The sequence below is a fragment of the Paraburkholderia acidicola genome (assembly GCF_002362315.1).
GTDB classification, from domain to species: domain Bacteria; phylum Pseudomonadota; class Gammaproteobacteria; order Burkholderiales; family Burkholderiaceae; genus Paraburkholderia; species Paraburkholderia acidicola.
Map to the genome: position 1 here is coordinate 2,761,157 of NZ_MTZV01000006.1, position 107,262 is coordinate 2,868,418.

General features: G+C 61.8%; 105 protein-coding genes and 1 pseudogene (1 of these 106 running past the window's edge). 58 read left to right on the forward strand and 48 right to left on the reverse strand.

What is annotated here, in order from left to right; all coding sequences use genetic code 11:
* Positions 1-1,024, reverse strand: partial view of a porin gene (locus BWP39_RS30790; protein ID WP_096725943.1) — the 5' portion only. It extends 83 nt beyond the left edge of the window; 1,024 of the gene's 1,107 nt are visible here — the first part of the coding sequence; it begins with the start codon at positions 1,022-1,024; its stop codon lies off the left edge, out of view.
* Positions 1,025-1,358: 334 nt separating this feature from the next.
* On the opposite strand from BWP39_RS30790, the gene osmF reads away from it, so the two are divergent.
* The 10 genes from osmF to BWP39_RS30840 all read left to right on the forward strand — a co-directional run bounded on the left by osmF (position 1,359) and on the right by BWP39_RS30840 (position 10,724).
* Positions 1,359-2,276, forward strand: coding sequence for a glycine betaine ABC transporter substrate-binding protein OsmF (gene osmF, locus BWP39_RS30795; RefSeq protein WP_096725944.1), 918 nt, complete (start codon positions 1,359-1,361; stop codon positions 2,274-2,276).
* An 83-nt stretch (positions 2,277-2,359) separates the two neighbouring features.
* The gene (locus BWP39_RS30800) at positions 2,360-3,511 is read left to right on the forward strand and encodes an ABC transporter permease (protein WP_235851530.1); all 1,152 of its coding nucleotides are present in this window, start codon (positions 2,360-2,362) and stop codon (positions 3,509-3,511) included.
* Positions 3,508-4,446, forward strand: a complete 939-nt coding sequence (locus tag BWP39_RS30805) for an ABC transporter ATP-binding protein (protein ID WP_096725946.1) — start codon at positions 3,508-3,510, stop codon at positions 4,444-4,446. Before BWP39_RS30800 ends, BWP39_RS30805 begins: the two co-directional genes overlap by 4 nt.
* Entirely contained in the window at positions 4,443-5,210 is a 768-nt protein-coding gene (locus tag BWP39_RS30810; RefSeq protein ID WP_096725947.1) for an ABC transporter permease, read from the forward strand. Before BWP39_RS30805 ends, BWP39_RS30810 begins: the two co-directional genes overlap by 4 nt.
* Positions 5,211-5,406: 196 nt before the next feature.
* A complete protein-coding gene (locus BWP39_RS30815; RefSeq protein ID WP_091015557.1) occupies positions 5,407-5,610 on the forward strand; it encodes a cold-shock protein in 204 nt (67 codons plus the stop codon).
* 227 nt (positions 5,611-5,837) lie between these two features.
* Positions 5,838-6,314 carry a rhodanese-like domain-containing protein gene (locus tag BWP39_RS30820; RefSeq protein ID WP_096725948.1) on the forward strand — a complete coding sequence of 159 codons (477 nt, stop codon included), beginning with the start codon at positions 5,838-5,840 and terminating at the stop codon, positions 6,312-6,314.
* A 36-nt stretch (positions 6,315-6,350) separates the two neighbouring features.
* Positions 6,351-7,322, forward strand: a complete 972-nt coding sequence (gene epsC, locus BWP39_RS30825) for a serine O-acetyltransferase EpsC (protein ID WP_096725949.1) — start codon at positions 6,351-6,353, stop codon at positions 7,320-7,322.
* Complete coding sequence (locus BWP39_RS30830; RefSeq protein WP_096725950.1) at positions 7,319-7,642, forward strand: helix-turn-helix domain-containing protein; 324 nt, start codon at positions 7,319-7,321, stop codon at positions 7,640-7,642. The genes epsC and BWP39_RS30830 overlap by 4 nt, the downstream gene beginning before the upstream one ends.
* Before the next feature lie 96 nt (positions 7,643-7,738).
* A complete protein-coding gene (locus BWP39_RS30835; protein ID WP_091015567.1) occupies positions 7,739-8,671 on the forward strand; it encodes a family 2A encapsulin nanocompartment shell protein in 933 nt (310 codons plus the stop codon).
* Positions 8,646-10,724 (forward strand): family 2A encapsulin nanocompartment cargo protein cysteine desulfurase, encoded by a 2,079-nt coding sequence (locus BWP39_RS30840; protein ID WP_096725951.1) that lies wholly within the window; start codon positions 8,646-8,648, stop codon positions 10,722-10,724. Before BWP39_RS30835 ends, BWP39_RS30840 begins: the two co-directional genes overlap by 26 nt.
* Before the next feature lie 71 nt (positions 10,725-10,795).
* On the opposite strand, the pseudogene BWP39_RS30845 reads toward BWP39_RS30840, so the two are convergent.
* The 3 genes and pseudogenes from BWP39_RS30845 to BWP39_RS30860 form a co-directional block, all read right to left on the reverse strand.
* Positions 10,796-10,954 (reverse strand): annotated as a pseudogene (locus BWP39_RS30845) (AraC family transcriptional regulator); the annotation flags it as partial.
* A 334-nt stretch (positions 10,955-11,288) separates the two neighbouring features.
* Complete coding sequence (locus BWP39_RS30855) at positions 11,289-11,882, reverse strand: type VI secretion system amidase effector protein Tae4 (RefSeq protein ID WP_096725953.1); 594 nt, start codon at positions 11,880-11,882, stop codon at positions 11,289-11,291.
* A gap of 396 nt (positions 11,883-12,278) precedes the next feature.
* Positions 12,279-13,094 carry an AraC family transcriptional regulator gene (locus tag BWP39_RS30860; protein WP_096725954.1) on the reverse strand — a complete coding sequence of 272 codons (816 nt, stop codon included), beginning with the start codon at positions 13,092-13,094 and terminating at the stop codon, positions 12,279-12,281.
* Between the two features lie 102 nt (positions 13,095-13,196).
* Here BWP39_RS30860 and BWP39_RS30865 point away from each other — a divergent pair, with 102 nt between their 5' ends.
* Positions 13,197-13,448, forward strand: coding sequence for a hypothetical protein (locus BWP39_RS30865; RefSeq protein WP_096725955.1), 252 nt, complete (start codon positions 13,197-13,199; stop codon positions 13,446-13,448).
* 211 nt (positions 13,449-13,659) lie between these two features.
* Here BWP39_RS30865 and BWP39_RS30870 read toward each other — a convergent pair whose 3' ends face one another.
* Together BWP39_RS30870 and BWP39_RS30875 are read right to left on the reverse strand one after the other, a co-directional pair.
* On the reverse strand, positions 13,660-14,955 hold the full coding sequence (locus tag BWP39_RS30870; RefSeq protein WP_096725956.1) for an MFS transporter: 1,296 nt from the start codon (positions 14,953-14,955) through the stop codon (positions 13,660-13,662).
* Between the two features lie 112 nt (positions 14,956-15,067).
* The gene (locus tag BWP39_RS30875; protein ID WP_096725957.1) at positions 15,068-16,162 is read right to left on the reverse strand and encodes a tartrate dehydrogenase; all 1,095 of its coding nucleotides are present in this window, start codon (positions 16,160-16,162) and stop codon (positions 15,068-15,070) included.
* Between the two features lie 111 nt (positions 16,163-16,273).
* Between BWP39_RS30875 and BWP39_RS30880 the strand changes: the two genes are divergently transcribed.
* The 3 genes from BWP39_RS30880 to BWP39_RS30890 all read left to right on the forward strand — a co-directional run bounded on the left by BWP39_RS30880 (position 16,274) and on the right by BWP39_RS30890 (position 18,449).
* A complete protein-coding gene (locus BWP39_RS30880; protein WP_096725958.1) occupies positions 16,274-17,203 on the forward strand; it encodes a LysR family transcriptional regulator in 930 nt (309 codons plus the stop codon).
* A gap of 199 nt (positions 17,204-17,402) precedes the next feature.
* The gene (locus BWP39_RS30885; RefSeq protein WP_133116984.1) at positions 17,403-17,837 is read left to right on the forward strand and encodes a hypothetical protein; all 435 of its coding nucleotides are present in this window, start codon (positions 17,403-17,405) and stop codon (positions 17,835-17,837) included.
* Between the two features lie 81 nt (positions 17,838-17,918).
* Complete coding sequence (locus BWP39_RS30890) at positions 17,919-18,449, forward strand: hypothetical protein (protein WP_096725960.1); 531 nt, start codon at positions 17,919-17,921, stop codon at positions 18,447-18,449.
* A 4-nt stretch (positions 18,450-18,453) separates the two neighbouring features.
* Here the strand turns inward: BWP39_RS30890 and BWP39_RS30895 are convergent, their stop codons facing one another.
* Positions 18,454-19,356 (reverse strand): metal-dependent hydrolase, encoded by a 903-nt coding sequence (locus BWP39_RS30895; protein WP_096725961.1) that lies wholly within the window; start codon positions 19,354-19,356, stop codon positions 18,454-18,456.
* 512 nt (positions 19,357-19,868) lie between these two features.
* Between BWP39_RS30895 and BWP39_RS30900 the strand changes: the two genes are divergently transcribed.
* Both BWP39_RS30900 and BWP39_RS30905 read left to right on the forward strand, forming a co-directional pair.
* Positions 19,869-20,270 (forward strand): hypothetical protein, encoded by a 402-nt coding sequence (locus BWP39_RS30900; RefSeq protein ID WP_207557205.1) that lies wholly within the window; start codon positions 19,869-19,871, stop codon positions 20,268-20,270.
* Positions 20,267-20,722 (forward strand): hypothetical protein, encoded by a 456-nt coding sequence (locus BWP39_RS30905; protein ID WP_133116985.1) that lies wholly within the window; start codon positions 20,267-20,269, stop codon positions 20,720-20,722. The genes BWP39_RS30900 and BWP39_RS30905 overlap by 4 nt, the downstream gene beginning before the upstream one ends.
* A gap of 24 nt (positions 20,723-20,746) precedes the next feature.
* Here BWP39_RS30905 and BWP39_RS30910 read toward each other — a convergent pair whose 3' ends face one another.
* Positions 20,747-22,105: an LLM class flavin-dependent oxidoreductase gene (locus BWP39_RS30910; RefSeq protein WP_207557206.1), complete on the reverse strand. Its 1,359-nt coding sequence runs from the start codon at positions 22,103-22,105 to the stop codon at positions 20,747-20,749.
* A gap of 395 nt (positions 22,106-22,500) precedes the next feature.
* Here BWP39_RS30910 and BWP39_RS30915 point away from each other — a divergent pair, with 395 nt between their 5' ends.
* Genes BWP39_RS30915 through BWP39_RS30930 form a run of 4 tightly spaced genes read left to right on the forward strand, consistent with a single transcriptional unit; the run spans position 22,501 to position 26,708 of the window.
* Positions 22,501-23,229, forward strand: a complete 729-nt coding sequence (locus tag BWP39_RS30915; protein WP_096725963.1) for a GntR family transcriptional regulator — start codon at positions 22,501-22,503, stop codon at positions 23,227-23,229.
* Between the two features lie 5 nt (positions 23,230-23,234).
* A complete protein-coding gene (locus tag BWP39_RS30920) occupies positions 23,235-24,275 on the forward strand; it encodes an ADP-ribosylglycohydrolase family protein (protein ID WP_096726280.1) in 1,041 nt (346 codons plus the stop codon).
* A gap of 34 nt (positions 24,276-24,309) precedes the next feature.
* A complete protein-coding gene (locus tag BWP39_RS30925; RefSeq protein ID WP_096725964.1) occupies positions 24,310-25,758 on the forward strand; it encodes a purine-cytosine permease family protein in 1,449 nt (482 codons plus the stop codon).
* A complete protein-coding gene (locus BWP39_RS30930) occupies positions 25,755-26,708 on the forward strand; it encodes a PfkB family carbohydrate kinase (protein ID WP_096725965.1) in 954 nt (317 codons plus the stop codon). Before BWP39_RS30925 ends, BWP39_RS30930 begins: the two co-directional genes overlap by 4 nt.
* A 21-nt stretch (positions 26,709-26,729) precedes the next feature.
* Here the strand turns inward: BWP39_RS30930 and BWP39_RS30935 are convergent, their stop codons facing one another.
* Entirely contained in the window at positions 26,730-27,539 is an 810-nt protein-coding gene (locus BWP39_RS30935) for an alpha/beta fold hydrolase (RefSeq protein WP_096725966.1), read from the reverse strand.
* 440 nt (positions 27,540-27,979) lie between these two features.
* Between BWP39_RS30935 and BWP39_RS30940 the strand changes: the two genes are divergently transcribed.
* Positions 27,980-30,214, forward strand: a complete 2,235-nt coding sequence (locus BWP39_RS30940; protein WP_096725967.1) for a hypothetical protein — start codon at positions 27,980-27,982, stop codon at positions 30,212-30,214.
* Between the two features lie 42 nt (positions 30,215-30,256).
* Here BWP39_RS30940 and BWP39_RS30945 read toward each other — a convergent pair whose 3' ends face one another.
* The 3 genes from BWP39_RS30945 to BWP39_RS30955 form a co-directional block, all read right to left on the reverse strand.
* Positions 30,257-31,174 carry an SGNH/GDSL hydrolase family protein gene (locus BWP39_RS30945; RefSeq protein WP_133116986.1) on the reverse strand — a complete coding sequence of 306 codons (918 nt, stop codon included), beginning with the start codon at positions 31,172-31,174 and terminating at the stop codon, positions 30,257-30,259.
* 16 nt (positions 31,175-31,190) lie between these two features.
* Positions 31,191-32,336, reverse strand: coding sequence for an acyltransferase family protein (locus BWP39_RS30950; protein ID WP_133116987.1), 1,146 nt, complete (start codon positions 32,334-32,336; stop codon positions 31,191-31,193).
* Positions 32,337-32,480: 144 nt separating this feature from the next.
* A complete protein-coding gene (locus BWP39_RS30955) occupies positions 32,481-33,008 on the reverse strand; it encodes a helix-turn-helix transcriptional regulator (RefSeq protein ID WP_207557207.1) in 528 nt (175 codons plus the stop codon).
* Between the two features lie 151 nt (positions 33,009-33,159).
* On the opposite strand from BWP39_RS30955, the gene BWP39_RS30960 reads away from it, so the two are divergent.
* Positions 33,160-34,059, forward strand: a complete 900-nt coding sequence (locus BWP39_RS30960) for an aldo/keto reductase (RefSeq protein ID WP_096725970.1) — start codon at positions 33,160-33,162, stop codon at positions 34,057-34,059.
* Positions 34,060-34,208: 149 nt separating this feature from the next.
* Here BWP39_RS30960 and BWP39_RS30965 read toward each other — a convergent pair whose 3' ends face one another.
* Together BWP39_RS30965 and BWP39_RS30970 are read right to left on the reverse strand one after the other, a co-directional pair.
* Complete coding sequence (locus BWP39_RS30965) at positions 34,209-36,494, reverse strand: carbohydrate-binding protein (protein ID WP_133116988.1); 2,286 nt, start codon at positions 36,492-36,494, stop codon at positions 34,209-34,211.
* A 386-nt stretch (positions 36,495-36,880) separates the two neighbouring features.
* Positions 36,881-37,336 carry a GNAT family N-acetyltransferase gene (locus tag BWP39_RS30970; protein WP_157915209.1) on the reverse strand — a complete coding sequence of 152 codons (456 nt, stop codon included), beginning with the start codon at positions 37,334-37,336 and terminating at the stop codon, positions 36,881-36,883.
* Positions 37,337-37,572: 236 nt separating this feature from the next.
* Here BWP39_RS30970 and BWP39_RS30975 point away from each other — a divergent pair, with 236 nt between their 5' ends.
* Positions 37,573-38,373 (forward strand): SDR family NAD(P)-dependent oxidoreductase, encoded by an 801-nt coding sequence (locus BWP39_RS30975; RefSeq protein ID WP_207557208.1) that lies wholly within the window; start codon positions 37,573-37,575, stop codon positions 38,371-38,373.
* 49 nt (positions 38,374-38,422) lie between these two features.
* On the opposite strand, the gene BWP39_RS30980 is transcribed toward BWP39_RS30975, so the two are convergent.
* From BWP39_RS30980 to BWP39_RS31000, 5 genes are all read right to left on the reverse strand, one after another.
* Complete coding sequence (locus tag BWP39_RS30980; protein WP_096725973.1) at positions 38,423-39,280, reverse strand: NmrA family NAD(P)-binding protein; 858 nt, start codon at positions 39,278-39,280, stop codon at positions 38,423-38,425.
* A gap of 35 nt (positions 39,281-39,315) precedes the next feature.
* Entirely contained in the window at positions 39,316-39,639 is a 324-nt protein-coding gene (locus tag BWP39_RS30985; RefSeq protein WP_096725974.1) for a DUF4148 domain-containing protein, read from the reverse strand.
* A 173-nt stretch (positions 39,640-39,812) separates the two neighbouring features.
* Positions 39,813-40,781, reverse strand: coding sequence for a LysR family transcriptional regulator (locus BWP39_RS30990; RefSeq protein ID WP_096725975.1), 969 nt, complete (start codon positions 40,779-40,781; stop codon positions 39,813-39,815).
* Between the two features lie 125 nt (positions 40,782-40,906).
* On the reverse strand, positions 40,907-41,542 hold the full coding sequence (locus BWP39_RS30995; RefSeq protein ID WP_096725976.1) for an SRPBCC family protein: 636 nt from the start codon (positions 41,540-41,542) through the stop codon (positions 40,907-40,909).
* A gap of 41 nt (positions 41,543-41,583) precedes the next feature.
* Positions 41,584-42,603 carry an aldo/keto reductase gene (locus BWP39_RS31000; protein ID WP_096725977.1) on the reverse strand — a complete coding sequence of 340 codons (1,020 nt, stop codon included), beginning with the start codon at positions 42,601-42,603 and terminating at the stop codon, positions 41,584-41,586.
* 109 nt (positions 42,604-42,712) lie between these two features.
* Here BWP39_RS31000 and BWP39_RS31005 point away from each other — a divergent pair, with 109 nt between their 5' ends.
* On the forward strand, positions 42,713-43,627 hold the full coding sequence (locus tag BWP39_RS31005) for a LysR family transcriptional regulator (protein ID WP_096725978.1): 915 nt from the start codon (positions 42,713-42,715) through the stop codon (positions 43,625-43,627).
* Here the strand turns inward: BWP39_RS31005 and BWP39_RS31010 are convergent.
* The gene (locus BWP39_RS31010) at positions 43,608-45,068 is read right to left on the reverse strand and encodes a S41 family peptidase (RefSeq protein ID WP_157915210.1); all 1,461 of its coding nucleotides are present in this window, start codon (positions 45,066-45,068) and stop codon (positions 43,608-43,610) included. The two genes, BWP39_RS31005 and BWP39_RS31010, sit on opposite strands and share 20 nt — an antisense overlap.
* Positions 45,069-45,091: 23 nt before the next feature.
* Positions 45,092-46,015, reverse strand: a complete 924-nt coding sequence (locus tag BWP39_RS31015; protein ID WP_096725980.1) for a LysR family transcriptional regulator — start codon at positions 46,013-46,015, stop codon at positions 45,092-45,094.
* A 218-nt stretch (positions 46,016-46,233) separates the two neighbouring features.
* Between BWP39_RS31015 and BWP39_RS31020 the strand changes: the two genes are divergently transcribed.
* From BWP39_RS31020 to BWP39_RS31030, 3 genes are all read left to right on the forward strand, one after another.
* Positions 46,234-46,815, forward strand: a complete 582-nt coding sequence (locus BWP39_RS31020) for a hypothetical protein (protein ID WP_096725981.1) — start codon at positions 46,234-46,236, stop codon at positions 46,813-46,815.
* Between the two features lie 115 nt (positions 46,816-46,930).
* Positions 46,931-47,680, forward strand: a complete 750-nt coding sequence (locus tag BWP39_RS31025; protein ID WP_157915211.1) for an SDR family NAD(P)-dependent oxidoreductase — start codon at positions 46,931-46,933, stop codon at positions 47,678-47,680.
* A gap of 103 nt (positions 47,681-47,783) precedes the next feature.
* Positions 47,784-48,680: an SMP-30/gluconolactonase/LRE family protein gene (locus BWP39_RS31030; protein WP_096725983.1), complete on the forward strand. Its 897-nt coding sequence runs from the start codon at positions 47,784-47,786 to the stop codon at positions 48,678-48,680.
* A gap of 95 nt (positions 48,681-48,775) precedes the next feature.
* Here the strand turns inward: BWP39_RS31030 and BWP39_RS31035 are convergent, their stop codons facing one another.
* The gene (locus BWP39_RS31035) at positions 48,776-50,104 is read right to left on the reverse strand and encodes a pyridoxal-phosphate-dependent aminotransferase family protein (protein ID WP_133116990.1); all 1,329 of its coding nucleotides are present in this window, start codon (positions 50,102-50,104) and stop codon (positions 48,776-48,778) included.
* Between the two features lie 55 nt (positions 50,105-50,159).
* On the opposite strand from BWP39_RS31035, the gene BWP39_RS31040 reads away from it, so the two are divergent.
* From BWP39_RS31040 to BWP39_RS31050, 3 genes are read left to right on the forward strand one after another with little or no spacing between them, the layout of a single operon-like run.
* Positions 50,160-50,621: a VOC family protein gene (locus BWP39_RS31040; RefSeq protein ID WP_096725985.1), complete on the forward strand. Its 462-nt coding sequence runs from the start codon at positions 50,160-50,162 to the stop codon at positions 50,619-50,621.
* Between the two features lie 3 nt (positions 50,622-50,624).
* A complete protein-coding gene (locus BWP39_RS31045) occupies positions 50,625-50,963 on the forward strand; it encodes an ArsR/SmtB family transcription factor (protein WP_096725986.1) in 339 nt (112 codons plus the stop codon).
* Complete coding sequence (locus tag BWP39_RS31050) at positions 50,960-51,457, forward strand: SRPBCC domain-containing protein (RefSeq protein ID WP_096725987.1); 498 nt, start codon at positions 50,960-50,962, stop codon at positions 51,455-51,457. Before BWP39_RS31045 ends, BWP39_RS31050 begins: the two co-directional genes overlap by 4 nt.
* On the opposite strand, the gene BWP39_RS31055 is transcribed toward BWP39_RS31050, so the two are convergent.
* Positions 51,451-52,659, reverse strand: a complete 1,209-nt coding sequence (locus BWP39_RS31055) for an ROK family transcriptional regulator (protein WP_096725988.1) — start codon at positions 52,657-52,659, stop codon at positions 51,451-51,453. The two genes, BWP39_RS31050 and BWP39_RS31055, sit on opposite strands and share 7 nt — an antisense overlap.
* A 238-nt stretch (positions 52,660-52,897) precedes the next feature.
* On the opposite strand from BWP39_RS31055, the gene BWP39_RS31060 reads away from it, so the two are divergent.
* Together BWP39_RS31060 and BWP39_RS31065 are read left to right on the forward strand one after the other, a co-directional pair.
* A complete protein-coding gene (locus tag BWP39_RS31060; RefSeq protein ID WP_096725989.1) occupies positions 52,898-54,355 on the forward strand; it encodes an APC family permease in 1,458 nt (485 codons plus the stop codon).
* 14 nt (positions 54,356-54,369) lie between these two features.
* Entirely contained in the window at positions 54,370-55,398 is a 1,029-nt protein-coding gene (locus tag BWP39_RS31065; protein ID WP_096725990.1) for an ROK family protein, read from the forward strand.
* 39 nt (positions 55,399-55,437) lie between these two features.
* On the opposite strand, the gene BWP39_RS31070 is transcribed toward BWP39_RS31065, so the two are convergent.
* The gene (locus tag BWP39_RS31070) at positions 55,438-56,049 is read right to left on the reverse strand and encodes a LysE family translocator (protein WP_096725991.1); all 612 of its coding nucleotides are present in this window, start codon (positions 56,047-56,049) and stop codon (positions 55,438-55,440) included.
* Between the two features lie 64 nt (positions 56,050-56,113).
* Positions 56,114-56,752, reverse strand: a complete 639-nt coding sequence (locus BWP39_RS31075; RefSeq protein ID WP_096725992.1) for a VTT domain-containing protein — start codon at positions 56,750-56,752, stop codon at positions 56,114-56,116.
* A 178-nt stretch (positions 56,753-56,930) separates the two neighbouring features.
* Between BWP39_RS31075 and BWP39_RS31080 the strand changes: the two genes are divergently transcribed.
* Positions 56,931-57,500, forward strand: coding sequence for a GNAT family N-acetyltransferase (locus tag BWP39_RS31080; RefSeq protein ID WP_096726283.1), 570 nt, complete (start codon positions 56,931-56,933; stop codon positions 57,498-57,500).
* Positions 57,501-57,581: 81 nt separating this feature from the next.
* On the opposite strand, the gene BWP39_RS31085 is transcribed toward BWP39_RS31080, so the two are convergent.
* Together BWP39_RS31085 and BWP39_RS31090 are read right to left on the reverse strand one after the other, a co-directional pair.
* Positions 57,582-58,643 (reverse strand): alkene reductase, encoded by a 1,062-nt coding sequence (locus BWP39_RS31085; protein ID WP_096725993.1) that lies wholly within the window; start codon positions 58,641-58,643, stop codon positions 57,582-57,584.
* A gap of 84 nt (positions 58,644-58,727) precedes the next feature.
* Complete coding sequence (locus BWP39_RS31090; RefSeq protein WP_096725994.1) at positions 58,728-59,033, reverse strand: ArsR/SmtB family transcription factor; 306 nt, start codon at positions 59,031-59,033, stop codon at positions 58,728-58,730.
* A 243-nt stretch (positions 59,034-59,276) separates the two neighbouring features.
* On the opposite strand from BWP39_RS31090, the gene BWP39_RS31095 reads away from it, so the two are divergent.
* The 4 genes from BWP39_RS31095 to BWP39_RS31110 are packed head-to-tail and all read left to right on the forward strand — an operon-like array spanning position 59,277 to position 61,843.
* Positions 59,277-59,588 carry a BufA1 family periplasmic bufferin-type metallophore gene (locus BWP39_RS31095; protein WP_096725995.1) on the forward strand — a complete coding sequence of 104 codons (312 nt, stop codon included), beginning with the start codon at positions 59,277-59,279 and terminating at the stop codon, positions 59,586-59,588.
* Positions 59,589-59,626: 38 nt separating this feature from the next.
* Positions 59,627-60,550, forward strand: coding sequence for an MNIO family bufferin maturase (gene bufB / locus BWP39_RS31100; protein WP_096725996.1), 924 nt, complete (start codon positions 59,627-59,629; stop codon positions 60,548-60,550).
* Complete coding sequence (locus BWP39_RS31105) at positions 60,540-61,334, forward strand: HvfC/BufC N-terminal domain-containing protein (protein WP_096725997.1); 795 nt, start codon at positions 60,540-60,542, stop codon at positions 61,332-61,334. Before bufB ends, BWP39_RS31105 begins: the two co-directional genes overlap by 11 nt.
* Before the next feature lie 5 nt (positions 61,335-61,339).
* Entirely contained in the window at positions 61,340-61,843 is a 504-nt protein-coding gene (locus BWP39_RS31110; RefSeq protein ID WP_096725998.1) for a DoxX family protein, read from the forward strand.
* A gap of 45 nt (positions 61,844-61,888) precedes the next feature.
* Here the strand turns inward: BWP39_RS31110 and BWP39_RS31115 are convergent, their stop codons facing one another.
* The gene (locus BWP39_RS31115) at positions 61,889-62,716 is read right to left on the reverse strand and encodes a helix-turn-helix transcriptional regulator (RefSeq protein WP_096725999.1); all 828 of its coding nucleotides are present in this window, start codon (positions 62,714-62,716) and stop codon (positions 61,889-61,891) included.
* Positions 62,717-62,815: 99 nt separating this feature from the next.
* Between BWP39_RS31115 and BWP39_RS31120 the strand changes: the two genes are divergently transcribed.
* Complete coding sequence (locus tag BWP39_RS31120) at positions 62,816-63,703, forward strand: SDR family oxidoreductase (protein ID WP_096726000.1); 888 nt, start codon at positions 62,816-62,818, stop codon at positions 63,701-63,703.
* Positions 63,704-63,803: 100 nt separating this feature from the next.
* Here BWP39_RS31120 and BWP39_RS31125 read toward each other — a convergent pair whose 3' ends face one another.
* Positions 63,804-65,039: a glycosyl hydrolase family 18 protein gene (locus BWP39_RS31125; protein ID WP_207557209.1), complete on the reverse strand. Its 1,236-nt coding sequence runs from the start codon at positions 65,037-65,039 to the stop codon at positions 63,804-63,806.
* Positions 65,040-65,121: 82 nt separating this feature from the next.
* Entirely contained in the window at positions 65,122-66,801 is a 1,680-nt protein-coding gene (locus BWP39_RS31130) for a twin-arginine translocation signal domain-containing protein (RefSeq protein WP_096726002.1), read from the reverse strand.
* 566 nt (positions 66,802-67,367) lie between these two features.
* Here BWP39_RS31130 and BWP39_RS31135 point away from each other — a divergent pair.
* Entirely contained in the window at positions 67,368-68,240 is an 873-nt protein-coding gene (locus BWP39_RS31135) for an alpha/beta fold hydrolase (protein ID WP_096726003.1), read from the forward strand.
* Positions 68,241-68,259: 19 nt separating this feature from the next.
* Here the strand turns inward: BWP39_RS31135 and BWP39_RS31140 are convergent, their stop codons facing one another.
* The 4 genes from BWP39_RS31140 to BWP39_RS31155 all read right to left on the reverse strand — a co-directional run bounded on the left by BWP39_RS31140 (position 68,260) and on the right by BWP39_RS31155 (position 75,192).
* Positions 68,260-68,871 carry a TetR family transcriptional regulator gene (locus tag BWP39_RS31140; RefSeq protein ID WP_096726004.1) on the reverse strand — a complete coding sequence of 204 codons (612 nt, stop codon included), beginning with the start codon at positions 68,869-68,871 and terminating at the stop codon, positions 68,260-68,262.
* Between the two features lie 154 nt (positions 68,872-69,025).
* Positions 69,026-72,283 (reverse strand): efflux RND transporter permease subunit, encoded by a 3,258-nt coding sequence (locus BWP39_RS31145; protein ID WP_096726005.1) that lies wholly within the window; start codon positions 72,281-72,283, stop codon positions 69,026-69,028.
* 12 nt (positions 72,284-72,295) lie between these two features.
* Positions 72,296-73,516: an efflux RND transporter periplasmic adaptor subunit gene (locus tag BWP39_RS31150; RefSeq protein WP_096726006.1), complete on the reverse strand. Its 1,221-nt coding sequence runs from the start codon at positions 73,514-73,516 to the stop codon at positions 72,296-72,298.
* Between the two features lie 185 nt (positions 73,517-73,701).
* Positions 73,702-75,192, reverse strand: a complete 1,491-nt coding sequence (locus tag BWP39_RS31155; RefSeq protein WP_235851485.1) for an efflux transporter outer membrane subunit — start codon at positions 75,190-75,192, stop codon at positions 73,702-73,704.
* 257 nt (positions 75,193-75,449) lie between these two features.
* On the opposite strand from BWP39_RS31155, the gene BWP39_RS31160 reads away from it, so the two are divergent.
* On the forward strand, positions 75,450-76,082 hold the full coding sequence (locus BWP39_RS31160; RefSeq protein ID WP_207557210.1) for a TetR/AcrR family transcriptional regulator: 633 nt from the start codon (positions 75,450-75,452) through the stop codon (positions 76,080-76,082).
* A gap of 23 nt (positions 76,083-76,105) precedes the next feature.
* Here BWP39_RS31160 and BWP39_RS31165 read toward each other — a convergent pair whose 3' ends face one another.
* The 4 genes from BWP39_RS31165 to BWP39_RS31180 all read right to left on the reverse strand — a co-directional run bounded on the left by BWP39_RS31165 (position 76,106) and on the right by BWP39_RS31180 (position 80,697).
* Positions 76,106-76,666 (reverse strand): cysteine hydrolase family protein, encoded by a 561-nt coding sequence (locus BWP39_RS31165; protein ID WP_096726009.1) that lies wholly within the window; start codon positions 76,664-76,666, stop codon positions 76,106-76,108.
* A gap of 97 nt (positions 76,667-76,763) precedes the next feature.
* The gene (locus BWP39_RS31170) at positions 76,764-78,134 is read right to left on the reverse strand and encodes a GntT/GntP/DsdX family permease (RefSeq protein ID WP_096726010.1); all 1,371 of its coding nucleotides are present in this window, start codon (positions 78,132-78,134) and stop codon (positions 76,764-76,766) included.
* 106 nt (positions 78,135-78,240) lie between these two features.
* Positions 78,241-79,356 (reverse strand): porin, encoded by a 1,116-nt coding sequence (locus BWP39_RS31175; protein ID WP_096726011.1) that lies wholly within the window; start codon positions 79,354-79,356, stop codon positions 78,241-78,243.
* A gap of 141 nt (positions 79,357-79,497) precedes the next feature.
* Positions 79,498-80,697 carry an aminotransferase class V-fold PLP-dependent enzyme gene (locus BWP39_RS31180; RefSeq protein WP_096726012.1) on the reverse strand — a complete coding sequence of 400 codons (1,200 nt, stop codon included), beginning with the start codon at positions 80,695-80,697 and terminating at the stop codon, positions 79,498-79,500.
* A gap of 129 nt (positions 80,698-80,826) precedes the next feature.
* On the opposite strand from BWP39_RS31180, the gene BWP39_RS31185 reads away from it, so the two are divergent.
* Together BWP39_RS31185 and BWP39_RS31190 are read left to right on the forward strand one after the other, a co-directional pair.
* Entirely contained in the window at positions 80,827-81,708 is an 882-nt protein-coding gene (locus tag BWP39_RS31185; protein ID WP_096726013.1) for an IclR family transcriptional regulator, read from the forward strand.
* Between the two features lie 108 nt (positions 81,709-81,816).
* Entirely contained in the window at positions 81,817-82,278 is a 462-nt protein-coding gene (locus tag BWP39_RS31190; protein WP_096726014.1) for a RidA family protein, read from the forward strand.
* A gap of 222 nt (positions 82,279-82,500) precedes the next feature.
* Here the strand turns inward: BWP39_RS31190 and ilvD are convergent, their stop codons facing one another.
* From ilvD to BWP39_RS31205, 3 genes are all read right to left on the reverse strand, one after another.
* Positions 82,501-84,363, reverse strand: a complete 1,863-nt coding sequence (gene ilvD / locus BWP39_RS31195) for a dihydroxy-acid dehydratase (RefSeq protein WP_096726015.1) — start codon at positions 84,361-84,363, stop codon at positions 82,501-82,503.
* 230 nt (positions 84,364-84,593) lie between these two features.
* On the reverse strand, positions 84,594-84,827 hold the full coding sequence (locus BWP39_RS31200) for a hypothetical protein (RefSeq protein ID WP_096726284.1): 234 nt from the start codon (positions 84,825-84,827) through the stop codon (positions 84,594-84,596).
* A gap of 98 nt (positions 84,828-84,925) precedes the next feature.
* Positions 84,926-85,390 (reverse strand): Lrp/AsnC family transcriptional regulator, encoded by a 465-nt coding sequence (locus tag BWP39_RS31205; protein WP_096726016.1) that lies wholly within the window; start codon positions 85,388-85,390, stop codon positions 84,926-84,928.
* 132 nt (positions 85,391-85,522) lie between these two features.
* Between BWP39_RS31205 and BWP39_RS31210 the strand changes: the two genes are divergently transcribed.
* The gene (locus BWP39_RS31210) at positions 85,523-86,152 is read left to right on the forward strand and encodes a LysE family translocator (protein ID WP_096726017.1); all 630 of its coding nucleotides are present in this window, start codon (positions 85,523-85,525) and stop codon (positions 86,150-86,152) included.
* 57 nt (positions 86,153-86,209) lie between these two features.
* Here BWP39_RS31210 and BWP39_RS31215 read toward each other — a convergent pair whose 3' ends face one another.
* Positions 86,210-86,383 carry a DUF1289 domain-containing protein gene (locus tag BWP39_RS31215; protein ID WP_096726018.1) on the reverse strand — a complete coding sequence of 58 codons (174 nt, stop codon included), beginning with the start codon at positions 86,381-86,383 and terminating at the stop codon, positions 86,210-86,212.
* Between the two features lie 145 nt (positions 86,384-86,528).
* Between BWP39_RS31215 and BWP39_RS31220 the strand changes: the two genes are divergently transcribed.
* Entirely contained in the window at positions 86,529-86,849 is a 321-nt protein-coding gene (locus BWP39_RS31220; RefSeq protein ID WP_096726285.1) for a YnfA family protein, read from the forward strand.
* A gap of 55 nt (positions 86,850-86,904) precedes the next feature.
* On the opposite strand, the gene BWP39_RS31225 is transcribed toward BWP39_RS31220, so the two are convergent.
* Positions 86,905-87,411, reverse strand: coding sequence for a DUF1993 domain-containing protein (locus BWP39_RS31225; RefSeq protein ID WP_096726019.1), 507 nt, complete (start codon positions 87,409-87,411; stop codon positions 86,905-86,907).
* Between the two features lie 296 nt (positions 87,412-87,707).
* On the opposite strand from BWP39_RS31225, the gene BWP39_RS31230 reads away from it, so the two are divergent.
* The 5 genes from BWP39_RS31230 to BWP39_RS31245 all read left to right on the forward strand — a co-directional run bounded on the left by BWP39_RS31230 (position 87,708) and on the right by BWP39_RS31245 (position 92,383).
* Positions 87,708-89,270: a S53 family peptidase gene (locus BWP39_RS31230; protein WP_096726020.1), complete on the forward strand. Its 1,563-nt coding sequence runs from the start codon at positions 87,708-87,710 to the stop codon at positions 89,268-89,270.
* Positions 89,271-89,378: 108 nt separating this feature from the next.
* Positions 89,379-91,046, forward strand: a complete 1,668-nt coding sequence (locus BWP39_RS31235) for a S10 family peptidase (protein ID WP_096726021.1) — start codon at positions 89,379-89,381, stop codon at positions 91,044-91,046.
* A gap of 184 nt (positions 91,047-91,230) precedes the next feature.
* On the forward strand, positions 91,231-91,839 hold the full coding sequence (locus BWP39_RS31240; protein ID WP_096726022.1) for a hypothetical protein: 609 nt from the start codon (positions 91,231-91,233) through the stop codon (positions 91,837-91,839).
* Between the two features lie 101 nt (positions 91,840-91,940).
* Positions 91,941-92,105, forward strand: a complete 165-nt coding sequence (locus BWP39_RS31815) for a hypothetical protein (protein WP_157915212.1) — start codon at positions 91,941-91,943, stop codon at positions 92,103-92,105.
* Entirely contained in the window at positions 92,105-92,383 is a 279-nt protein-coding gene (locus BWP39_RS31245) for an RNA-binding protein (protein ID WP_096726023.1), read from the forward strand. The genes BWP39_RS31815 and BWP39_RS31245 overlap by 1 nt, the downstream gene beginning before the upstream one ends.
* A gap of 34 nt (positions 92,384-92,417) precedes the next feature.
* Here the strand turns inward: BWP39_RS31245 and nadE are convergent, their stop codons facing one another.
* The 3 genes from nadE to BWP39_RS31260 form a co-directional block, all read right to left on the reverse strand.
* On the reverse strand, positions 92,418-93,272 hold the full coding sequence (gene nadE / locus BWP39_RS31250; protein ID WP_096726024.1) for an ammonia-dependent NAD(+) synthetase: 855 nt from the start codon (positions 93,270-93,272) through the stop codon (positions 92,418-92,420).
* A gap of 219 nt (positions 93,273-93,491) precedes the next feature.
* Positions 93,492-94,364 (reverse strand): DMT family transporter, encoded by an 873-nt coding sequence (locus BWP39_RS31255; RefSeq protein ID WP_096726025.1) that lies wholly within the window; start codon positions 94,362-94,364, stop codon positions 93,492-93,494.
* 166 nt (positions 94,365-94,530) lie between these two features.
* A complete protein-coding gene (locus BWP39_RS31260; RefSeq protein ID WP_096726026.1) occupies positions 94,531-96,087 on the reverse strand; it encodes an ABC1 kinase family protein in 1,557 nt (518 codons plus the stop codon).
* A gap of 165 nt (positions 96,088-96,252) precedes the next feature.
* Here BWP39_RS31260 and BWP39_RS31265 point away from each other — a divergent pair, with 165 nt between their 5' ends.
* Positions 96,253-97,008, forward strand: a complete 756-nt coding sequence (locus BWP39_RS31265) for a DeoR/GlpR family DNA-binding transcription regulator (protein ID WP_096726027.1) — start codon at positions 96,253-96,255, stop codon at positions 97,006-97,008.
* A 20-nt stretch (positions 97,009-97,028) separates the two neighbouring features.
* Here the strand turns inward: BWP39_RS31265 and BWP39_RS31270 are convergent, their stop codons facing one another.
* The gene (locus tag BWP39_RS31270) at positions 97,029-98,141 is read right to left on the reverse strand and encodes a 2-aminoethylphosphonate--pyruvate transaminase (protein ID WP_407944808.1); all 1,113 of its coding nucleotides are present in this window, start codon (positions 98,139-98,141) and stop codon (positions 97,029-97,031) included.
* Positions 98,142-98,488: 347 nt separating this feature from the next.
* Between BWP39_RS31270 and phnS the strand changes: the two genes are divergently transcribed.
* The 8 genes from phnS (at position 98,489) to BWP39_RS31310 (ending at position 106,736) form a co-directional block, all read left to right on the forward strand.
* Positions 98,489-99,577, forward strand: a complete 1,089-nt coding sequence (gene phnS / locus BWP39_RS31275; RefSeq protein WP_096726028.1) for a 2-aminoethylphosphonate ABC transporter substrate-binding protein — start codon at positions 98,489-98,491, stop codon at positions 99,575-99,577.
* Between the two features lie 96 nt (positions 99,578-99,673).
* Positions 99,674-100,774, forward strand: a complete 1,101-nt coding sequence (gene phnT / locus BWP39_RS31280; RefSeq protein WP_096726287.1) for a 2-aminoethylphosphonate ABC transport system ATP-binding subunit PhnT — start codon at positions 99,674-99,676, stop codon at positions 100,772-100,774.
* Positions 100,752-101,690 carry a 2-aminoethylphosphonate ABC transporter permease subunit gene (phnU, locus tag BWP39_RS31285; RefSeq protein ID WP_096726029.1) on the forward strand — a complete coding sequence of 313 codons (939 nt, stop codon included), beginning with the start codon at positions 100,752-100,754 and terminating at the stop codon, positions 101,688-101,690. Before phnT ends, phnU begins: the two co-directional genes overlap by 23 nt.
* Entirely contained in the window at positions 101,690-102,553 is an 864-nt protein-coding gene (gene phnV, locus BWP39_RS31290; protein WP_096726030.1) for a 2-aminoethylphosphonate ABC transport system, membrane component PhnV, read from the forward strand. Before phnU ends, phnV begins: the two co-directional genes overlap by 1 nt.
* A 125-nt stretch (positions 102,554-102,678) precedes the next feature.
* Positions 102,679-103,434: a phosphonate utilization associated transcriptional regulator gene (locus BWP39_RS31295; RefSeq protein ID WP_096726288.1), complete on the forward strand. Its 756-nt coding sequence runs from the start codon at positions 102,679-102,681 to the stop codon at positions 103,432-103,434.
* 32 nt (positions 103,435-103,466) lie between these two features.
* Positions 103,467-104,723 carry a phosphonoacetate hydrolase gene (gene phnA, locus BWP39_RS31300; protein WP_096726031.1) on the forward strand — a complete coding sequence of 419 codons (1,257 nt, stop codon included), beginning with the start codon at positions 103,467-103,469 and terminating at the stop codon, positions 104,721-104,723.
* A complete protein-coding gene (phnY, locus tag BWP39_RS31305) occupies positions 104,720-106,171 on the forward strand; it encodes a phosphonoacetaldehyde dehydrogenase (protein WP_096726032.1) in 1,452 nt (483 codons plus the stop codon). The genes phnA and phnY overlap by 4 nt, the downstream gene beginning before the upstream one ends.
* 4 nt (positions 106,172-106,175) lie before the next feature.
* A complete protein-coding gene (locus BWP39_RS31310) occupies positions 106,176-106,736 on the forward strand; it encodes a phosphonate degradation HD-domain oxygenase (protein ID WP_096726033.1) in 561 nt (186 codons plus the stop codon).
* 321 nt (positions 106,737-107,057) lie between these two features.
* On the opposite strand, the gene BWP39_RS32195 is transcribed toward BWP39_RS31310, so the two are convergent.
* Positions 107,058-107,262: hypothetical protein (locus BWP39_RS32195; RefSeq protein ID WP_207557212.1), on the reverse strand; the 205-nt coding region annotated here is incomplete at its 5' end.

Consider the following 107,262-nt stretch of genomic DNA (forward strand, 5'->3'; position numbering starts at 1 on the left):
TCGCATCGCCAGCGGCTTTCTGGAACACGCCCAGCGCATACACCGACGTGCGTTTCGATAGCGCGTATTCGACCGTGAGGTTGAACTGGCTGTATTTCGGCTCGCCGTCGCTCGCGTGATCGCGGCCGGTCGTATAGGTATAGCCCGCGCCGATCGTCACCGCCGATGTCGGGTTGTAGATTCCCGACAGTTCGTAGTTCTGGAACGTCGCATCGTGACCGGCGCTGCCCTGCTGGAAGATCGTATTCGTGAAATCGGCGAGCAGACGCAGGGAAGTCAGCACACGGTACGACGCGCCGACGCCGAATACTTTCTGCGCGCGCGCGTTGGCGAGGAAGTTGCCATACACCGCGTTGGTGAAGCCCGGGTAGTTCTGATAGCCCTGGGTCGACACTTCCGGATCGTTGATACGCAGATAGCCGATCCCCGCGCTGAACGCGCCGATCGAGTACGTGCCGCCCGCGCTGTAGACCGTGTTGTTCGAGAACTGGCCGGCGATGCCGCCCGGCGCATACAGTCCGCCGAACGTGAAGCCCGCGATCGTCGGGCTGCGATACTTGATCGCATTCGAGATCGGGAAGCCGTTATCGGTGTTGTCCATATCATTCGGGTGCGCGAAGTAGTAGCCACCGATGTTGCCGTTCAACGTATACGGTTCGACGTAGTCGACGATCGAGTCCCACTGACGCCCGAGCGTGACGGTACCGGCCTGTTCGCTCTGGATACCGACGTACGCATTACGCGAAAACGCGAGGCCGCTGCCGAGGCGCCCCGAATTGATGTCGAAACCGCTCTCGAGGCGAAAGATCGTGCTGAGCCCACCGCCGAGATCTTCGGTGCCGCGCACGCCCCAGCGGCTGCCCGCAGTGACGCCCGAGGCCGTCTGGACCAGATGGTTACCGTTCACATTGCTGGCAAAATCCACCCCGTCTTCCACGATGCCGTACAGTGTGACGGCGCTTTGGGCATGCGCCGCGCATGCGGCAACGAGGAGCGGTGCCGCGACGGCAAGTGTCTTTTTCATCGATAATCCGTGTAATTGTTCTCGGGTTGTTGTTGGGTGGTTCTGGACCTCGGCGGATTATCGGGGTGCCATTTTGCCTTGCAAACCATATAGTTCTGAAATGCTTTCTAGTTTTGTGCCGGGTAAGTCCACAGGGGGCGTTTGCAGCCGAACCCATTTGGAAATCTGAAATGGTTGGTTTGCGTGGCATGCTGCCCTCGTTATTCTGCGCAGCTACTGCAGCCGATTGTCTGTCGCGTGGGCGGTGTGCGATCCCGTCTTCGCTGGGTCGTCGCTGCATCGCAGGCGCCGGCTTCCCATACGAAAACTTCCACTTGCTGGAGCGACGGTACCGATGAAATACACCCCCACCCTCAAGGGCGTTGCGACGCTGCTTCTACTGGCTTCGATCGGCGCGCATGCCGCCGACACCGTTACGGTCGCATCGAAGATCGATACTGAAGGCAATCTGTTAGGCAATCTGATCGCGCAGGTGCTGAAGTCGCACGGCATCGCGGTCACCGACAAGATCGGCCTCGGCACCACGCCGATCGTACGCAAGGCCATCACGACCGGCGAGATCGATATCTATCCGGAGTACACAGGCAACGCAGCATTCTTCTTCAACAAGGGCGACGATCCGCTGTGGAAAAACGCCGCGAAGGGTTATGAAGAAGCGGCGAAGCTCGATTACGCGGCCAATCACATCGTCTGGCTTGCACCGGCACCGGCGAACAATACGTGGGCAGTCGCGCTGCTCGGCACCGTGGCAAAGGCCAACAATATTCATACGTTTACCGACTTCGGCAAATGGGTGTCGGCGGGCGGGCAGGTGAAGCTTGCAGCGTCCGCTGAATTCGTCAATAGCGTGGGCGCGCTGCCGTCGTTCGAGAAGACCTATGGGTTCACGTTGAAGCCGGATCAATTGCTCGTGCTGTCGGGGGGCGACACATCGGCAACGATCAAGGCGGCCGCCGAACAGACCGACAAGGTCAACGCGGCGATGGTCTACGGCACGGACGGCGCGATCGAAGCGGCGGGTCTCGTGGTACTCGACGACAACCGTCATGTGCAACCTGTCTATGCTCCCGCACCGCTGATCCGTGAAGCGGTGCTGAAGGCGCATCCGGAGATTGCCGGGTATCTGAAGCCGGTGTTCGCAAGCCTCGATCTGAAGACGCTGCAAACGCTGAATGGCCGCATCCAGGTGAACGGCGAACCGGCTGCGGCCGTGGCGGCGAGCTATCTGAAAGCGAAAGGATTCGTCAAGTAATGGCGGGCCCGGGAGGCAACGTGCAGACGCATAAAACGCAGGCGCTTCCCTTCGCTGGGCGACGTGCTGCCGGCGGCACGTCGCTGGTCGACAAGGTCGATCGGGTTGGCGCGTTGATCGCGATACTGATTGCCGCAGCGCTCGCATTCGAACCGTTCGTCACGTTTCGCGCGAACCGCATCGTGTCGGGCAAGGGGCTCAGTCTGCTCGATACCTTTAGCGTCGGCGAGGCGAGGGTCGCGGTTGCGGTGCTCGCGGCTGCTGCGTTGTTCGCGCTGCTGCGTAGCCGCGCAGCGTTGCGGCTCGTGGTCGGCATTGCGCTGCTGGCGGGGCTTGCGCTGCTGGTCGGATACGCGCCCGCGCATCTCGTCACCGACGAGCATCCGCTCGCCCGCGTGTCGCCGGCAGGCGGCTTCTGGATCCTCACGTTCGCATTCTCGATGCTGGTCACCGACGCACTCGCGAAACTGTCACCCGGTCCCGCGCCGCGTCTTGCCGTGCTTGCGCTCGCATGGCTCGCGCTCGGTGCGTTGTTCGGTAGCGGTCGATGGGACGGGCTGTCGGTGATGCAGGAGTACGCGGTACATGCCGACAATTTCTGGCAGGAAGCGGCGCGTCATATCGAACTCGTCGTGGGTTCGGTTGCCGCGGCTGTGGCGTTTGGCGTGCCGCTTGGTATCGCGTGCGTGAAACTGCCTGCGCTGCGCGCGGTCGCGTTGCCGGTGCTGAATATCGTCCAGACCATTCCGAGCATCGCGATGTACGGGCTGATGATGGTGCCGCTCGGGTTGCTCGCCGCCCACGTACCGCTTGCCGCTGCGCTCGGTATTCGCGGTATCGGCGTTGCGCCGGCGTTGATCGCGCTGTTTCTCTATTCGTTGTTGCCGGTGACGGCGAGTGTTGTCGTCGGTCTCGGGCAGATTCCGCCGCAGACCGCGGAAGCCGCTGTCGCGATGGGCATGACGCCGGGCCAGCGTTTGCGTTCGGTCGAACTGCCGCTCGCGCTGCCGGTTGTGCTGACCGGCGTACGCATCGTGCTGGTTCAGAACATCGGGCTTGCCACTGTGGCGGCGCTGATCGGCGGTGGCGGCTTCGGCACCTTCGTGTTTCAGGGCATCGGCCAGGCGGCTATCGATCTCGTGCTGCTCGGCGCCGCACCGACCATCGGGCTCGCGCTGAGCGCGGCCGTCATCTTCGACGCCGCGACCGAATTCATCAAGGGGTCTCGCGCATGATTGAAATCGACAAGGTCAGCCGACACTTCGGCGATGTCGTCGCCGTCGACGACGTCTCGCTCGTCATCGGCAGCGGCACGATTACTGCGCTCGTCGGCACCTCGGGTAGCGGCAAGTCGACGCTGCTGCGCATGATCAACCGGTTGATCGCGCCGACGAGCGGCACGATCCGCATCGATGGACGCGATACGGCTAGCGTACCCGCTGAAGAGTTGCGGCGCGGTATCGGTTATGTGATCCAGGGCCACGGGCTGTTTCCGCACTGGAGCGTTGCTCGCAACATCGCGACCGTGCCGCGTCTGCTCGGTTGGGACACGGCCCGCATCGACGCACGCGTGCGCGAACTGCTGGAACTCTTCAAGCTCGATCCCGATACGTACGGCGCGAAGTTTCCGCATCAGTTGTCGGGCGGTCAGCAGCAGCGCGTGGGTGTAGCGCGCGCACTGGCTGCGCAACCCGCGATCCTGCTGATGGACGAACCGTTCGGCGCGCTCGATCCGATCATCCGTGGCCAGGCGCAGGAGGATCTGCTCGAGTTGCAGCGGCGGCTCGGCATCACGGTCGTGATCGTTACGCACGATATGGAAGAGGCATTGCATCTCGGCGATCGCATCGTCGTGATGGATGGCGGTCGTGTGCTGCAGGCAGCGACACCCGCCGAGTTGCTCGCACGTCCCGCCCCTGGTTTCGTCGAGAAACTCGTGGCGGGTACCGACCGGCCGCTACGTTTGCTGTCGCTGACCCAGGTCGATGAAATCGCCGAGCCGGGTACCGCGGATGGCGCGCCGATCGCCGGCACGCAGAGCTTGCGCGATGCGCTGTCGGAACTGCTGTGGCGCGGTACGCAGAGCCTGCCGGTTGCCCAGGCCGACGGCAGCGTGCGAACCCGCGTGTCGCTCGCATCGATCCTCGCGCGTGCCGGGCGGCCGAGATGAAACTCGTCGCACGGACTTCGCGCCTGCTCGCGCTCGCGATTCTGCTCGCGTTGCTGTGCCGTCCACAATGGTTTGCGCCGCTGTTCGCACCGCTCGCCGAGAACGGCGCACCCGCCATCTACGATCGATCGAGCCTGCTCGGTTTGACGCTGGCGCATCTTGCGCTGGTCGGCGGCGCGAGTCTCGTGGGGACCGTGATCGCGTTGCTCGCCGGGATCTTCGTCACGCGTGAAGCGGGGGCCGAATTTCTGCCGCTCGCGCGCAGCATCGTCAACATCGGCCAGACTTTTCCGCCGGTCGCGGTGCTCGCGCTCGCGGTGCCCGCGGTTGGTTTCGGTGTGAAGCCGACGCTGATTGCGCTGATTCTCTATGGATTGCTGCCGGTGTTCGAGAGCACGATCACAGGCCTCAAGGACATCCCGGCCGCGACCGTGGAAGCAGCGCGCGGCATGGGCATGGGTCCGCTGCGCCAGTTGCTATCGATTGAACTGCCGCTTGCGCTGCCGGTGATCCTGTCGGGTATCCGTCTGTCGGTCGTGATCAATCTCGGCACCGCGACGCTCGGCTCGACGGTGGCAGCCAAAGGACTCGGCGATGTGATCATCGCGGGTCTGCAGACCTCGAACACGGCTTTCATCCTGCAGGGCGGGATGATCGTCGGGCTGCTTGCCGTGCTTGCCTACGACGCGCTCGGCGTCGTTGCGCGTGCGCTCACACAACGCGACGCGGGCGCGACGCTCGCGTTGCCGCGCCTCGAGCGCTGAACGGCCCTTACCTCACTTCCCTCGCTTACCTCACTCGCCGCGCGCAATTCGTCAGCCGCGCTGATAAACATCGAAGAATTCGTTTGTTCCCGATGCGGTGAGCTTCCCGTATCGTTCAGCCGGCGTCGAACGAACTGATCCCGGCGGGTTCGGCGCTCTGTCTACACGCACGGGTCTCGCACAGCAAGGAACGAAGATGGCAACGGGTACGGTGAAGTGGTTCAACGATGCAAAAGGATTCGGCTTCATCACGCCGGACGACGGCGGCGACGATCTGTTCGCGCATTTCTCCGAAATCCGCGCGGACGGCTTCAAGTCGCTGCAGGAAAACCAGAAGGTCAGCTTCGAAGTGAAACAGGGGCCGAAGGGCAAGCAGGCCGCCGATATCAAGCCGGTGTAGCCGTCACGCGCTTGCCGCCTGCAACGACTATCTTCCGACGAATACCCATGAATGCCCATGCATGCTGATGGGGCAACCAAACCGCTGCTTCTTTAGAAAGCACAATTAGTTGGTTCGCCTTCCGGCCGGGCTATTTCATAGTACGTCGTGATGGCTATAGACGGTTTTATGCCGCCTCGCCAGCCCCCGCCGCACTGAAGCGCGCGGATATTCGGCAAGGAGATGTCATGACGGTTGAAGTCGAAGAACGGCCTGTGCACGCGGCACTCGATGTGCTTGAAGCTGCGCGATCGGCTGCGGTAGAAGCAGGGTTGCCCTATGCAGGCGGCATCGCGCCGCAGGATGCGTGGGCGCTGGTATCGGCAGGCAAGGCAGTACTGGTCGACGTGCGCAGCGCGGAAGAGCGGAAGTTTGTCGGCCATGTGCCGGAGAGCCTGCATGTCGCATGGGCGACGGGCACGAGCCTGACACGCAATCCGCGTTTCGTGCGCGAACTGGAAGCAAAGACCGGCAAGGATGCGGTCGTGCTGCTGCTGTGCCGCAGCGGCAACCGTTCGGCACTTGCGGCCGAAGCCGCGACGAAGGGCGGTTTCAGCCAGGTCTTCAATGTTCTGGAAGGCTTCGAAGGCGAACTCGATGCGGCGCAACGGCGCGGCGGCAGTAACGGGTGGCGCTTTCGCGGGCTGCCCTGGGTGCAGGACTAGCGCTTTTCACTCACACACTTTCAGCCGGGAGCCGCTGTGGCAGTTTTCGATATCGACGACATCGTAGAAGCACTGCAGACGGCTCGCCAGCAATGGCGCGAAGTACAGAAGCGCTCGCTTGAACCGGGCGGGCGCGAATTGCCGGCTCGCGAGGCGCTCGCGGAGATAGTCAATACGCTGAAGGGCGTGCTGTTTCCGATGCGGCTTGGGCCCGCCGATCTGCGTCAGGAAAGTGAAAACTTCTATGTCGGGCATGCGCTCGATACCGCGTTGCATGCGTTACTCGCGCAGGCGCGACTTGAACTGCATTACCGGACCCGCCACCACCCACGTTCCACCGACGAAATCGAAACGCAAGCCGGCGCGGCCGTCAGGGCGTTTGCCGCGAAGCTGCCGGAGATTCGCGCGCTGCTCGACAGCGATGTGCTGGCTGCATTCCACGGTGACCCCGCGGCAGGTAGTGTCGACGAGGTGCTGCTGTGCTACCCCGGCGTGCTGGCGATGATCCATCATCGTTTCGCGCATGCGCTATACGGGCTCGGCTTGCCGTTGCTTGCGCGTATCGTCGCGGAACTGGCGCATGGCGAGACGGGCATCGATATTCATCCGGGCGCGCAGATCGGTGCGAGCTTCTTTATCGATCACGGCACGGGCGTCGTGATCGGCGAGACCTCGGTGATCGGGCAGCGGGTGCGCGTCTATCAGGCGGTGACGCTCGGAGCGAAGCGGTTTCCGCGCGATGCGCAGGGACACCTCGAAAAAGGTTTGCCGCGCCATCCGATCGTCGAAGACGACGTCGTGATCTATGCCGGTGCGACGATACTTGGGCGCGTGACGCTCGGTCGCGGTGCGGTGATCGGCGGTAACGTCTGGCTGACACAGGATGTCGCGCCCGGCTCGCATGTCACACAGGCGGTGTCGCGCAACGAAGCGACGAGTGCGGGTGTCGCTGTGGCGCACGGTAACGCGGTGCCGCAGTCAGCTGCAGTAGCCGGAGTCACATCGTGACGATGATCGTACGAGACCTCGGTGTCACGGTGCGGCGTCTGCGCGAAGCGCGCGGCTGGTCGCAGGAGCAACTTGCCGAGCATGCGGGTCTGAACCGTTCGTATGTCGGCGAGATCGAGCGAGGCTCGGTGATCGCGTCGATCGTTACCGTCGAGAAGCTTGCCCAGGCGCTCGATGCATCTATCGCGGTGCTGTTATGCGCATTGCCATCGTTGGATTCTTCGCGAACCGCGACCGCAGCGGCGGTGCCGGCTAGCTCCGCCAAAGCCACTGCGTCATCCGCATCGAGTACTCCCACTTCCCCGAACGTAACCGCGTGACGTCTATAGCATGTTGAGCGGCTGCGGCGCCGTTTCCATAATCGCGTTTGTTCATAAGCATTCCCGTTTTTCTTCTATAGACCCCCGGAGCGACACATGACAGCAACAGTGGGCGGCCTGACGGCGCTCGGCGATACCGCAGCACGGCAACTAGCCAATGCCACCAAGACCGTTCCCCAGCTTTCGACGATTTCGCCGCGCTGGCTGACCCATTTGCTGCAATGGCTGCCGGTCGAAGCGGGTATCTACCGGCTGAACCAGGTGAAGAATCCGGAAGCGGTGGTTGCGGCCTGTACCGCGCGCGAAGACGAAAGCCTGCTGCCGCGCACGTTCGTTCCTTATGAAGAAGAGCCGCGCGAATATTTCCTGAACGCGGTGAGCACCGTACTCGATGTGCATACGCGCATCTCCGATCTGTACAGCAGCCCGCACGACCAGATCAAGGAGCAGCTGCGCCTGACGATCGAAACGATCAAGGAACTGCAGGAAAGCCAGCTGATCAACAACCCCGACTACGGCCTGCTGGCGAACGTCGCTGAAGAGCAGCGCGTGTTTCCGCTGACGGGCGCACCGACCCCCGACGACCTCGACGAACTGCTGACGAAGGTCTGGAAAGAACCGGCATTCTTCCTGACGCATCCGCTCGCGATCGCCGCGTTCGGTCGCGAATGCACGCGCCGCGGTGTGCCGCCGCCCACGACGAGCCTGTTCGGTTCGCAATTCCTGACCTGGCGCGGTATCCCGCTGATTCCGTCGGACAAGGTACCGGTCGCAGACGGCAAGACGAAGATCCTGCTGCTGCGCGTGGGCGACAAGCGCCAGGGCGTGGTCGGCCTGTTCCAGCCGGGCGTTGCCGGTGAGCAGGGGCCGGGTCTGTCGGTGCGCTTCATGGGCATCAACAATCATGCGATCGCGTCGTATCTGATCTCGCTGTACTGCTCGCTGGCCGTGCATTCGCCGGACGCGCTGGCGGTTCTCGATGACGTGGAGATCGGCAAGTACCATGACTACACCGACACCTACAAGTAAGCACATGGACAGCGCCCTGCCGCTCGATGTGCCTGCTGGTCCGCCGCCGGGCTTGCCCGATCCGTCGACGCTCGCGCAGCTTGCCAATGCGTTCTTCTCGGCATTGCCTGGTGAGGCCGCGCCGGTTGCGCGCAGCGGTGCCGCGACGGGTGTGCCGGGCACAGCGGGCGCGTTGCCAGTCGCTGCTCCCGTGCTCGCGGAAGCGAGCAACCCTGTACCGGCTGGCTCGCCGCTCGCGGGTCCTGGTGGCGCCGGTACCGGTGTACCTGGCGCCGCGATTCCGCAAGGGCAGGTAGCAGGCGCGAACCTGCTGCCTGCTGCGCCGACGCATGTGCTGTCGCTCGGTCATCGGGCGCCGGCGCTTGCACCGCATGCCGCTGCGCAGAACGGCTTGCCCGATAACGTGGTGACGGTTGCGCCTGCGCTCGATCCGCGGTTTGGTGGCGGCGCACTCGGTGTACCGGAAGGTGTCGGTGCGCAGCGTCCGTCGGCGGGTGGCGCGCCTGTTCCGTCTTCGCCTTCGGCCCCGTCCGCTTCATCAGCTTCGTCGCCGTATTACTTTCTGGACGGTTCGAGCGATCACCGGTCTGCGGCCGGTGCGACGCCTGACATCGTCGTGCCGGGCTGGACCAGCGTGACGGCGCAGTCGTTCGGCTTGCCCGGTGCCGATGAACCTTTGACGACGTCGCGTTTTCCGTACGACGTTGGCTCCGCGGGTGCGTCGAGCGGTACTGCTTCGCGCTACTTCATCGACGATGCGGCTCAAGCGCCAGTCTCGGGGCAACCCGCGAAAGCCAGCGGCGCCGTTCCGGCCGTCGGCCCGTCCAGTCATCCACCGTTCGACGTCAACGCCGTGCGCCGCGATTTTCCGATCCTGCAGGAGCGCGTCAACGGACGTCAGCTCGTGTGGTTCGACAACGCCGCGACGACGCACAAGCCGCAGTCGGTGATCGACCGGCTCTCGTACTTCTACGCCCACGAGAACTCCAACATCCATCGCGCGGCGCACGCGCTTGCGGGTCGTGCGACGGATGCCTATGAGGCGGCGCGTAGCAAGGTGCAGCGCTTCATCGGCGCGTCGTCGCCGGACGAGATCATCTTCGTGCGCGGCACCACCGAAGCGATCAACCTGATCGCCAAGACGTGGGGTGTGAAGCACGTTGGCGAAGGCGACGAGATCATCGTGTCGCATCTCGAGCATCACGCGAACATCGTGCCGTGGCAGCAACTTGCCGCGCAAACCGGCGCGACCTTGCGCGTGATTCCCGTCGACGACACTGGCCAGGTACTGCTCGAAGAATATCGGCGACTGCTTAGCGATCGTACGAAGATCGTGTCGGTGACGCAGGTATCGAATGCGCTCGGTACGGTGGTGCCGGTCAAGGAGATCGTCGAACTCGCGCATCGCGCGGGCGCGAAGGCGCTGGTCGACGGGGCGCAGTCGGTGTCGCATATGCGGGTCGATGTGCAGGCCATCGATGCGGACTTCTTCGTGTTCTCCGGCCACAAGGTGTTCGGACCGACCGGTATCGGCGTGGTCTACGGCAAGCGCGCGATTCTCGAAGACATGCCGCCGTGGCAAGGCGGCGGCAACATGATCGCGGACGTGACGTTCGAGCGTACGGTGTTCCAGCCGCCGCCCGGACGCTTCGAAGCCGGCACTGGCAACATCGCGGATGCAGTCGGCCTCGGCGCGGCAATCGATTACGTGACGCGCGTGGGCATCGAAAATATCGCGCGCTACGAACACGATCTGCTTGCGTACGCCACGAGCGTGCTGGCACCTGTGCCTGGCGTGCGGTTGATCGGTACCGCGCGCGACAAGGCGAGTGTGCTGTCGTTCGTGCTGAAGGGCTATGAGACGGAAGAGGTTGGCAGTGCGTTGAACGAAGAGGGCATCGCGGTGCGCTCGGGTCATCACTGCGCGCAACCCATTCTGCGGCGCTTCGGTGTAGAAGCGACCGTGCGGCCGTCGCTGGCGTTCTACAACACGTGCGATGAAGTGGACCGGATGGTGTCAGTGGTGAAGAAGCTCGCTTCGCGGCGCTACTGACGGCAGGTATCGGGAAGCAGGAAGCGTAGGCGTCGTGCGAACGGGTTTCGGTCTGTTCGCGCGACGCTTTTTTATTGTGCGTCGTCGTCGTTGTTGCGGTTTGCTTCGGTCATCGCATCAGGTCCATCGCCAGACGTTTGAGCCGCGAAATAACGCGCCGGTGTGACACCGAGCGCGCGGCGAAACATCGCGATAAATGCGCTGACGTTGTCGTAGCCCAGATCGATGGCAGCTACGGCCAAACTGCGACGTAGAAACTCAAGTAAAACACTGCGGTCACGAGTACCAGGAGCGCAGCACTCGAAATGAACCGGGACATCATGAGCCTCGGAGCCTGTTGAAATCCGACCACAGCCCACGTGACGGCGGGCCCAAAGAGAAACGTGACAATGACCGCGTAACCCCACCACGGAACCTGGCAATGCTCTATATCCCAACAACCATGCCATCGAGTATCAAGCAGTGGCCACGAATACTGCTGCGCTAGCCTGCTGGAGAGTCGCGCCACTTGCCAGGAAACCGAAAGCCCAACCGCGAGATAGGCCGCTGAGAAAACTGCGCGCTTCACTTGATCTCCCAGAAAAGAATCTGTTTGGATTTTCCCAGATCCGAATACCACGCAGAGGACAGCCCAACGCGAAACCGAACAAACGAGTTCACCCACCCTTGAGCGCCTGGTGATGTGAGCGTATCTCTGTTCCACAGATCGATATGGTCACCGGTCGTTTGTCCTCGACTATCCGTGTCACGTGCCCAGTACCCTGAAAAAAATACGATGCCGGTGCGCCCATTGATTTTGCTTTGCCAGTCGGGCCCTGTAATTTCCACAGGCGCGGGCAATCCTGCGAGAGGTCGTAACTTCAGCCACGCTTGCAGCTCGCGAGCGCGAAGAGCTGCCCGTTTTCCGTCGATGCGGATCTGCCCTTCTCCTCGAAAGGACTTCATCTCGACGCCGACATTGTGAAGCATGATGCTTAACCGAATTGCACATTGATTGTCTGCGTACGCTGGCACCTTACCGGTTTGCGGATCAACGAACGGATCTTTTTTATCAGGATATGCGGACCACAGTTCGTTGAATGTCAGCACCTTCAGGGGCACTTCCTTGACCGAATTCAGCGTCGAGTTCGTTCTGACTACAGTTCTCTTGTTCGGCATAGCTCAAGGCTCAATCCTGCTTTGCGAGGGCTTCGTCACCCCGGCACGCGTTATAGTCACCGGCACCATTGGTCGCTACATGCGGCAGCGCGCCGCTGTCGAGCGGATCACCGTTTACCACGGCATAGAAAATTGCTAATACTGCCTCTGTTAGTTGAAGCCCACCATGAATACCCCGCTACCAGGATTCAACGCGGAATTCTCCAACCGGAACTTCTACGTTATGAGGTGGTGGCAGTCGATAGGATTTGTCCGAACTGCACGCTTTTTCGATGTCTGCGCGCGTAGCCGCGCCTCCTTGCCAACGTGCGGATTTGGCGCGACGCGGCCACTATGGCCGAAGCGCATGCGACAGTACAGCGCGATATCGTTGATGCATTGCGCGCGATGCGTGTACTAGGTTGCTTCGGTCATCGCATCAGGTTCATCGCCAGACGTTTGAACCGCGAAATAACGCGCCGGCGTGACACCGAGCGCGTGGCGAAACATCGCGATAAATGCGCTGACGTTGTCGTAGCCCAGATCGATGGCAACGCGCGTTACTGCGTCGCCGGTAGCCAGCATTTCGAGCGCACGCATCAGGCGGGCGCGCTGTCGCCATTCGGTGAAACTGAAACCCGTTTCCGTGATGAAGCGCCGCGACAGCGTGCGCGGTGCGATTGCAGCCCACTGCGCCCATTCTTCGAGGCGGCGGTTATCGGCCAGATTTTCTGCCAGCGCGTTGGCGATGCGGATGAGCCGCGCGTCGCGAGGCATCGGCAGGCCGAATTGCTCGCGCGGTAGCGAACGGATTTCATCGATGATCACATCGGCAATGCGCATCTGCGCGTCGTCGAGTGTGCCGTCGCGCCAGGTGGCCGCGCGACTGATCGCGGCGCGCAGCAGGACCGACATCACGAGCGTGCACGGCCTGTCTGGCAACGTGCTGCATGCAGCCGCTGCGACGTACACGCTCCATCCCGAGAACGGGCCATGCGATTGCACTGAGTGTGCAAGATCCGGCGGAATCCACACCGCGTGCGTGGCGGGCACGACCCACTGGCTATGTTCGGTGCCGACCGACAGGAGTCCGGTGATCGCGCCAAACAGTTGTCCTCGCGCGTGACGATGTGGGGCGGTCACGCGTGCGTTGTCACCGGTCAGCTCGACCGCGTAGATCGGTGGGCCGTCGGTTGCATCGAGTTGAACAAAAGGGAGCAGGGGAGCGGACATGGCGCGAATGACGTATCGAATGGCCTTTATACCGCAGCCGATCTGCGTGCGCCAATCTACAGTGGGAAGCATCAACCACGTCAACCACCACGGGAGTACGCAATGCGTGCCGAAGAACTGCTTCCCGATCACCTCAACCAGGGCGAATTCAATGGCGTGTCCATCCGCAAGGGCACGGTCGGCGCCTTTCTTGCCAACGCACGGATCTGGCGCGACGCGACTGCTACAGAAGAAGCACGAGCGACCGCGCAGCGCGATATCGTCGACGCGTTACCGGCGCTGCGCGCACTCGGGCTGTTCGATGTGCTCGAGATTCGCGACGATGAACTGCGGGCGTTTGTCGACGCGCGGTAGATGATCTGCGTTCGGCCTGGCCAGGCACAGTCGCTGCGTTGCGTCGTGTGTCGGCAGGCACGCTTGCTGCGTCGTGCATCGCTCTTTGCAAGGAGCAGTCGCCGTGTCGCCCACGTTGCATGACGCAACGGTGTGGCGATCAGCATGTCACGTAGCCTCACACAGCGAGAGCACGAGGACCCGCGCGGCAGAGTTTGCGGCGCTGTCCCACTCAATGCACAGCCGACGCCACCCGATACCCGCGCCGCCCGATCATCAGCGTCAGCATCGCGGAGACAGCCAGACTGCCGGCAACTGCAAAGAGCCCCGCCGCATAACCACCGGTCGCAGACTTCAACCAGCCGATCGCAAAGGGACCCGCGAAGCCCCCCAGGTTGCCGATCGAGTTGATCATCGCGATGCCCGCCGCCGCGCCCGCACCGGACATGAACGTGCTCGACATTGCCCACAGCGGCGCCTTCGCCGCGCTGATGCCGACATTGACCGCTACTAGCGCCAGCACGACACCGGTGGCCGACTGCGCAAAGCCCGCCCAGACCAGACCGACGGCGGCGAGTACGCAAGGCACGACGATGTGCCACGTACGCTCGCCGGTACGATCCGAATTGCGCGCCCACAACACCATCGCGACGACCGCCAGCACGCTCGGAATTGCGTTCAGCGCGCCGGTGCCAAACGAGCTGAAGCCGAACTGGCGAATGATGAGCGGCGCCCACAGCCCCAGCGTATACAGCCCCGCGGACGTGCCGAAGTAGATCAGCGACATCACCCACACACGCGGATCGCGCAGCGCACCGAGCGCGTGACCGGTATGACCGGGCTGCGCGTGCCGTTGCAGGTTCTCTTCACGCAGCACGGCGATCAGCCACGCTTTCTCATCGCGCGTGAGCCACCGCGCCTTGTCCGGCGAATCGGTCAGCAGACGCAGCACGGCGATGCCGAGCACGACCGCCGGAATTGCCTCGATGATGAAGAGCCACTGCCAGTTGTGCAGTCCGCCGAATGCGGGCATCTGCATCAATGCGCCGGAAATCGGCGAGCCGATCGCGGTGGACAGCGGTGCCGCTGCCATGAAGGCCGCGGCGGCCATCGCACGCTGCCGCGTCGGAAACCACTGGCTCAGATACAGGATGATGCCGGGGAAGAAACCCGCTTCGGCCACCCCCAGCAGGAAGCGCAACGCGTAGAACGAGTGCGGTCCGACCACGAATGCCGAGGCGGCCGAGAGCAACCCCCACGTCACCATCACGCGTGCGATCCACAGGCGCGCGCCGACGCGGTTGAGAATCAGGTTCGACGGCACTTCGAAGAGAAAATAGCCGAGAAAGAAAATGCCACCGCCGAGGCCGAACATCGCCGGTGTCAGGCCGAGTTCGTGATTCATCGTGATGGCCGCGAAGCCGACATTCACGCGGTCGAGAAAACTGACGAAGTACAACAGCATCACGAACGGCAGGATGCGCCACGTCAGCTTGCGAATGACCTGCGCCTGCAGATCGTTGGTCATGCTCGTCTCCATCGATGCGCCCGTGGCGGATTCGTCCGGGCGTTTATAGGTGTGTGGTCCGAACGCGACGCACGCCGCGCAAGCTGCGCGCGCGGCTTCGCTTCCCCGCGACTCAGGCCGCCTGCGACGCGAGCGCCGGATGGGCGGCGAGCAGCGAGCAGACCGCCTGCGTAACCTGCGCCGTAGTTGCCGTGCCGCCGAGGTCGCGGGTATGCAGCGCAGGGTTCGCAGTGACCTGTTCGATAGCAGACATGACCGCACGCGCGGCTGCGCTTTCGCCAAGATGCTCGAGCATCATCACCACCGACCAGAACGTGCCGACCGGATTCGCGAGGCCCTTACCCATGATGTCAAACGCCGAACCGTGGATCGGCTCGAACATCGACGGATAGCGGCGCTCCGGGTCGAGGTTCGCCGTCGGCGCGATGCCGAGACTGCCAGCGAGCGCCGCGGCCAGATCGCTGAGTATGTCTGCGTGCAGGTTCGTCGCAACGAGCGTGTCGAGGCTCGCCGGGCGATTGACCATGCGCGCGGTCGCGGCATCGACGAGTTCCTTGTCCCACGTGACGTCCGGAAATTCCTTCGATACCTGCACGGCGATCTCATCCCACATCACCATCGCGTGACGCTGCGCGTTGCTCTTGGTCACCACGGTGAGCAGCTTGCGCGGACGCGACTGGGCGAGCCGGAAGGCGAACCGCAGAATGCGTTCGACGCCGGTGCGCGTCATCATCGACACATCGGTGGCGACTTCGAGCGGATGCCCCTGATGCGCGCGACCGCCGACACCGGCATATTCGCCCTCCGAGTTTTCGCGCACGATCACCCAGTCCAGATCGTTCGGCCCGCAGCGTTTGAGCGGCGCATCGATGCCGGGCAGAATCCGCGTCGGACGCACGTTTGCGTACTGATCGAAGCCCTGGCAGATCTTCAGGCGCAGGCCCCACAACGTGACGTGGTCGGGAATCTGCGGATCGCCCGCGGAGCCGAACAGGATCGCGTCCTTGCCGCGCAGCGCGTCGAGGCCGTCGGCCGGCATCATGACGCCGTGCTGACGGTAATAGTCGCCGCCCCAGTCGAAGTGCTCGAATTCGAAACGAAACGCTGCGCCTTGGGCGGTCAGGGCTTCGAGCACCTGCTGTCCGGCCGGCACGACTTCCTTGCCGATACCGTCGCCGGGAATGGTTGCGATGCGATAGGTCTTCATGAGCGAAGCGTCTCCTGATTGAATGTCCGGCCATGCTAGAGCGCGGGGTACCGCGACGAACGCTGCTAGACTTAAACCATCCTTAACCTCAAGTTGACAATCCACGCTGCAATGAACTCGTCGATCCAGCCGGACGATCTGCGGTTTTTCTCGGTGCTGGCCGCAAGCGGCAGTCTGACGGCCGCCGCGCGCGAACTGGGGTTGAGCACCGCGGCGGTCAGCAAGCATCTGTCGCAGATGGAGTCGCGCGCGGGCGTCGCGCTCGTGAACCGGACTACCCGCCGGATGAGCCTCACGCCCGAAGGCGAGCTGTACGTGACGCGTGCGCGGCGGATCCTCGCCGACATGGACGAACTGGGGCAATTGCTCAACGGATCGCGCGCGGCGCCGAGCGGGCTGTTGCGCGTCAACGCGACGCTCGGTTTCGGTCGCAGCCATATCGCACCGGCGATCTCGCAGTTCGTGCGGCGCTACCCGGAGGTCGACGTGCAGTTGCAGCTATCCGTCGATCCCCCGCCGTTGAGCGACGATGCCTTCGACGTGTGCATCCGCTTCGGCGAGCCGCCCGATGCGCGTGTGGTCGCGCGGCGCGTAGCGCCGAACCGGCGGTTGCTGTGCGCGGCGCCTGCCTATTTCGCCGACCGTGCGCCGCCGAAAAATCCCCATGAGTTGACGCGGTACAACTGCATCGGCATTCGCCAGGGCGACGACGGTTATGGCCTCTGGCGTCTGACGAGCGGCCGCGGCGCCACCGAAAAGACCGAGACCGTGCGGGTGCGCGGCAACCTCACGACCAACGACGGCGAGATTGCCGTGAAGTGGGCGCTCGACGGCCACGGCATCCTGATGCGCGCGGAGTGGGACATCGCCGACTATCTGCGCGACGGACGTCTCGTGCATGTGTTGCCCGACTACCGGACGCCGGGTGCCGATATTTATGCGGTGTACCCACAGCATCTGCAGATGACTGCGCGCGTGAAAGCGTTCGTCGATTTTCTGGTGCACACGCTGCGAGAACCTGCGCCGAATTTAATCCGGTAATTGTGACCCGGTAAATCGATAATCAAGTAATAAATGCGGGTTCTCGCGCGACGTCCCGGTGAAATCGTTATCGGTCTTTAATAATCTATTCATCCTTATCGTTTATCGGTGGAGGTAACTCGTGTTGCGGGGTCGGGTAGATATGGGAAAAAATTCATCGATTTAAAAAACCGCCGCTGCGCTACCAGGATTTATGGGCTTGCGTTATATACTGGCGGCGGCCTGCGAATCGGCGGTTTGCAAACTGCAAAATGTTAAATGTAAGCAGGCGAGCGTGCTGAACCCGGAACGATATATCGATTTGCCCCATACGCTATGGAATGGCACAAATCGATGGAAAATCCTGGCGGATCAGGTAGAGAGCAGCATCATCGGGGTTACAAGGCAGCAGGCCGCTCTGGCTAACGGAGTCGCGCCACTTCATCGGTATGAAAAACGTGAGTACCAGCCAGAAGACGCACGGAAAGACCTCGTGAAACTATTTCTCGCAGACTCGTTGAAACGCGCGGACAGATACTCGTTTCTGACAACGTTACTTATCTACCGAGGACATGCCCCTCGGGCTGTTGATTATCCGGGTGTTTTTAATACCGATGTCAGGGACCGGAAGGTATCCGACGGAGACGATGCGTGAATCAATCCGCGTCGATGAACCAATGAACACAACGATGAAAGCGCCGCGGCAAGGCCGCCGCACGCCGGGGGGCGACCGAGAATGAATGGGCCAAAGAAGCTGGACGCGTACCGCGTCGGAGGCGCGCCGCTGACGAAGGCCATGCTGCTTCCGCCTACACCCGCGTCGGCGCGCGAGCTTTCGCTGCGCAATCACCTGGCGGTCGCAGCGTGCCGCAGCGGCAACGGAAACCGCGCATTGCTGCGCGAACTGTTCGCGATTGCCTGTCTGAGTTACTTCCTGCGCGAGGCGGGGTTTGCCTTCGGGCCCGACTCGCTGTACGCCGAGGTGCAGGGCGCGCTCGAGCGCAGTGTCGAGCGCTGTTCGACCGACGAGCCCTGGGAACTCGACGAGCCCGACGGTGTGGCGTTGGGCAGACTGGTGACCATCTACGACCGGCAGTTCTCGACTGCGCCGATGTATGTGATGGACGGCGCGCACAAGCGCTTGAAGCGGCTCTCGGTAGGCGAGTGGCGCTTTCCGTGGGCACGTCGTTCACCGGCGCCGGAGCAAAGCGTGGATCCGTCCGCACCGGCGGCGCCGGAGCAAAGCGACGATCCATCCGGCTCGTAGCCTCTCACGATGCGTCGCGCACCCATGCACCACCGTGCGCCGCGACCTGTGCCGCCGGTGAGGTCGCGAGATAGGCCAGCGCCTGTTCGGTGGAGCCCTCGCGATGCGGCGTATAACCCGGCTTGAAATAGCGCAATGCAGCGGCAAGCATTTTCCAGAATGACGGCAGACAGTTGCGGCGCGCGCCGTCGCGCCATGCAAGCGCAAAACCGCGGTACTTGCCGGCATCGGGATCGCGCCGATGCATGAAGCGCGCACCGCGCATCAGGAAACGCAACAGCAGCACGATCGTCGTAAACATATGGAAGCAGCGCTCCAGATAATTGCCGCCCATGTGCCGGAAAATATCGAACGCGACCGTACGATGCTCGACTTCCTCCGCGCCGTGCCAGCGCAACAGATCGAGCATCGTCGGATCGGCGTGAGCATCATCGAGCCCCTTGGCATTGAGCACCCAGTTGCCGAGATACCCGAAGAAGTGCTCTAGCGACGCGATGATGCCGAGCTGCTGACGCAACCAGAACCGCGTGTGACCGATCTTTAGTCCGAGCGGCGCTTCACCGAGCACTTTCCCGAACATCCAGTCGAGTTCTTTCGTGAACGGCTGCGTGTCGATGCCGTGAACCTTGTAGTAGTGCGTGAGCACGCCGGCGTGCGAGCGTGAATGCACGGCCTCCTGGCGCAGAAAACCTTCTGCGTCTTCGCGCAACCGCGGGTCGGTGATGAGCGGCAGCGTCTTGTTGTAGACGCGGCAGAACCACAGTTCACCCGCTGGAAAAAGCAGGTTCAGCACGTTGATAATGTGCGTGCTCGACGGGTCGCCGGGAATCCACTGAACCGGCGTGTTGCTCCAGTCGAACTTGACGTGGCGTGCCTTGATTTTGTGATGAGCGCTCTCATCGGTCATGGCGATCTCCGCGGTAGCGATGGAAGCGTTCCGGGCACAGTGCGTCAGCCCGAACCGGGAGAAATGCGAAGCGCGGCAGGGTCTGCCGGCTGTCTCCATCCCATCTTTAAATGTTACATTGGATGATGTAATTGTTGGATGGTACACCTTCGGATCGATTTGTCCAGACGGTGACCCGGCATGTAGAGGTGTCCGACTAGGTGGTTGCCGGTCGCTCCTGCCGGTCGCGGTTGCTCGATAAACGGGTGTTTAGCAACACAGACTGCAATTATTGATTTTCTTTAACCATCTCGTCATTCACAGTCGCGTAGACGTCGTTATAATCCGGATGTCTCTGTCGGGGCAGATTTTCTGGTTTACCGTCTCATTGATAAAAACCAGCGCGTCTCGACATGAAGCGAAGGCTGAAACGAAGAAGCGAAGAAACGCAGTAGACGATGTGCAACAAGGGGTAGTTCAATTCCATCCCGGGCGAGAATAGTTCCTCGTCCCACGCATAATGGACCAGGATAATGGCCGACAAGAAAGACATCAAAACCCTGTGCGAAAACCACTGGGATGACTGGAAGGGCGATTGCAGTGGGTTTCTCAAGGCGGTCGCTGCCGATCTGGACCTGACACTGACAGGCGACGCGAATGCTCTCGTCGGCACGATGAGTGGAGCGCCGTGGTCGCAACTCGGCACCGATAAAGACAAGGCTGTGGCTTATGCCGGACTGGGATATCTGGTGGTAGCCGGTTTGAAGGCGACGCCCCACGGACACGTCGCGATTATCATGTCGGGTGTGTCGAAACCCTATCCGCTCGCGTATTGGGGGCGATATGGCGGCAGTGGGCGTAAAAATACTGCGCTCAATTATTCGTGGAAGCATACGGATCTTGCGAACGTTCAGTATTACGCAATCCGCCCATGACCATGAAATCTTTCAGGCAAGTCCTGTTTATCGCCGGGTTACTGGCAACCGGTAACGTTGCCATGGCGCAAACGTGTCATTACTCCGAGGTCGTGCCTGGTGCCGGCAAGGTCACCGCACGGCATGTGACAATCGATCTCGGCGCAGGCGACCCGGCTGAGAAGCCGACCGCATGGATTGGGCCGATGAGTCTCACCGGTCCGTCGGGCAAGTCGTGCTCGGTCGATCCGGACGTGAGCATCATCGAGCGTCCGATCTACACGGACGGCCAGCACGTGTTCGTGACCACCTATTCCGGCAGCAACCGGACCGTCTACGCGATCGATGCAACGAGTTGCGATGTTCTGTGGAAAAGCGATTCGTTTGCGGGGCCGGTGAAGCTGAGTGGCAATCGTCTGCGCCTCGACAAGCAGACGGTGAAGCTGGGTCCCGACTGCGTACCGGCGCACTAACCGCAGTGTAGCGACCGGATGCCGTCAGGTTGCGACAGCCGCCCGCCGCTGCTTTGAAGTGCGACGGTTGGTCGGCTGCGCGAGCCCCAGGTGCTCGCGCAGCGTGTCCCCTTCATATTCCGTGCGGAACAGACCGCGCCGCTGCAGGATCGGCACCACGCCGTCGACGAAATCCTGCAAGCCGCCAGGCAGTGCATCGGGTATCAGATTGAAGCCATCGGCGGCACCACCTCTGAACCATCGTTCGATGTCGTCGGCGATCTGTTCGGGCGTACCCACTACGACGCGGTGTCCACCGCCACCGGCCAGCGCGTAAATCAACTGCCGCGCCGTGTAGCCATGCTGGCGAGCCTGTGCGAGCGTCGCGTGAAAGAACGTGTGATTGCCGTTGCCTGCCGCTGGTAACTGAAGATCGTCCGGCAAACGTTCGTCGAGTTGCAGACGATCGGGCGCGATCCCAAGCGTGCCCGCAAGACGCGTCAGGCTGTAGCGCCACGGGATCAGTTCCACCAGTTCGTCGCGGCGCCGCAGCGCGTCGGCCTCGGTTGCGCCAACGATCGTCGTTAGACCGGGCAGCACCCGGATCGCCTCAGGTCCGCGGCCCTGAGCGGCGGCGCGCGCCAGCAGATCGCCGCGATAAGCGGCCGATTCCTCAAACGATTGCGACGCCGAGAAAACCGCTTCCGCATGACGCGCGGCAAGATCGCGCCCATCCGCCGAACCCCCCGCCTGAACTAGCACCGGATACCCCTGCGCCGTGCGCGGCAGGTTCAACGGTCCCTGCACGCTGAAATACTCGCCGCGATGCGCGACCGGATGCACCTTGTCCGTATCGATGAAGCGGCCGCCCGTCTTGTCGCCGATGAAGGCGTCGTCTTCCCAGCTCTGCCAGAGCGCCTTGACCACATCGGTGAATTCCGCGGCGCGCGCGTAGCGCTGCGCATGGTCAGGTGCCGCATCGAGGCCGAAGTTGCGCGCGGAACCGGCGTCGGCGGTCGTGACGATATTCCAGCCGGCCCGGCCGCCACTGACGTGATCCAGCGTCGAGAAGCGGCGCGCGATGTTGTACGGCTCGTTGTAACTCGTCGACGCGGTACCGATCAGGCCGATATGCGTCGTTGCTGCCGCAATGCTGGCGAGCAGCACGGTCGGTTCGAGCGCGGTGATCGGGCGAAAGTCGATCTGATCGGCAATCGATGCGTTGTCCGCGAGAAACACCGCGTCGAACTTCGCGGCTTCGGCGATCTGCGCGACGCGCACGTAGTGGGCGACGTCGATAAACGCGCGTGGATCGGCGTCGGGAAGACGCCATGCGGACGGGACGAAACCCGAATGCAGGATGTTGACGTTCAGATGTAGATGGCGTGGGGCACGGGCGGTCAAGACGGAACTCGCTGGAGAGAGCAGGGCGATCGGTCGCCCGGGTGACGGATATTGTCGGGGGCGCTTGCGTGTGCCGCCACCAAGCATTTTGCGCATCGATATGCGTGAACAAAATAAGCGCGTCTGCAGTGGATCGTGCTGGTTTCCCCTGGGCGATTCGCGCTTGACCACATCAAGGTCATCCTCGTAATCTCCGGAACATGTTCCTACTTGTACTTTTTATGAGGCTAGGGAAATTCAGGGAAAATGGTTTGATGTGCCGCATCGCTTCTGATGTCGCCCGCCGTAGCCAAGAAACATGTGCATACTTGTACCTTTCATTCAGAATGCGCGATATCGCGCGAACCGATGGCAGGTCCGCAGCATGCGCAACGTTTTTTCATGGGAGTCGCGAGATGGTACGAAAGGCAGCAAAAGCGGCTGAGGTCGGTCGGTCGAAAGCGCACATGGTGGCCGCGACGATCGAGCACGAGATCCTGACCGGGCGCCTGCCGTTCGGTCAGCAACTGGAGAGCGAAAGCGAACTGGTGGAGCGCTTCGCGGTGAGCAGAAACACCGTGCGCAAGGGGCTCGATCTGCTGACGAACGGTGGCCTGATTACGCGCAAGGGTGGCATCGGTTCGTTCGTCACGTTCGACGGCAAGGCAATCGACGCTTCGCTCGGCTGGAATACGGCGCTCGAACGCGCGGGCGGCAACGTGCATACGCGGCTGCTGCAGATCGCGATCGTCGAGGACAAGGCGCTGGCCCGCGAACTGAAGCTCGATACACCGGCGTTCGTCGCGATCGACCGGATGCGGCTGATCGACAAGGACGCGTTGTGTATTTCGCTCGAACGCAGCCGTTTGCCGTTCAACGACGAACTCGCGGCGTTACCGCTCGAAGGACTGGTGGGCGGATCGCTGAATCGCACGCTGATCGAACACGGCATGGTGCCGCATCACGGCGAACAGTGGGCCGAAGTCGTTGCGCTGGAGGCGCCTGACGCGCGCCTGCTGAAACGCCGTACCGGCACATCGTTCCTGCAGTCGCGGCGCCTCACGCGCGATCGCGACGATCGCATCATCGAGTACGTGGTGAGCTTGCTCGATCCGGCTCACTTTGCCTTACACCTGGAATTCTGATGTCGATGTCTACGCTTACCTCAACGTTATCCGCGCAGGAGCGCATCGAACGTGCGCGTGGTGCTTTCTACGGGCTCGCACTCGGCGACGCGTTCGGCATGCCAACGCAATCGCTGAGCCGCGCACAGATTGCAGCGCAATTCGGCCGTATTACGACGCTCGAAGATGCGCGCGCCGATCAACCGATCGCCCCCAGCATGCCGGCCGGTTCAATCACCGACGATACCGAACAGGCCGTACTGGTCGGCGAATTGCTCGTCGCCGGGCAGGGCACGATCGAGCCGCGTGCGTTTGCGCAGCGTCTGATCGAATGGGAAGCATCGATGAAGGCGCGCGGCTCGCTCGATCTGCTGGGTCCGTCGACGAAGCGCGCGATCCAGATGATCATCGATGGCGAGGCGCCTGATCAATCGGGCCGTTTCGGTACGACCAACGGCGCCGCGATGCGCGTGACGCCGGTTGGTATCGCTGCCGACTTACACGATCACGCTGCGTTCATCGATGCGGTGGTGCAGTCGTGCCGTGTTACGCACAACACCACGCTGGGTATCGCGAGCGCGGCCGCAGTTGCTGCGGCGGTGTCGGCGGGAATTGAAGGCGCGTCGCTTGCCGAAGCGCTCGATGCGGGCGCTGCGTTAGCCGATGCCGGCGAAGCGCACGGCTATTGGGTAGCGGGCGGCCGCATCGGCGAACGCATCCGCTGGGCGCGCGAATTCGTCGCACAAGGCCCCGCCGATGCGATTCCGCAAAAACTGTACGACGTGGTCGGGACATCGGTGGCGTCGCAGGAGTCGGTTGTCGCGGCGTTCGCGTTGGCGAGCGATGCGGCGCAGCGTGGCATCGACATCGGTGCATCGCTGGGCGTCGCGGCGAGCCTCGGTGGCGATACCGACACGATCGCCGCGATGCTCGGGGCGATGCTCGGAGCGTGCGCTGGCTATCGCGCGTTGCCGCAGGATCTGATCGACACGGTGCGCCGCGTCAACCGGCTCGATCTCGATCCGCTCGTCGGGCAACTGCTCGCGTTGCGCGCGCGGTCCGTATAAGCCACGCACTTTTCCTCAACCTCTGGAGGCCCAGATGGCTTCGTCAGTCACGTCAACCGGTGCCGGCAAGATCGAAGCACGCGGCATCGAACCGGTCCCGGAAAGCGATTGCAACGGCCATCCGCTGCAACTGTTCTGGGTCTGGTTCGCTGCCAACATCAGCATCCTTGGGTTGCCGCTCGGCGCGACGCTGGTCGCGTTCCAGCATCTCGCGATCTGGCAGGCGTTGCTGGTGGCGACGGTCGGTGCGGCGGGCTCGTTCGCGATCGTCGGCGTGATTTCGATTGCGGGTCGTCGCGGGCATGCACCTAGCCTGACGCTGTCGCGCGCGATCTTCGGTGTGCGCGGCAACATCGGGCCGACCATCGTGTCGCTGCTGTCGCGTCTCGGTTGGGAAACGGTCAACACGACGACTGCAGCGTTCGTGCTGCTGTCGCTGTCGACCATCGCGTTCGGCACGCCGGCTGCCGCGAAGGATGCGCCGGTTCTAACGCTGCTCTTCATCGCCGTGTTCGTCGTGTTGACCTTGATCGTCTCGGGGCTTGGCCACGCGACGCTGCTCGTGATCCAGAAGTGGTCGACGTATGTGTTCGGCGCGCTCAATCTGCTGGTAGCCGGTTTCCTCGTGGTGACGGTCGACTGGACCGCGGTCTTCGCGGCACGGCCGGCGCCGGCCAGCGCGGTCATCATCGGCATCGGCACGATTGCCGCGGGCACGGGGATCGGCTGGGCGAATGCGGGCGCCGACATGTCGCGCTACCAGGCGCGCGATGTGAAGGGGCCGCCGCTCGTGGCATCGGCGGCATTCGGTGCCGGCATTCCGCTGATCCTGCTCGTCACGCTCGGCGCGCTGCTCGCCGTTGGCAACGATCATCTCGCTTCCGCGACGGACCCGATCGCAGCGATCCGCGAAATGCTGCCGAACTGGATGGCGATTCCGTATCTGATCACGGCGTTCGGTGGCTTGTTGTTGTCGAACTACCTGTCGGTCTACTCGGCGGGCCTCACGACGCTCACGCTCGGGCTCAAGGTCAAACGCGTGCAGGCGGTGGTCGTCGACGTGGTCGTGATTTTCTCGGGCTCGATCTATTTCATGTTGATCGCAGGCAGTTTCTACGGACCCTTCATCGGTTTTATTTCGCTACTGGCGGTACCGATCACTGCATGGGTCGGTATTTTCATCGTGGATCTGATTCATCGCGATGTCTATCTGCCGCATGCGTTGCTCGATGTGAGCCCGGCTAGTGCGTACTGGTATCGCGGTGGTGTCGAATGGCGTGCAGTGGGTGCATGGGCCGTGGCGATCGTGCTTGGTTTCTGCTTCCTGTCGGTGGGCTCGGGCGCCTTTCACGGTCCGTTTGCGGGCTCATGGCTTGGGCGCAATGGCCTGGGCTGGATCGTGACGTTTGTCGTTGCGGCCGGTGGCTACGCGCTGCTCGGTGGATCGCGCCACGCTCGTACGTTGATGGAGAAACCGGCATGACGCAGCAGGTGTCTCGTCTATCGCGGCTCATTCACACGGGCCAGGTGATCGTCGATCTCGTGATGCAGGTAGACGGCTTGCCGGAAGCCGGTGGCGATGTGCTGGCTTCGTCGGCGAACTTCGAGGTGGGCGGTGGTTTCAACGTGATGGCGGCCGCGCGGCGCAGCGGTATGCAGGTGGTCTACCCAGGCGGCCATGGGCGCGGTCGATTCGGCGATATGGCGCGCGCGGCGTTGGCGCACGAAGGTGTGGAGATAGCAGGCCCACCGGTCGAAGACAAAGACACCGGCATTTGTGTCGCGATTGTCGATGCTTCCGCCGAACGAACTTTCGTTTCGCACCTCGGCGCCGAAGTGCATCTCGAACGACAGGTGCTAGATGGCCTGCATGTCACTGCACTCGATATCGTCTATGTCAGCGGATACAGCCTGTTCAACGCCGAGAAGCGTGCAGTGCTGCTCGACTGGCTCGATACCTTGCCTGCCGATGTGCGCATCGCGTTCGATCCTGGTCCGCTCGTCGGTTCAATCGACGAGGCTGTGCTGAGCGCTCTAATCCCGAAGGTATCGATCTGGACCAGCAATCGGCGCGAGGCGTTGCAGTACACGGGCAGTGAATCGATTGCGCAGGCGCAGCAGGTGCTTGCATCACGATTGCGAGCTGCCGACGCACTTGCCGTCGTGCGCGATGGCGCGCAGGGCTGTCACGTGGCGTCTGCGGGCCGTAGCGTGCAGGTGCCTGGCTTTGCCGTCGAATCGATCGATAGCAACGGTGCGGGCGACGCACACGCAGGCGTATTTCTCGCGTCGCTTGCGTCGGGACAAGAAGCCGCGAGTGCAGCGCGTCGTGCGAATGCCGCGGCTGCGATCGCTGTTACGCGTCGTGGCCCGGCTACCGCACCGTCTGCTGCGCAGATCGATGAGCTCCTCGCACGGAACGCTGCAAAGTAATTGCGATGCTTCACCGCGCGATCAGGCAAGCACCTTATCGACGAACGCAAGCACCACGCGGTTGAACTCATCAGGCCGTTGTAGCGGTGCGAAATGGCTCACACCCGGCAGCACGATCAGTTCCGCACCAGGGATACTCCGCGCCAGATACTCGGCATGTTCGCGCTCGATGAATTCGTCATGCTCGCTCTGCACGATCGCAACGGGCACGGCGATGGCGGCGAGATCGCGTGCCGAATAATTGGGCTCGGTCTGCATCATCTGTGTGACTGCCGCTACAAAGGCGTTGAACTGATCCGGCGTGGCCGATAACTGCGCATAGTCTTTAGCGTGACGTGCGAAACAACGCTCAAGCACTGGCCCGGGCTCGAGGATTTCCTTCGTGCCGCTCGGGTCCATATTGCAGCCGAAGAAGAACACACCGGCTACTCGTTCAGGCGCTTGCATCGCGAGGATCATCGCGATGCAGGCGCCGTCGCTCCAGCCGACCACTGCGGCGCGCTGCAGTTGCAGCGTATCGATCACAGCCAGTACGTCGGATGCCATCAACTCGTATTTGTACGGCCGGGCGTCGCGTGTGCTGCGACCGTGGCCGCGGCTATCGACGAGTACAGCGCGGTAACCGGCGTCAACCAGCGCCGGAACCTGGTAACCCCAGTTGCCGCCGTGGCCCAGTCCTCCGTGCAGCAGAACGACCGCTGGCCCGGACCCGTAGGTCGCATACCAGATGCGTGCGCCGTCGTGTTCCACGTAGCCCTGTTCGTTGGCGGACGGTAGCGGTGCGGCACCTTGTGCCGCGAAGGTCGTGAGGTCGTCGTCGTACGTTGGCATGTGAGTTCCAGGTGGACAGGTTCGACAGGTCGATCAGCATAGCGCGTCTGGTGGCGCATCGACTGTGGCCGACAGTTTTACTTCTTCGAGTGGTGTTTGAATTATGTGAAGAAAGATCTGAAGATATTATTCGTACCTTGGAGATAACAAGGTGCTGATATATGGATGAGCGGGCAAGAAATTCGCGTATTGTTGATTTTAATTAAATTTCGCAGATTGCGAATTTTCTACTTCTGTTTCTTCTCAAAAAGCGATCGAAATATCCGCTGATAGCCTTTGCGTAAGGGTAATACAGGCGAAACATCCGCACTCTCTTCGATGAAAATAAGTATGCGATCAATGAAAATGTAACTGAATGAAAGTGTGGCCTTGAGAACGAACCGGGCTAATAATTTAGCGTATAAGATGCGCCCTCGTATATAACCTGGGTTCCGTTTGAGATGGCTAATAAGATAATCAGCATTTTGCGTATTTTTGCGGTGACCGCAATTGCGATATCAGCATTAGATCTTGCCGGATGCGGTAACGGTGGAGGCGGGAGCGCGCCGTCCGCGGCGGCATCGACTGCGAATCCGGTACCCGCGAGCAACCCGAGCGGCCTCACGACGGGGCCGACCAATCCGACTTCTCCGCAGACGCAAGCACAGGCCGGCGCGACTGTATTGCCGCTAGAGGTGCTGGGTGTGGACGGTTCGGTTGTCACGGTGAGCGTGAGCGCGCCAAATGGCAGCGCAACAGCGCGCCTGTGGCTGCAGGCGAACAACCTCTCGTACGACGCCAAAGGCTCGGTGAAGGTGAACAACGGGACGTGGGTCGACCTGACCAACGCAAACGTTGCGATCGAAGGCGCGGGGCGCAGCTATGGAGGCATCGGCGGCGGCTTCGATACGCTCAAGATGAGCGTGCCGGTGAGTGGTGCCGTCAACGGTACGAATCTGGTCAGCTTCCGCTTCAACAAAACCGACGGCGTGACGTCGGGTTACCGTGTGCTCGCGTTCAATCTGCTCGATGCATCGGGTAATCAACTGGTGGGCAGCGCCAGCTTCACCGAAGACGATCCCACCCGCTGGACACCGCCGCTTTCTTCAGCCGCCGATATCGCCACAGGCAAGCAACTCTGGCAGAGCGCTCAACTCGTCGAGTCGCCGGTCAATGTGGGCCACGCGCTCAAGGCGCACTGCATGGACTGCCATGCGGCCGACGGTTCGGACCTGCAGCGTTTCAACTACTCGAACTACGCGATTGCCGTGCGCGCGCAGTTTCACGGGCTGACGAGCGGGCAGGGCGCGCAGATCGCGAGCTATATCCGCAGTCTGAACAACACGCTTGGCGTGCCGGGGCCGCATTGTCGCCCGTGGAACCCGCCGTATCAACCGGGCCCCGGGCTCGATGCCGGCGATGTCCGCAACTGGACCTGCGGCGCGGGGCTCGAGAGCGTGTCCGATAACGACCTCGATACGCTGAACAAGGTGTTCCCGAACGGCATCAGCAAGGACGCAATCGCAACGGGCAGTCATCTGAACGCACGCGAGATCCCGATCGGCCTGCAGTTGCCGGACTGGAACCACTGGGTGCCGCATGTTCATCCGAAGGACGCGTGGGGCGACTACTTCACGAACTCGAATCTGAACAAGCAGTACGCGGGCGAGGGGACCGGTAACGCCACGTACAACATGCGCGCGCAACTGACCGCCGGTGGCGCGTCATATGCAACGGGCCACACCGGCGACATTTTCAACGATCTCTATTACTGGGGCAACGAACTCGGCTCCGACTTCACGCCGCCGAATGAAGGAACGTCGGGGGCTTATACGATCGCGCAGCAGCAAAACCTGTACGCGACTGCGCAATGGCAACTGATCAAGTCATGGGAGCTTGCGCAGGACTTCAACCTCGAGGCGCAGTGCCCGCAGGCGTGGGCGGCCCACAACGCACCGAAGATCGAAACGCGCGGCTGGTGCGGCTACTGGCGCTTCGCGTTTAACGTGTCGCCGCATATTCTCGGCTTTCCGGTGAACAACAGCATGTTCGGCAGTCCGGTGGCCGATCTCACGAAGGCCAACCAGTGGTACGAAATGCAGTTGCTGCTGAATCCCGGTAACGGTGCGCATCTGGTGCATCTGCCGCTCGACTGGCAGTACGCGTATGGGTTGTTCGACGATCTGTCGGCGGCGAGCGGGCGCACCGAGCCGGCACGCAAACTCGTATTCGTCGTGAAGGGTGCGCAGGAGATGGATAACGGTGTCGGCGTGACCGATGTGAACCGCGGCTGGACGACACGCGATACGAGCCCGATGGACGTGTGGGACTTCGGCCAGTCGGGTATCTGGAAAGGCGTTGCGCCTGCCACCGAGCAAGCCGTAGTCAATGCGTTCCTGACGACGTGGCTCGATCGCACGACGAGCTTCGACGTATCGACGTGGCAGCGTCTCGGTGCGAATCCGGCTTCCGGCGAGGTTGGCTGTGGCTGGAGCATTCGTTCGCTGTGCTGGAGCAACTACGTGCCAGGGACCTTGCAGGGGCCGACACCGACCGTCGCAAACTTTCCTTCGTGGGCCTTTACGCGCATTCCGTTGATGCGGGGTGAAGGTGTCGATGGTTCGCAGTTGAATCGCTTCGCGAACTGGATGAATACGGCGTATCCGAGTGGGAATTTTGCGAGTCTTGTGAAGTGATCTAGCGGGGCGGATGCATATACACATGCGTGCGCCGTTAAGCTACCAGCCGCGCCGGTTCACGAATCCGGCAACCTGCTCTGCGACGATCCGGTAACCGTTGGAGTTCAGATGCAGGTTGTCGACCCGCAGCGAAACCGGGACGGCATCGGCCTCGCGGTTTCGCTGATCGGCGTCGCTCATATTCGCGTGGGCAATCAGGGCGGAGCGTATGTCGATGAAGTTGTGCGGGAAGCGTGCTGCCAGTGCGCGATTGAGCGCGGTCACCGTTGCGTAGCCTGGTGTGCCTCGTTCTTCGTCCGCGCTGTTCGTGATGGACAGCACGATGAAGCGGCCCGCGTCGATGCGCGCTGCCATCCGCGCAATGTTGTGCACCGTTTGTGTCGTTTGGCCTGCGCTGACGTCGTTGCGTCCGGCCCAGATAACGCTGACGTCGCAACGATGGTCGTCGACGATGAACGGACTGTCGGCGGGAACGCTCGATGGCGACGCGCCATGGGTATCGCGAATGAAGACGTGGTGATAGGTCGTGGTGTACGCGAGTTTTCCGGGGATACCGTCTAGCGTACCGTGTACGTCGCCGGCACCCGCACCGGGAATCGACAGATGGTTCGTCACGGTGACCGGTATGGGGCCATCGACAGGCACTTCACCACCTTCGACGCTCACACGTGCGACCAGTGCACCCTCGCGTGCAGCAATCGATTCCGAGACCTGCCCGGAAACGCCGAAATTGCGCACAGCGCGGCCACCGAGCAACACCGACAATTGATAAGGCCACGTACCAGACAAGCCGCCGATGCCGGGCGTACCTGTCGTGAGCGAGTCACCCCAGGCATCGATGGGTTGGCCTTGCGATATCGGCGGGCACGATGCCCCGTATGCCGGCGTGAGCAATGAGGCCAGCACCGAACAGCACGCTGCAACACCAACACCGCCGCGCAGACTGCGTGTCTTCACGATGCGCACCGCAGATTCAATTGCGCACTGGCATTTGAGCGAGCGCACGCTGCATCGTGAACCTGCGTGCAAGGCGGCTACCGAGACGCATTGCCGGTCGTTCGACGCAGACGTAGCCCGCATAACTCACCGGGATCACCAGCGCAGCCGCGATGAGCAGCGACAGTGTGACGCCGAGCCGTTCGCCGAGCAGATGCACGACCGCGAACAGCACCACGGCGTGATACAGATACAGGCTGTACGAAATCGCGCCGAGAAAGGGCAGTGGCCGGATCTGTAGCAGCCGCGCAAACGATGCGAGCGCGACCGCACTCGCGATGATGCCGCCCACGGCGGCCAGCACGATCCAGTCGAACAGGTAGTCGCTGAGAATGCCCGACACGCGCAGGGAAATCGGCCGCGACAGGACATACAGCGCTAGCGAGGCAGCGGGGATGATCACAACAGTTGCGCGGGGCGCGCGCCGTAGCCAGTTCGACAGGCGCTCTCGATGCCTGGCGAGCGCGGCGCCTGCAACGAACATCAGTAGATAGTGAAGTGTGGGCAGCCACTCGGCTGAGACGCTTGCCTGAATCACCGGATGACCGGTGTGTATTGCATGCCAGCAGACCGCCACCGACAACAGCATGGCAGCTCCAATTACCTGCCAGGTCGGTACGCGCGAGATCAGTAATACGACCGGCACGAAGATCAGCGAAATACGCATCTCGTACACAAGCGACCAGAGAACAGGGTCTAGCCGGCTCGTCTCGAACGGGAAGACGAACAGCAGATGCCACAACAGTTCGATGTTGGGGAAGGTCGCAGGCCATCCGTCGTTGAACCACCAGCCGGCCCATGCAACTGGCCCCGCGTAGCACAGCGCATAACATGCATACGCGACGATCACGGCCACCGCATAGGGAAGATAAACCCGGCAAATGCGCCGCATGACATATTCGCCGTAGCCTGGTTTAGGCGTTCCACCGATCTGCAAGGCCAGTACGAAACCGCTGAGTGTAAAAAACAGAATGACTGCTTCATGGCCGCCGAACAACACCCGGAGCGGCGTGTGACGCAAGGCGATCAAAGGCGCGAGCAGCGTGAAATGCGAGAAGACGACAGTGAGCGCAGCGAGGCCACGCAGCGCGTCGAGCTGTTGGTAGCGTTTCTCGTGGGGCATCGATTCTCCCGTCAGGCTGCGGTCGCGCGACAACGCTTACTGGTACGAGGCGTTGTTGAGGCTCGCATCTTTGCAGGATTCCACTTGCCGCTCTGTGCTCTCGCCAACCATCGGGACGAAAAGAGATCGACGGGTTGTACCTCGTCAAACGATGTTCGCCCGCCCCCCAGACTCGCCGCCCGCAGGACGCAAACCACACATCTCCGCCACATATTCCGCGAACGCCTGACTCGACTGTTCTTCGAGACTTCCGTCGGGTCGACGCGTTGCACGAAGGTATTGATACGTCGCAACGACAAGCTTCATTGCCTTGCCTTCCTGCACGATCATTGGCGTACCGAGCACGATCGAAGCCAGACGGATCGCCGATTCAAGCGCAGCCATATCGACGCCTTCAGCGTTTTGATGGCGAAAATCCGCGCCGGTCGCGAGCCATTCCAGCGAACAGTTGGCGGCTCGCGAGATCTGCTCCGCCTTGCCGAGACCAGGCTCCGACCCTTGCAGATAACGACGGATTAATCCCTCACCGAGACCGGCCTTGCGTGCGAACGCACTGACCGACGAATTGCCGATCAAGGCTTTCAGTCGATCGGCAAACGTTGCGTCGGCAGGCAACAAGGGCAGTGAATTCGTACTATTGTGCGAATCGTCAGTAACGTGTTGCGATTTCATTCCGGCGTCCCTATGATGCAATGCTGCGTTTATAGGTTTAACGCAGCATATTGCGATTCGCACTATAGTACGAAAAAGGTGACTCGATGTATTTCACACAAAATGTGGCCCACGGTGAAGCCGTGGCGTTCCCGCGCACAGGGAACACGACATGATCTGTCCACGCACTTCACCTCGCGACGGGCTGACGCTATCGCGCATTGCTGCCGGTATGTGGCGACTGATGGACTGGAAGATGTCGGAGCAGGCGCTTCGCGGATATATCGACGATTGTCTTGCGTTCGGCGTCACGACCTTCGATCACGCCGACATCTACGGCGGTTACGCCGTCGAAGAAGCATTTGGAAAAACGTTGAAGACACACCCGTCTCTGCGCGAGCAGATCGAACTGGTGACGAAAACCGGCATCGCGCTCGTCTCGCCAAACCGACCTGAACATCGCTTGAAGCACTACAACACGGACCCGACGCACATCCGCGATGCCGTCGAGCGTTCGTTGCGCAACTTCAATACGGATCATCTCGACGTGCTGTTGATTCACCGGCCAGATCCGCTGATGCGCTTTGACGAGATCGCAAGAGAGGTCGAGCAGCTTAAACGTGCCGGGAAAATCAGGGCATTCGGTGTGTCCAATTTCACGCCAGCGCAATTTCAGGCGATGAATACCTTCACGCCGCTTGCGACCAACCAGATCGAGCTTTCACCATTCAAGACGGACGCGATCACGGACGGCACGCTCGATCAATTGCAGGGCACCGACGTACCACCGATGATCTGGTCCGCGCTAGGCGGAGGACGACTCTTTGCCGAGGGTGACAGTGCTGCGGCGCGGGTACGTGCTGTCGCGAGTGAGATTGCAGACAGGCACGACGTTTCGATGTTGACCGTGATCTATGCGTGGTTGCTACGACTTCCGTCCGACCCGATCGTCATAACAGGCTCACAACGTCGCGACGCTGTGCGCGACGCGGTCACTGCCAGCGAATTGCAGCTGGACCGGCAGGACTGGTTTGCGCTTCTGGAAGCCGCTACGGGTAATGAAGTGGCGTAACGGACCCTGGTCATAACAACGCGCATGCGTATTGGCTGCAAGAACCGCTGGGCGAACCAGCAACCCAGCAACGGCAAAAACGCATGCGCGGACCTCTTTATGAATGCCTGTCCAATCGTCAGTCGGGCAGGGCGTTTTCCAGGTACACGTTAAGGATATTGCCCAAGCCGCACAACGGATGCCGACGAGTTGGCGGTGCCACCGGTGTTGTTGATCACGTGTGTGATCTCTCCGACACCGCCTAGCGAAACCGTCGTCATATCCTTAAACGCGATCCCTGAGCCATTAGGTGTTTCGATCGCATTGGCCAGTTTGACGCTCGAGTTGGTGCTGAAGTAACAGTAGATACCCACTCCCCAAGCCTGATGACTCGTGACGGAACTGGCCACCTTGTACGATGGGTAGCCGTTCTCGCCGCCATTCATCCAGCTCGCCTGGTTCGGCACGTCGTAAGGGGCTTCGCTTTGATAGAAGTAAACCCTGCCGCCATTGCCGCTCCACAAGGTCTGGTACTGCTCGTAGTGTTCAACCGCGAGCCCGTAGATCGTTGCGTTCGCACCCGTTACGACCAGACCATTCGCCGCCGGGTTCACGGTCCAGCCGACGCCATTACTGTGATCGGCACGCCACAGCCAGAAATCGTCACCGATGACGTTGTTGCTGTTGATCTGCAAGCTGACCGTCGCCGCTCCTGCCGCGGCGCCGCCTACCCGGAAAAAGAGATCGTGCAGCGATGTCGGATTAGCCGCGTGATTTTGTGAACTCCCTTGCGGTCCCACCTGCAGCAGCACGGGCGAATTGACTGACCCCGCATCGAAGAGCAGCCCGGCTATGACCACGCCATCGACGTCGTCTACCGACATCGCCGTCACACCGTTATCGGCCTCAAGCGTAGCGATGCCGAGGCCAAGGATGACGGTGTTGGCACGCGTCACATGCAGGTTGCCGTTCAGGTGATAAACGCCAGGCGTGAACAGCAGGTTGAGCCCTTGGGCGAGCGCCGCATTGAGGGTTGCGGCCGTGTCTATGTTCTGCTTTGCAACATAGAACTGACTGATCGGCAGCAACTGACCGGCTTCCGCGGCATTGACCCAGCCCGCCCCCTGGCTGTTGGACTTAACGCTGGGAACGAAGACGTTGTAGTGGCCCGCGGTGTCGATCGTCAGGAACGGTTTCTCTCTCGATACGGGAGTCTGGTTCACTACGACGTAAGGTGGATTCGGCCACGTTCCCGAGGGCGCGTTATTGACGCCGACAAACACCATGTTCCAGTTCGAACCGACCCAGCTTCCCCATTGCGAGTTGCGCGACAACCACTGCTGTTGCGATCCGGAATTGATCTGACTATCGATGACGGAGTCCGCGAGGAAACCGCCGCTAGACCAGCCGCCGTTGTCGTCCAGCACGACGTTCCCTTTGATATGCATGCGACGCCACGGCGACGCTTGCGACACGGCCCAGCGATCGGTGCCTCCCGTACCTGACGGAACGACTGCCATATTCTCGGCGCCGCGCCAGAAGTTCTGCGTCGCGTTACCCTGGAACCAGTCCGCTTCGGCATGCACCGCGCCGTTTATCGTCACATCGTCGGGGGATTGTCCGAGGCCCAGTACCTGGGTATAGAAACCCACATTGACGTCGACGTTGTACGAGCCCGGTTTGAAAAGCAATGCGTAACGGTTCGTGCCGAACTGATTGGTTTCCTGCTGGCTGAATACGTTGTCGAGTTGACTCTGAATGCTCGATGCGGACATGGTCGGATCGAAGATCAATACATTGGGTCCGAAGTCCGGTACCGTCGAGTTCGACGCATTGATGACCGAGAACCAGTTGAAGTTGCCGACCGTTCCCGCGCTACCCACGCTGTCCATCTGCAACTGGATCGTATGGACGCCTGCTGTCAGCGTGATGTTCGACGAGAGCGTCTGCCAGTTTTGCCAGCCGCCGGTGTCGGGCACGGCGTACTCGCCGGTGGCCGACACACCGTCGACATTGAAATGGAATGTGCCACCAGGGCCGCTGTTGGCCACGCGTACCTGGAGTGCGTAGGTACCCGGCGATGTGACGTTCACCGTGTAGTTGAGCCATTCTCCTGCGGCTGCCCAACCCACGTCGTAACCGCCGCCGGTGTCGGTGGTGGCTTCGATGCTGACGCCTTCGCTGGTTCGATATTGCCCGCCGTGATTCGTATTGTCCGCGGTGTAATAGCCGGCGTTTAAACCACCGGAATCGAAATTCTCCACCTGAACCTGTCCGGGAACCGGCCAGGGTGTGCCGCCGAAAGGACTGCCGGCTGAAGCCTGCATCACCTTGGCGGTGGCTGTGGCCGATGCGTGCGCCGTGCTTTGCGCGACAGGGTTGCCATCGCCGTTGCACCCACCAAGGGCTAGCACCAGCATACAAACCGTAAGACACGGATAGATTGTCGATTTCAATCTAATCTCCTCGAATGGTTTTATTGCAGTTCGGCACCACGACACAACGCAGCCTGTCGGTGACAGGCACGTACGATCGATCGAATTGCTTAAGCAGTGTGCTGGTGAGACGCCTGGCGTATGCCACGCGCATTGCTTCGGCTAAACGCCGGCATGGCGGTAGCCGGTAGTGCAGCCGATTACATCGAGCGCAACCGGGAACCCTTGAACAGGATCGCTGCGTCAGGTTCCGGTAGGGCAGAAGCGGTTTCTCTCTTGATGTTCCGTCATGCCCGCCGGTCGCTTGCCTGGTTGGCCTGCTTCAGGCGCATACAGGGTTCTATCAATCCTAGTCGCAGGTAAACCGAAGATTCACCTATCCACTCGGATAGGTGGCGTAAGACACGCTAGTCCTGAGCGCGGATGTATTCGTAATCCAGATAGTCGGCTCGTTCCCGGACCCGTTGAAAGCCTGCAGCCTCGTACAGGGCACGGGCAGGATTATTGATGTGTACGTTCACGATGAGGTGCGTGTGACCCTGCGCCGACGCATCCTCTACGAACGTGTCGAAAAGACGTCTGCCCAGTCCGTGTCGACGCTGCTCGGTCGCAACGTAAATCGATGCGAGAACGGCTTTCTGGTCATCCTCCTGCCAGAAACAATATCCCACCACTTTCCCTTCATGCTCGACGACGAACATTCGATCGAGATTCGATGTCCACTGTCGCAGGTGCGCGGGGATGGCATTTTTCCATCCAGCTTCCTGCTCGGGTTCGATGTTGCGGATGTAATCGAGTTCTCCGCTGTAGATAGAAGGAAGATCCGTCGGGTGTGCTTTTCTGATGGTGTGCGTGGGTTGCACTGATTGATCCTTGTAGGCGGTGAACCGTTGCGCAAGACGCGCGTCGCAATGGTATACCGGTCTGGTTGCTAGCGATCTGGAAGAGCAGGTCAATGTGTGCTCATTTGCGTTCTTGATCAATGCACCCGCAACATAGACTAAATGACATTGATGCCATGGAGAAAGCATGGACTGCCGTGCAGAATGGCGCCTGACGTAGTTCGTCGAATACGGACACGCTGCAAATGCAAACGCAAATGCACGGCAAACAGGAGGATCACACAATGCGAATATTCATCACCGGCTCGGCCGATGGGTTGGGCCAAATGGCGGCACGCCTTCTGGTCGCCGACGGCCATCGTGTCGTCCTGCACGCGCGCAGCGAGGCACGTGCCGAGGAAGCGTTGGCCATGGTGCCGGGCGCGGAAACAGCAGTCTTCGGTGACCTTTCAAGTATCGAGCAGACCGTTAGCGTGGCTGATCAGGTGAATCGGCTTGGCCATTTCGACACGGTCATTCACAACGCAGCGGTCGGTTATCGCGAACCGAAACGGATTGAGACCGTTGACGGCTTGCCTCATGTCTTTGCTATCAATACGCTGGCGCCGTACGTGCTGACTGCGTTGATCGAGAGGCCGCAAAGGCTGGTCTATTTGAGTTCTGGTCTACACCAGCAGGGCGATGCAAGTCTCATCGATCTTGAATGGAAAGCGCGCCCGTGGGTGGGTGTTGCGGCCTATTCGGATTCAAAACTTCACGACACATTGATCGCGTTTGCAGTGGCACGCCGTTGGCCGGATGTATTCTCGAATGCGCTGGAGCCGGGGTGGGTTGCGACGAAAATGGGTGGCGCAGGGGCGCCCGACGATCTCGAAGCCGCGCCTAAAACGCAGGTCTGGCTCGCGACCAGTGACGATCCGGCTGCGTGCGTGAACGGCGAATACTTCTATCACATGAGACGAAAGACGCCCAAAGCTCAAGCTCGCGATCACGGTGTGCAGGATCAACTGCTCGATGCATGCGAGCGCTTCTCGGGTGTCCGGATAGCGAATACATAGTACATAGCCCCGAAACTAGCGTTCCCGCAAGCGGGAACGCTTCGCCCGGTTACGAGACCAGTTCTCGCAGGATTGTGTCGAGAGAGATCGTACCGAACCGACGCTCGATAGCACTTCCACCTTCGAAGTCGATCCACCCTTCGTTGAAGCCATCGATCATGCGGATACGCGGCATCGGATAGCTCATGCCCTGCGATTTGAAGAGTGCTTCCCACGTATCGCGCGGAACAGTTCGAATACCCACTGCAGAACCCAACGCTGCAGAGAAACCTGCGGCAATGTCATTCGCCGAATAACGACCCGGGCCTTCGAGTTCGACGATCCGATGTCCGCTCCAGGACTCGGCGAGCAACTTCGCTGCGGTGTGCCCGATATCCTTTGCGGCCACCATGGGGATCGGGTGATCGAGCGGCTGAAGGAACGACGACAGGACACCTGCACGTGCGTCTTCGACGTCCCACGCAGCGTTCTCCATGAACCACGCTGCCCGCAGCATGCAGACCGGGACGTCGACCGAACGCAGCATCTGTTCCGTCATGCTCGAATTGTTCAGCAGGTTCGGCTCTGATACATGTGCACCGACTGTCGAAAGGAACACGATCTTGCCGGGGCGGGCAATCTCGATTGCGCGTTTGACGGACACGCAATTTCGTTGAGTTTGCGGGAAACCGGGTTCCGGATTGTAGTTAGGCGGTGTCATGAAAAATACGCCTTCGGTACCCTTAAACGCACTAGCGAGCGCGTCGGAATCTTCGATTTCCGCTATCGCGACTTCGCAGCCGAGATCTGCCCACGGTTTGCCCTTCTCTGCATCCCGAACCACGGCCCTAACCGGCAGCCCTTCTGCTAGCAGCGAGCGTGCAACGATACCGCCGACTTTGCCTGTAATACCTGTAATCGCAAACATTGGAATATTCCTCTGTGGAAGGGTTGTCCGTCGTCTTAATGATGGGCGAACAACAAGCGCGAGTTGTCAATGAAGGTCACCGGGGCGCTGGAGCCGGATGTCCCGGACGCGACGCCACCTACTCCTGAGTCGGTGTTGACGGAGGTACCGTTGGCGGTGGCAAGTTTGGCTTCGGCTGCCTGAACGTCGGCGGGGTAATAACGGTCGTTCTGGCCGGGGCGATAGCCCGCTTTCTCGATCTGTACGAGATCGGCGCGTACCTGTGCGCGGGTGAGGCCTGAACTGGTTTCCTGAGCATGGCTGGCGATCGGGAGTGCAAGGACGGTAGCGGCTACCAGGGTCAGTTGGCGGATATTCATGGCAAATCTCCTTCGATTAATTGGCAAGCGAACGTTTCGCTTGAAATGGATTCTGGGCGAAAGGAGATCAAACCAAAATAGCATCAATGTAATAAAACTAATGCATTAATGTCATCCTTTGGGTAACCGGATATCTGCGAGATGCGTCTCAGGAAACGCTTACGGTAGGGATTTCAACGGTCTGGCAGCCGGGACCGGTCAGGCCTGGTGCGTTTCGCGGGCGACCTGGTCGGGGCTGCGCTGAGTGACACAATGAAATCGAGGAACGCACGTACCTTGGCCGGAACATGATGCCGGGACGGGTAGAGTGCATACAGGGGAAACCGGTCGTCGGGCCAGTCAGGAAACAGCTCGACAAGTCTGCCGTCGGCGAGCATCTGTTCCACACCAAGCTCCATGACCTGAGCAATCGCGTCGCCGGCTACGCAGACGCTATGCATCGTGGCCACGTCGTTGACCGTGAGCCGTCCTGCGACATCGACGGTAATTTTCTTGCGCCCGCGGTGGAATTCCCAGTCGAAAGGCCGTCCCGTTTCAGGATCCCGAAACCTTATACATTGATGGGCGTCACTTGCGAGTTCCGCGGGTTGCAGGGGGCGGCCCTTGCGCTTGAGGTAGGAGGGCGCTGCGACAGTCAGGTTGCGTGTATCGAGGAGCTTTCGTGCCACGAGACTGGAAGGCCGAGGCTCACCAAATCTGACCGCCACGTCAAACCCGTCGGCGATCATGTCCCCGAGCTGGTCCTTCGTGACCAGTTCCACCTGGAGTTCCGGGTACTGATCGATAAATGATCCCAGCCTCGGCGCAAGCAGTAGCCGGGAGAAAAAGGGATCGACGTTCACCCTTAGCCGGCCACGTACGGCGGTCACTCCTTGCGTTGCAGAGGTCGCGGCCTCTTCGAGTGCCGCAAGCAACGGCATGACCTGTTCGTACAGACGGCGGCCTTCATCGGTCAGTGTGACCGAGCGCGTGGTGCGGTCAAGAAGACGGACTCCGAGTCTTCCCTCAAGCCGCGCTATGCAGCGACTGACGCCTGATTGCGACATATCCAGTATGTCGCCAGCGGCTGCAAAACTGCCGGTGTCGACAATCGCGGACAGCACGCCCATGCCATTCAAAATGCGTTCGTCGAAGCCTGCCATTGATGCGCTCCTGTCATGTATTCAATGGCACTGATGTTATCGGTAAAAGACGTTCCTGCGCACAGGATTAGTCGAACACGGCGAGCCACCGGGAAACCGACGTTTGAATGACACCGGCACGACGATCAATGCTCTTCAGAAAACCACTTCAGCGTAGCAAGCCACAGATCGTGCCCGCGATGCATGAGGCTCTCATCGGTCGCGCGCAGATGCGCAGCGTCGGTACCGTTACCCACTTCATCCATCACCACACGGCAGGAATTGCCTGCGGGCGTCAGATACCACGTGTGATAGAAGCTGGGCGGCGTACCCGGTGCATAGCCGTACCAGCCGATACGCGTGTACGGTACGAATTCGTGAATCCTGCTTTCCAGTTTTAGACCAAATGTCGTCCAGTGAAACACGGAGTCGCGAGTGAGAACGGTGCTGTCACCGACGATGCTGACGTCTTTTGAATTTGGATACCACTGAGGCCATTGAGTAGCATCGATGATGTTGTCCCATACGCGTTCGCACGAAGCATGGATGACGGCCTCGTTATGTGAAAACAGGTCGGCGGTTTCCGGATTGAAGCCTTCGGGCCAATGAATCTCGTGCGAACGGTGCTGAAGGTCGAACTGCATGGTCTTGATGTCGTTTGTCGTCGGTTGAGCGGCGGGCGGCATAGTGCCCTGGCTAAATGCGGGGGATGCCGCAAGCGTCACGCAGGCAATCCCTGGCCATGCGATGGCGCGGAAAGCAGCAGTCATATTTTTAGTCATGGGGTCATCCGTTTCGTTTCCTCACATGGGGGAATGCGCACTCAAACACGGTCCTTGTCATGAAACCGCTGCATCCAGTGCGGATACGGTACGTCCGGTTGCGAGACGCGATCGAGCCGCTCACGATGCTCCGGTGCGAGCACGAGTTCTGCTGCTTGCAGATTGGCGCCAAGCTGCGCTTCCGAACTCGCCCCGACAATCACGGTTGCCACTTCGTCGCGTCCGAGCAACCACGCGAGCGCGACCTGCGCCGGCGTCGTGTTCAATGCTTGTGCGACGACACGTAGTTCATCGATGATCCGATCGACCTTGTGCGGATCGACGGGTGGAAAGTTGAGATTGGTACGACGACCCGTTTCAGGCTTGCCGTTCTGCGAGGTGTATTTCCCGCTCAGATAACCACCTGAAAGCGGACTCCAGACCATCAATGCCATATCGTGTTGCCGTGCGACGGGCGCGATCTCGTACTCGATGTCGCGTGCGGCCAGCGAGTAGTGCACCTGATTGCTAGTGGCTTGCGCCCAATGTGCCTGCGACGTGATCGAGTGGATCCGCTCGAGTTCGGAAGCACTGAAATTGCACACACCGATATGCCGGACCTTGCCCTGTGTAACGAGATCGTCGAGTGCACGCAATGTCTCATCGAGCGGGGTGAGCGCATCGCGATCGTGCAGTTGCAACAGATCGATGTGATCGCGGCCGATCCACTTCAGGCTCGTTTCGACAGTGCGGATGATGTGCGAGCGACCCAGACCCACCTGGTTTGGGCCGGGACCTGTTCGAAGACGGACCTTGGTCGCGATCAACATACGCGTGTCGTCGAGACCCAGATCGGCCAGCACCTGGCCGACCACTACTTCCGATTGCCCTTGTGAATAGGCATCGGCGGTATCAATCAGATTCACCCCTTGATCGACGGCAAGACCGACAAGACGCGCTGCCTGCTCACGATTCAAACCGGCAATCGATGCCCAGATGCCGTCCCCTGTGCCGAACGTCATGGCGCCCAGGGTGAGGCGGGAAATACGCAGGCCGGAGCGGCCGAATGTGCAGGTATTCATGACAGCCAATCCCCTATACGTTGAAAACAGCCCACACGATAGGGTTTCGATGGCAAGTAGCCTAGAGCGTAAGATGCGAAGATACTTTTCGGTCTGAGCGAGTAATCGGATGCGTGTTGATCAGTTGGCGGCCATGCGCCTGTTCGTGCGGATTGTGGAAATGGGTTCGTTCGGCAAGGCTGCACGATCGATGAGCATGTCTTCTTCGAACGCGACGGAGCGCATGGCGCGCCTCGAGGAAATTCTCGGTGTGCGGCTATTGGCCAGGACGACGCGTGCAGTTGCGCCTACCGAGGCGGGTACGCGCTATTACGAGGTGTGTCGGCGAGTACTCGGCGAACTGGACGATATCGAAACCTCACTCGTGGGTTCTCAGGAAATGCTGGCGGGGCGGGTCCGCGTCAGTGCGAATGTTTCGATTGCCCGCTCGATTCTTGTGCCTCGCTTGCCTGCCTGGTTTGAACAGCATCCAGGGATTCACGTCGAACTGGTGATGAACGACCAGCGCAGCGATTTCGTGCACGAGGGGATCGACTTTGCAGTACGCATCGGCGGACTTGAAGATCAGGACCTGGTGCTGCGTCCATTAGGGCGTCCACGACGCGTGACGGTCGCATCCCCTGCGTATCTGCGGAAGATGGGCACACCGAAGTCTCCCGACGATCTCGCGAAACATCATCTGATCGATTTCCTGTTGCCGCAGCGAGGCGCTCGGCTCGAATGGGAATTCGACAGGGACGGGAAACGGCAGGAGCTATTTCCGCGCAGTGTCGCGTCGATTGGAGACGCCGAAGCACGGCTGCAACTCGCGATTGCGGGCATGGGTATCGTGCAGAGCCTTTCTTTCATCGCGGCACCGGCGCTACGCGAAGGCACGCTGAAGCGGATTCTGACGTCGTGGGAGACGCCCGCGCCCGAAGTGTCGATTCTCTATCCGCGAGACCGTCATCTACCGACACGGACCCAGGCCACGATGGATGCGTTCACCGCCTGGATCAAGGAAGCTATTTCGACGGCTGAATGACGGGTTGGCCACGAAGCCAGTTCAACGCCTGCTCGATCATGAAATCGTTCTGCGAGGTTTGCGGGAGCGGAGCGGGATGAATGGGCGTAAGCGGTGGGTTCGTGCGTGCTTCTATGGCGCGTAGCTGATTCACGACTTCCCGTGCGTGGGACACAGAATATGCGGCCTCATCGGGATCGAGTGGATTGGCGAGATGGTGAGCGAGGTCGACTTCGCGCACGCTGGGCAACGTGTTGCTGCTATCGGCTTCCGCGGATGCAGCAAGGGGTACATCCGGCACAACCCCACGATTCTGGATTGAGCTGCCGTTCGGCGTGTAATAGCGGGCTCTCGTAAGCATCAGGCCCGCACCGTCGCTCAATGGCCCAGTGACCTGAATCGTGCCTTTGCCAAACGAAGGTTGACCCATGACCGTTGCGCGATGCGTATCGTGCAGCGCGGCGGCGACGACTTCGGTGACGGAGACGGACTGCGCGTCGATGAGCACGACGAGTGGCAGCGTTTTGAACACCGGTGGCAAATCGAGGAGCGGGTCGCTGGTAAACGAGGGCCGGCGATAATCGGCGTAAGTCGCGCGGTACACATGTCCGGAACCGGGCTGACGTTCGCGGACCGTGACGACCAGCGTATCGGCCGGCACGAAGGCGCTCACTACACCCACGCCATCCTGCAAGACTCCGCCGCCATTCGCGCGCAGATCGAGCACCATGCCCTTCAGCGGCGGCGTTGCACGAGACAGGTCGCGCAAGCGGTCCGCAAGGTCGGGCACCGTCTGTTCATCAAAGCCGCTGATGCGAATGTAGGCGTAACCTGGAACAGGAATCCGTGTCGTGACGCTAGAGGTATGGATGAGTGCGCGCGTGATCTCAAAGGTGTGGGTTTCGTTTCCATTCGCGCGGTAAATCGTGAGGTCGACTCTCGTTCCCGCAGGACCCCGCATACGCGCGACTGAATCGCGAACCGACATTCCTTGCGTAGGTACGCCGTCAATCCGCGTGATGACATCGCCTGCCCGGATGCCAGCTTGCTGTGCGGGCGCGTGGTCGATCGGCGCGAATACCCGCAACTGGCCATCCTGTTCGCCGACCTGCAAACCTACGCCCGCGAATCCGCCTGTCAACTGGTCGACTAGCGGTGCAAATTCTTCGGGAGTCAGGAATTCAGAGTGCGGATCGAGGTCGGAAACCATGCTCTTGATTGCGCCGACCATCAAAGCCTTGCCGTCCACTGGCTTCGCGTAGTCGCGCTGGATGAGGTCGTATGCCTGCGTCAGGGTCTGGACTTCTTCCTGCGTCAGAGGTGGAAGTGCGGGCGTGTTCGCGATATCGCCGGCTAAAGCGGATAGCGGTATCGCCAGGCTCAGAAGCAGGCTGATGGAAACGGGTATGCGCGGATAGCGACTCTGCCGCGTCGAAGAACATATCGAGGAAGTCGCTTTCATTCGGATAGGTCCGCCGCATCGGGTCATCCACCCACCTGTACCGCCGGCCATGCACCGCCTGCCACCATATCGGAGATGACCCGCTCGACGATCTCCATCACGCGAGACTTCGCCAGGCTGCCAGGCCTGGTTTCATTGATGGCAAGGACAACACGTCGCCTCATTTGTGGCCCTTCGATCGGCACGGCTTTAAGCTTGCCGGCTGCCACCTCTGCAGCAACCGACATCGGCGGCAGAACCGTACAACCCAGACCCAGCTCCGCGGCTCGCTTCACGGTTCCGAGAGAATCGATCTCCGCGACGACGTTGAGCTTGATATGAAGAGGCGCACAGGCACCTTCCACCATGCGGCGCAGGCCGTGCTCAGCGCCAGGCAGAATGAGCGGAAAGTTCTCTAACTGGTCGAGTGTGAAAGTTGCCGGAACGTCTGTTCCGTGGCCCGCGACGAAAGCGAGCTGATCGTCGAGCAAAGCGCGCTTCTTCAAGCCAACTTCCACGGCGTCCCCGTAGAGAATGGCTATATCGATCCGGCCCGCCAGCAGCCACTCCTGAAGTGTGCCGCTATAGGCCTCAATCAACTTCAGATGCACGTTGGGCAGCTCGGCGCGACAAACCGCCAGGATCGGAATGGTTGCCATCAGGCCCACTGTAGTAGGCAAGCCGAGGCTAACCGCTCCCATCGGGACGGTGTTGGCGTTTCTCACCGCCTCTCGTGCACGGTCCATATCGGCCAGCACCACACGTGCATGATCGAGAAAGACGCGTCCTTCATTCGTCAGCACCATGCCGCGGCGAGAACGCTCAAAGAGCTGGGTGTCGAGTTCGTTTTCAAGCGCAGAGATTTGCTGCCCGAGTGAAGGCTGCGCCACGTGCAGTCTGTCGGCAGCCCTGGAAAGGCTACCCGCTTCGCACACCCCTACGAAATAACGCAGATGACGAATATCCATAACGCGTAGAGAGTGCCAGCCGCGAGGCTCGAGCAGGGTGAATTCGGAGTATCAGGGTTACTGCCGATATAGCTGCAACGACTACCAACAAGCTCTTGCAGGTATTTTACAGATGGTTCGCCGCTAACCACAATGCGATGCACCACCGTCACGGCCGCCTCATCCTGGTTTTCTAGAACTCAAGAGACAGATTCGCCATAACCCCCAAAAGGAAAGCCATGCACTTTGAGATGCCGTTGCTCACTGCAGCAGCCGATCGCCTGCTCAAGACGGAGAAGAACCCGTTCCATCGAAAGATTCTTGAGAACTATCGACGCCATGCGCAACTCGAGGTCTGCGGTAGATGGGAGGAAATCATGTCCCCGGACATGACGGTCGAAAGTCCCCGTTACGTTATTCACAGCGCCAAAGGCGTGACCGTCCTTGACGGCCTGGACGCGGTTTCTGGTCTATATCGTTCCTATGTGGACACGAACTCGACGGTCATCTTCCTCGAGAGGGAAGAGATCATGCTCAGTGACTGGGGGTTCGCCTCAGAGGCCGTGTCTCACCGACTCTGGCAAGGCAAATATCTGGCGGCCACGGGCGAGACGATCGACGACCCCGAAGCGTGGTACATCACGAGCAATCTGACCGGTATGTTCTGGCCGTATTCAAAAGATGGCCGGATGGCGGGCGAGCATGTCTATCGTGGTGGCGATCGCACGGTCCGCAAAGCCGACCCAGGTGAAGTGATTAGCCGTCAGCAGGTTCAAGAGATGCTTGACCCTTACATCAAACCGCTCGGCACCTATTCGTAAATCGAAAGCCATACGCGCAGACAGGGATGAAACTGAAGAGTCGTCGCGAGGGCTTCAAGAAGGCCTCGCCGTCAGGACAATTTCGGAGACAGACATGCAGGATCTCAAGGGTCGCGTGGCGATCGTTACCGGTGGCGCTAGCGGTATCGGTGCTGCGATAGTCGAGCATTTTGTTCAACAAGGCGCCGCGGTGGCTATCGCCGATCGCGACTTTGACCTTGCGGAGTCGCTGGTCAAGAAGCTACAGGCTGATGCCGCTGCAAAAGTCATGGCGTTGCGGGTGGACGTTACGATCGGGCAAGAGGTGGAGGCGATGGTGGCCCAGGTCGAACAGGCCTTCGGCGGTCCGGACATCCTGGTGACATCGGCGGGTATCGGACTGCGCAAGGATTTCCTCGATACAACGTTCGACGAGTGGAACCGGGTTCTGGCTGTCAATCTGACAGGTGCGTTCCTGTGCGGACAGGCCGCTGCCAGGCGGATGGTGAAGCGGGGCTACGGGCGTATCGTCAACATCTCTTCGGGTGCGGGGGTGCGCGGCATACCGGGGCGAGCAGCGTATGCGGCTTCCAAAGCCGGGCTGATCAGTCTCACACAGGTGATGGCGGCAGAGTTGGGAACGCACGGCGTTACCGTCAATGCGATTACTCCCGGCCCAATCGATACTCCGCTCACGCAGGAAATGCACACTGGGGCGATCCGCGCAGCGTATGTTGGCAGGATTCCAGTTGGACGTTATGGGCGCACCCGCGAAGTCGCGGCAGCGGCCGCATTTCTGGCGTCGGAGGACGCTTCATACATCACTGCCGATACGCTGCAAGTGGATGGGGGCATGGCAGCGACCAACTACATCATCAATATCTAGAGGCGTTGTCGAGTTGCCGATTTGCGAAGTCTACGCATCTTGCGCGACTCATCCAGTCCGGCAGCATGACAACCTGGTTTCGCCAACCGTCAGGGACCACACAATGGATACACGCATCAGAGAAATCGTTTCGGGCTTCAGCTTTCTGGAAGGCCCGCGCTGGCATGATGGCCGGCTGTGGTTGTCGGACTTCTACATGCACCGGGTAATGAACATCGACGCTGACGGCCGCGTCACCACGGTGGCCGAGGTGCCCGGCCAGCCCTCTGGCCTGGGCTGGTTGCCCGATGGGCGGCTGCTCATCAGTTCGATGCGTGATCGACGCGTGCTGCGCATGGAAACCGACGGGCGGCTCGTACAGCACGCCGACCTCTCGAACATTGCCACCGGCCACATTAACGACATGGTGGTAGGCGCGGACGGCACCGCCTGGGTGGGCAACTTCGGTTTCGACCTGATGGGCGGTGCGCCGATCGCGCCTGCCAAACTGGCCTCGGTGACACTCGACGGCACGGCCCGGGTAGCGGCCGAGGGTCTCCACTTTCCCAATGGCTCGATGATCACGCCCGACGACAAGACCTTGATCGTTTGCGAGTCCACCGGTAACCGCATCTCGGCCTTCGACATCGTAGGCCCCGGCCAGCTCGGCCCGCGTCGCGACTGGGCGGTGTTCGGCCCGCTGCCGCAATCGACGGATGCAACGATCGTCGTCCAGCAGGCCGTGGTTACACCCGACGGCGCAGTGCTCGATGCAGAAGGCGCTGTCTGGTGCGCGGACGTTACCCACCACCGCGTGCTGCGCGTCGCCGAGGGCGGGCGCATCCTGCAGGAAATTTCCACGGGAGACATGGGCGTGTTCGCTTGCACGCTCGGTGGATTGGATCGCCGCACGCTCTATCTGTGCGTGGCGCCTGACTCCTCGGAGCACAACCGCGCGCCGTCGCGCGAGGCGGCGCTGTGGGCCGTGGAAGTGGAGGTGCCCGGCGCGGGTACGCCCTGAGCAGATTCCCGGTTGACCACGTTTTCGCTGTACCAGGAATACCACCGGCCGCGCGGCTGATTAGCCGCCTGGCCGGTGGTGGTTTTGCCAGGTCATTACGTTTCTTTTTCAATCGTCGATGACGACAGTAAGCGCACAGCGTGTTCGAGGCCCGGACCATAGGCAATACCGCTGATGCTCATTGCAGCTTCAATGCCCGCGAGGCAGCCCAGTACCATCGGCGCATTCAGGTCGCCGAGATGGCCGATGCGGAAAGTCCGACCCACGAGTGCGCCCACGCCGCCTGCGATACCGACCTGGAACCGCTCGCGCGCGATCGTGCGTAGCTTTTCCGGGTCGACGCCTGGGCGTACTTCGATGGCGGTGACCGACACAGAACGCGCATGCGGCTCGCGTACGAAAAACCCTACGTCACCGCGCTCACTCCAGCCTTCCACGGCAGCCTGTACCGCGCTGGCAAGCAAGCGATGTCGTGCCAGCACGTTCGGGAGACCCTCCTCGAAAATCAGTGCGAGCGCTACGTCCAGGCCCATCAGCAGGTTCTGCGGCGGTGTCCCACAGAACTTGCGGTAGCTGAGATCGCTGCGTCGGCGCAGCCAGTCCCAGTACACCCGAGGTGTCTTGTTTGCTTCGGCAACCCGCATGGCTTTTTCACTGACTGCCATGAAACTCAGGCCGGGAGAGATCATCAGCGCTTTCTGCGAGGCACCAATGGCGACGTCGACACCCCATGTATCCATGTCGAACGCCTCGGCGGCCAGCGAGGCCACAGCGTCGACGACCAGCAGCGCGGGATGCGAGGCGGCATCGATTTCGTTGCGAAACGCCTGCAGGTTATTGGTGACGCCAGCGCCGGTGTCTGTGTGAACCACGAAGACCGCCACGATCTCATGCGCGGTGTCGGCACGCAGCAACTGTCCCACGGCGGCGGGGTCGGCAGCATGACCGATTTCACACGCGGTGCGGCGCACCTGTACGCCAAGTTCTTCGGCATACAGTGCCCAGGCTTCGGAGAATGCGCCGCTGCCCGCCACAGCCACGCATTCTCCGGGAGAGACGAGGTTACAGATGGCCGCTTCCCACGCACCGTGGCCGTTGGCTGCATACAGGAATACGTCCGACTGCGATGTGCCAAACACCCTCTTTAGTCCACTCTCGCAGCGAGCAATGAGTTCGTCCAGAGCGGGATCGCCAAGCTCGAACGGCTGGGTGCCGAGAGCATTCGCTACTTGCTGTGGTAGTCGCACAGGGCCGGGGGAATGAAGGAAAAACGTGCCCGGGATGCGGGGCGCAGAGGAGGAGGTCAAGGCATGCATCCTGAAAGTTGTAGTGGTGTGTCGGGAGATGAAAGTGTTGCTATGCGAGCTGAAGTTTGCCTGCTCAATCGTATAGAAATTTCCATGTGTCGATCCTTGAACTTTCAAATTTGTTTAACTACGATGTTAAATATCAATCTGAAAGTTAATCAAGGAGACTGCCATGTCCGATCCATTCCGTCGCCCGACCATGACCTCCGCGCTGTTCTACCGCGATCCGTTGGCTGCGCTCGACTGGCTCGAAAAAGCGTTCGGCTTTGAACGTTCGATGGTGATCACCGATCAGGAAGACCGGGTCGTGCATTCGGAAATGAAGTTCGGCGATGGGCTGCTGATGATCGGTGGTGAGTATGCGGAGCACACGGCGAGCCCACTGTCCGTGAACAGCAAGAACACCCAGGTTGTGCACGTGCATTTATCGCGCGACCTCGACGCACATTGCGCACGGGCGCGCGCTGCAGGCGCAGTCGTCACACGCGAGCCGGAAGACCAGTTCTATGGCGACCGCGTTTATGCAGCCCGTGACCTCGAAGGTCACGAGTGGAGTTTCGGCCAGACAGTGCGCGCAGTGTCGCGCGAGGAAGCGGAGCAGGCTAGCGGTCTGAAGATCGATGGCTGGGTATAAAGCGTGAAACAGGCTACTGCGGCATCGCTTGATCGAACCTTGTCGGCGCTTGCCGATCCGAGTCGTCGGCAGGTCGTCGATCTGCTGCGCGAGCGACCCATGCGCGCCGGCGATCTGGCCGAGGCCACCGGTCTGAGTCCACAGGCGATGAGCCGGCATCTGCGGGTGTTGCGTGCGAGCAAGCTGATCGAAGAGTCATCCGATGATTTCGACGCGCGTGTACGCATCTACGTGTTGAAGTCAGCGGCGATGCGTGAGCTCAAGATGTGGCTCGAACAGACCGAACAACTCTGGGCGACGCAATTGCAGGCGTTCAAGGCGCACGTGGAGCGCAAACGATGAGTTCGCGCGTGCTGGTGTCATTGCGCGTGGCGGTGTCGGCGCAGCATGCGTTCGATGTTTTCACGCGCGATATCGCTGCATGGTGGCGGCCGAACGGTCTGTTCCAGTTCACGCCGCAAGGTGCCGGCGTGTTGTCGCTCGAGCATTCCGACGGCGGTGGTGGAGGGCGGCTGATCGAAACGCAGCCGGATGGCGCGGTGTTCGAAGTCGGTCGCATCACTGCATGGGAGCCCGGTGTGCGCGTTGCGTTCGACTGGCGCCAGGCGAGCTTCGCCGCGGATCAACTAACACACGTCGAAGTGCGCTTCGAAGCAGTGGAAGGCGAAACCGCCGAGACCCGTGTCACCGTCGAACATTGCGGCTGGGACAGCGTGCCGCAGGAGCATGTCGCGCGCCATCATTTCCCGGATCGCGTGTATCTGCAGCGTCATGCCGAGTGGTGGCAGGCGCTGCTCGCGTCGTATCACGCGCGGTTTCCCGGTGCGGATCAGTAGCCGAGACGCTCGAACGCGCGCAACCGCGCCTGATCGAGCCCATGCTCGACGGCGCCGAGCAGCACGCCATCGGTGCCGGTCGTGGAGATCGCGAACTCGGGCACCGGCATCAGCAGACGCGCTGCGAGATAGTCGCGAATGATCGGCACGAGCAGGGCGCCATTGCGTCCGATACCGCCGGCAAGCACGACGAGCGCCGGGTCGAGAATCGGCACGATCGACGCGAGTGCCCACGCGAGCTGATGCGCTTCTTCGGCCGCGCATTCGAGCGCGCGGCGATCGCCCGCATGCGCAGCGGCGAACACATCTTCGGCACTCGCGGCATGCAGACCGAGCCGGTGAGCGTGCGCGACGATCCCCTTTGCCGCGGCCCGGACTTCGAAGAGCCCGCGATGGCGCGTGGCGGGCGGCGTGTCGTCGTCCGAAGGGGCGGGCGGCAGCACCGCGATCTCCCCCGCGAACCCGTGTGCACCGCGATGCAGCTTGCCGTCCGCGACGATGCCGAGACCGATCCCGGTACCCACCGACATCAACACGAAGTTATCGACACCACGACCGATGCCATGTTTCTGCTCACCGAGCGCCGCGAGGTTGATGTCGTTCTCGATCACGATGTCGGTGCCGAGCGCTTCGCGCAGCGACGAAATCAGGCCGCTGCGTTCCCAGCCCGGCACGTTTGCCGCCAGCAGCAACCGGCCTTTTTCCGGATCGAGCACGCCGGGTGAGCCGAGCACGGTGGCCAGCACGTCACTACGTTTGATGCCGCGTTCATCGAGCATCGTTGCAACCAGTTCGACGATCTGCGCAACGAGCCGTGCGACACGCGCCGGCGTGCGCTTGTCGAGCCTGGCGACCACGCGTCCGGTCAGATCCGCAAGCGCGCCGCGAATCCATTCCGCGCCGACGTCGATTGCCACCACGAAACCGGCTTCCGCGCGCGGCGCATAGAGCCGCGGTGCGCGCCCGGCGTTGCCCGCGCGCACGCCGCTCTGCTCGACGAGGCCGAGCCGTTCCAGATTGTTCAGCGCCGCGGAGATCGTCACCTTCGACAGGCCGATCGTTTCCGCGAGCTGCGGGCTCGATGCCGGTGCGAGATCCAGCAGATGCTGGTAGATCGCCCATTCGTTGCCTTGCCGCACGAAGGCGGGGCCGCGGGTGACCGGCGGTGTCGGGCGGGTGCGCTTGCGAGTGTGCAGAGTCATGACGGATTCGTGCGGGTGACGGGCGATGCTAACAACCGCGTTCGGTCGGGGCAAGTCTCGCGGGACGGCCTGGCAACAACGGCGGTGGAATTTTGACGCGAATATTGACGCATTTGCATTCGTAAAGAAACTTTCCTATTATCCGCCCATCGACACCGCAACCCGATAACAACACCGCGGCGCGACCCAGGCATCCTTCGACGACAAACGCGGCTTCGCCGCATGGAGACATCCCCCGATGAGCGATTCTTCTTCGACGTGGCCCGACGGCCGTTCCGCCAGCGAGGCACCTGCGGCGACGCCGGACGCGCCGCACTTCCAGCGTTCGGTGGGGCTGTTCCCGGCGATCGCGGTGAACATGATCCAGATCTGCGGGATCGGTCCGTTTATTACGATTCCGGCGATCGTCGCGGTGATGAATGGCCCGCTCGCGGTGATCGGTTGGGTCGTGGGGGCGTTGCTCGCGATGGCCGACGGGCTCGTGTGGGCCGAGCTGGGGGCGGCGATGCCGGGCGCGGGCGGGACTTACCTGTACGTGCGCGAGGCGTTCCAGTACCGCACCGGTCGCCTCGTGCCGTTCCTGTTCATCTGGACCGCCATGCTGTCGATTCCGCTCATCATGAGCACCGGCATCATTGGTTTTGTCCAGTACATGGGGTTCTTCCTGCCGAACCTGCTGCCGTGGCAGAGCCATGCAATCGGCCTTGTCGTGACCGCGCTGGTCGTGTTCGCGCTGTACCGGCGGATCGAATCGATCCGCTCGTTGAGCGCCGTGCTGTGGATCATCATGGTGCTGGCCGTCGGGCTTACGACCGCCGCTGCCTATTCGGATTTCCACCTGAACCTCGCCATGTCGCTGCCGCCCGGCGCCGGCGATCTCGGCAAGTTCTTCACTGGCCTCGGCGCGGGTCTGATCATCGCGATCTACGACTATGCGGGCTACAACACGACGGCCTACATGGGCGATGAGCTGAAGAATCCGGGCCGTGTGATGCCGCGCTCGATCATCGTTTCGATCGCTGCGATGATGGTCTTCTATCTCGCGATGAACGTCGGCGTGATCGGCACGGTGCCGTGGCAGGATGTCGCGAAGTCGAGTTCGGTGGCGTCGCTGGTTGTGTCGCGCAACTGGGGGCACTCGGCTGCGGCGATCGTTACGATCCTGATCCTGGTGGCGGCGTTCGCCTCGGTGTTCGCGGGGTTGCTGGGTGGTTCGCGCGTGCCGTTCCATGCGGCGCGTGATGGGGTGTTCCTCTCGGCGTTCGGACGTTTGCACAGCAAGCACAATTTCCCACATGTCGCGCTGCTCGTGATGGGCGTGATCACCGCGGCAGGCAGCTTCTTCGATCTGACCACCGTGATCAATATGCTCGTCGCAGTGTCGGTGCTGCTGCAATCGGTGGCGCAGATCGCTGCGCTGACGGTGCTGCGCCGGCGTCAGCCGGAGTTGCGCCGGCCGTATCGGCAGTGGCTGTATCCGGTGCCGAGTCTGATCGCGCTGGTCGGCTGGTTTTACGTGTACTACGCAACCGATCGTCAATCGCAAATACTGTCGACCGCATGGGTCATCGCCGGAGTTATCGCGTTCCTGATCTGGGCACGCGTGACGCGGGTCTGGCCGTTCGGTCCGAAGGAAGTACAAGAGGTGTTTCTCGAGCGTCAGCGGCAGGATGACGCCGGCGCGCGCGTTCAATAAACGGCAAGGCACGCATGCAGCAAGATGACAGCAAGTATCCGTACGGCGGCGGCAGCGATGGCGATGGTGCGAACCGCAAGTACGGCAACGAGACAGACTTCGTCCTCGCAGTCGATTTCGGTGGCACGAAGATCGCGATGTCGACCGCAACGACGAACGGCGTGCGGCTGATCGAGACGGAGATTCCAACGCACGCAGCACAGGGCGCGACGCGTGTGATGGAGCGGATGTTCGATGCCGCGCAGGCATTGATTGCGCAAACCACCGCACGCCACGGTGGCGCGCTGCGCGTCGTGGCCGCGGTGACACCGGGCATCGTGGAACCGGATGGCGTCAGGCTGGCACCGAACAATCCCGGCTGGGACACGCTACCGCTCGCGCAAACCTTGCGTGCCGGGTTCGACGGCGCGAGTGTGGTCGTCGAAACCGACGTCAAGGCAGCGGCGCTTGCCGAGTCGCGCTGTGGTGCGTTGATGGGTGTCGAGTGCGGGCTATATCTGAATCTGGGCACGGGGCTCGCGTCGGCCGCGGTGATCGACGGCAAGGTGTTGCGTGGCGCGCATGGTGCGGCGGGGGAGATCGGTTACCAGTTGCGCGGCGTCGCCGATGAGATTCCGTTCGCCGACGGCGGCACGCCGCTCGAACAGTTCGTTTCCGGCAGCGCGTTGTCGAATCGCGTAGGTGCGTTGCTCGGCCGTCCAGTCAGCGCGCGCGAAGCGTTCGTGCTGGCCGGCGCGGATGCGCGCATTGCAACGCTAATCGACGATGCGTTGTATCGCCTTGCCGTGCATGTTGCGAACATCACCTTGACGCTCGACCCATCGCGCATTGCGGTGGGCGGTGGCATGGCGCGCGTACCGCGCATCTTGCCGGAGCTTGCCGCGATGCTCGCGCGTGCGGTGCCGTATCCTCCAGAAGTCGTGCCGGCTGTATTCGAACATGGCGCGGCGCTTCAGGGTGCGATCTTGTGCGCCGTCGATGCGTGGACTGCGGCGCAGCGTGTGCAGTTGTCAGATGAAGTGCGGGCTGCCACGGCCGTGTGAGATTCACGGCGGCTGTGCCGGTGCATGCGATGGGTCCGCTTAGCGCGTCGCAATAGCCGCAGCCGCACCGGCCATCACCGTTGCGCTCGTACGGTTAGCGATCTTCACCGCACGGCGGCTCGTCAGCAGCTTGCGGGCGCGGCTGGCAAGGACTGCCCACGTGAAGTCGATCATCACCAGCACCGCCAGCATCGTCAGCGTCAGTTCGAGCCACGCGACGACACCGACGTGAGAGAGATCGATGATCGTCGGCAGCAGGGCGAGGTAGAAGACCATGATCTTCGGGTTGCCGAGCGACACCGCTAATCCAGCGACAAACATTCGCCACGCAGACTGACCACGCGGCAACGCGTCTGGCTGGACGTCGGTGGGCGCGAACCACATCTTCCACGCGAGGAACAGCAGGTAAACGACACCGGCGAACTTCACCACGGTAAACACCAGCGCGAAAGTGTGCGCGATCACCGCTAGACCGGTGACCGCGCAGGTCAGCCAGAGCGTTTCGCCGAGCCACATCGCAACGAGGAACGGCAGCACGTCGCGCAGGCTGGTGGTCAGCACACGCGTAACCAGCGCGGCGATGTTAGGACCGGGTGAACCGGCGGCGATGGTCAACGCGAGCGCGAAGACGAGCAGACCGGAAAGCGCCATGAAGTGTCTCCTTGTTGGTCAGATAGGGACGGTGACCAGTCACGAAATCGCGACGTAGGTAGTATCAGACTCGCTGCCGATTCTTCGTAAAGAAACGCCACAGCGCACTGACAAGCAGCGAACCGACGCCAAACGCAACACCCAGCAGCACGATCGAACTCATATGATCGCGCACCAGCGGCACATTGCCGAACAGATAGCCGGCCGCAACCAGTGAGCCGATCCACAGCGCGGCGCCTGCCGAGACATATGACGAGAATCGCGCGAACGTCATCCGCGATACACCCGCGACGAACGGCGCAAACGTGCGGACGACAGCGATAAACGGTGACGCGAGAAACGTTAGACCGCCACGCGCTTCATAGAACGAATGCGCCTTGCGCAATGCGTTCTTGTCGATCCAGCGCGCATTCGAGGTGTACACAGTTTCGCCGACCGCACGGCCGATCGCATAGCAAACGATGCTGCCGGCCACCGTCGCCACGAACAGCACTGGCGTGACGATCCATACATTGAGCGCGCCAGTCGCGGCGAATGCACCGCAGATGAAAATCAGCGGATCGCCAGGCAGAAAGAAGAGCGGCAGCAGGCCGATTTCGACGAAGACGATAGCGAACAGCATGGCGTAGACGGCTGTGCCGTATTGCTCGATCAGGCTGCCGAGGTTGCGGTCGAAGTGCAGGACAAGTTGCAACAGATGCATGAGGTTTTCCCCGGAGCGGGGTCTGTCGGTTCGGGTACGTGCAGTGTAGTCCTCGTCTTGCCCGCAGGGTAGGTCTGCGGATCATGATGGTGCTGTACGGCGGCTGCCTGTTGCCTGATAGCTGCTGGCAATGTCACCATGCGGTCCCGTACACCTTGAAGCCATGCTTTACCACGTCATGTCCCAACCCACAGCGCACGCCGTCGAATTCCGCCTCGCCCGTCATGACGATATCGAGCCGATCCGCGCGATCGAACAGGCCGCGGGCAGGCGCTTTGCGCAAGTGAACATGGCGCACCTGGCGGACCGCCCACCCGCATCGGCTGCCAATATCAGGCAGCGAATCGATGCGGTGACGATCGTAGTGGCTGTCGATGCGAACGGACGATGTGTCGGTTTCGCGGCGTTCGAGTGGCTTGCCGGTGAGCTTGCCGATCATGGCGACGCGACCCGCATCTACCTCGCCGAACTCGATGTGTTGCCTTCACACGCGGGGCAGCGGATTGGAGCAGCGTTGATCGATTGGGTCGCGCAGTTCGCGCACGGGCAGGGCGCCACTCAACTGATGCTGTCGACGTTTCGTGAGGTGCCGTGGAATGCGCCGTACTACCGCAAGCTTGGATTCCGCACGATCGACGACGCGCAACTGGACGCAGCGTTGCTCGCCATCCGTGATGAACACATTGGCCGCGGGCTCGACGAATCGCAACGCGTCTTCATGTACCGCACGATTGTGGCTCCGCAATGACTAACGGCGGTTGCGACCGGGACGAATTCCGGTCACAACCGCCGCCGTGTAGCGCAGCCGGTTGTTAAAAACGTCGCCCGATCAGGCCGTCGGTTCCAGCGCCGGATAGTCGGTGTAGCCCACTTCGCCTTCCGCATAGAACGTAGCCGGATTCGGCGTGTTCAGCGGTGCATCGAATTCGAAACGGCGCGGCAGATCCGGGTTCGCGATGAACAGCTTGCCCCACGCAATCGCGTCGGCATCGCCGGCATCGATTGCGTGCTGCGCGCTGTCCTTCGTGAACTTTTCGTTCGCGATGTACGGGCCGCCGAACGCTTTCTTCAGCAGCGGGCCAATGCGATCGTCACCGACCGCTTCGCGCGCGGCGATGAACGCGATCTTGCGCTTGCCGAGTTCGCGTGCCACGTAGCCGAAGGTGGCTGCGCGATCGGAGTCGCCCATCGTGTGCGAATCGCCGCGCGGTGCGAGGTGCACGCCGACGCGATCGGCGCCCCACACATCGATGGCTGCATCGGTGACTTCGAGCAGCAGGCGGGCGCGGTTTTCGATCGAGCCACCGTATTCGTCGGTGCGCAGGTTCGTGCTGTCCTGCAGGAACTGGTCGAGCAGATAGCCGTTTGCGCCGTGTACCTGGACGCCGTCGAAGCCCGCGGCCTTCGCGTTCTCGGCACCCTTGCGGTAAGCCGCGACGATACCGGGGATCTCGGACAGATCGAGCGCACGCGGTGTCACGAATGGTCGCTCCGGACGCACGAGGCTCACGTGGCCTTGAGCCGCAATCGCGCTCGGTGCGACCGGCAGTTCGCCGTTCAGGAAGATCGGGTCGGAGATGCGGCCCACGTGCCACAGCTGCAGGAAGATCAGGCCGCCGGCGGCATGCACGGCTTCGGTGACGAGCTTCCAGCCTTCGACCTGTTCTTGCGACCAGATGCCCGGCGTTGCGGCATAGCCGACGCCTTGCGGTGTCACGGCGGTGGCTTCGCTGAGAATCAGGCCCGCCGATGCGCGTTCGGCGTAGTAACGCGCCATCAATGCATTGGGCACGCGGACATCGCCGGCGCGCTGACGGGTCAGCGGGGCCATGATGATGCGGTTCGGCAGTGTGAGATCGCCAATCTTGAGCGGATCGAAAAGTGTCGGCATAACAGTTCACCTATGCTGGCGGGCCAGAGGCCCGCGGCTATCAGAACAACGTAATGGAAGAAAGCGGTACAGACCGCTTGCGTATCAAAGATCCGCGTTCATGTGCTGGAGAAACGCTTCGATGACGGGCTCGTTGCGCTTGAAGAACGCCCACTGACCGACGCGTTTCGACGTGATCAGTCCGGCGCGCTGCAGGGTGGCCAGATGCGCCGAGACCGTCGATTGCGACAACCTGCAGCGCTCGTCGATCTGGCCCGCGCACACGCCCTTCTCAAGCGGGAATTCCTGATCGGCGAAATACTTACGCGGCTCCCGCAACCACACGAGGATCTCGCGCCGCATCGGGTTGGCGAGTGCCTTGTGAATCGCGTCGATGTCGATCGTCGTCATCGCTTCGTGTCGAGTCCATGAACAGCGGGCAGATCCGGTGCCGGTTGCATCGAATTCTGCATCGCTACGGAACGAATCATATATCGGAATTTAACGATATGTGTAAAGGCACTACCGACGATGGGGGTGATAGGTATCGGCCAGTCGAAAAAAATTTCGTGCCCCCTGTCATTAATCCCCAGTGACCCACGACTTAGCATCCGTATCCACCACGGGTACCCACTCAATCACTGGAGAAATGTAATGTCCACGAAAACCAATGTCGCTTCCGCCCTGCTCATCAGTGCTGTTGCAAGCCTGCTCACTTCGGTCGCGCATGCTGCGCCGCTTACGAAGGCCGAAGAAAGCGCCGCCATCGCCGCGCACAAGGAGAAGTGTTTCGGCATCGCCCTGAAAGGGCAGAACGACTGCGCCGCGGGTCCCGGCACGACGTGCCAGGGGACGTCCACGGTCGACTTCCAGGGGAACTCGTGGAAGTTCGTTCAGGGCGGCACCTGCACGAGCATCGAAGTGCCGGGCGGCGGCCATGGCTCGGTTACCGCGCTGAAGTCCTGATCCGCATCACGACAACGACGAGACGAATGGGAGCGGCCATGAACGACGCCAGACCGGCTACGGCCATCGATGAGCGGGGTCGCTCCCGTCGCGACGTATCTCATGTCGAGGTACTCGCGGGCACCAGTTTCAAGCATCAGCATCTGCCTGCGATTCTTGCGGACGGACTGACACGTGGGTTTTTCGAAGTACACGCGGAAAACTATATGGGTGCCGGTGGACCGCCTCATCGAGCGTTGTCGGCGATCCGCGAGCGCTATCCGCTGTCCATTCACGGTGTGTGCATGTCGATCGGCGGCCCCGGCGCGCTGGACCGGGAGCATCTCGAGCGCTTTCGCGATCTGGTGGCACGCTACGAGCCTGCGCTTGTGTCCGAACATCTCGCGTGGTCGTCACACGGCGGGGCGTTCTTTAACGATCTTCTGCCTTTGCCCTACACGAAGGATACGTTGCAGCGTGTGTGCGAACACATCACCCAGGTTCAGGATGCGATCAAACGTCCGATCCTCCTGGAAAATCCATCGACCTACGTCGCGTTCGCATCATCGACGATGAGCGAAACCGATTTCATCCGCGCAGTCACTCGACATACCGGCTGCGGTCTGCTGCTGGACCTCAATAACGTTTTCGTCTCGGCGGTCAATCACGGTTTTTCGCCCGAGAGCTACCTCGCTGAATTTCCGCTTGAACGGGTCGGCGAAATGCATCTCGCCGGACATGATGAACAACGCGATGACGACAACGCACCGTTACTCATCGACAGTCACGACCGTGCGGTTGCCGAACCGGTATGGGATCTGTATCGCAGTGTCGTGTCGCGAGTCGGTCCCGTGCCAACCCTGATCGAATGGGACAGCAACCTTCCCGACTGGCCGGTGTTGAGGGCTCAGGCATTCGCGGCCCGGCGAATCATGGAAGAACCCACGCACGCGTTCGCGCCGGAGGTTAGCAATGCAGCCTGACCATCACGCCTACGAACACGATTACGCCGCAGCGTTCGCACCGGGTTTAACAGACCCAACGCGTGCGGTGCCGGACGATGTCGCTCACGCGTCCGGCAAAACGGTAGTCAAGCGCTACAACGTCTATCGCAACAACGTCACCGTGAGTCTGATCGACGCACTCGCTGCTATTTATCCCGCTGTTCAGCGTATTACCGGCGTCGATTTCTTCAGAGCGATGGCGCGCTTTCATATCCGCGCAACGTTGCCCACTTCCGCGCTGCTCTTCGAGTACGGACGGGATTTTCCCGCGTTCGTCGAATCCTACGAGTACGCGCGTGAGATGCCGTGGCTTGCCGATACTGCACGCATCGAGCGCGCATGGCTCGATGCGTATCACGCTGCCGATCTACCCGTGCTGACCGCTGAAGCATTCGCCAGCATCGAGCCGACTTCGCTTGCAACGCTGCGTTTAATTGCTCACCCCGCGACGCGGATTGTGCGATCGCGCTATCCGGCCGTCGCGATCTTTGCAATGAACCGGACCGAGAGTCCCGATGGTTTCGTTACACCGCTTCGCTCAAGCGATGCCGAAGATGCGCTCATCACGCGGCCAGAAGATGACGTGACGGTTTCGCGCCTGCCACCCGGCGGCGCGGCGTTTCTCATCCCGCTGCTCGACGGCGCAACGCTAGGCGAAGCCGTAGCAGCCGCGTTACAGGAAACCCCTTCCTTCGATCTCCCGGCCAGCCTGGCGGGGATGATCTCAGCCGGCGTGTTTACCGCCGTCCAACATGGAGATTGATCAAGATGTCGACCCCACAGAATCTGAAATTTCCCATTCCGGACGTACTCGCGTCCGCGGTCTGCGCAGTGAACCGATTGATCCAGCGGCTTGCGCAACCGTGGCTCGTTCAACTGGTGCTGCGCCTCGCGCTCGCGGTGCCTTTCTGGAAATCGGGCATCCTCAAATGGCACGGCTTCCTTCAACTCAGCGATACCGCAATCGATCTGTTCACGCAGGAGTTTCAGTTGCATCTGCCAGGCGGTCCCTATCCGTTTCCGGCGCCGGCTGTCGTGGCGTTTCTTTCCGCCTGCGGTGAGGTGACGTTCCCCGTGCTGCTCGTGCTCGGCTTCGGCACGCGGTTCGCTGCGGCCGGCCTGATCCTGATGACATGCATCATCGAACTGACCGTGCCAGATGGCTGGCCAATCCACCTGACCTGGGTCGCGATGGCACTGGCGATTGCGGCCTGGGGGCCGGGGCGCGTATCGATTGATTATCTGCTGGGTGACCGGAGCGCGAGGTGGTGAGTTTGAAATATCGCGTGGCGTTAGCAGGCAGCGGTACGAAAGACATCACCCCTGCGCAGCAAGCACCCTGATCTGCTTCGCGATCTCACTGTCGAGCGGGTTGTAGACGAGCATGCCCAGGTCCGGTCGACCATCGACGGCAAACGACGAGTATTCCAGTTCGATGGGCCCAAGCTTCGGATGCGACAGACGCTTGATACCGTCGATATCCGCGTGGCCAATGACCTCGTTGTCCTGCCACAGCGCATCGAATTCCGGGCTCGCGTTACGAAGCTCGTTCACGAGTTCGCCGGCTTCGGATACCAGGCCGGCACGTGCCACATCGGCCCGGAACGAGCCGACCATGAAACGCGCAAGACTTTCCCAATCGTGCTGCTTGGCGCGGATCGCAGGATTGCAGAACAGGAAGCGGAGAATATTGCGCTGACCCGGCGGCAGCGTGCCATAGTCGGTGAGCACGATGGCAGCGGCGCGGTTCCAGGCCACGACATCCCAGGTAGCGGTCTTGATGATGGCCGGACTCGCTTCAAGCGAGTCGAGCAGCCGTTGCAACCGCGGATTGACGCCATCGACCGATTTGTAGCGCACTTCAGGCGGTCGTCCCAGTCCCAGCATGAACAGGTGCTCGCGCTCCACATCGGTGAGCATCAGCGCGCTGGAGATCCGCTCGAGCACTTCTCCCGACGGTCCACCGCCGCGCCCTTGCTCGAGCCATGTGTACCAGGTTGGGCTGATATTGGCGCGCTGGGCAACTTCTTCGCGACGCAGCCCTGGCGTGCGTCTACGTCCGGAAAATCCAAAGCTGGCCGGGTCGAGGCGCGTTCTGCGGCTCCTCAGAAAATCTCCCAGCGATCGAGCGGTATCGACTGACATGACTGACCCTGTTAGTCACTTTACTATGATGAGATCACTACTTTAACGGGATAACAAACGGGTGAATAGTACGCCGGTGACGACCAAGGAGATCTCATCATGCGTATTTTTCTCACCGGCGCGACCGGTTTTATCGGCTCGACCCTTGTACCCGAACTCATCAATGCGGGGCATCAGGTAATCGGCGTAACCCGCTCGGATGCGGGTGCACAGGCACTCATCGAAGCGGGCGCCGAGGTGCATCGCGGCACACTGGAGGATCCCGAGAGCCTGCGTAGCGGCGCCGCGAAAGCGGACGCCGTCATCCACACAGCATTCGATCACGACTTTTCGCGGTTCGCCGAGAACTGCGAAAAGGACAAGCGCGTCATCGCGGCGCTTGGTTCTGCACTCGCGGGTTCCGATCGTCCGTTGATCATCACTTCGGGCACCGGCATGGGCAGCGGCGACCACGGCGAACCGGCGACCGAAGATGTGTTCAACACGAGCCATCCCAATCCGCGCATTGCGTCCGAGCTAGCGGGGAACGCATTGCTCGATGCGGGTGTGAACGTGTCCGTGGTGCGACTGCCGCAGGTTCACAATCCATTCAAGCAAGGGCTCATCTCACCGCTCATCGCGATTACGCGTGAGAAAGGCGTTGTAGCTTATGTCGGTGACGGTAGTAATCGCTGGCCGGCGGGTCATCTCTCCGATGTCGTGCGTCTGTACCGGCTCGCCGTGGAGAAGCGTGAACGCGGTGCGCGTTATCACGCAGTCGGCGAAGAAGGGATCAGTGCCCGTGAAATTGCCGAGGCGCTTGGCCGCGGTCTGAAGCTCCCGGTCGTATCGATTGCTCCGGAAGAAGCGCAGGCGCATTTTGGCTGGATGGCGATATTCGTCGGTCTGGACATGCCGGCTTCGAGTGCGCTCACGCAAGCGCGGTTGGGCTGGAAGCCGACGGGGCCGACGCTGATCGCCGATCTCGATGAGGCGCGCTACGTTTAGTCGCTTTTGCCGGTCCCGTGCGGTTGCGAGGTATTCCAGGCTACCGGCCAGCGATTGATAGTCGCCCGCCGGCCGGTAGCCTGACCGATGCATTCCCTTGCTACAACCCTAGAGCCGAAATGAACTGATTTGTATAACCTAGCGTGCCTGCCTTGCCATAGTTGTTGCAGGTGTCGGAAGAGTTGCCATCCGTAGTTGCCGGCGCACAATCGCGGTCGCGCGAGAAAGCCCAGAAATGAATCCCGGCAATCTTCTTGGACAGTGCATAGTTCGCCACGGTGACGGCATCGGCCAACGTGAACGTTTCGTCGATGCTGTCATTGCCGCCGATCATCGGTGTCACTTCAATCTGGCTGTACGGCACCTTCCAGTAGTTGTGCAGGCTTTCAGCAGCAGAGATGGTCGACTGCCCCATATTGCACTTGCCGCTACTGTTGAGCGTGCACAGCGACGCATTTTCCTGACCCGACGAGGCGAAGTCCATCGTCATCAGATTGATGGTGTAGTTCTTCAATCCGTAGTTCTGGATCGCGGTCATCACCATCACGCCGGTGCCACCGAGGCTGTTGCTTTCGTTGCCGCCATCGGTGGCGATCGTGAAGCTGAAGCGCAGGTTCGGATAGGTTGCCTGTGCCGTCGATACGCGTGCCACCAGATTGTTGATATCGCTCTGCGACTGGCCGTTCTCGATATCGAAGTCGATACCTAGCAGGTTCGCGCTGTTGTAGGTCTGGATGAACTTCGCGAAGTTAGCATCCGACGTGCAGAGAAAGCTCGCTCCGGCACCTCCTGTCGACACGATGTACTTCTTGCCCGCGTTAACGAAGCTCCCCACGTTCGCACTGGCAAACGCCGAAGCCGACACGCCATTCCAGTTTTCGCTGCCGCAGTTGCCGGTAGCGAACGCCCAGGTGATGGCCTGGAGCTTGGCTGGGATCACATTCACCAGCAGTTGCGAACTACCGGTAACGGTCGTGTTCATCTGGTTGCCGCCAAAGTCACCCGAGTAGAAGTAAGGGCTGTAGATGAAACTGGTAGACGGCGGCGTGGTTGTGCCGCTGCAGGTGGTCGGTTGCCAGTACCAGGTGCTGATGGTCGGGTCGGTACCGTCGCTGCCGTTGGTGCCCGCGTTCACTTCCTTGTAAAACGAACCGTTGGCTGGATACTGGACCACGGTGCCGACCGGATAGTTGACGCCCGCGGTCCAGACGCTGAACTGGCAGGTTGCAGCAGAGGTTGCCGCGGTTTGCGCGGTGGCTGACTGTGCGGCGACGTGCGCCGAGAACCCCAGACACGAAAGACAGATTGCAAGCACTCTTATAATTTTCGATTTCATGTGATCCTCCTGACGAGATTGAAATGACTGCATGCGAAACGTCGAGGCTTTCGCTCGCGGTCGCATGCAGTAACGCCCCAGCTCAAGAAATCGTGATGTCGAACTGTTCCCAGCCACCTACCTGAGTGGCACTGGCAATCAGCGGGCCCTGTCCCGCATTGCTCGCCGTGACATAGCACCCGTTGGCGCGCGATAGCAAAGCCACCGCGCCATTGGTACCCGGTTGAATGACGATGCGGAAGGTTTCCCACTGGCCTATCGCTGTGCGATTGGCGATCAATGGTTGGGCGCCTGCGTTTTCCGCGGTGACGTACTTGCCGTTGGCATGCGCGAGCAGCGCGATATCGCCGTTGCCCGCGTTGACCATGTCGAATTGCTCCCACTGGCCGACGGTTGTGCGGTTTGCAATCAGCGGTGCGGTGCCGGCGCTGTCGGCGGTGACGATCTGGTTGTTGACCCTCGCCGTGAAGCTCACAACCGTCGCCAAGCCCGTGCTGCTGCCCACTGTCGGAGCGGTGGGACGCACAGGCGTCAGCGCGAGCGTGCCTTTGAGCATGCGGCCGCCGTCGCCGGTCAGACGCAGGTAGTAGTCGGACGAACACGGTGTGCCGTCCTCATCGAGGCTCAGGTAGTTCGAGTTCGACGGTACGTCCGATTGTGTCGCCGCGGTTTTAGCGATCTGATGGCCTTCGTTGTACTCGTCGAACATCGAGATGTAGAAACCGGCCACGCCGAGGTTGGCCAGGTTGTAGAACTGGCGCCACATGTAGTTGCCGTGAACGCGTTCGCGTTGCGACAGATCGCCGGGCATCACGCAGGGCTGATAGTCGATGCCATGCGCGTCGCAGTCCGCCTTGTCGGCGGCGTTGATATCCACAGCAAACGCATCGGCTTGCTGGATCGTGCTCATCGCCCCGATCATCCACGGCGAGAGCATGTTGAACTGGTGGAAGACATCGAGAAAATTGGGGCGCACCGATTCGCCGGTGCGCCAGTGCGTCGGCACACCGCCGATCAGATACACGCCCTGGCTCTTGAACCACGCAACCACATCGGCACACACATCGGCGCTGAACGGCCGGCTGTCGTCATTGAAGCCGAAGCCCCAGATGCACACCACCGGCTTGCCGTTCTGCTTCGCGTAAGCAGGGGAGGCCGTCAGTGCGGACATCTTGCTGGTCCAGTCCGTTTTCATCTGCGTCTGCATGTCGGTCCATCCGGACACGTCGTACATGATGTAGAACTTGCGGCCGTAGGTTTCCGCCGCGGTGCGCACCTTGGTGGCCATCGCGTCGCGCGTCGGACCTTCGCTCGAATCGGGATTGAAGCGTTGCAGGGCGACGGTATCGATTGCGTTCTGCTGCATCCATGCGAACTGCGCGTTGACCGTATCCTGGTCGTAGTCGGAGAACAGGGTTGCGGCAGCGCCGCTGTGCAGCGGTGCGAAATTCGTTGGATACGTATGCGTGTAGTCGTGCATGTCGGGCCATGCGCGGATGCCCGCATTGGTCGGCGAGGGCGGTTGCGACCAGTTCTGCGACCAGTGCCACCAGCCGTTGATCGGTGCGCCATCGCCGAGCGCCGCAAACCAGCCCTGGTAACCGACGCTGACTTTGCCGACCACGTCGCCAGGCGCACTGACGGCGGTCACGCCGGAAGCCAGCGGCGCCGCCACTGCGCCGGAAACCGATGGCGAACCGATTGCGCCGAGCGCAGCGGCGGCAGCACTGCCTTTCAGAAACGAGCGACGCGAAATGCTCATGGTGATCTCCGGGACGATCGAATCGACGACCGCGAATCTGTTTGAGAAATGACTATGAAAATGCTGAATAAAGAAACCGATTACGTCGGGAATCCGGGTGGCCTGATGGCGTATCTCTGAACAGATAGCCGGATTGCATTGAATGACATTCCATTTATGCGAAACATAGGAATCTCATAGAAAAGCTCATTCCACTAAATGGGTTTCCACATCGGTTGAAATGCGTGACCTCGAATTCCGAGCGGGCAGGGCTATAGCGCGGACGCTATGCATGGAACCATGCAACGGACCGCAGTAAACCTGCCTGGAAAATCATGAGCAATGCACGAAATGCGAAACCACAGTAGACAGACAACGTACCTCTTTTGCAATCAAAATCTCTATGAGAGGCTTTGAAAAGCTAGATTGCATATTAATGGAATGTCTGACGTGGAATCACTAAGGGCGGGGAAACCCCAGCTGCGGATGAGATTTCAATATCCGCATTGCATTATTCGCACCCGGCGAAGAAGCGTATATTTGGAACCTCGTCATGTCCCGCCAATCAAGCGTTCACGATAAATGCCATGCTAGAAAAATCGAATCGAAGTGGATTACGCGTACGGCGCCTGTTCCTGTGTGCCTGCATGCTGTTTGCCGTACAGCACGCACAAGCCGAAGCGCGCTGGCAGACCTTGCCGCCCACTCCCGCGCCTGTCGCTGGCGAGCACCACGGCATTGCCGACGTCAATGGCATTCACCTGTATTACGCGACGATCGGCAGCGGCTCGCCGGTCATCCTGCTGCACGGTGGCCTGTCGAATTCCGATTACTTCGGCAATCAGATCCGCGCATTGATGAAGCACCACGAGGTGGTGATCGTCGACAGCCGCGGGCACGGGCGCAGCACGCGTGACGCGCGGCCGTTCGGATACGACCTGATGACCGACGATGTCGTCGCGCTGATGGACAAACTGAAGCTGCAGAAGGCCGCCATTGTCGGCTGGAGCGACGGCGCGATCATCGGGCTCGATCTGGCGATCCGCTATCCGGACCGTGTCGGCAAGGTGATCGCGTTCGCTGCGAATACGAAGACGGACGGTGTGGTCCCGGACGTCGAGAAGAACCCGACGTTCGCGGCGTTCATCAAGCGTGCAGGCGACGAGTACCGTCATCTGTCGCCGACACCGAACGAATATGACGCATTCGTCGAGCAGATCAGTCACATGTGGGCGTCGCAACCGAACTGGACCGACGCTCAGCTAAAGGGCATCAGGGCGCCCGTGCTGGTACTGGATGGCGATCATGACGAGGCGATCCGCCGCGAGCATACCGAATACATCGCCGCGACGATCCCCGGCGCCGGGCTGATGATCCTGCCGAACACCAGTCACTTCGCGTTCCTGCAAGACCCCGAAGCATTCAACTTCGCGATCGAGCATTTTCTCGGCGACAGGTAGTCGTCGCCATCGCGATACCTCAGGAAAAACTAAACCCCCGCAGGACCGACGCGACGACCCAGCGGGCCTCCGCTTCGGGTGCCGGGGGGAGTGGTTCGCGCAGGCTTCTGAGAAAAAATCCGGTCAGGCTGGCATGAATGACTGCGGCAGCACGCTGCGTATTCAGATCGGGCCGCAACTGGTTGCGTTCGATTGCTGCCCGCAATGCGTGGTCGATCTGGGTTTCGGCATGGCGCCGGCTCTCGTCGATCCTGTGCCAGAACACTTCGGTTTCGACCGCCGGTTCGCAGCGCGACAGGATGATTGTGTAGAGGCGCCGCGCGGAGCCCGCCGACAGCACCTGGGAGAGCAGAAACGTCAGGTTTCTTTGCAGATGTCCGAGCGGATCATCGTCCCACTCGCTCCACGTCGCGATAAACGGATCAACGGGTAGAGACGCGTCTTCGAATAGCGCTTCGAAGACGGCCAGCTTGTTCCGGAAGTGTCCATACACCGCGCCGCGGGTGACGCCGGCGGCTTCGGCTACATCGGATAGCGATGCACGCGACACGCCGCGTTGCATGAAGACGCGTTCGGCCGCATCCAGTATCTGCGCGCGGGTATCGAGGGCGTGTTTTCTGGTCCGTTTCATTGCCGGAAGTCCTGCCGAACGTTGGCGAGCGCCGGGGTGGCGCCGAAACAGTTTGACGGGTGCATTCGTGGCGCTGGGCCGTGTGGCTTCCCGGCAGGTGGCCGGCCAACGCTCACGAAGCACCCCCTGCCGGAAGCGGCAGGGGTATTGCTTATCAGGTATCGGTCTGGCCGTCGTGCTCGGCGAGCCGCAGCTTGTGTGTCACTTCGTCGAGCTTGTCGCCCAGCATGCGGCGTACCGACACGTAGAACACCGGGATCAGCAGCAAACCGAAGACGGTTGCGAACAACATGCCGCCGATCACACCAATGCCGATTTCATGTCGCGACGCGGCACCTGCACCGGACGAGATGACAAGCGGGAACACACCGAGTATGAAGGCCATCGAGGTCATCAGAATCGGTCGCAACCGCAGCTTCGCTGCATTCAACGTCGCATCGAAGAGCGTCATGCCGTGAGCCTGCCCATCCACCGCGAATTCGACGATCAGAATCGCGTTCTTCGCCGCCAGCCCGATCACCGTGACCATGCCGATCTTGAAGTAGATGTCGTTAGGCACACCGGTCAGCAGACAGAAGGTCAGCATGCCCAGCAAGCCCAGCGGAACCACCAGCAGCACCGCCACCGGAATCGACCAGCTCTCGTACAGCGCAGCGAGACAGAGGAACACGATCACGATGGACAGGATGGTCAGCAGCGTTGCCGAGTTCCCGGCCAGGATTTCCTGATACGACTGTCCTGTCCAGTCCGCGGCAAAGCCCGGCGGCAACGATTTGTTGATGATGCCTTGAATCGTGTCCATCGCCTGGCCGGTCGAATAACCCGGCGCCGAGTTGCCGACGATTTCGATTGCCGAATAGCCGTTATAGCGCGGCAGTGCCTGCGGACCCACACCCCAGGTCGCCTTCACGACGCTCGACAGCGGCACCATGTTGTACGGACTGATCGCGCTGTTGCTGACCGACGGATTGACCGGCGTCTGGTAGCCGCTCGCGTTGACGGCGGTGGCCGTGCTGCTCGAACTCGCGGTCGTCGACGATGAACTCGACACACCGCTCGGCGTATAAAGATGCTGCAGCGAGTCGAGGCCCATCCGGAACGGTGCATCCGACTGCACATAGACGCGCTTCACGCGGCCGGCATACGTGAACTGGTCGATGTAGGAGGGCGCCAGTTGCGACTGGATGGTGCTGTAGACATCGGCGAGCGACAGCCCCATCGACTGCGCCTGCACGCGATCCACAGTCATCTGCAACTGCGGCGCTTCAGGCAGCGAGTTCGGACGAACACCGTAGAGCACCGGATTCTTGGCCGCCTGACCCAGCAGCATGCCCGTGGCCTGTCCCAGTTCAGCACGCGATTGCCCGGCGCGCGCCTGCAGATACATGTCGACCCCGCCAAACTGACTCAACCCGCGAATGGTCGGCAGATTCACCACGAAGATCTGCGCGTCGGTAATGCTATGCAAGATCCCATTGGCTTCCGGAATCAGCTGCATGGCCGTTTTCGAGCGTGCTTTCCAGTCGGTCAGCTTGATAAAGATCATGCCGACGTTTTCGCTGTTACCGACGAAGCTGAAGCCCTTCACGTTGAAGATGCCTGCAATGTCCTTGCCGATCGGGCTGTTTTCCAGCTTCTTGTTGATCTCGGCCATCACCTGGCTGTTGCGCTCGAGCGTCGCGCCGGTCGGCAGACTGACCAGTGCCAGCATGAAGCCCTGATCCTCGTCCGGTACGAACGATGTCGGCAGGCGGGTGAACAGGAACCCGGTCAGCACGGCGACCAGCGCGAACAGAACCATCCAGCGCGGTGCATGACGAACCGCACGCGTGACCTGACCGAAATACGTATCGCTCAGCTTGGCAAATCCCGCGTTGAACCATCGGTAGATCCTGTTCGGTTTCTCGTCGTGCGTCGGCCTGAGAATCGCGGCACACAGCGACGGCGTGAACGACATCGCGAGGAACGCCGAGAAGCCCATCGAAATCGCAATGGTCAGCGCGAACTGCGCATAGATGATGCCGGTCGCGCCCGGCTGGAAGGCGGACGGCACGAACACCGCGATCAGCACCACCGTGATCGCGACGATAGCGCCGGTAATCTGGCCCATCGCTTTGCGCGTCGCTGGTTTTGGCGCGAGCTTCTCATCGGACATGATGCGCTCGACGTTCTCGATCACCACGATCGCATCGTCGACGATAATCCCGATCGCCAGCACCATCCCGAACAGCGTGAGCTGGTTAAGCGAGTAGTTCAGCGCCTTCAGGCCGATGAACGTACCGAGCAGCGCGACCGGAATGACCAGTGTCGGAATGATGGTCGCCCGCAGGTTCTGCAGGAAGATCAGCATCACGAAGAACACCAGCACGATGGCCTCGATCAGCGTACGGACCACGTCGGTGATCGACGCCGTGATGAACGGTGTCGTGTCGTAAGGCACGTCCCAGTTCACGCCGGTCGGCAGATCCTTCGCGAGGATCGCCATCTCTGCCTTGATTGCCTTGGCGACCGCCAGCGCGTTGGAACCGGGCAGCAGGTACAGGCCGAGGCCGCCCGCTTCCTTGTCCTTATAGGTCGCGGAAGAGCCATACGTCTGTGCGCCGAACGTGATGCGCGCAACGTCGCTCAGGCGGACGACCGTACCGGTATTGGTCGACGTCAGGATGATGTCGCGGAACTGCTGCAGCGACGAGAACAACGCATCGCCAGAGACGGTCGCGGTGAACGTCTGCCCCTTGACCGCAGGGTCCGCGCCGAGCGACCCGGTGGCGAACTGGGCATTCTGTCCGCTGATCGCATTGACGACCTGAGTCGTCGACAATCCGTAGCTTTGCAGTTTGTCCGGATCGATCCAGATCCGCACCGCATACTCCGACCCGAGTTCGAAGGTGTTACCCACACCGTTGATCCGCGCGACCACCGGCTGGATCTGCGAAGCGACGATGTCGCTCAGGCGTGCGGCGTCGATGTTGGGGTTGGTGGAGGTCAGGCCGATGAACAGCAGAATGTCAGGGCTGGCCTTGGCCACGACCACGCCTTGCTCGGTCACAGCGGTCGGCAGCAGCGGCTGCGCGAGCTGCACCTTGTTCTGCACCTGCACTTCGGCGATATCGGGGTTCGTGCCCGTTGCGAAGCTCAGCGTGATGGTCGCCGTGCCGTTGCTGCCCGACGTCGAACTGAAGTACAGCAGGTTGTCGATCCCGGTGAGCTGCTGCTCGATAACCTGCGTCACCGTCGATTCCATCGTGGCGGCGTTTGCGCCCGGATAGGTCGCCGTGACCGTCACTTCGGGCGGTGCAATGTCAGGGTACGAATCGATCCCCATGCGCGACAGCGAGATGACGCCGAGCAGACAGATCAGGATAGGGATCACCCAGGCAAAGACCGGGCGATCGATAAAGAAACGTGGCATGAGACGAGCTCCTTACGACTTGACGCCGGCAGGCTTCGCGCCTGATGCCGGGGCTGAGCCGACCTGCGCTGAACTTGCGCCCGTTGCCGGGGCTGGCTGCCATGGGTCGGCCTTGACGGGCGTTCCCTCACGCGCGCTCTGGATTCCCTGCACGATCACCTGGTCGCCCGATGCCAGACCGCCTGTGACGATCCAGCTGTTGCGATAGTTCTCGGTTGCGGTGACATCCTTACGCGCCGCCTTGCCGTCCGCGCCCACGACCATCGCGTAGGCACCGACGGTGTCGCGCTGGATCGCCTGTTGCGGAATCAGGAACACGTTGTTCTGTGTGCCGAGCCCGACCGTCAGCGAGACATACATGCCAGGCAGCAACTGATGCTGCGGGTTAGGCACCTTCGCGCGCAGATTGACCGCACCGGTGGTCGAGTTCACTTCGACGTCGGAGAAGTCGAGCGTACCGACCTGGTCGTACGGCCGGCCGTTGGGCAGGACCACCTGAACGCTGGTGTCGTTCTGCGTGGCAAGGGCGATACTGCCCTGGCTTTGCGCCTGACGCAGCGTGATCAGATCGGCGGCGCTGATCGTGAAGTTCACGTACATCGGATCCAGCTGCTGCACGGTGGTGAGCGCGGTGCCGCTGGAGCCGCTATCGCTCGTGCTGCTACCGACGAGTGCGCCGGCCGTGACCTGCTGCTGCCCGGCAATCCCGCTGATCGGCGAAGTGATCTTGGTGTAGCCAAGGTTGATACGCGCACCGTCGACGGCAGCCTGATCGGCCTGGACCTTGGCCAGTGCGCTGCGTTCTGCGGCTTCGGCATCGTCGACAGTCTGTTGCGAGACCGAGCCAATCGGCAACAACTTGCGATCGCGCTGCGCGGTCACCCGATTGTTGACATAGGTCGCCTGATCCTGCGCGAGCGTCGCGAGATCGCTGTTGAGCACCGACTGGTAGAACACCGGATCGATCTCGAACAGCAACTGGCCCGCTTTGACTTCGGTGCCTTCCGTATACGCGCGCTTGAGCAGCACACCGGAAACGCGTGCCGTGACATTCGCGCTGTAATAGGCCGACAGCCGCCCGACGAGATCGCGGTTGAGCGGCACATTCTGCGGCTCGGCCTTGATGACGCCCACCTGGGGCGGCGGCGGTGCGGGTGGAGTGCCCTTGCTGCAACCCACGAGGGCGATGAAACTAAAGGACAGTAGCGACGTGCGCACAGGCAGTAACGTCATAGGACACCATGCTTGCATGATCGTGGAAAGGAAAAAGACCGGGAGTCCGTGCACAAAGATCGGCCACGGACAGCACCTGAATACCGGTCTGGATGAACCGCTTGCGGTGCGTCATACGACGCGTGTCCGGAACATTGCACTCGAACCGGACACCGCAAATCAAACTGGATGAGTCCCTGCATCGGTTACCGCGCCGGAAGTGCTGACACGGTTGCTGTTGCCGGCTGCTGCCCGGTGGTGGCGACAGCATCGACGCCCACACCTTTGGCGTCATCCCACTGCCAGCCGCCGCCGAGATTCTTCACCAGCGACACACTGCTCTGCGTCAGCAGGGCCTGCGTATCGGAGAGGTTTTGCTGGGCGAGCAGCAAGGTGAGTTGCTGGGTCAGCAGGGCCTGCTCGCTGACGGTACCCACCTGGAACTGCGCATGCTCGCTGTCGAACAGTTGCTGGTTGCGACGATAGATATTCGCGAAGGCATCGGCTTGCTGCTGCAGATGGTTCCACGACGACAGACCATCCTCGACGTTCTGGAATGCGGTCAGAACGGCTTGCCGGTAGCTCGCGACATTTTCGTCGTACGTGGCACGCGCTTCGCGCACTGCGGCCGTGCGGGCGCCGCCGTCGAAGATCGTTCCTGCGAGCGCGGGTCCGAGTGTCCAGAAGCGGTTCGGCAGCGAGAACAGGTTGGCGAGCGCGCTATGCTGATAGCCACCTTCCGCCGATAACGTCAGCGTCGGGAAAAATGCAGCTTCGGCTGCGCCGATCTTTGCGTTTGCCGCGGCGGCCGTGCGTTCGGCGCTGACTACGTCGTAGCGTCGCTGGAGCAACTGCGACGGCAACGCAAGAGGAACGGCAGGCGTGACGAACGCGTAGTGCGCATTGGGTTCGATCGAGAAACCGCCGGGCGGCACGCCGATCAGCACCGCAATGGCGTGCTCATCCTGTTCGCGCGACGTTTCCGTCGTCTGCAGATCGGCGATCACGACTTCGAGCGTGTCTTGCGCGGTCAGCACGTCGTCGTTCGACGAGATGCCTTCCTTGAAGCTGGCGCGCGTCATCTCGAGGATGCGCGTGTCGATCTGCTGCTGTTGCTTGAGCAGATCGATGTCGACGTCGGCCTGGCGCAGTTCGAAGTAGTCGGTGGCGAGAGCGGCGGCGATCGACAGGCGTTGGCCGGCGAGTTGCGCATCGCTGGCCTGCGCGCTTTCCTTAGCCGACTCGACTTCACGTCGCACTTGTCCCCACAGGTCGAGCTCCCAGCTTGCCGAGAGATTCGCGCTGACTGCATTGCGCACACCCGGTGCCGAAACACTCGTCGTACTGTTGCCCGCCGATGCTGCGCCAGCCCCCGTACCGGAGCGCGAACCCGATGCGCCTGCGGTGATGGTGGGGAACAGGCTCGACGTATTGGCTAATACAGTCGCCTGCGCAAGCCGGTAGGCTGCTTCTGCCTGAGCAATCGACTGATTCGCCTTGAGCGATTGTTCAATCAGGTGCGTCAGCGTATCGTCGTGGTAATCAAGCCACCACGTACTGGACAGCGACGCTTGCGGATTGGCCTGGGCGCGTTGCCAGTCGACCCCTTCCTTGAAGCTGGCGGGGATTTCGACGGTCGGCTTGCGATAGTCCGGACCGACCGCACAGCCCGCGGCGACCAACGTCGCAACGGCCATGCATCCATATTGCAGAACACGTAGACATACCCGCGCTGCGGGCAACCTTCGAGTACTAAAGCTGGGAGATGCGCTCATTCACGAACCTGCCGATGGGGGTTGACCCTGGAACAATTTGTTCCAAGCGTAATATATTCTAATCAACGAATCAATTAATATAAAATTACAAAGCCTTCAATTCTTAATAGATATTAATGGAAAAGTTAAGACAGTGTGGGTGCCGGCCGCCTCCGAAGGTGAGGGACGCACGGGAATATATGCTCGACACCGCAACGCGCCTGTTCTCCGAGCAGGGTGTTGGCGCCACCACGATTGCACAGATCGCCACTGCCGCAGGTGTAACGTCGGCGATGGTGCATTACTATTTCACGAATCGCGACACCTTGCTCGACGCGATCGTCGACGACCGACTCGCACCGGCAGTCCAGTTCGTCTGGGAGCCGGTCACCGAAGCGGCCGGCGACGATCCGTTCGGCATGATCGAGGCACACATCAGCCGCCTTTTCACCATCGCTGAACGGATGCCCTGGCTACCCTCGCTGTGGATGCAGGATAACTTTTGCGAAGGCAGTCTGTTGCACGAGCGGATGGTGCGCCACCTGCCGATCGAGAAGGTTACTCTATTTATCGAATTGATTACGCGAGCCCAGCAAGAGGGTGTGGTCAATCGGGAGATCGAAGCGCCTTTGCTGGTCAATTCCCTGTTCTCGCTGGTGATGACACCGCTCGCGACGTCGAGAATTCCGGGCAAGCTGCCCGGTATGTCTGGGGTTGGGCGGCCGGTGCTCGAGCGGCACGTCAAGGCGCTCGTGACGGGGGGAATGCGGCCGCATGGCAAGTCGCCAAAAAGCAATGCGGCTCACCGAGGACAGAAGTGTGCCGCCAAATAAGCCGCTGATGACATGCGTTTTGACTACAGCGCGGCGAGGACCGTTGCGGTATCGAGCACGGTAGCAAACTCTCCATGCAGGCTTGCCAGTGCGGTTTCGTGCATCTGCTGCGCGCTGAAGTGCTGTCCGTCCGGAGCGCGGCGCCCGAACGTCGCCGTGGCGTCCGCCACTAGGTAAGTCTCGAAGCCCAGGTTGCCGGCCATGCGCGTCGTGGTCGACACGCAGTGATCGGTGGTGATCCCGACAATGACGAGCGTAACCGCACCTCGCGCGCGGAGTTGCTGCTCGAGATCGGTGCCGATAAAGCCGCTGTTCACTTCCTTGAAAATGACCGGTTCTCCCGGTAGCGGTTCGGCTTCCGGTTTGACGGTGAAGCCGGGGCGATCCGGATGAAACAGACTCTCCGGTCGCCTCGATCGGTGCTGCACGTGAATGACCGGTCGGCGCGTTTGTCTCCAGCCGGCTAGCAGCGCGGCGACATTGGCCTCGGCGGCGAGGTTATTGCGCTGTCCCCAGCTCGGATCGTCGAATGCTTGTTGTACGTCGATGACGATTAGCACGGTGTCCGGCGACAAAGATTGCATAGGGGCTTCCTTTGTATTGGCATGCAAGATGAATCAAAGGATCCATCTTCAGCGCTTGCGCGTTAGCGGGCAAGCGAAGCCCCTGATGCCGGTACGGTCAGACGAATGTCGACAGACCGAGCGTCAACACAAGAGCCGAGATCGAAATAATTGTTTCGCATACGGTCCAGGTCTTGAAGGTCTGCGGCACGGTCATGCCGAAGTACTCCTTGACGAGCCAGAAGCCGCCGTCGTTCACATGCGAAAGAATCAGCGACCCCGCGCCGGTTGCCAGTACCAGCAACTCGGGCCGCACGGCGGCGGCGGTACCCACTGCCGCCGATGCGATCGGTGCGACGATGCCGGCAGCCGTCGCCATGGCGACTGTCGCTGAGCCGGTCGCAACGCGGATCAGCGCCGCGACGAACCAGGCGAGCAACAGTAGCGGCATATGCGCGCCCATCGCCACATCGACGATCGCCTTCGACGCACCGCTATCGATCAGAATCCGCCCGAAGCCCGCGCCCGCGCCGACGACGAGCGTGATACCCGCGGTCGGTGCGAGGCACTCGTTGGTGAACTTGAGGATGGCTTCGCGTCCAAAACCGCGCGCGCTGCCGAACGTGTAGAAGCTAAGCAGCACTGCGAGCAGCAGTGCCATGTCCGGATGGCCGATCAGGTGCAGTACGTTGTTTACCGTCGACTTCGGCGGTGCGATCAGATCGGCCCAACTGCCGACCAGCATCAGCAACACCGGCAGCAACACCGTCAACAGCGTGATCGAGAAACTGGGCAACGCGCGTCCGGCGCGTTGCGCGTCCTGCTCGATAAACTGCTGCGCCATCGGATTCACGCCGTCGAGCACGACGAAGCGGCTCGCGAGTTTCGAGAACAGCGGTCCCGCGAGCGCAGCGGTCGGAATGCCGACGATCAGCGCGTAGAAGATCGTATGGCCGATGTCCGCGTTATAAGCGGTGACTGCAAGCAACGCAGCAGGGTGAGGCGGAATCAGTCCGTGCACGACCGAAAGACCGGCCACCATCGGAATGCCGACGCGAATCATCGAAGTGCCGGTGCGTTGCGCGACGTTAAACGCAATCGGAATCAGCAGCACGAAACCGACTTCGAAGAAGACCGGCAGGCCGACGAGAAACGCGATGCACATCATCGCCCAATGGACGTTCTTCGGTCCGAACAGATCGATCAGCGTGCGCGCGATGCGTTCTGCGCCGCCCGACTCGGCCATCATCTTGCCGAGCATCGTGCCGAGCCCGACCACGATCGCGATATGGCCGAGTGTGCCGCCCACACCGGTTTCGAACGACTTGAGAATCGACGTCATCGGCATGCCGACCGCGAGCGCGAGCGCAACCGATACGACCATCAACGTGATGAACGGATTCATCTTGAACCGCGCGATCAGCACGACGAGCGCGACGATGGCGATCAGTGCATAGACGAGTAACAGGCTTCCTTGAACAGTCGCCATGAGTGCTCCTGAAAACAAGATTGAATCGACGTGATCTACACGCTGGGTCGCATTGACGACACGGCGGGGCAGGCACGAAATGGATAGACGCCAGACGCGTGCCGAATCAGAACTTGTGGCGAATGCCCGCAACCGTGACGAACTGGCTGTTCGTCGACGATGCCTTGCCGATGCCTTCGACCCAAGCCGCCGAGCCCGACGCGCGCTGGTAGATGCTGTTCAGGTAAAGATCGGTGGTCTTCGACAGGAAGTACTCGCCGCCGAGACTCAACTGGTTGTAGTGCGCGTCCGGAGCGCTCGCGGCGCTGCTGTTCTGGCTCGTGAAGATATAGCCGAGCGTCAGCAGCGTGGCTGGCGTCATCTGGTAGCGCACACTTGCTTCGTAGTTCGCGAAACGCAGGCTGCCGCCCGTCAGCAGATCGAAGCGTGAGTTCGTATAGAGCAGCGCGAGGGTGGCCGGTCCGAATACGTAGGCACCGCCGCCGCCCCATACCTGGTTGCGCTTCACATTGCTGATGATTGACGAGCCGGTGTTGAAGTAGTTGTCCGACGGCGCGGCGCCGGCCGTGTTCGTGGCCGGGCTGTTCACCAGCGAATACGCGGCGTCGAGATGCAACGGTCCGGCCACGTAGTCCGCACCGACGCTCCACGCGCGATTGTTCGCGAACTGGCCCGCAGTGTTCGAGAACGCGTACATCGCGTTCGCCGTGAAGCCGGAGAAGGTCGGCGTCGTGTACTTGACCGCGTTGTTGGTGCGGTACGTGTTGTTCAGGTCGTCGTTGTCGTAGACCGCGTTCGCGTACTGGCTCAATGCGCCGACGCCGTTGATCTGCAGGTTCGACAGATAGTCCTGCACGCTGTTGTACTGGCGTCCTAACGTGATCGTGCCTGCGGTGCTGTTCGTGAGTGCGACCCATGCGCTGCGGCCGAACATCCGACCGGCCTGGCCGGCTGCGCCTGTTTCGGCGCTGAAGCCGTTTTCGAGCCTGAATGAAACCTTGTTGCCACCGCCCAGATCTTCGGTGCCGAGCAGGCCCCAGCGCGAGCCCTGCACATTGCCCTGGGTGGCTTGATACGCCTTCTGACCTGCCTGATTGCTGGTAAAGGTGAAGCCGGCATCGACGATGCCGTAAAGCGTGACGCTGCTTTGTGCCCAGGCGGTATGTGTCCCGAGCCCGGCGATGGCAACAGCGATAGTACTGCGAAGGATTTTATTTTGCATGGTGGTTTCCTCACGTCAAAGAGCGAATGCCGGCGACCGACCGGATTCGGTGTTGTTCTGCTAGTAGTAGTACTGATTGTGCAAATCGCGCAGAGCACTGGCACTAACCGCTGGCGCCACACTCAAGCGAGCTGCGGTAAATCAGTCAGGCCAGTTGCGTCGTGCAGCGGTGCGCCTTGCATCGCGTTGATGAAACGGTGTCACGAGCGGCTCGCGCGCGTCGCGGGCGTGCTGCAGTTCGGCGACGATGCGCGCCTGCACGACCGGCGCTTCGCCCGGATGCAGGTTGCACGGATCGAGAAAGAAGTAATGCAGCTCGACCTCGTGATCGCGCACGATCACGGGCTGTGAGCCGTCGCGCGGATGGGCGAGCGCATCGGCGAGATCCCATGCCGTGGTGCGCGCATCGCGTGGGTCGAGCGAGATTTTCAGGCGTTCGAGCGGATTGCCGGTCGGGTCGGCTTCGATCTGCGCGCGCACGCCGGGCAAGCGGTTCAATGCCTGCTCCCAGCTGCTCAGGTAGCCGCGTTCGCGCGCGCGAACCGCGACGTGATCGCGTTGCTGCCACTGTTCGAGTGCAGCGATTGCACCGGCGATGCCTTCCTTGCCCACCTTCATGCCACGACCAATGCCGGCATTCTGGAAGTAAGCAGCACGCACGAGCGCTTTGTTGCCCGCGACGACGCCCGCGGTCAGCCCACCGAGAAATTTGTGCGCGGAATACAGCGCGAGGTCGGCGCCCGCTGCGATAAAACGCTTCAGGTCGTATTCCGAGGCGGCATCGACGATGACGGGCACACCTTGACGATGCGCCACCTCGATGAATTCCTCGAGCGGAATCAGCCCGTAGCCGACCGTGTGATGCGAGACGACGTAGAGCGCGGCGGTGGTGTGTTCGTCGATGGCGGCGGCGAGCTGATACCCGTGCGCCTCGGTTGCCGCTCCCACGGGCACAGCGTGTGCGCCGGCGAGCCGGATGGCCTGGTCGATCGGTGCGCCGTAGTTGACCAGGTGACCGGTCTGCACGGCGACCTTGTTGCGCAGGCCTGAGGTGTGCGGCAGGCGTTCGATCAAGCCGGGATCATCGCCGGTCATCGTCGCGGCGATGGTCAGTGTGATGGCGGCCGAACAGGATGCGGTCACGTACCCGGCTTCGCTGCCGCAGGCCGTTGCGATCGCCGCGGATGCCTTGCGTTGCAGATCGTCGATTTCGACGAATTGCGGCAGTATTTCCGCGACCGCTTCGATGACCGGCGCGGCGACGCTGGACGCGCCGAGGCTCGTCATCGTGCCCGATACGTTGATGACGGGGCGCAAGCCCAGACGAGAACGGATATCCATCGAACTGCCTCCGCGACCTATTCCATAACTGTGGAATATATGTTGTAATTGAGGATTAGTCTAACATACGGTAGTTCCCGGTCAACCGGACAAAAAACATTCAGCCCGCATCGACGAGCAGAGGACACGATGACACCGACTTCCCCGTCGTTCGCCACAGATGCCGCGCACCTGCGCGCTGGCGAAATCGAAGTGCAGGCAGCGACCGAGACCGCCGACAGCGCGGAGGCCGCGCCGCGCACACGGACTAGCGCGATCGAGCGCGCCGTGCAGATTCTCGATGCGTTGCAGGAGACCGCACGGCCCGCTACTGCCTATGAGATCGCCCGCATGGTCGGCGCGCCGCCGTCGACGGTCTATTCGATCATCAGCGACCTGGTCGTGCGGAACCTGCTCGCGCGCAAACCCGACGGCACGATCTGGCTCGGGTCGCGGCTCTACGGCTATGGGTTGAGCTACGCGAGTTCGCTCGACTACCTCGGTGTCGCCAGCGAGGAAATGCAGGCGCTCTCGACCGAAGTGGGCGAGACCGTGCAGGTGTGCGGGCTCGTCGAAGGCATGATGGTCGTGCTGCAGATGGCCGAGGGGCCGGGGCATTTTCGCGTGACGTCGCGGGTCGGTAGCCGGGTGCCGCTCAACTGGACCGCGTCCGGGCGGTTGCTGGTTGCGCATCTGCCGGACGCCGAGCGGGTGGCGTTCTTCCGCCGTCACGCGAAGCCTTCGCCGACCGGCCGTGCCGAGACCCGCGCCGATGTGCTCGCGCGTCTCGCACGCGAGGCACTCGATGCACGGCTGTCGATCCAGATCGGCGAATCGGATGCATCGGTGGCGTGCCTGGCGTCGCCGGTCATCGACAACAGTGGCACGTGCGTGTTCACGATTTCGATCGTGATGCCGGAGGCCAAAGCAGCCAAAGGCACCGAACCGTTCGCCGAAGCCGTGCGCACCGTGGCGGCGCGCATCGAAACCCGGCTTGGCTGGCAACATCGTCAGTCGGAGTCAATCGGTTGATCGCTCGTTGCGTCGCTCGCTGAGCACTCATGTCAGTGGCCGTGTGCGTCACGGCCGCCCCCTGCTTCAATTTTCCAAACCGATTGCTACATGTCATCTTCGTCTTCGATGAACTGCTACGACCGCTTGCGTACGCGCGGCTTCAGACTCCCCACGGTGCCGACACCGATCGGCAATTTCACGCACTGCACCCGCGAGGGCGATCTGTTGTTCCTCTCGGGGCAGGGGCCGTTGAACGAGCGTGGCGAACTGATGACCGGCAAGGTCGGCGCCACCATCACCACCGATGAAGCGTATCTGCATGCGCAACTGGTCGGCCTGAACCTGCTGGCGGTGCTGCACGATGAACTCGGCGATCTGGCGCGCGTGAAGCGGGTCGTCAAGTTGCTCGGGATGGTCAACGCAACGCCGGAGTTCGGCGAGCATCCACGGGTGATCAACGGTTGCTCGGATCTGTTCGTCGACATTCTTGGCGAGGCGGGGCGGCATGCGCGGTCGGCGGTCGGCGTCGGCTCGCTGCCGCGCAATATCACCGTCGAGATCGAGGCGATCGTCGCTGTGCACGGTTGATTACTAGCGGGTTGCCAATGCGTGCCCGGTTACGCTTGCGTACGGCAGTCGCCATGTGCAACTAACTGTCTGTCGCGCGAACGCCCGCGCAGACCGCCGACCGTTATAAGGTCAGCGATATCGCGGGCTGTGCAAGGTGGGGGCTGTTCCTGCTAGATGAAAAATCGCTGTGGCCCTGACCGCCGCGCTGCGACAGCAGGGTCAATCCGCTTTACTGGCGTTTTACTTGCGCTTCAGTTGAGAAAGATCGCGCACCGCGCCCCGATCGGCGGAGGTCGCCAGCGCGGCATAGGCCTGCAACGCCTGCGACACCACACGTTGACGATCGACCGGCATCCAGGCCTCGCCGCCGCGCGCCTCCATCGCTGCACGACGGCGTGCCAGTTCTTCATTCGACACCGCCAGGTGCATCTTGCGATTAGGAATGTCGATCTCGATCACATCGCCTTCTTCCACGAGACCGATCGTGCCGCCTTCGGCCGCTTCCGGCGAAGCATGCCCGATCACAAGTCCTGACGAACCGCCGGAGAAGCGTCCATCGGTAAACAACGCACAGTTCTTGCCGAGCCCGCGTGATTTCAGATACGAGGTCGGGTAGAGCATTTCCTGCATACCGGGGCCGCCCTTGGGGCCTTCGTAACGGATCACGACGACGTCGCCCGCGACGACCTTGTCGCCGAGGATGGCTTCGACGGCATCGTCCTGGCTCTCGAAGACGCGCGCGCGGCCCGAGAAAATCCACTGCGATTCGTCGACCCCGGCAGTCTTGACGATGCAACCGTTCTCGGCGAGGTTACCGTACAACACGGCGAGGCCGCCATCTTTCGAATAGGCGTTCTGCTTGCTGCGAATACACCCGTTCTTGCGATCGGTATCGAGCGCGGCGAACGTCGCTTCCTGGCTGAATGCAACCGTGGTCGGAATGCCACCGGGCGCCGCACGGAAGAGTTTCTGCGCGTCTTCGCCCGCGCCACCGGCGACGTCCCATTTGGCGATCGCGTCGCCCAGCGTGCCGCTATGCACGTTGCCACACGACAGGTCGAGCAGATCCGCACGCGCCAGTTCGCCGAGAATGCCCGGGATGCCGCCTGCGCGATGCACGTCTTCGATATGGTATTTGTCGGTGGCGGGGGCCACCTTGCACAGACACGGCACCTTGCGCGAAATGCGATCGATGTCGGACATCGTGAAATCGACACCGCCTTCCTGCGCGGCTGCCAGCAGGTGCAGCACGGTATTGGTCGAACCGCCCATGGCGACGTCGAGCGCCATCGCGTTCTCGAATGCCTGCTTGCTCGCAATGCTGCGCGGCAGAACCGAGGCGTCTTCTTCCTGGTAGTAACGACGGCACAGATCCACCACCAGACGGCCGGCCTGTTCGAACAGACCTTTGCGCCACGCGTGCGTGGCGACGATCGTGCCGTTACCGGGCAGCGCGAGGCCGATTGCTTCGGTCAGGCAATTCATCGAGTTGGCGGTGAACATGCCCGAGCATGAACCGCACGTCGGGCAGGCGCTGCGCTCGATCTCAGCCACTTCCGCGTCGCTGACTTTCGAATCGCCGGCCTTGATCATCGCGTCGATCAGATCGATCTTGGCGATCACCTGGCCGTCGGTCGGCGATTTGATCTTGCCGGCTTCCATCGGACCGCCGGACACGAACACCACGGGGATGTTCAGGCGCATCGCGGCCATCAGCATGCCCGGCGTGATCTTGTCGCAGTTCGAGATGCAGACCATGGCGTCGGCGCAGTGCGCGTTGACCATGTATTCCACCGAGTCGGCGATCAGCTCGCGCGACGGCAACGAGTACAGCATGCCGCCATGGCCCATGGCGATACCGTCGTCCACGGCGATGGTGTTGAATTCCTTGGCTACACCACCGGCCGCTTCGATTTCTTTCGCGACCAGTGCACCGAGGTCGCGCAGATGCACGTGACCCGGCACGAACTGCGTGAACGAGTTCACCACCGCAATGATCGGCTTGCCGAAATCGCCGTCCTTCATGCCGGTGGCACGCCACAACGCGCGGGCGCCGGCCATGTTGCGGCCGTGGGTCGAAGTGCGTGATCGATAGTCAGGCATCTGGGTCCTCTGGTATTGGGGTCGTCGAAGTTGGAGTTTTGCCCAGGCTGGCCAGTGCGCTAACGGCATGGCGGCACACCGCGAGCCCGCAGAGAGCGGCTCGCTTGTGCGAGCGCGGTATGCGCTGGGAATGCGAATAGTGCGAGAGTGGCGGTAAGACGTCCAATATATTTTTTCGGCGGAATTAGGTCGAAAAAGATATTAATTGGACGTAGCCGACTACTGCGAGCTCAACGCTCGCCGTCGAGCAGATCGCCGAGCATTTCGTCGAACGCACCTTGTGCGTCTTCGAGTTCCTGGAGCGCGGCATCAAAGGTCTGCAGCGCGATCTGCGACGGCCGGCCGTCGCCGGTGGGCGGGAATTGCGACTGCAATCCAGCGAACGCTGTCTGCACCTGGCGGGTTGCCGCCACGACGCGCTCCATCGCGCGGGATTCTTCGGCTCGTGCCTGTTCGGGATTCATGAAAACTCCATGGGGTAGGGGTGCGGCGATCGCGCCATAGCGCGCACTATGCCACGGCTTGTCCGTGGCGATATCGTTGTGATTTGCCGTTAGCGCGGTCAAGGCACCGGCAGTCCGGCGCTCGCTTTTACTTCGCGCAATGACAGCGACGATTCCACCGAGGTAACCCCCGGCAGACTGCGCAGTTCGTCGCGCATGAAGCTGCCGTAATCATCGAGATCGCGCGCGACCACCTGCAGGATGTAGTCCGCGCTGCCCGACACGTTATGGCACGACAGAATGCGCGGAATGGCCTGCACCTCGCGTTCGAAGCGCATTGCGACCGTACGGTCATGCACCGCGAATCGAACATAGATGAACGCCACCACCCCGTAGCCCAGCGCAGAGCGCGACAGCATCGCGCGATAGCGCTCGATGTAGCCGGCGCTTTCGAGCCGCTTGAGGCGCCGGGCGCACGGCGTTTCGCTGAGGCCGACGGTTTCGGCGAGACGCGCGTTCGACATACGCCCGTCGGTCTGCAGGGCGGCGAGGATCGCGCGGTCGACTTTGTCGAGGTCGGTCATGGCAGGGGAAAGCTTTGATAGAAGGCCAGATATTAGTGCATTCCACCATCTTGAGGCGAGAGAGGTCAGTCATTCGCCAATATTCACTCACCTGGCGCTGGCAAGATAGAGCCTCTTCAACGCGAGGTTCATATGGTTTCAGCTCATCTCCTGATTGTCTTCATTGCCGCGCTGGTCGTTGTTTACGCGGTGCCCGGACCGGATATGGCGCTGATCCTGCAAACGAGCATCGGTCAGGGTGCGCGCAGAGGGTTCGCGGCCGCCGGTGGTCTCGCGATTTCCCGCGCCACGCACGTGACGCTATCGGCATGCGGCGTCGCGGCGCTGTTGCGCAGCGCGCCGTGGCTGTATGAAGTGGTGCGTTATGGCGGCGCGGCGTATCTGGCGTGGATTGCGGTGCAGATTTTTCGCTCGCCGGTGTTTGCGCTGCCTGATGGCGCAGCGCAGGAGGCGGCACCGCGGCCGTTGCGCGCTGTTTTCGTCAAAGGGCTGCTGACCAATCTGCTGAATCCGAAGGCGCTGCTTTTCTGCTCGGTGCTGCTGCCGCAGTTCGTGCGGCCCGAGACCGGTCCGGTCGCGCTGCAGATGGTCGTGCTGGGCGGCGTGCTTCTCGTGGTCGGCGCGTGTTTCGATGCGATCTATGCGATCGGTGCTGCACGCATTGCCGGTTGGGTCCGTGCCCATCCGCTTGCGCAGACGGTGCAGCGATGGACCTTCTCTGCGGCGCTGATCGGCTTCGCGCTGCGGCTTTCGTTCGACTGAGCCAGGCGTACACCAGAGCTGGGAGTTTTCCGGCCCATCGGTGCCATTGCTGCGCTGCTATCTATCGAGCAGCGCCTCCCGCCGGGACCGATCATCGATCACCTTCAGCCGATGCTTGTCTTTCATCTTCTTCCAGCTCTTGCATTCGTCGCGGGTGCGCAGGCAACCGACGCACAGGCCGGTCTTCGAATCGAACTTGCAGATATCGATGCAGGGAGATTTGACGCTCATGTGACATTGGGTGTGTAGACACGGAGCGGGCACTGTCGCATAACGAAGCGCGCGCAGGCCATGTGATTGTGTCAATGCAGGCCATAGGCGCTGCCGTGTGCATGCCGTTTCCGGTAACCTGCGGACTTTCTTCCTTGACTCGATGATGAAGATCGTCCTGCTCTATGTGGTGACCGCGATTGCCGAGATCGTCGGTTGCTATCTGCCGTGGCGCTGGTTGAAGGCCGACGGTTCAGCGTGGCTGCTCATTCCCGCCGCGTTCTCTCTTGCCACTTTCGCATGGCTGCTTACGCTGCATGGTGCGGCGGCCGGCCGCGTCTATGCCGCGTATGGCGGCGTCTACGTCGCGGTGGCGATCGTCTGGCTGTGGGGCGTCGAGCACGTACGCCCGACTGCGTGGGATTTTGCCGGCGCAGCGGTCACGCTGGCTGGAATGGGCATCATCGCGTTCCAGCCGCGCTTCTGATCGCGGATCGGGCCGGCCCCAGGGGCAGGACGGCCCGGCGTACCGTTATGCGTTGTTATCTATTGCCGAGATAATCGTTTTTGCCGATCTCGACACCACTGTGCCGCAGGATGTCGTACGCGGTCGTGACGTGGAAAAAGAAATTGGGCAGCGCGAAATGCAGCAGGTAGTTGACGCCCGAAAACTCGATGGGGCCCGTACGCATCTTCAACGTGATCGTGCGCTCTTCCGAGCCGTCGATCTGCGCCGCTGTGAATTCCTTCAAGTAGGCATTCGTCTTCTCAATACGGGCGATCAGTTCGTCGAACGTCAACTCGACGTCGTCGTACTTCGGAATATCGACGCCAGCGAGACGGGCGGCGCAGCCTTTGGCGGTATCCGTGGCGATATAGACCTGGCGGACGAGCGGCAACATGTCAGGAAAAAGACGGGCGCCGGTGAGAGCGGACGGATCGATCTGCTTTTCCGCAGCGTGAGCCTGGGCCTTGCCGAGGATCGCTTGCAGATTGGTGAGGCCGCGCATCAGTACGGGCACCGATGCTTGATACATCGAAATAGACATGGAGAGATTTCCTCGATTCTTCGATCGGGTTCGCGACGTGGCGCGAGAGGCGTGAACATAACGGCGGGATTGCCGTTGCAGCATCATAGCGCGATCGGCAGCGGCGGTTGCATCGTCCGCTGGGCCAGGTATCGCCGCTTCCGGAACTGTGTTTGAATGGACTTGTCCGACCGCTTGACGTTGTTCCTGAAATGAAGGCCCGGTGCGGGTTTCGATGGAGCCTTACCGTCTGTCTTTGGGTCCCGCCGGGCCTAACGCATGACCCAAGCGGTCACGCACGAAGGAGAGTCGATAACATGGGCAAACATCCGTTGCCAGGAAGCGAGAAGGGCGTTGCAGAAGGTTCGAAAGTTGTTGGACATTGCGATCCGACGCAGCAGATCGAAGTGGTGGTGATGCTGCGCCGCCAGGATCAGCAGCAGTTCGAGCAGCTCGTGGAAAAAATCACCTCGGGCGATCCGTCCGCCCAGCCTGTTTCACGCGAAGCATTTGCGAAACAGTTCGGCGCTGCACCTGCCGATATCGCGCGAACCAAAGCGTTTGCGGCCCAGCATGGCCTGACGGTGGTCCGCGAAGATCCTGCAGCCAGCACGATCGTGCTGGGCGGCACGGTCGCACAGTTTCAGGCCGCATTCGATGTCCAGCTCCAGCACTACGAACACCATTCAATCGGCCAGTATCGCGGCCGCAGCGGTCCGATCAATGTTCCCGATGATTTGAACGGTGTGGTCACTGCCGTTCTTGGGCTCGACAACCGTCCCCAGGCGCGCCCGCATTTCCGTATCCGACCGCCATTTCAGCCAGCGGCCGGTGCGCGTCAGCAAACGTCGTACACACCGCTGCAACTCGCCTCGCTGTATCAGTTTCCCGCCGGCGATGGCAGCGGCCAGTGCATCGGCATCATCGAGCTTGGTGGCGGTTACCAGAGCTCCGATCTGCAAGCGTACTTTTCCAGTCTCGGTGTGAAGGCACCTACGGTCGTGTCGGTTGGCGTCGACGAAGGCAGCAATCAACCGAGCGGTGACCCGAGCGGACCCGACGGCGAAGTCACGCTCGACATCGAGATCGTCGGTGCGGTCGCGCCGGGCGCCAGGGTCGCGGTCTACTTCACACAGAATAGCGACGCCGGTTTCATCGACGCGGTGAACCAGGCCGTCCACGATACGACCAACAAACCCTCGGTGATCTCGATCAGCTGGGGTGGCCCGGAAACCTCGTGGACGACCCAGTCGCAGCAGGCGTTCAACAACGTGCTGCAAGCTGCTGCGGCGGTCGGCGTGACGATCTGCGCGGCGTCGGGCGACGGCGGTTCGAGCGACGGCGCGAGCGGCGGCAATCACGTCGACTTTCCAGCCTCGAGTCCCTATGTGCTGGCATGCGGTGGCACGACGCTGCACGCATCGGGCAACGCAATCACGCAGGAAACGGTCTGGAACGACGGTGCGTCGGGCGGAGCGGGCGGTGGCGGCATCAGTAGTGCGTTTGCCGTGCCGACATGGCAGAAGGGTTTATCCGCGACGGCGACGCATGGTGGCAAGATTGCGCTGACGGGCCGGGGCGTGCCCGATGTCGCAGGCGATGCATCGCCTGTGACGGGCTACACCGTGTTGATCGACGGCGCGCAGACGGTGGTGGGCGGTACGAGCGCGGTGGCGCCGTTGTGGGCAGCACTGATCGCTCGCATCAACGCTATCAAGGGCGCACCGGTTGGCTTCGTCAACCCGAAGCTGTACCAGGCAGCAAGCGCTTTCAACGATATCACGCAGGGCAATAACGGCAGTTTCGCTGCGTCGCCAGGTTGGGACGCGTGTACCGGGCTTGGCAGCCCGAATGGCCAGAAAATCGCAGCAGCACTCTAGACGGCGGACATCGCGCGGGGTTCTTCCCCGCGTGCTGCGGACGCTGTCGGTGGACACGACGCCAGCGGGCGTCAGACGATGTCAATTAACGAATCCGATGGAGTGATCATGACGAACCCCGATTCAGCTTCCGGTAGTCCGCAGTCGCGACACAACTCACACGCTCATTCCGCTGCACCGTCGCCTGCGAGTGCGAGCACGCCACATCGCGCGGGCGACCAGCCGTTCTTCGATCCTGTCGCGTATGGCAACGGGCCCGACGATTCCGTGACCGACGCAACCGAGAACGCGGCGATCACGAAGCATTCCATCGTGATCGGCGGCAAGAAGATCGCTTACACGGCGACGGCCGGACACCTCGTCACGGTCGACTCCAGCAGTTCGCTGCCCAGCGCGAAGATGTTCTACGTCGCGTTCACGCAAGATAACCAGAAGGAAGATACCCGGCCGGTCACGTTCTTCTACAACGGCGGACCGGGTTCGTCGTCGGTGTTCGTGCTGCTGGGTTCGTTTGCGCCGCGCCGGATCAAGACATCGATGCCGGGCTTTACGCCGCCTGCGCCGTATCAGATGGAAGACAACCCGGACAGCCTGCTCGACAAGAGCGATCTGGTGTTCCTCAATCCGGTCGGCACGGGTTACTCGGCGGCGATTGCACCGAACAAGAACCGCAATTTCTGGGGCGTCGACGAAGATGCCGATTCGATCAAACAGTTCATCAAGCGGTTCCTGACCAAGAACAACCGCTGGAATTCACCGAAGTTTCTATACGGTGAATCATATGGCACCGCGCGTAGCTGCGTGCTGGCGTACAAGCTGCACGAAGACGGTGTGGATCTGAACGGCGTAACGCTGCAGTCGTCGATTCTCGATTACACCCAGTCGGGCAATCCGGTCGGCGCGCTGCCCACCGCTGCGGCTGACGCATGGTTCCACAAAAAGCTCGGCATCGCGCCGACGCCGACCGATCTCGGCACGTTTGCCGAAGAGGTCGCGCAGTTCGCGCGCACCGACTACCTGGCCGCGCTGCGCAAGTTCCCGACCACCGACGACGCAACCATCGAGAAACTAAGCGAGTACACCGGCATCGACAAGACGACGCTGATCGCGTGGAGCCTCGATGTCGCCGCGTATGACAGCCGTGGTAATTCACTATTCCTGACCACGCTGCTGAAATCGAAAGGGCTCGCGCTCGGTTCGTATGACGGCCGGGTGACCGCGATCGATACCGGCATCGCCGGCCAGGTCGATCCGAACTCTGGCGGCAACGACCCGACCATGACCGCAGTGACCGGCGTCTATACGACGATGTGGAACACCTACCTGAACGAGCAGTTGAAGTTCACATCGAACTCGTCGTTCACCGACCTGAACGACCAGGCCTTCGCGAACTGGGATTTCGGCCACATCGATCCGACCGGTGCGCAGAAAGGGCTCGACGCGCAGGGCAACATCATCCTGTACACAGCCGGCGATCTCGCGGCCGTGATGGCGCTCAATGTCGATCTGAAGGTGCTCTCGGCGAACGGCTTCTACGACTTTGTCACACCGTTCTATCAGACCGTGCTCGACCTGCAGCAGATGCCGCTCGTCAGCGCGCAGGTGCGCCAGAACCTGGCGGCGCGCTTCTACCCGTCGGGCCATATGGTCTATCTCGACGGCGGTTCGCGGACCGCGTTGAAGGCCGATCTCGCGAAGATGTACGACAGCGCCGTGACCAATACGGCGGCGGTTGGACGGATTCGCGCGTTGCAGGCGCGCCGGGCCGCCAGCTAGGCGCATTGCGTTAGCGTCACTTCGCTGTGAATGGGCGCTAGATCTGCCCGTATGAGCAGCACAACCCGGCGGACCCTGCAGGAAAGATGGGGTTCGCCGGCATTCCGGTTCGGCACACCGATTCCGGATATGTTTTAATTGGCCTGCGAATAAATCTACGCGCCATACGCTGGTGCGCCGACTGATGAACGCAGGAAATCTTCTTACGCGCCGCCAATGCGCGCGCATTGCCGCTCCAGATCGTGCGAGTCTCCCGGACCGTTCGTCCGGTCGTATCGGTGCGCGCGTGCTGCACCTCGGCCTTGCGATGACGCTCGGCGCGACGATTGCCGCGCACATCGAAGCCGCGCATGCGCAGACCCCGTCGATGCTCGACGACAAGGTGACGCAGCAATCGGTGGAAGAGACGATCTGCCGCCCCGGTTATGCGGACACCGTCTCGCCACCGCTCGACGAACTGATGGCGCACAAAGACCGTCTGCTTGCAGCGCGCGGCATCGATGCCGACGACGGCACCCGCTACGCACTCGACCGGCGTGTGCCGGTGGTACTCGGCGGCTCGCCCGATGCGCCCGCGAATCTCGGGCTGCTTCCGTGGGCCGGCCACCAGGGCGAGCGTCGCAAGGAACTGCTCACAGCGAAACTCAAACGTTGCGTCTGTGCGGGCAAGATCAGCCTGAGCGATGCGCAGGGCGCGATTGCCGGTAACTGGTCGGCCTGGTATCAGGGCTTTGCCGACACGTCCTGCGAGATCAGCCGCGAAGATGTCGCGACCAGTGACAGCGTGCCCTGACGCGCACAACACACTTTTCCTCGTCCCAGACACATTGCCTCATCGCTTTCGGGTACGAATCTGGCTATGCTTGAACTAACGCGGATATCGGGAGAACGAACATGACGATGGTGACCATTTCTGCAGGACTGGTGTCGCTGGCCTTGCTCGGCGCAGTTGCGGCGGCGCTGGCTCGTCAACTGGCGCGCGATGCTGCCGCACGCGCGCGTCTTCAACCGGTGCGCGTACGCGTAACAGATCACAGCGCCCGCCGGTCGAGACATTGATGAACGTGCGTGTCTGGAACATCCCGCAATCGTGCTCCGAGCAGGACGTACGCGCGTTCCTGCAGCATGAACTCGGCCACTACGCGAAGAGCGTGACCGTGTACGAGGCCGGGACGGCTAACGCTTATGCGATTGCCGAGCTGAACGCGGAATTGCCGTATATCGGGGATGTGATCGCGCAGCAGTTGCACGGCAAGCTGCTCGACGGCGTGGTGCTGCAGGCGAGCGCGGCCCCGTTCGGCGACGAACCCGATCCGAGGCACAAGCAAGACAGTTGACGCACGCGGCCGCCCAACAACGGGCGGCTCGCGATCAAACTTCCGCAGTCGGCCAGTCGAACGGCGTGTAGGGCAGCGCCCGCTTGTGACGCGTCGCATTGTAGAAACGCAGCACCGTGTCATACACGGCATCGCTGACCGCCTTACCTTCCAGGAAATCGTCGATATCGTCGTAGCGAATGCCATATGCGTCCTCGTCGGGGCGCAGCGGGCGCAGCATTTCGAGGTCGGCGGTGGGTACCTTGTGCACCAGCGCATCCGATGCACCGAGTTCCCGTGCCACCTCGCGCACGCGGCGCTTGTTCAGCCCCGCGAGCGGCAGCACGTCGGCGCCGCCATCGCCAAATTTTGTGAAGAAGCCCATCACCGACTCGGCCGCATGATCGGTGCCGATGACCACACCCACGCGCGAACTGGCGACCGCATACTGCGCGATCATCCGCTGGCGAGCCTTGATGTTGCCGTGTACGAAGTCCTGCTGCGCGTGATCGGCAAACTGGGTTCCGCTGGCGTTGAGTGCCTCGAGCATGGCATCGGCGGCGGGTTTGACATCGACGGTCAGATTTTCGTCTGCACGGATAAACCCGAGCGAGCGCTGTGCGTCCGCTTCGTCACGCTGCTGGCCGTACGGCAGACGCATCGCGACGAAGTGCGCGTCGTAGCCTTCCGCGCGTAGCCGCTCGACGGCGAGCTGCGCGAGGCGGCCGGCTGTGGTCGAGTCGATGCCGCCGCTTATCCCAAGTACGTATGTCTTCAGGCCACTCGTGCGCAGATAGCGCGCGAGGAACGCCACACGGCGCTCGATTTCCTGTGCCGCGTCGAAATCCCGCGCGACGTGCAATTCTGCGGCGATGCGCTGCTGATGAGCGGCGCGATCGGATTGAGTCATCGGTCGTTCTCCCTGAAACCGGTTGAGGTGCGACGCCTGGGTTGGCGCGACGGCGGTCCGCGAAGCGCATGCGTGCGCGCCTATTGTACGGATTGGTGGCACGGCTGCATGGAGACGCGCATTCGCAAACGCCACGGGGCGCGGGCTCGTGAAGATACGCTACGCATCAACGAGCGTCACCCGGCGCGGCCGCCAAACGCAAACCAGGGCCACTCAGCGTCACGACCGCGCGAGCAGCACCCCCACCAGCGCCACACCGAACCCGACCACCTGCAAGGGCAGCAGCATTTCGCCGAACCCGACGTAGCCTTCGAGCGCGGCGAGCGGTGGCGCAAGAAACAGCAGCGCGGTGGCGCGCGACGCATCGCCGCGACGGACCATCCAGACGAGCAGCGTTACGCTGACACCCGACAACATCACGATCCCCCACGCCAGCGATGCCCACAATTCAGGCGCCGGAATCCAGCGATGTTCGCCGAGCGCGACAGCAAGCACAGCCGCGACCGCCGCCGCACCGAAGTTCTGCACGGCACTGGCACTGCGGATATCGGCTTTCGCCAGCGACGTCTTCTGGAACAATGTGCCCGCCGTAATGGCGCAGACCGCGAGCAACGAAATCGCGATGACGAGCCACGATGGCGCCGAGCTATGTACTGTCGACGGAACCGTCTGGGTGAGCCGCGGCTCCAGCACGAGCGCGACGCCGACGAGCCCGAGCGCCATGCCGGCCCAGCCGCGCCGCGACAACCGCTCGCCGAATAGCGGCGCGGCGACGGCTGCTGTCATCAGCGGTTGCAATGCGCCGAGCAGCGCCATCACGCCGGCACTCACGCCTTGTGCGACGGCCCAGTATCCGGCGCCGAGGTAGACACCTTGCAACATCGCGCCCGCGAACAGGTGCTTGCCGAGATCGCGTCCGGTCGGCCAGCGGGCGCGGGTTGCGAGCGCGACCAGTGCAAACACCAGCGCCGTACCGCCGAAGCGTGCCAGCAGGAACAGGTTGGGATCGGCGAACGGCGTGATCGCGCGGGCGACGACAAAGCCCGTCGACCAGAGCACGACGAAAACGGCAGCAATGACGGTGACGAGCATCGAGAAGTGGCGGTGTGGCAAAACGGCAGTATTGCCCGGTGCGTGGTGGCGCGTCTTGTTCGGTACTGCACTCTGTGCGGTGCCGTAGCGAAGTGGAACGGGCTCTCACACCGCGTAGTAAAGCGAACCAGGCTCTAAACCCCAGCTCGCTGCAAATCCCATCACCCTACCGAACCACCAGCATCGCCCACGCTCCCAGCAACCCACCGCAGACCGCGCACATCCACAGCAGCACGCGAGTACGCCGGTACTCGCGCCCGAGATCCACCAGCAGTTGCTGTTGCTGGCGCGACACCGTGTGATCGTGCCGCTGCTGCAGATAGCGCGCAGCCAGCGCCGGCATGCGCGGCACGATGTTGGCGAGATGCGGCAGCTCGCGCGACAGCCGACGCAGCCAGCCGCGATGATCGATATCGCGGCGCGCGATTTCCGCGAGTGCGGTGCGGGCGATATGCCACGTGTTCACGCCTGGATGCAGCGCGCGCGCCAGCGCTTCCGCCTGCTCGAAGGCACGTTGCGCGTCGGCGAGCCGCGGCGAAACACCGCCGTCGAACGGCAGCACCGAATGCAGCAGATGGTGAAACAGCGAACCCGCCGAGCGGTCGTGCGGATGATCGGCGAAATGCGCTTCGCTGCGCATGCGCAGTTCGGCTTCGAGCATCTCGGTGCGCGTGGTGGCCGGAACGTGCCCCGCGTCGCGATGCATATCCGCAAGGCGGCTGTAATCCTGCTCGAAGAGGGCGGTCGCGCCGTGTACGAAAAATTCCCGTTCGCTGGACGACAGGCTCGACATCAGCGCGAAATCCGCGAGCACGAGACGCCCGAGCGTGTCGGGCTCGATGCTGACGCGCACGCGCCGGGCATCGAGCGCGGCGTGAAAAAACCCGTGTTCGAACGCCTGTTGCGTGACGACCTCGACGATATGTGCCGCGAGCCGCGCAAGATTCACGCGATGCTCGCCGAGACCGACGAGATCGGTGGCGGGCAGCGTCGTGATGCGTTGCATCGCGAGTGTGTGGTCGGTACACAGATCCCAGATCACATCTGGAATGACGAGCCGTTTGTCGCCGTCGAAGTGATGACCGGACTGGCTCAGGTTGGCCGCCTCGGCGCGCAGGTCGAAACGCCGTAGCAGATCGCGGCTGAACGAGTCCGCCAACGAGCGCAACTGCAGCTTGCGCGCAGGTCCCGACAGCCGTTCGAGCCAGCGCGCAGCCCAGCACAGCAGCGCAACGTCGTCGCCGATCTGCCGGACCTGCGCAGTGCGCACGAGCTTGATCGCAATGTCGGCGTGACCGTTGATCGGCGTGACGAGGCGGGCAACGTGCGTCTGTTCCGCGAAGCCGCTCTGGGCCGGCGTCAGATCGATCGAGGCAAACAGCGTGGCGAGCGGACGGCCGAGCGCTGCTGTCAGCGTCCGTTCGACCTCGTGCGGCGGCAGCGGCTCTTCGAGGTGGCCGACTGCATCGAGCGCGTCGTGCAGTGTGCCGGTCGCGAGTTCCGGGTGTTCCATGAGCGCCTGTGCAACGGTGCCCGCCAGCGGCCCGAGTTGCGGCAGCGCACGATGCAGGCCGACCGGCGCTTCGCCCGCTGCGTGCATGCGGCTGATGAGTGTCGCCATCCAGTGCAGCTTGTGGTGCTGCGGAGCAGCAACCCAGAGCAGGTGTGCGCCATAGCGCAGCAGGTGGAACAGCAGGAGGAGGCGGCGAAACAGTGGCGGCATCGTTGGATCGGTCGGCGGCGGCGCTTCGCGAAGCGCCGCCCGGGCGCTCAGGTTAGCAGGGAACCACGCCGGACGGGACATTGCGGTCTGTCGCGTAATACAATGCACAGGTCGACCGGACTCCTACCCGAACTCACACGTGCCACCTGGTGCCCCTTCATCTAGATGCTCGCCGAACAACGCCACCAATACATCCTCTCGCAAGTCGCCAAGAACGGCGCACTGTCGGTAGCAGAGCTAGTCCGCGAACTGAACGTGTCGCGCGAGACAATCCGGCGCGATCTGAATGCGCTCGCGGGGCGCGGTTTGATCGTGACGACGCACGGCGGCGCGCTGTCCAGCGATCGCCGCGAACCGGATCTCGATGTGCGCGAAGCGGAGAATGCTGGCGCGAAACGTGCGATCGGCGAGCGCGCTGCACTGCTGGTGCCTGACGGTGCATCGCTCGTCATCGATTCGGGCAGTACCACACAAGCCGTCGCGCGGGCACTGACCGATCGGCACCGCTTGTCTGTCTATACGAACGACTGGCGAATTGCGCTGCTGCTCGGGCGGCGCAACGACAATCGCGTGACGCTGCTGGGCGGCGAACTGTCCGACAACGAAGATGCGACGCTCGGGCTCGATACGGTGCAGCAACTCACGCAATACCACACCGATTTCGCGTTCGTCGGCGCGGGCGGCATTACACCGGACGCGTGGCTGACCGACTACACGCGCATTGCTGCCGAAGTCCGCGCGCGCATGATCGCAGCCGCCGATACCGTGGTCGTGGTAGCCGATCATTCGAAGTTCGGGCGTGTTACGCCGGTGCGCATCAAGGGCTTTGAAAGCGCGCGCTACGTCGTGACCGAACTCGCACCCGACCGCGCGCTCGGCAAGGCGATCGTGGCGCGCGGCCCCGAACTGCTGATCGCCTGAACCGGCGCAGCGCCTCTCCCTTACCTGACCTTCAATCCCAACGCGACGAGTGCGCGGCCGATGGCCGCCACCGCGTTGTGCAACTCGTTGGCATCGATCGCACCGATACAGCCGACGCGGAACGTCTCCACCTGCGTGAGCTTGCCCGGATAGAGTATGTAGCCCGCGTCGCGCACGGCGGCATAGAAGTCCGCAAAGCGCCAGGCCGGATCGTTCGGCGCGTGGAACGTGACGATCACCGGCGCCTGCACCTCCGGCTTCAGGAACGGCTCGAGCCCGAGTGCTTTCATTCCGTCGACCAGCGTCGCGCAATTACGCACATAGCGCGCACCGCGCGCCGGCTGACCGCCTTCGGCAATGAAGGTATCCAGTGCCTGACGCAGCGCCGCGACCACGTGCGTCGGCGGCGTGAAGCGCCACTGTGTGGTCTTCTGCATATACGTGTACTGGTCGTGCAGATCGAGCGCGAGCGACGGCGAACGTCCTTCGCTCGCTTCGAGCAGCTCGCGCCGCACGATCACGAACCCCATCCCCGGCACGCCTTCGAGACATTTGCCGCTGGCCGACACCAGCGCATCGATGCCGCCGCGGCGCAGATCGATAGGCAGCGCGCCGAGCGAACTCATCGCGTCGACAATCAGGCGTTTGCCATGCCGTTGACATACGGCGGCGATTTCATCGAGGGGATTGAGCAGGCCCGCGCTCGTCTCCAGATGCACCTGCGCGACGTGGGTGATGCGCGGGTCGCCGTTGAATGCGTCTTCGATTGCCACGGCAGTGACGGGTTCGTCCTCGCGCAGCGCCAGCTCGACATACGCAATGCCGAGCCGTTGCAGGATCCGGATGATGCGTGTGCAGTAGGCGCCGTTATTGGGTACCAGCACACGGCCGTCGCGCGGGACCAGGGTGCCGAGCGCGGCTTCGACGGCGAAGGTACCGCTACCTTGCAGCGGTACGCATACATAGTCGTTTTGCCCGTGGACGATTTCCACGAGGTCGGCGCAGACGCTCTGGGTCATGCGGTTGAATGAGGTATCCCACGAGCCCCAGTCGTGCAGCATGGCCTCGCGGGTCGCGGGCGAAGTGGTCAAAGGGCCCGGCGTCAGCAGGACTGGATCGTTTCCGAGAATCACATAACCTCCTACGTCAATGATGAGAAGTGCGCACTGGCGCACACGTGTTGGTTTGCATATTATTGGCGAATTGTGTCATTTTTTGGAAATGGTGAAAATAGTCATGGTGCTGTCACGCAAACCTGTGATTCTTGCCGAACCCGTTCAGGCAAGGCTGCAGGTCGGGTGGCGCGCTGGCTCGGATGATTCTCGGGTAGTCTTGCTGGGCATGGAGCGCGCAGGTTTGTAGGCAATCTGCAATCTGGCTGGACCAGCCAGACGTACGCGGCGCGGCGCTACCGCCGTTCAATCACAATAGCCAGGGTTTTTCCTGGTGAATAGTTTTCCGTTTCCTCGGAGAGAGCGACATGACAAAGACGAATCCCCATCGCACGCCAGTCCGTGCCGTCCGCAAACTGCTGCCGGCCCTCGTGACGGCGGCTGCCTTCGGCGCGGCCCTGCCGGCCCATGCGGCGGATCCGGTGGTGCTGTACACGGCCGATGGCCTCGAGAATCTGTACAAGGACGTGCTGCCGGCCTTCGAAAAGAAGGAAGGCGTGAAGGTGGCGATCGTGACGGCGGGCAGCGGGGAAGTCGTGAACCGCGCGACGATCGAAAAGGATTCGCCGAAAGCGGACGTGCTCGTCACGCTGCCACCGTTTATCCAGCAGGCCGATCAGGCCGGTCTGCTGCAGGCTTACCAGAGCGCGAACTACAAGAACGTGCCGGCCATCGCCAAGGCGCCGGGCGGTACGTGGGCGACGTTCGTCAACAACTACTTCTCGTTTGCGATCAACCCGGAAGTCGTGAAGACGCAGCCGAAGACGTTTGCCGATCTGCTTCATCCGGACTACACCGGCAAGATCGCGTACTCGAATCCGGCAACAGCCGGCGACGGGATGGCCGTGATCATCCTGACCACCTCGCTGATGGGTGAAGACAAGGCATTCGATTACCTGAAGAAGCTCGAACAGAGCGCGAAGTTCCACACGAAGGGCACCGGCTACCTCGATGTGCTGCTTTCACGTAACGAGATTTCGGTAGCGAACGGCGATCTGCAGATGGATCTCGACGACGCTGCGAACGGCGGCCTGTCGCTCAAGCCGATCTTCCTCGCCGCCGAGGCGGGCGGCCAGCCGTCCACGTTCCAGTTGCCGTACGCGATCGGCCTGATCAAGGGCGGTCCGAACCAGGCTGAAGGCAAGAAGCTGATCGACTACCTGATGTCGACCGACGTGCAGGCGAAGGTGCCGGACATCTTCGGTATCCCGGGTCGCACCGACGTGCCGCTCGCCGGCAAGAACGGCGCCGCGGTGAAGCAGGCGATCGCCGGTGTGAAGCTGATTCCGGTGGACTGGACCCAGGTCATGGCGAAGAAGGCCGACTGGACCACGCGCTGGAAGAACGACGTGATCGGCGATTCGGGCAAGCAACTCGAAGTCGTCAAACCGAAATAATCGCGACGTCGCGTCGAGATCGACGCGACCCACGCGTAGTTATCGTTTCGCTATCGCCCCCGCAATAGCGTATTGCCAAGTTGGAGGATGGACCCGGTGAATACGGCAAGTCTTGCTCATCCCGGCGCACTCGACGCCGTCTCCGCGGCGCGCGACGCTGCGCATCCGGACACGCCAGCCGGCGTCGACATCGAGCATCTGACCGTGCGTTTCGGTACGCGCACGGTGCTCGACGATCTCTCGCTGACGATCGAGCGCGGTGAACTACTGACCGTGCTCGGTCGCAGCGGATGTGGCAAGACGACGCTGTTGCGTTTCATTGCCGGGTTCATCGAGGCGGACGGGCTGGCCGGCAACTTGACGGTGGCCGGTCGCGATCTCACGCACGTCCCGCCGCACCGGCGCAATCTGGGGCTGCTGTTCCAGAGCTATGCGCTGTTTCCGCATCTGTCGGTGTTCGAGAACGTCGCGTTCGGGTTGCGCGCACGGCGCACGCCGGCGAAGGAAGTCGCCCGGCGCGTCGCCGATGCGCTGAAGCTCGTGCAGCTCGGTGACTCGGGGCACGTGATGCCCGCGCAGCTCTCCGGCGGCATGCAGCAGCGCGTCGCGCTTGCGCGTGCGCTCGTGATCGAACCGGACGTGCTGCTGCTCGACGAGCCGTTGTCCGCACTCGATGCCAATCTGCGCGCTTCGGTGCGCTCCGAATTGAAGGCGCTGCATGAGCGCCTGCCTAATCTCACGATCGTGTGCGTGACACACGATCAGGACGATGCCCTGGTGCTGTCCGACCGCACGCTGCTGATGCGCGAAGGTCAGATTGCGCAGCTCGGCACACCGCAACAGCTGTACGACACACCGAACGACGGCTTCGTCGCGCGCTATCTCGGCGCGGCGAACCTGTTGCCGCCGCACGTCGCGTTTCCGCTTGGCGATACGCGCTATACGGAGCGCGACCGGGTTGCGTGTCTGCGTCCGGAAAGCCTGCGCATCGTGCCGCTCGGCGAAGGGCATCTGCACGGCGCGATTACTTCGGTCGAATGGTATGGCGCGGTTCTGTCGGTATCGGTCGTGCTCGATGCGATGCCGAACGACCCCGTGCTCGTCACGATGCAGCGCGGCCACGGCATGACGCCGGAACGGGGCGCCCGTGTTTCACTGCTTTATGAGGCAGACGATGTCGTCCTTATCCGCGCCTGACGGTCACGACGCGTTCGGCGCAGCTGCTGCAGCCGACGTGAAGCGCGCGGCCACGGCCGCAGCGCATGCTGCCGCGAAGCGCCGTCGCGAGCGTGCGGCGCAGTGGCATCTGCTGTTCCTTGCCGTGTTCATACTCGGTCCGCTCGTCGTCTATCCGCTCGTGCGGCTCGTGCTGCTGAGTCTGACCGGCGCACACGGGCTGAGCGTGCATGCGTACGCAGCGTTCTTCCAGAATCCGGATACAAGCGGCGTGATCGGCACGACGCTGTGGATTCTCTTTGCAAGCGCCGGACTCGCCTCGCTGCTCGGCGTCGGGCTCGCCGCGCTGCTGTTTTTCAAGCCGTTTCCGGGTGCGCGGCTGGTCACGCGTTTTCTCGAACTGTTCGTCGCGTTCCCATCGTTTCTGGTCGCGTTCACGCTGATCTTTCTGTACGGCTCGCAAGGCTCGGTCAGCATCGGTTTGCAGCGGCTTTTCCATCTCCAGGCGCCGCCGCTCGATTTCCTGTTCGGCATCGGCGGGGTGATTCTGGCCGAGGTGGTGTTTTACGCGCCGTTCGTCGTGCGTCCGACGCTCGCGTCGTTCGCGACGCTCGACATGCGGCTCATCGAGGCCGCCCGCAGTCTCGGCGCACACGGCTGGATGGTTGCGTTTCGCGTGATCCTGCCGCTCGCGTGGCCGGGCATCGCCGCGGGCACGATTCTCTGTTTCCTGCTGACGCTCAACGAGTTCGGCATCCTGATGGTGCTCGGCAGCGCGCATCTGGTCACGCTGCCGGTGGCGATCTACAGCTCGGCAACCGTCGATCTCGATCTGCCCGCTGCCGCGGCCGGCGCGGTCGTGATGCTGGCGATGTCGTTGTCGCTCTACGCGTTGTATCGAACAGTGAGCCGGCGCAAGGCCGGAGGAGCGAAGTAATGGCCGTCGATCTCGACCCGACCGTATTGCCCGTCTTGCACCGGCGCGCGCGTCCTGTACAGCGCAGCCTCGGTGTGCGGCTGATCGGCAGCGTGTTGCTGGGGCTGGCGGCGCTCGCGTGCTTCTGGCTCTTCGTGCTGCCCGTGATCGTCGTTGCGCTGTCGAGTGTTGCGTCGCACTGGTCCGGCACGATCCTGCCTGATGGCTTCAGTACACGCTGGTTCGAACGCCTCGGATCGAGCGACTTCGATGCGCTGACAACCAGCCTCGAAATCGGCTTCGGTGTCGGCGTGCTCGGTACCGTGCTTGGGCTATGGCTTGCGCTGGCGCTCGAAGGCCGCGACCGGCGCGGACTGGGCGCGTTCGTCGATACGATTGCGATGGTGCCGAATGGCGTGCCGAGCGTTGTGCTCGGGCTCGCGGTGCTGATCGCGTATCACAAGAAGCCACTCGATCTGTCGAGTTCGGCTGCGATCGTCGTGTTCGTCCAGCTCGCGCTCGTGCTGCCGTTCTGCTATCGCTGCGCGGCCGCGGCGCTGCGCCCCGAGTTGACCATCTTGCGCGAAGCGGCAGCGAGCCTCGGTGCGCCGCCGTCGATGGTGTTGCGCCGCGTCGTGCTGCCGCAACTCGTACCGGCGATCCGCGCGAGTCTCGCGCTGGGTTTTGCGCTGTCGCTCGGCGAGCTGGGCGCGACGCTGACGGTTTATCCGCCGGGCTTCGCCACGGTTCCGATCGTCGTCGTCGGCCAGGTCGAGCGGGGGTACTACCTGCCGGCTTCCGCGCTCTCACTGATTCTGCTGCTCGTGTCGCTGGCCGCACTGCTGCTGATCGCCGCGCGTGTGCCGCGGCGTCGCGCGGACTGAGCACGCATGACTGAGCACGCATGACTGAGTGCGCATGACTGAGTGCGCATGAGCGAACGTTGCTGATTTTTCGTCGTGCTTTAACGCGACACTTCGCACACATTGATGTGGCAATTTTTGTCGAAATGACCGAAAATATGCAAAACGCTGTTGTTAGCCCTCGCGTCGATCCAATCGACGTCGTGCGCAGGCAGTCGCTGACGGCATTGGTGCGCGACGAGATCGAGCGTCACATCATCGAAGGCGCGCTGGCGCCGGGCGACAAGCTGAACGAGGCCGACTGGGCCGCGCGGTTGCAGGTGTCACGTGGGCCGGTGCGCGAAGCGTTTCGCGCGCTGGAGCAGGCGGGCCTCGTACACACCGAGAAGAATCGCGGCGTGTTCGTGCGAGTGGTGTCGCTGGCGGAAGCCGACGAGATCTATGCGGTGCGGGCGGTGCTCGAAGAGGCGGCGTGCAGGATGCTGGCGCCGCGCATCGATGCCGCGCAGCTCGCGGTGCTCAGAGGTCACGTCGACGCAATGCGCGACGCGTTCGATACGCAGGACCACGACGCTTACGCGCGCGGCAACGTCGCGTTTCACGACGCGATCGTCGCGCTGGCAGGAAACGGGAAACTGTACGAGACGTATCGGCGGCTGGTCGGCGAGTTGAGCCTGTTTCGCCGGGCTGCGCTGGTGGCACGCGACGACTCGATGCGCCGCTCGCTCGCCGAGCATCGCGCGATTTTGACGGCGCTTGCCTCGCGCGATGCCACGCACGCCGCAGCGCTGATGCATGCGCACGTGAACGGTGGTCGGCAGCGTGCGCACGAAGCTTATGAACCGGCCGGACAGCAGGCTGCGGAGCCGCTGCCGGTCACGCTTGACGAACCGCGCACCTGACGGTTAGCCGCCGGTGCGCATGGAAGGGAACGATGCTCACTTATTCCGAACGCACGATTGAAGTCAACGGCCGCGGCTACCGTTTGCCCGCACAACGCACGGTAGTCGTCTGCGTCGACGGTTGCGAATACGACTACCTTGAAGCAGCCGTGGCGGCAGGCGTCGCGCCGTTTCTCGGCAAGATGCTGCACGGCGGCGCGGCGTTCAAGGGCGACTGTGTCATCCCTTCGTTCACCAACCCGAATAATCTGTCGATCGTCTGCGGCGTGCCGCCGTCGGTGCATGGCATCTGCGGCAACTACTTCTGGGACCCGCAGGCGAACGGCGGCAAGGGCGCCGAAGTGATGATGAACGACCCGGCCTATCTGCGTGCTGGGACGTTGCTTGCGGCGGCGGCTGAAGCGGGGGCATCGGTGGCTGTCGTGACCGCGAAGGACAAGCTGCGTCGGCTACTTGGCTGGCAGCTCAAGGGCATTTGTTTCTCGGCGGAGAAAGCCGATGCAGCGACGCTCGAGGAAAATGGTATCGACGGGCTGCTCGATCTGGTTGGTATGCCGCTTCCGGACGTATATAGCGCTGCGCTGTCCGAGTTCGTGTTTGCCGCGGGCGTGCGGCTCGCGCAGACGCGCGACGTCGATCTGATGTACCTGTCCACCACCGATTACGTGCAGCACAAATGGGCGCCCGGCACCGAAGGCGCGAATGCGTTCTACGCGATGATGGATCGCTATCTCGCGCAACTCGACGCGCTGGGCTGGGTGATCGGCCTCACCGCCGATCACGGCATGAACGCGAAGCACGATCCGCAGACAGGCGAGCCGAACGTGATCTATCTGCAGGACGTGATGGACGAATGGCTCGGCGAGCGCGCTGCACGTGTGATTCTGCCGATCACCGATCCCTACGTCGTGCATCACGGTGCGCTCGGTTCGTTTGCCACAATCTATCTGCCGCACGATGTCGATGTGGCGCAGACGATCGAACGCCTGCGCGGTATCGAAGGCGTCGAGGTCGTGCTCGACAATCGCGCTGCATGCGAACGCTTCGAGCTACCGAACGACCGGGTCGGCGATATCGTCGTGGTCGGTACGCGCAACGTGGCGCTCGGTACGCGTGCCGATCAACATGATCTGTCCGGCTTGACCGTACCGCTGCGCTCGCATGGCGGGTTGTCGGAGCAAACCGTACCGCTAATTTTCAACCGGTCGATCGTCGATGTGGATGCGGGCAAGCGGCTGCGCAACTTCGATGTGTTCGACCTTGCGCTGAATCATGTGGTGGCGCCATGAACGCGATCCTCACCGACCATCCGGCGTTTCGTGCAGAAGCGCTGCGTTTGCAGGGCAAACGGGTGATGCGCGAGCGGGTGCTCGACGTGTTCGATCCGTACACGCGTACGCGCGTCGGTACGGTGCCGCTCGCGAGCGTTGACGATGTGCGTGCGGCATTCACGTATGCCGCGTCGTATCAGGCGAAGCTCACGCGCTACGAACGCTCGCAGATTCTCGAGCGCGCAGCGGCATTGCTGCGCGAACGTACGGAAGCGGCGTCCGATCTGATCTCGCTCGAGTCCGGTTTGTCGAAACAGGATTCGCGTTACGAGATCGGCCGCGTGGCGGATGTATTCAAGTTTGCCTCGATCGAAGCGTTGCGCGACGACGGCCAGAGTTTTTCGTGCGATCTGACGCCGCACGGCAAGAAGCGTCGGGTGTTCACGCAGCGCGAGCCGCTGGCAGGTGTGATCGTTGCGATCACACCGTTCAATCATCCGATGAACCAGGTCGCGCACAAGATCGCGCCGGCTATCGCGACGAACAATCGCGTCATCCTGAAGCCGTCGGAGAAGGTGCCGCTGTCGGCGTTCTATCTGGCCGACCTCCTGTATGAGGCCGGTCTGCCCGAACCGATGCTGCAGGTGCTGACCGGCGATCCGCGGGAAATCGCCGATGAACTCGTTACTAATCCGCTTGCGGATCTCGTGACGTTCACCGGTGGTGTCGCCATCGGCAAGCACATCGCGGCCAGGGCGGGTTATCGCCGGGTGGTTCTCGAACTCGGTGGCAACGATCCGTTGATTGTGCTCGAAGACGCCGATCTCGAACGTGCAGCTTCGCTTGCAGTGCAGGGCTCGTACAAGAATTCAGGGCAACGCTGTACTGCGGTCAAGCGGATCCTCGTGCAAAAGAGCATTGCGGCGCAGTTCACCGAACTCGTTGTCGAGAAGACGCGTGCGTGGTCGTACGGCGACCCGTTCGATCCGTCGAACCAGATGGGCACCGTCATCGATGAAGCGGCAGCGCAGCAGTTTCAGTCGCGCGTCGATGCGGCAGTGGCGCAGGGGGCGCGGCTGCTGGTGGGTAACACGCGCAAGGGCGCGCTGTACGCGCCGACCGTCGTGGACCGCGTCGATCCGTCGATGACGCTGGTCCGCGAAGAGACATTCGGGCCGGTATCGCCGATCCTCACGTTCGACACGCTCGACGACGCGATCCGCATCAGCAACGGGACACCGTTCGGGTTGTCGTCTGGCGTGTGTACGAACCGGCAGGATGCGATCACGCGTTTCGTCAATGAGCTGCGGGTCGGCACAGTGAACGTTTGGGAAGTGCCGGGTTACCGGGTCGAGTTGACGCCATTCGGCGGCATCAAGGATTCGGGGCTGGGTTACAAGGAAGGCGTGCAGGAAGCAATGAAGAGCTTCACGAACCTGAAGACTTTCTCGTTGCCCTGGGAGTAGATGAATGGCTTTGAGTCTTGACGATATTCGTGTGTTGTTCGAACGGCACGGCAATCTGGCGTATAGCGGCGAACCGGTGACGCAGCTAGAGCATGCATTGCAAAGCGGTGCGCTTGCCGAGCAGGAAGGCGCCAACGACGAACTGGTTGCAGCTGCGTTTCTGCATGACCTCGGGCATCTGCTGAACCGGCAGGGCGATACACCGAGTGCACGCGGCGTCGACGATCTGCATCAATATTTCGCGTTGCCGTTTCTGCGGGCCGTATTACCAGAAGCGGTGCTTGAGCCGATCCGGCTGCATGTCGATGCAAAGCGCTGCCTGTGTGCCATCGATCACAGCTATTTCAACTGTCTGAGCGTGGATTCCGTGCGCAGCCTTGAACTGCAGGGCGGTGTGTTTAGCGCGGAGGAGGCGCAGGCCTTCTTGCGCAAGCCTTATGCGCCGGACGCGCTGCGTGTGCGCAAGTGGGACGATCGCGCGAAAGTGCAGAGTCGCAAGACACCCGATATCGAGCACTTTCTCGGTGTGGTCGAACGGGTAATGGAGCGGTACGTACCTGCTTAGGCGAGCACTACGTTTTGCCGCAGCGTTTTCGCGCTGCGTTTCCCCCGGCTTCGGCGGTCGTGCCGCCGAATCTCTCTGTTTGACCATCTGCGTTGGCCTCTGGGGTTCGATAGGAACGGCTCGATATTGGTCTGTTCGGTATCGAGCGGGAACACGATCGCGCAGAGAAGATCGAGCAATTTCAACGCTTCGAAAAAACGCTTGCGCGGCGGTGATGGTGTCGCTAGAATCTCGGTCTTTCGCGCTCCGGAGAAGGGGGGTGCGGGAGGCGGGAGAGCCAGTACTGGCGGGGATTTGCGGCGGGGCAGGCGGGTGAGGAAGTTAGATAAACCTGTTGACGTTCTGCTGGAAAGTCTTCATAATCTCGTTTCTCTGCTGCTGATGCGGCAGACGCAGGAAGGCGGTGCTGGAAGGTGGTTGAAGTGACCATGAAGTAGCCAGCGCGACGGACCGGAGTGCGATGCGATCTTTAAAAATTAACAGCCGATAAGTGTGGGCGCTTGATGGAGGCGCGCCGCGGGAAACT

Bases quoted from the DNA above. Each gene is read 5' to 3' on its own strand.
- osmF (WP_096725944.1), top strand. From the start codon at position 1,359: ATGAAATACACCCCCACCCTCAAGGGCGTTGCGACGCTGCTTCTACTG.
- BWP39_RS30805 (WP_096725946.1), top strand. From the start codon at position 3,508: ATGATTGAAATCGACAAGGTCAGCCGACACTTCGGCGATGTCGTCGCC.
- BWP39_RS30810 (WP_096725947.1), top strand. From the start codon at position 4,443: ATGAAACTCGTCGCACGGACTTCGCGCCTGCTCGCGCTCGCGATTCTG.
- BWP39_RS30815 (WP_091015557.1), top strand. From the start codon at position 5,407: ATGGCAACGGGTACGGTGAAGTGGTTCAACGATGCAAAAGGATTCGGC.
- BWP39_RS30820 (WP_096725948.1), top strand. From the start codon at position 5,838: ATGACGGTTGAAGTCGAAGAACGGCCTGTGCACGCGGCACTCGATGTG.
- BWP39_RS30835 (WP_091015567.1), top strand. From the start codon at position 7,739: ATGACAGCAACAGTGGGCGGCCTGACGGCGCTCGGCGATACCGCAGCA.
- BWP39_RS30840 (WP_096725951.1), top strand. From the start codon at position 8,646: ATGACTACACCGACACCTACAAGTAAGCACATGGACAGCGCCCTGCCG.
- BWP39_RS30855 (WP_096725953.1), bottom strand. From the start codon at position 11,882: ATGCCGAACAAGAGAACTGTAGTCAGAACGAACTCGACGCTGAATTCG.
- BWP39_RS30860 (WP_096725954.1), bottom strand. From the start codon at position 13,094: ATGTCCGCTCCCCTGCTCCCTTTTGTTCAACTCGATGCAACCGACGGC.
- BWP39_RS30865 (WP_096725955.1), top strand. From the start codon at position 13,197: ATGCGTGCCGAAGAACTGCTTCCCGATCACCTCAACCAGGGCGAATTC.
- BWP39_RS30870 (WP_096725956.1), bottom strand. From the start codon at position 14,955: ATGACCAACGATCTGCAGGCGCAGGTCATTCGCAAGCTGACGTGGCGC.
- BWP39_RS30875 (WP_096725957.1), bottom strand. From the start codon at position 16,162: ATGAAGACCTATCGCATCGCAACCATTCCCGGCGACGGTATCGGCAAG.
- BWP39_RS30880 (WP_096725958.1), top strand. From the start codon at position 16,274: ATGAACTCGTCGATCCAGCCGGACGATCTGCGGTTTTTCTCGGTGCTG.
- BWP39_RS30890 (WP_096725960.1), top strand. From the start codon at position 17,919: ATGAATGGGCCAAAGAAGCTGGACGCGTACCGCGTCGGAGGCGCGCCG.
- BWP39_RS30895 (WP_096725961.1), bottom strand. From the start codon at position 19,356: ATGACCGATGAGAGCGCTCATCACAAAATCAAGGCACGCCACGTCAAG.
- BWP39_RS30900 (WP_207557205.1), top strand. From the start codon at position 19,869: ATGGCCGACAAGAAAGACATCAAAACCCTGTGCGAAAACCACTGGGAT.
- BWP39_RS30905 (WP_133116985.1), top strand. From the start codon at position 20,267: ATGACCATGAAATCTTTCAGGCAAGTCCTGTTTATCGCCGGGTTACTG.
- BWP39_RS30915 (WP_096725963.1), top strand. From the start codon at position 22,501: ATGGTACGAAAGGCAGCAAAAGCGGCTGAGGTCGGTCGGTCGAAAGCG.
- BWP39_RS30920 (WP_096726280.1), top strand. From the start codon at position 23,235: ATGTCTACGCTTACCTCAACGTTATCCGCGCAGGAGCGCATCGAACGT.
- BWP39_RS30925 (WP_096725964.1), top strand. From the start codon at position 24,310: ATGGCTTCGTCAGTCACGTCAACCGGTGCCGGCAAGATCGAAGCACGC.
- BWP39_RS30930 (WP_096725965.1), top strand. From the start codon at position 25,755: ATGACGCAGCAGGTGTCTCGTCTATCGCGGCTCATTCACACGGGCCAG.
- BWP39_RS30935 (WP_096725966.1), bottom strand. From the start codon at position 27,539: ATGCCAACGTACGACGACGACCTCACGACCTTCGCGGCACAAGGTGCC.
- BWP39_RS30940 (WP_096725967.1), top strand. From the start codon at position 27,980: ATGGCTAATAAGATAATCAGCATTTTGCGTATTTTTGCGGTGACCGCA.
- BWP39_RS30950 (WP_133116987.1), bottom strand. From the start codon at position 32,336: ATGCCCCACGAGAAACGCTACCAACAGCTCGACGCGCTGCGTGGCCTC.
- BWP39_RS30955 (WP_207557207.1), bottom strand. From the start codon at position 33,008: ATGAAATCGCAACACGTTACTGACGATTCGCACAATAGTACGAATTCA.
- BWP39_RS30960 (WP_096725970.1), top strand. From the start codon at position 33,160: ATGATCTGTCCACGCACTTCACCTCGCGACGGGCTGACGCTATCGCGC.
- BWP39_RS30975 (WP_207557208.1), top strand. From the start codon at position 37,573: ATGCACGGCAAACAGGAGGATCACACAATGCGAATATTCATCACCGGC.
- BWP39_RS30980 (WP_096725973.1), bottom strand. From the start codon at position 39,280: ATGTTTGCGATTACAGGTATTACAGGCAAAGTCGGCGGTATCGTTGCA.
- BWP39_RS30985 (WP_096725974.1), bottom strand. From the start codon at position 39,639: ATGAATATCCGCCAACTGACCCTGGTAGCCGCTACCGTCCTTGCACTC.
- BWP39_RS30990 (WP_096725975.1), bottom strand. From the start codon at position 40,781: ATGGCAGGCTTCGACGAACGCATTTTGAATGGCATGGGCGTGCTGTCC.
- BWP39_RS30995 (WP_096725976.1), bottom strand. From the start codon at position 41,542: ATGACTAAAAATATGACTGCTGCTTTCCGCGCCATCGCATGGCCAGGG.
- BWP39_RS31000 (WP_096725977.1), bottom strand. From the start codon at position 42,603: ATGAATACCTGCACATTCGGCCGCTCCGGCCTGCGTATTTCCCGCCTC.
- BWP39_RS31005 (WP_096725978.1), top strand. From the start codon at position 42,713: ATGCGTGTTGATCAGTTGGCGGCCATGCGCCTGTTCGTGCGGATTGTG.
- BWP39_RS31010 (WP_157915210.1), bottom strand. From the start codon at position 45,068: ATGAAAGCGACTTCCTCGATATGTTCTTCGACGCGGCAGAGTCGCTAT.
- BWP39_RS31015 (WP_096725980.1), bottom strand. From the start codon at position 46,015: ATGGATATTCGTCATCTGCGTTATTTCGTAGGGGTGTGCGAAGCGGGT.
- BWP39_RS31020 (WP_096725981.1), top strand. From the start codon at position 46,234: ATGCACTTTGAGATGCCGTTGCTCACTGCAGCAGCCGATCGCCTGCTC.
- BWP39_RS31030 (WP_096725983.1), top strand. From the start codon at position 47,784: ATGGATACACGCATCAGAGAAATCGTTTCGGGCTTCAGCTTTCTGGAA.
- BWP39_RS31040 (WP_096725985.1), top strand. From the start codon at position 50,160: ATGTCCGATCCATTCCGTCGCCCGACCATGACCTCCGCGCTGTTCTAC.
- BWP39_RS31050 (WP_096725987.1), top strand. From the start codon at position 50,960: ATGAGTTCGCGCGTGCTGGTGTCATTGCGCGTGGCGGTGTCGGCGCAG.
- BWP39_RS31055 (WP_096725988.1), bottom strand. From the start codon at position 52,659: ATGACTCTGCACACTCGCAAGCGCACCCGCCCGACACCGCCGGTCACC.
- BWP39_RS31060 (WP_096725989.1), top strand. From the start codon at position 52,898: ATGAGCGATTCTTCTTCGACGTGGCCCGACGGCCGTTCCGCCAGCGAG.
- BWP39_RS31065 (WP_096725990.1), top strand. From the start codon at position 54,370: ATGCAGCAAGATGACAGCAAGTATCCGTACGGCGGCGGCAGCGATGGC.
- BWP39_RS31070 (WP_096725991.1), bottom strand. From the start codon at position 56,049: ATGGCGCTTTCCGGTCTGCTCGTCTTCGCGCTCGCGTTGACCATCGCC.
- BWP39_RS31075 (WP_096725992.1), bottom strand. From the start codon at position 56,752: ATGCATCTGTTGCAACTTGTCCTGCACTTCGACCGCAACCTCGGCAGC.
- BWP39_RS31080 (WP_096726283.1), top strand. From the start codon at position 56,931: ATGTCCCAACCCACAGCGCACGCCGTCGAATTCCGCCTCGCCCGTCAT.
- BWP39_RS31085 (WP_096725993.1), bottom strand. From the start codon at position 58,643: ATGCCGACACTTTTCGATCCGCTCAAGATTGGCGATCTCACACTGCCG.
- BWP39_RS31090 (WP_096725994.1), bottom strand. From the start codon at position 59,033: ATGACGACGATCGACATCGACGCGATTCACAAGGCACTCGCCAACCCG.
- BWP39_RS31095 (WP_096725995.1), top strand. From the start codon at position 59,277: ATGTCCACGAAAACCAATGTCGCTTCCGCCCTGCTCATCAGTGCTGTT.
- bufB (WP_096725996.1), top strand. From the start codon at position 59,627: ATGAACGACGCCAGACCGGCTACGGCCATCGATGAGCGGGGTCGCTCC.
- BWP39_RS31105 (WP_096725997.1), top strand. From the start codon at position 60,540: ATGCAGCCTGACCATCACGCCTACGAACACGATTACGCCGCAGCGTTC.
- BWP39_RS31110 (WP_096725998.1), top strand. From the start codon at position 61,340: ATGTCGACCCCACAGAATCTGAAATTTCCCATTCCGGACGTACTCGCG.
- BWP39_RS31115 (WP_096725999.1), bottom strand. From the start codon at position 62,716: ATGTCAGTCGATACCGCTCGATCGCTGGGAGATTTTCTGAGGAGCCGC.
- BWP39_RS31120 (WP_096726000.1), top strand. From the start codon at position 62,816: ATGCGTATTTTTCTCACCGGCGCGACCGGTTTTATCGGCTCGACCCTT.
- BWP39_RS31125 (WP_207557209.1), bottom strand. From the start codon at position 65,039: ATGAAATCGAAAATTATAAGAGTGCTTGCAATCTGTCTTTCGTGTCTG.
- BWP39_RS31130 (WP_096726002.1), bottom strand. From the start codon at position 66,801: ATGAGCATTTCGCGTCGCTCGTTTCTGAAAGGCAGTGCTGCCGCCGCT.
- BWP39_RS31135 (WP_096726003.1), top strand. From the start codon at position 67,368: ATGCTAGAAAAATCGAATCGAAGTGGATTACGCGTACGGCGCCTGTTC.
- BWP39_RS31140 (WP_096726004.1), bottom strand. From the start codon at position 68,871: ATGAAACGGACCAGAAAACACGCCCTCGATACCCGCGCGCAGATACTG.
- BWP39_RS31145 (WP_096726005.1), bottom strand. From the start codon at position 72,283: ATGCCACGTTTCTTTATCGATCGCCCGGTCTTTGCCTGGGTGATCCCT.
- BWP39_RS31150 (WP_096726006.1), bottom strand. From the start codon at position 73,516: ATGACGTTACTGCCTGTGCGCACGTCGCTACTGTCCTTTAGTTTCATC.
- BWP39_RS31155 (WP_235851485.1), bottom strand. From the start codon at position 75,192: ATGGCCGTTGCGACGTTGGTCGCCGCGGGCTGTGCGGTCGGTCCGGAC.
- BWP39_RS31160 (WP_207557210.1), top strand. From the start codon at position 75,450: ATGCTCGACACCGCAACGCGCCTGTTCTCCGAGCAGGGTGTTGGCGCC.
- BWP39_RS31165 (WP_096726009.1), bottom strand. From the start codon at position 76,666: ATGCAATCTTTGTCGCCGGACACCGTGCTAATCGTCATCGACGTACAA.
- BWP39_RS31170 (WP_096726010.1), bottom strand. From the start codon at position 78,134: ATGGCGACTGTTCAAGGAAGCCTGTTACTCGTCTATGCACTGATCGCC.
- BWP39_RS31175 (WP_096726011.1), bottom strand. From the start codon at position 79,356: ATGCAAAATAAAATCCTTCGCAGTACTATCGCTGTTGCCATCGCCGGG.
- BWP39_RS31180 (WP_096726012.1), bottom strand. From the start codon at position 80,697: ATGGATATCCGTTCTCGTCTGGGCTTGCGCCCCGTCATCAACGTATCG.
- BWP39_RS31185 (WP_096726013.1), top strand. From the start codon at position 80,827: ATGACACCGACTTCCCCGTCGTTCGCCACAGATGCCGCGCACCTGCGC.
- BWP39_RS31190 (WP_096726014.1), top strand. From the start codon at position 81,817: ATGAACTGCTACGACCGCTTGCGTACGCGCGGCTTCAGACTCCCCACG.
- ilvD (WP_096726015.1), bottom strand. From the start codon at position 84,363: ATGCCTGACTATCGATCACGCACTTCGACCCACGGCCGCAACATGGCC.
- BWP39_RS31200 (WP_096726284.1), bottom strand. From the start codon at position 84,827: ATGAATCCCGAACAGGCACGAGCCGAAGAATCCCGCGCGATGGAGCGC.
- BWP39_RS31205 (WP_096726016.1), bottom strand. From the start codon at position 85,390: ATGACCGACCTCGACAAAGTCGACCGCGCGATCCTCGCCGCCCTGCAG.
- BWP39_RS31210 (WP_096726017.1), top strand. From the start codon at position 85,523: ATGGTTTCAGCTCATCTCCTGATTGTCTTCATTGCCGCGCTGGTCGTT.
- BWP39_RS31215 (WP_096726018.1), bottom strand. From the start codon at position 86,383: ATGAGCGTCAAATCTCCCTGCATCGATATCTGCAAGTTCGATTCGAAG.
- BWP39_RS31220 (WP_096726285.1), top strand. From the start codon at position 86,529: ATGAAGATCGTCCTGCTCTATGTGGTGACCGCGATTGCCGAGATCGTC.
- BWP39_RS31225 (WP_096726019.1), bottom strand. From the start codon at position 87,411: ATGTCTATTTCGATGTATCAAGCATCGGTGCCCGTACTGATGCGCGGC.
- BWP39_RS31230 (WP_096726020.1), top strand. From the start codon at position 87,708: ATGGGCAAACATCCGTTGCCAGGAAGCGAGAAGGGCGTTGCAGAAGGT.
- BWP39_RS31235 (WP_096726021.1), top strand. From the start codon at position 89,379: ATGACGAACCCCGATTCAGCTTCCGGTAGTCCGCAGTCGCGACACAAC.
- BWP39_RS31240 (WP_096726022.1), top strand. From the start codon at position 91,231: ATGAACGCAGGAAATCTTCTTACGCGCCGCCAATGCGCGCGCATTGCC.
- BWP39_RS31815 (WP_157915212.1), top strand. From the start codon at position 91,941: ATGACGATGGTGACCATTTCTGCAGGACTGGTGTCGCTGGCCTTGCTC.
- BWP39_RS31245 (WP_096726023.1), top strand. From the start codon at position 92,105: ATGAACGTGCGTGTCTGGAACATCCCGCAATCGTGCTCCGAGCAGGAC.
- nadE (WP_096726024.1), bottom strand. From the start codon at position 93,272: ATGACTCAATCCGATCGCGCCGCTCATCAGCAGCGCATCGCCGCAGAA.
- BWP39_RS31255 (WP_096726025.1), bottom strand. From the start codon at position 94,364: ATGCTCGTCACCGTCATTGCTGCCGTTTTCGTCGTGCTCTGGTCGACG.
- BWP39_RS31260 (WP_096726026.1), bottom strand. From the start codon at position 96,087: ATGCCGCCACTGTTTCGCCGCCTCCTCCTGCTGTTCCACCTGCTGCGC.
- BWP39_RS31265 (WP_096726027.1), top strand. From the start codon at position 96,253: ATGCTCGCCGAACAACGCCACCAATACATCCTCTCGCAAGTCGCCAAG.
- phnS (WP_096726028.1), top strand. From the start codon at position 98,489: ATGACAAAGACGAATCCCCATCGCACGCCAGTCCGTGCCGTCCGCAAA.
- phnU (WP_096726029.1), top strand. From the start codon at position 100,752: ATGTCGTCCTTATCCGCGCCTGACGGTCACGACGCGTTCGGCGCAGCT.
- phnV (WP_096726030.1), top strand. From the start codon at position 101,690: ATGGCCGTCGATCTCGACCCGACCGTATTGCCCGTCTTGCACCGGCGC.
- BWP39_RS31295 (WP_096726288.1), top strand. From the start codon at position 102,679: ATGACCGAAAATATGCAAAACGCTGTTGTTAGCCCTCGCGTCGATCCA.
- phnA (WP_096726031.1), top strand. From the start codon at position 103,467: ATGCTCACTTATTCCGAACGCACGATTGAAGTCAACGGCCGCGGCTAC.
- phnY (WP_096726032.1), top strand. From the start codon at position 104,720: ATGAACGCGATCCTCACCGACCATCCGGCGTTTCGTGCAGAAGCGCTG.
- BWP39_RS31310 (WP_096726033.1), top strand. From the start codon at position 106,176: ATGGCTTTGAGTCTTGACGATATTCGTGTGTTGTTCGAACGGCACGGC.